Origin of the sequence: Streptacidiphilus sp. EB129, assembly GCF_041262645.1 — a bacterium.
Classification (GTDB): Bacteria; Actinomycetota; Actinomycetes; order Streptomycetales; family Streptomycetaceae; genus Streptacidiphilus.
Window position 1 is genome coordinate 1 of record NZ_JBGCCS010000030.1, and the last position, 94,397, is coordinate 94,397.

Here is a 94,397-nt window from a genome sequence, read left to right on the forward strand (position 1 = left end):
TGCAGGGGGGACCCTGTGGGAGAGTAGGACACCGCCGAACAACCATTAACAGAAGGCCCCCTGACCCAGCGTCAGGGGGCCTTTCTGCGTTCACCGCAGGACGGCCTCGACCAGATCGGTCCCGAGCGCCGCGGTGGTGGCGATGTTCAGCTCGTAGAGGACATAGCGCCCGCGTCGCTTCATCGTCAGCAGGCCGGCCTTGCGCAGGACGGTGAGGTGACGGGAGACCTCGGGGGCGGTGAGCTCCCAGGCCGAGGCGAGTTCGCCGGTGGTGTGCGAGCCACGCGCCAGCGTGCGGACGAGGCGCAGCCGTACCGGGTGGGCCAGGGCCTCCAGCCGCAGCCGCATGACCTCCATCGGCACCGGGGCGGGCATCTCCTCCTGGCCCGTGATCGGATACTGCAGCACCGGACGCCAGCCGCGGGCGTGGACGACGACCAGATGCGGGTGTCCGAACAGGGTCGGGATGAAGGTCAGGCCGTCGCCGGCCGCGCTGGCGGTGTTGTCCTGCAGCTTGTCGACGACGATGCGTCCCCCGTTCGCGTCGAGGCTGACGGCCGGTGACACGGAGGTCAGCGTCCCTGCGACGCCGTGTCGGGCGAGCAGGTCCGCCTTGAGCCGGAGGTCGGCCGCCAGTTGGGGCCTGACGCGCTGCCAGGTCTCCTGGAAGAAGGCAGGGACGCAGTCCTCCAGCAGCTGCCGTACTCGCGCTCGGACCATGGGCGGGTCGCTCATGAGGCGCTCTGCGAAGGAGGCCTGCTCCGGCCCTCGGGCCTGGGCCAGGTCCAGGGCTCGGTCGCGCACGGCGGAGTCGGCAAGCGGTGACGGCAGGCCGAAGAGCATCCGGTCCGTGCCACAGGTGGTGACCAGTGCCGCAGTCGCATAGGTGTCGTCGTCGAGGGCGTCGACGGCGTCCAGTTCCTCCTCCAGGGTCGCCCCGGGCCGGCCGGGCAGCAGGAAGTCGGCGCGGGAGGAGCGCCAGAGGAACTCGGCCTCGAACAGTCGCTCTGCGAGTTCCGGCTTGAGCTCCGCACGGGTGCGGGCGGCCCAGCCATGCCGCAGCGGATGATGCGCGGGCCCAGAGAGGACATGAAGCATCGCGGACAGTTCAGCCAGCGGCGAGAGGGCGAACAGCATGCGCTCGGGCGGGACGCCGTTGATATCGATGGTGAGGCTCACGGAGCACATCGTCGCAGCTCAGCTGGGGGTGGGTGCAATGGATTGACGAGACGGATCAATCGGCGTGACCCGCCGGGGAACCGGGTCCACGGTGAGCACATGACCATCGTTCAGAAGTCCGCCACTCTCCCGCCCGCCGCTCCGGCAGTGTCCTCGGCAGTTCAGCGGCCCCGCTTTGGTGAGCTGCTGCGTGCCACCGGCGGGCCCCGGTACGCGGTGGCCGTCACCGTCGACGCGCTGGGCTCGGGAATGCTCCGCCCCTTCATGCTCCTCTACGGGGTGAAGGCGCTGCACCTTGGTCTGGCCGCGACCGGTACGGCGATGTCGGTGGGCATGGCGCTCAGCCTTGCCGCGTTGCCCTTCGCCGGGCGGTGGATCGATCGGGGAGTCCGCAGCACCGCCGTGGCGGCCGCGATGCTGATCCGGGTGCTCGGTGTGCTGGTCCTGCTCGGGTCCCCGATGACCGGAGGCAGTCCACTGTGGGGCTTCACTGCGGCCTCGCTCTTTCTGGGCATCGGCAACCAGTGCTGGCCGCCGGCCCACGCCGCGCTGATCAGCACCCTCGCCGAGGACCGGCTCCGGGACGCTGCCCTGGCGGCGGCCCGTTCACTGCGCAACGCGGGTCTGGGGGCCGGTGCGCTGATCGCCACGCTGAGCATGGCGGGTGGGATCGGTGCTCTGCGGATGCTGGCCGGGCTGACCGCACTGGGCTACCTCGTCTCCGCGGTCCTGGTGCTGACGATGCATGTGCGGAGCACGGTCACCGCCTCGGCGGCCTCCCGGCCGGGCGCTCGGCGTGGACGGGCCCGGTTCGCGGTCACGACGCTGGACATCGCCAACCTGCCCTATGCCTTCTGCTTCAACGTTCTCGAAGTGGCGCTGCCCGCGGTCCTGGTGACCCGGCTGCATGCCTCTGCGGCCTGGCCGGCCGGGATCTTCGTCGGCAACACCGTCATCGTCGTCGGCTCGCAGCTCGTCGTGGTGGTGTGGCTGTCGCGCTACCGGCGCCGTTCCGCGCTGGCCGCCTCCGGCGTGGTGCTGGCGGCCTCGTACCTGGGGTTCCTCGCGGCGGGCACGCTCGGTGGCTGGGGCGCGGGTGCCGGGATCGCGCTGGTCTCGGTGCTCTACACCGCTGGGGAGATCATGTACAGCGGGAGCGCCACCGCGCTGATCGTGGCCACCACCGAGCCGGCCCAGCTCGGCCGCGCGCTGTCCCGGTTCCAGCTGTCCAGCGGTATCGGCCTCGCGGCCTCCCCGGCGGTACTCACTGTCCTCCTGGCGTGGGGTCAGGCGGCGCTGTGGGGCTCCCTCGCCGTGGCGACCCTCCTGGCGGCCGCTGCCGTACGGCGCTGGGTGCCGCAGCCGGCACCGGTCAGCGCGCGAGGCTGAGGCCGAGAGCGCGGAAGGTGACGCGCTGGTCGAACCACATCAGCCCGACGGTGGCGCCGGTCATCAGGACCGCCAGCACCAGATGTCCGGCGGTGGTGGTGACCTGTGCACCCAGCAGGCCGAGCAGTACATGCACCCCGACGCGCAGCCCGATCAGGGCGACCAGGATGCTGCGGGTGCGGCTGTTCTTCAGCATGGTCCGCACGAGCTTGCGGCGCTTGCCCAGCACGGTCAGTCCGACGAGCATGTTGACCAGGCCGAGGCCCGACAGCACCATCCAGGCGTTCGGGTTGAGCCTGGTGATGTCGTAGGCGCCACTCATCAGCCCCTCGAAGACGAAGAACCACGGCGAGAGCGGCTTGATCCCGCTGAGGTCCGGTCCCTGTTCCGGCGCGAAGCCGGTCCGCTCGATGCCGGCCCCCTTCGTGCCGACTGTCGGGATCCGGAACGCGGTGGTGATGCTCATGGTGGTCGCCCCCTGGCTGCTGCCTGCTCACTGCTGATCGGCGTCCTGCCGACAGGTATGAGCTTCGCGCAGCGGGGGGTCGGGGCGGCAGACACAGGCATCCTGACAACGGCAGGACATTTGTCATGCCAGGCACCTGTCGATGCGTCATGTCTCCAGGTCAGAGCCGTCGGAGTCGGCAATTTCCGGCTCGGTCCGGGCCGGCTCGGTGTCGGTTGGGACGCCATCCTCCTGGACGGGATTCTCCTGGGCGGTGCTGTCCTGAACCGGGGCCCGGGCTGTGGTGGTGCCCGCGGGGGCTGTGCTGCTCTGGACGTATGCCGCGTGGGCGTCGAGCAGGGCGACATCCAGGCTCTCGCGGCGGATCCGGCGGTCGATGTACAGCAGACCGTTGGCCAGCGGGGTGAGCGGGAAGGTCAGGACGAAGACGACGGCGCCGGAGATGCCGAGGCAGGTGTAGAGCCAGAGCAGGTCGCCGATGCCGGGATGCGCGCCGGGGGTGCCCAGCTGGGAGCCGTGCTGGATCAGCGGGAAGGCGCCGATGATCCCCGCGGGCAGGGTGATGATCTGACCGGCGAACGATCCGATCAGGCCGATCACGTAGGGGATGCCGAAACTGCGCAGCCAGGCGCCCTGGTTGAGCGACCAGGCCCGGCGCAGTGCGGCGACCGGCCGCTGGTCCTCCAGGACCGCGACGGGCACGATCAGAACCAGTCGCACCTGGACGTAGAGGACCAGGCCGAAGGCCGGCAGCATCAGCAGGAGCAGCAGCAGGGAGGCCAGGCTGTGCGTGATGACTCCGACCACCAGGCTGGGCAGCATGGAGGCGATCACGATGCCGACCCCCACCGCGATGACCAGCACCATGTCCGCGGCGACCCGCCCCAGGCGTGGTCGGGACTCCCGCCAGACCTCACGGGTGGTCACCGGCCGGCCGAGGACGGCGTAACGCAGCACCACGGTGCTGGTGGTCGAGCCGGCGACGGTGATGGCGAACAGGGTCAGCAGCAGTACCAGCAGGCCGCCGAGGACGAAGGCGGTGATGGTCAGGCCCTGCGCGGTGGTGGTGCTGCTGTGCCGGGTCTGCTCGTAGATGCTGTGCAGGGAGCCGTAGGCGATGCCGCCGTATCCGGCGCAGAGCAGCAGGGCGGGCAGGGCGACCTGGAGCAGCGGGACGAACAGGGCCTTCGGGTAGCGCTTGACGGTGGCGAAGACTCCGCCCACGATCTCGCTGAAGCCGAGCGGGTGCAGCGGGATGACGCCCGGCTTGGGCGGCCGCGGTACACCCCACGGGGGCGGGCCCGGGTAGCCGGGTCCGCCGCCGGGTATGCCCCAGCCCGGTTGTCCCCAGCCGGGCTGTCCCCAGCCCGGTTGTCCCCAGCCCCTGTTGTTGCTCATGTGTTGCAGGTCCCCCTCGTCAGCGCCGCGACGTGCGACCTCCAGAGCCTACGGCCGGGTCGGTGGTCGGAGGACTGACTATACGGAAGCGTTGTGCGGCGTTCCGACCGGCCAGCAGCAAGAGATCCTCGCTGCTCAGAGCCGTGTGCCCGGCGGCGGTCCCGGCCCCGTCGGCAGTGGCGGGACCATGGCCGTCCCCGCTGCCGTGCCCGGCGGGCGGGCTCGACTGCAGAGCTCCGAGCAGCCCTGCCACCTCGGCCGCCGGGACCGGGCCCAGCAGGGCGCGCGCGTCCGCGTTTGTCCACAGGCTGTGGACGGCGCGGTCGCCCCAGCGGAAGCGGACCTGTTCCGGGGAGCGGAGCACCGCTATCGCGTCCAGGCCGAGTGGCCCGCCGCGTGCCATCAGTTCGGGCAGGCCGGGGAAGGGCGCGACAGCGGCGACGCTGTCCAGGACGCAGAGGAGTGGTGGGTCGAGCCGACCGGAGGATGACCGTACGGCCACGCGCCGGCCGTGCTCGACCACGTCTTCCACAAGCGCGGCCAGGAGCGGCATCGCGCTGCGGCGGGCGGGGACGGCCGAGCCCCGGGCGTCGGTGTCCTCGGGACGACTGACGCGGGACTCGGTTGCACGGCCCATCAGATAGAGGGTTCCCCGATCGCGGATGATTGACTCCACCTCGAGGCCGCTGTTTGCCGGGCTCGGCGTGCAGGCCTGCTGCACCTGCAGTTCCGACAGGGCGTCAAGTGCCGCGAGGATGCGGTCGAGTGCGGCGTCGCGCAGTTCGGTGGCATGGGTGAGGACGGCTTCCAGCTCGCCGCCCCAGCCGTCGGCGACGGCGTGCGGGTCGGCGCTGCGGAGGATGGCGGCGGCCTCCTGCCGGGCCGTCCCCTGGGCCCAGCGGTGCACGTGGCGGAACGGCCTGCCGTCCAGTGCTGCGGCGTGCAGCCAGCAGCGCAGCAGGGTCTGCGCGGTCTCCTGGATGGTCTTCTCGGCCTGGGACGTGCCGCCGCGCCCGGTCGGGGCGAGCAGTGCGCGGGCGCGCGAGGTGGCGACCGAGGGGTCCTCGCACCGGCTGTGCGGCGCCCAGCGGACCCGGAGGTCCGCACCGTTGTCACCGGTGTCGGTGTCGACCAGGCGCAGCGGGTCGTAGAGGCGCGCGTCGCGGTGCGGGGGGCGGGCCGCCCAGAGCAGGGGGTCGTCGGTGACGACGAGGAGCGGTCCGGTGGCTGCCTCGATGGCCCGCTGCAGCAGTTCCCGCTTGGCCGCTGCCGCGGCGGGATCCGGGACGAGCAGGCAGGTGGTGCCGGCGGGGAAGGCGAAGCGCGCGCTGCCGGCGGCGGGGCCGACGGTGGCGGGCACGGTGGGCGCGAGGGGGTCGCCGGGCGCGGCGGGACCCTCCGGGGCGGCCGACGCGGGTGCCGGCGCCCCGCCTGCCGGGGGCTGTGGGGCGCGCTCGGACCGGCTCCGCGTCACCGGCGGCGCTGCCTCGTCCCGTGCCCGGGAGCGCGGGCGGTCCTCCGCCGGGTACGTTGCGCGGTCGTCCGCCCGGTACACGTCGCTGCCCTCGGGCCCGTGCACGTCGCGGTGCTCCGGTCGGTACCCCGTGCGGTCGTCCGCCCCGTGCGGCTCGCGGTCCCCCTCTCCGTACGCGGCGCCGTCCTCGACCCCGTACCCGTCGCGGTCCTGCGTTCCCTGCATCGCGCGGCTGGCGGCGCCGTGCAGCTCGCGGTTGTCGGCCTCGCGCCACGGGGCGTTCTCGGCGGCGGCCCGTGCGGCGCGGAGGCGGGTCCAGGCCGTCAGTATCGTCAGCGCCAGTGCGATCAGCAGCGCCAGCAGCACGAAGAACGTCGTCCAGAAGGCAAAGGGCGACGGCAGTTCGGCAGGGGCCGTTCCCGGCCAGGCTCCCGGCAGGTCGTTCGGCGAGGTCGCCAGATGCCGGATCGCGGTCGGCGTCCCGCCGAACGGCAACGGATGCGGGAGATGGCCATGGGTCAGCAGCCCGCCCAGTGCGGTCGACAGCCACACCAGCGTGGTCGTCCCGAGCAGCGTTCCCAGCAGGCCGATGATCGCGCCGTCCGGGATTCCGCGCCGGACCGGCCCGGTCGGCCGGCCGGGCCCGCCCGCGCGGTACGGGTCGGGGCCCGGCGCGGCGGGGGCGCCCGGGTAGCGGGGGCGGGGTTCGCGGCTGCGCGGGCTCGACATCGGCCTCACGCCGCCGGGTCGTCCGCGAGCTGCTGCGAAGCCCGTGTGCGTTCGATGATCGCGTCCTCCGTCATCGCCCGGTCCGTGTAGACGAGCGGGCGTTCGTGCTCGGTGATCAGGTGTTTCACGACCTGGACGTTCCCGTTGACGTCCCAGACCGCGATACCCGGCGACAGCGTCGGGATGATCTCCACCGCCCAGCGCGGCAGGCCCAGTACCTTCCCGGTGGCCCGCGCCTCGTCGGCCTTCTGCATGTAGATGGTCCGGGTGGAGGCCATCTTCAGGATCGCCGAGGCCTCGCGCGCGGCCGCGCCGTCCACCACGTCGGAGAGGTGGTGGACGACCGCGATGAAGGACAGCCCCAGCCGTCGCCCGAACTTCAGCAGCCGCTGGAACAGCTGCGCCACGAAGGGCGAGTTGATGATGTGCCAGGCCTCCTCGACCAGGAAGATCCGCTTCTTGCGGTCCGGTCTGATCCAGGTGTGCTCCAGCCACACCCCGACGATGGCCATCAGGATCGGCATGGCGATGGAGTTGCGGTCGATGTGCGACAGGTCGAAGACGATCAGCGGGGCGTCGAGGTCGATGTCGGTCGTCGTCGGCCCGTCGAACATGCCGCGCAGGTCGCCGTCGACCAGCCGGTCCAGCACCAGGGCGACATCCAGGCCCCAGGTCTGGATGTCCGCCAGCGAGACGCCCAGCGGGTCGATCGCGTCGGTGTTGGGGGAGCGCAGCGTGTCGATGATGTCGGCGAGCACCGGCTGCCGGTCGGTCCGCTGCGCGATGACGAACGCGTGCGCGGCCTTCAGCGCGAAGCCGGCCCGCTCGTCCAGGGCGCGCCCCATCGCGACCTCGATGATGGTCCGGAGCAGTGCCAACTGCCCGGTGGTGGTGATCGCCGGGTCGAGCGGGTTGAGCTTGACGCCGCCGTTGAGGGCGGCCTGCGGGTCGAGCCGGACCGGAGTTATCCCCAGCGCCCGCGCGATCAGGTTCCACTCGCCGACGCCGTCCTCGCCCTGGGCGTCCAGCACCACGACCTGCCGGTCGCGGAACCGCAGCTGCCGCAGCACGTAGGTCTTCTCCAGCGCGGACTTGCCGTTGCCCGACTCGCCCAGGACCAGCCAGTGCGGGGCCGGCAGCTGCTGCCCGTAGAGCTGGAAGGGGTCGTAGACGTAGCCCTTGCCGCTGTAGACCTCACGGCCGATGATCACACCGGAGTCGCCGAGGCCGGGTGCGGCGGTGGGCAGGTAGACGGCCTGGGCCTGGCCGGTGGAGGTGCGGACGGGCAGCCTGGTGGTCTCGTTCTTGCCGAAGAGAAGGCTCGTGAAGGCGTCAGTCAGGCCGCCCACAGGTCCTGGCATGCGGTTGCCTCCGGAGAGTGGTGGTGAGCGAGTTAGCGGCGGATGCCGGTCGCGAAGGGCAGGGTGTTGACGAAGGCCCGATGGTGCTCGCGGTCGCACCACTCCAGCTTGAGGTAGCTCTTGCCCGCCGACGCCCGGATGGTGCGCTTGTCCCGGGCGAGCGCCTCCGGCGTACGGGAGCTGACGGTGATGTAGCCGACCAGGTTCACGCCCGCCGCTCCGGAGGCGAGGTCCTCGCCGCGCTGGTCCACGCGACCGCTGTGGGCGGCGTCGCGGGGGTCCACGGTGCGGTTCATCTTCGCCTGGCGGTTGGCCTCGGCGTCGTCGTTGGTCTTCTCGGTCAGCATCCGCTCGATGGCCACGTCCGTGGGCTCCAGGTCCATGGTCACGGCGACGGTACGGATCACGTCCGGGGTGTGCACCAGCAGCGGGGCGAGGAAGTTGACGCCCACGGGGGTCAGCGGCCACTCCTTGACCCAGGCCGTGGCGTGGCACCACGGCTCCCTGGTGGCCGACTCGCGGGTCTTGGCCTGCAGGAAGTTGGGGTGGGTGGCGTCAAGCTCGGCCGGCCAGGCGTTGCGCTTGGACATCGCCTGGATGTGATCGATCTGGTGGTCCGGGTCGTACATGGAGTGCAGCAGCGAGGCCAGCCGGGCCTGCCCCAGCGGCTGCCGGACCCGGATGTCGGCCTCGGCGAGCCGGGCGCAGATGTCGGTCAGCTCGCGCGCCATCACCGCCGCGAGGCCCTCGTCGCCCCGGGCGCGGCCCCGCGAGGTGCGCCCGACGGCGTGTGCCTCGGCGGCCAGCTCGCGGGTGTAGGGCATGCAGGCGACCAGGTAGGCGCGGTGCTGCTCCGAGGAGGTGGACACCATCGACTGGAGCTGCTCGTAGGAGTCCTTGAGCCACTCCGGCGAATCCGGGTCGCCGCGCCGGGCCACGTCCTTGGCGTGCGCGTCCGGGTCGGCGGGGAGGGTGCGGGCCAGCATCTGGATCCGGGTCACGAAGCCGTCGCCGTTGGCGACGTGCTTCAGCAGCGTGCCGAAGCGGTCCACCAGGGCCTCCTGGTCCTCCGAGTCGCGCAGCCCGACGCCGGGGCCCTCGATCTCGATGGCCGCAGTGACGGTCCTGCGGGTGAGGTGCAGCAGCACCGACACCTCGTCCGGCCCGAACGGCGCAGCCAGCCAGCGGATCCGGCCGATCCCGGGCGGCGACCCGACCTCGACCTCCTCCCCGTCCAGGCGCGTCCCGGCCTCCATGGCGGTGGACTTGTAGAACGCGGCGGAGCGGACCGTGCGGCGGTAGGTGCGGTTGATCTCCGCCCACTTGTAGATGGTCCGCTTGCGGTAGGGGAGGTAGACGACCGCGAAGGCGATCAGCGGGAACGCGACCAGCCCGAGCAGCCTGAGCGACAGCGCGGGGACCAGGATGCCCCACATCATGCCCAGGAACGCCCCGAAGATGATCAGGAAGACCTCGCCGCTCTCGCGGTTCTTGCCGACGACCGCGTTGGGTTTGGCCTTCCCGATCAGATACGTACGGCGGTAGCCGCCGACGGGCTGGGTGGTCATCCTCGGCCTCCCTGATTGCTGCGCGTGCTGGTACTGGCGGGGGTCTTGTCACCGGCGGTCGACTGCGCGGGAGGTCCGGCCTTGGCGGTGCGCGCACCGTGCGCGGCGATGCCCGGCTGGACGCTGCCGCCCCCGGCGCCGCCACGGGCCTGGGCGCCACCGGCCTGTTCGGACTCGCGTCCGGCGTGGGTGTTGATGCCCTGCTTCATGAAGTTCGCCGGCCCGTTGACGACGGCCGACCCGGCGCTCACGGCGGAGGCCCTGGCGTGGCGCATGGCGGCCATGTCGTCACCGAAGCCGGGGACGAAGCGGTAGATCGCGGTGCTGGCGAAGATGGACAGCGCGAGGATCGCCAGTCCGGCGAGGACGGTGGAGAAGGCGTCGTTGGCCCCGGCGTTGGAGGCGATGGCCCCGGCCAGCCCGAGAATGATCACGATCACGGGTTTGATCAGGTCGACGGCGACCATCAGCCCGGCCCAGCGGCGGACGTGCTTCCACAGCTGCTTGTCGACGAGCCCGGCGTACACGGCGGTGCCGAGCAGCGCCCCGACGTAGAGCATCGCGGCCCGGATCAGCATCTCCAGCCAGAGCACGGCGGCGGCGAGGATCGCCACCAGGGAGACCAGCACCTGGATGATCGGGCCGCCGCCGAGGTCACCCTTGGTCAGGGTGTCGGCGAAGGTCCCGAGGTAGGAGGTGGTGTCGGTCTTGGTACCGGCCGCGATGGCGCTGGTGATGCCGTCGGTGGCGCTGACGACGGTGTAGAGGACGAGCGGGGTGAACGCGGAGGCGATGACGGTCAGCCAGAGGAACCCGACGGCCTCCCCGATGGCCTGGTGCAGGGGCGCGCCACGGACCGCGCGCTTGGCCACGGCGAGAAGCCAGAGGATCAGCGTCAGGAACGTCGACGCGGCGAAGACCACGGCGTACTGCTTGAGGAACGACGGGTTGGTGAAGTCGACGTTGGTGGTGGAGTTGATCCCGTCGGACAGCTTGCGGACCACCCAGGCCGCGGCGGTGGCGCAGCTGTTTGCCAACGACTGAAGCGGGTCCACTGCGCTCGGCAGAGGTGAGGTGTTCCCGGTGGCGTTGCCCTGGTCGCACATGCTCTTGGCCAGCCCGAACAGACCATTGCAGTTCGCCGTCGCGCTGGGGCTCGGGGTCGGTGCCGCGAACGCACTGTTGGCGAGCGACAGAACAACGAGTTGCACGCCGGCAAGCGCACCGCTCAGCCGGGCGACTCTGCGGAGACTAGCGGGCATAGCGGAACCCCCCGAACGACGTGACAGCGTTGGAGATTGCATCGGCGCTGGAGGCCGCCTGGTTTCCGCTGACCGGCGTGGGCCCGTCGACCTGGGCGAAGTCTGTGACCTTCCAGTCACTGTTCACCCACTGGAGAGTGAGTGTCAGTGTGGACCAGTATTCGGTGACGGGACTGGTGGACCCCTGGCCTGCCAGGCCACCGATCGAGTTGCTCCAGACCTGCACTGTTGCCTGGTCGCTGGTGTATGCGTCGCTCTTGGTGCCGACAGGGATCGTGCGGGAGACAAACGTCGTTCCGTCCGGTCCCTGGCCGTTCTTGAGCCCGAGCTTGGAGGCGAGAGCCGTGTAGGAGGGATCGAAGCGTCCCAGCAGCTTTGTCAGGGATGAGGGGTCCGCCACTGTGGTGACGATGCTGTGCCGACTCGATTCGGTGTACATGTCGCTAGAACCCAGCGCCACCGCGTAGTTCACCGCGGCGGACTGGGCGCCCTCGTCGGTGTGGGGGAAGCCGGTGGCGATGCCGTCCTGGGTGGTGGTCACCGGCTGCGTCCCGCTGGGCGCGGTGGCCTTCCCGCCGCCGTCGACGGACGTCCCCCCCGCCGTCGCGGGCGGGGTGCTGCTCCCGCCGGTGCGGTTCAGCACCGCCAGCGCCACCACCAGCACCACGACCGCCCCGAGCACGGCGACAAGCACCCGCACGGAGCGCAGCCCGGCGGGCTGCGGCGCAGGCGACTGCTCCCCGGCCGGATACCGGGTACGCGTGTGCGGCTGGTCGTCGGGCACGGACACAGCGGCCCCCTTGGGACGAGGGTGGGCATGGGTAGGTGGATGGAGTTGAAAGGGTGTCACCCGGATGGCGGCCCGTGGGGAGGGTGTTGCCGAACCGGTACGCGGGGTGTGGGAGGGGATCAGCCGATCAGACGAATGATCAGATCGCCATCCCGTACACAATGGTGAACAACGTACCGAGTGATCCGATGATGAACACGCCGGTCAAACCGGCGACGATCAGTCCCTTCCCCTGCTCCGCGCTGAAGGTGTCCCGCAGTGCCGTGGCACCGATGCGCTGCTTCGCCGCGCCCCAGATGGCGATGGCGAGACAGCCCAGGATGGCGACGGCCATCACGACCTCCACCATCGTCCGGGCCTCCGTGCCCAGACTCGCGAAGGGGCCCCAGTTCGGGGCGATACCTCCGATGATGGTGTTGATGTCACCCTTACCGGCACTCAGAAACACAGCAACCACCTACCTGATCATCATTCAAAGTCCCACACCCGGCCGTGGTGTAGGGCCCGGCCCTATTGTTGGCCAGATCCGAAGTCGACTTGGCCACTTTCGCCAGGTTTCCCGGTGAACCTGGATGAGTTGTGCGCCACAGGTGCCAGCATTGGGCCTTATGGGTCCTGTAGCCGCTCGGATGAGCCTATCGCTTACCGTGTGTATCACCAGTGATTGCGCAGAGCAACGCCCTGGTCCAGACTCTACGGGGGCATCCGAGGGCACTCGAAGCATGGACAGGTGGCATATGCGTACGACACCTTCTCCGCTTCGCCACCCGTGCGCCGTCGCCGCAGCCATCGGATCTGAGCCATTCCGCGTCGTCTCCGGATCCGGCACATGACGGCCCGTCGGGCGCTGGCTCTGGTCGGCGGTGGCGGCGTGGCCGCCCTCGGCATGGTCCTCTTCCTCGTCATCGGCACCTACTCCGCGGCCGGCTCGATCGCCCAGGCCCAGGGCAACGTCCAGCTCGCACCGAACACCGTGCCCGCCGCCTACACCTCACTCGTACAACAGTGGGGAACCCTCTGCCCGGAGCTGACGCCGCCTCTGCTCGCGGCGCAGATAAGGCAGGAGAGCGGCTTCAACCCCAATGTCACCAGCCCCGTGGGAGCTCAGGGCATCGCCCAGTTCATGCCCGCGACCTGGGCCAGCTACGGCATCGACCCGACCCACACGCACACCCCGTCGGTATGGAACCCGGCCGACGCGATCCCCTCGATGGCCTCCTACGACTGCCAGCTCGCCAAGGACACCAGGAACGTCCCGGGCGACCACTCGGCGAACATGCTCGCCGCGTACAACGCGGGCCCGTACGCGGTCATCAGTGCGAACGGGGTGCCCGCGTACGCCGAGACGCAGAACTACGTGAAGTCGATCACCACGCTCGCGCAGTCCTTCACCGCGACCGCGCCGATCAGCTTCTCCGCCCAGGCCGCCGGGGCCATCTACTACGCGCAGACCAAGCTCGGTACGCCGTATCTCTGGGGCGGTGAGGGTCTGGCCTCGCAGAACTACCAGTTCGACTGCTCCGGGCTGACCCAGGCGGCGTACGCCAGCGTGGGCATCACCCTCCCGCGGGTCGCGGCCGACCAGTGGTACGCCGGCCCGCATCCGACCCGCAGTCAGCTCCAGCCCGGGGACCTGGTCTTCTTCTCACACGATCCGCACGACCCGGCCCAGATCCACCACGTCGGCATCTACATCGGCGGCGGCTACATGATCAACGCCCCGCACACCGGTGCGGTCATCCGCTACGACTCGATCGACTCCGAGGGCGACTACTTCGGCGCCACCCGGGTCACCGCCGGCGGCGCCTCCTCGCTGCCTTCGCGCCAGCCCGACGGAACCATCGCCAACGGCGCGGCGCCCGCCGCCCACTGACGGTCCGGCGCGGGCTTGTGAGGACCCGGTGAGCGAAGCGTTACGTTCCGATAACTTCCTTCGTCAACGGAACGGTATGGGTGATTCGCGGCGTTGTGCCCGTTGCGGCAAGAGGACACTTGATCCTGTCGTACCGGAGCCCCGGCGGCCGGGATCCTGTGTACGCGTGGCGAAGGCGAAATCGGAGGTGTGCCGTGACGGCGCTGCTGCTGGCTGATGGTGGCGGATCGATCGACTGGACGCTGGTCTCCGACATCAACGGTGTGGCCCGCCATCTCCCCTCCGCCGTCGACTCGCTGCTCGGCTTCCTCGGCGAGTACGGCGTTCCGCTGGCGTCGATCGTGTTGCTGTTCGCGACCTGGCTGTGGGCGCGCCGTCAGTCGGACGCCCCCGGCGCGGTCGCCGGGGTGCTCTGGGCGGGACTGGGCGGCGGCATCGCGCTGGTCCTCAACGTCCCGGTGCGGGCCATGGTCCAGCGGGACCGGCCGTTCGTCGCCCACCCGGGCCAGCTCGACCTGCTGATGAGCCATCAGGCCAACGGCTCCTTCGCCAGTGACCACGCCACCTTCACCATGGCCCTCGCGGTCGGCATCTTCCTGATCCACCGCAGCTTCGGCACCCTCGCCCTCGGCCTGGCCGCCGTCGAGGGATTCCTGCGGGTGTTCATGGGTGTGCACTACCCCAGCGACGTCATCGGCGGCTACGCCCTCGGCACCGCCACGGTGCTGCTGCTGGCCCCGATCGCGATGGCGGTCCTGGTCCCGCTGGCCCACTCGGTCTCCCGCACCGCCGCCGCCCCACTGATCCGGGCCCCCCGCGCGGCACTGCGCCGGGACCCGGCCCCGGTCTCCGGAAGCCGTCACGGCAGTGGCAACGACGACGGCAGCGGTAACGACGACGGTGACGACACCCCCGCCCGCGACCTCGCTGCCTGAGGCCCCGCCGGCCGGGTCACGCGGCCGCCGGGACCCGGCATCGGGCGGCCGGAACCTCTTGTCCTACGAGGCGAGTGGAATGCTCTGCGGGAAGCGGAACAGGCCGGTCGGGTCGTAGCTGCGCTTCACCTGGCGCAGCCGGGGCGCGTTGGTGCCGTAGTAGGCCTGTTCCCAGTCGGTGAGGGTCGGGTCGACGTAGTTCTGGTAGGCCTGCCCGCTGGTGTAGGGGCGCATGGCGCCCCAGACCGCGTTCAGCCAGGACCAGGAGCGGTCCGCGCCGGTGCCGCCGACGACGCCTGACGGGTAGTTGGCGGTGTACTGCGCGGTGAACAGCCCGTCCCGGTGCACGAAGGCGGTGTCCCCCGCTCCGACCCGGTTGATCGCGCCGCCCAGCGCGTCGAAGGCGACGCCCGAGCTGCCGCCCTGCGGCCCGGTCCTCGGGTACCGCTCCACCGCCGCGACCAGGGCGGCGATGCCCGCGTCCGGCAGCGGAGCGGTGACGATGTCGGAGCGCGCACCGTACGACTCGCGGGCCACCCGGCCGTCCGGGGTCTGCCCCGGCAGGCCGCCGGGCAGGTGCGCGGCCGACTGCGACCAACCGGACACCCCGCCCATCACCTGCATCGTCTCCAGGTAGGAGCGGCTGTGCAGCGAGGTCGAGGCGGGGGCGGCGCCCAGCTGGTCGATCAGGGTGGCCAGCTCGCTCTGCGGTCCGAGGTAGGTGACCGTGCTGCCGATCTGCAGCCGGCCGTCGGCCCAGGCCAGCAGGTGCAGGTCGGCCCAGAGGGCGTCCGGCGCGGACGGCGCCCAGGCCTGCCAGGCCCGTACCACCTCCGCCGCCCGGGACCAGGGCCAGGACAGGAACGCGTACGCGCAGTCGGCCGCCGGGTGGGTCCGGTACGAGAGCGAGGTGACGACGCCGAAGTTGCCGCCGCCCCCGCCGCGCAGCGCCCAGAACAGGTCGGCGTCGCTGTCGGCGCCGACCTGGCGGATCTTCCCGTCGGCGGTGACGATCTCGGCGCCGGTGAGGCTGTCGCAGGTCAGGCCGTAGGCCCGGCCGGTCACGCCGATGCCGCCGCCGAGGGTCAGCCCGGCCGCGCCCACGGTGGGGCAGCTCCCGGCGGGGACGGTGACGTCCTGTCCGGCCAGCCCGGTGTAGACGTCGATGAGCCTGGCGCCGGCGCCGACGGTGGCCCCGCCCGGGCCGCCGCTGACGGCGGCCAGCTTGCCGACGTCCAGGACCAGCCCGCTGCCCGAGGACCAGCCCGCGTAGCTGTGGCCGCCACTACGCGCGGTCACCGGGATCCCGTACCGCTGTGCGAAGGTCAGGCAGGTGGCCACGTCGTGCGCCCCGGCGACATAGGCCACGCCGCTGGGCTGCAGCGAGTCGAACCGCGGCTGGAACAGCCGGTGTGCGGAGGCGTAGCGGCTGTCGCCCGGCCGGATCAGCGTCCCGTCGAGGTCCTTGCCGAGTGCCGCCCAGTCGGCGGCTCCGGCGGACGAGGACGCGGACGGCGCGGTGCTCGGGGAACCGGTGGGTGGGGTGCCCGAGCCGGTGGACGAGGGGGTGGACGAGGGGGCGGCGGTCGGTTTCGTCCCGCCGGAACAGGAGGCCAGACCGGCGGCCACCGCGGCCACCGCTCCGGCGCGCAGCACCGTCCGCCGCGAGGTGGAACCGCTGGTTTCGCCCATGTGCCGACCGACTCCTCAGTGCCTCGGCGCCGCACTGCCTGAGGCGCTCACGCAGGGGGACGCCGGAAGGCCGCCCGCCGGTTCACGCGCTCTCCCGCCGGCCCGCGGACTCCCGGTGCAGACGCCGGCGTTCACCCTGGTCGGCTCAGCCTGTCATCCCAGGTGCTCGGCCGCGTCGCGCCGCGCCTTGTCGCGGGAGCGGCGGGCCGGGGCGATCCAGCCGCAGCTGCACCGCGCGGTGCTGAAGGCCCCGCGCTCGCTGACGCTGATCTCGTGGCCGCCACCTCCGCCGACACTGCCGCTGCCGAGGCCCGCGGTGGCCGGGGCCGCCGGGTCGGTCAGATCGCTGTCCACAGCAACGACGGTAACCCGAACAGCTGTGGAGTTCGGCACACCGGATTGCACCGGATGACGTAACTCACGCCACATTGCCTCGTTAGTCCGGTCAAGCCCGGAACCGGGTGTTGTCCGAGGGAGTGGTGGTACAGCCGTGGTGAGTCGTCCGGGACAGGTCCGTGCCGCGTTGGTGGTCGCCGCCGCCTCAGCCGGTCTGCTGGTGAGCGGCTGCTCCGGGTCCGCCACGACGGACGCGGTGAAGAGCAGCTCCGCCGACAGCCTGGCCGCCGACCCGCTGACCGCGGTCCGCGCGGCGGCGGACATCACCGGCCGTACCGGCTCGGTCCAGGACAGCTCCACCCTGGAGTCCGCGTCCGCCGCGAAGAAGATGACCCTGCACGGTTCGGCCGTCTACAACTACACCAGCCGTCTGGGCCGGATGAACGTCACCATCCCGGCCAGCGGCAGCACCCCGGGGAAGGTGCTGGTGGAGATCGTCGGCCCCGGTGTGATCTACATGCAGAACAGCGGCGCGAAGAAGGTGCCGCCCGGGAAGTGGCTGCAGGTCGGCGTGCAGCAGCTGGCCGACGGCAACCTGGTCAGCAGCGGTGCCACCGACCCGGCCTCGGCGGCCAACGCGCTGCGCGGCGCGCTGACGGCGAAGGCCGTCGGCACCGAGACCGTCAACGGGGTGCTCCTGAAGCACTACACCGGCACGCTCGACCTGGCCAAGGCCGCCGCCGCGACGGGTGGCGGAGCGGCCGCCGGTCTGGCCCTGGCGGGGCATACCTTCACCGTCAAGCAGGTGCCCTACGAGGTCTGGCTGGACCAGCACGGCCGGATCAACCGGATCGTGGAGACCTTCACCTTCGCCGGGGTGGCCGGGTCCACGGCGCCGAAGGACCAGGTGGTGGTGGTCTCCGAGACGGACTTCTCCGGTTTCGGCAGCCCGGTCACGGTCGCCGTGCCCGCGTCCAAGGACGTGTACGGAGCCTCGTCGTCCAACTAGTCCGTGCCTCGAACGGGGGGTCTGTTAAATGGCCCAGACGTGCCATGCACGCCCCCTTCGCGCTGCCTACTCTGTAAGGAGTCGACTACCCGTCACGAGGAGGTGGTTCGTGTGGCTGCGCACGACCCCGTGGCCCTCGCGGAGATCGACCTGTACAGCGACCTGATCATCGCCGCTGCGGCCACCCCCTTCGAGCGTCTGTCGAACGACCGCATCGACGAGGTCCTCCGGGTCGGCGGGGACGAACCGCACGTTCCCCCGCAGCGCAGCCCCGCGCAGCGCGGCGAGGAGCCCACTCCCTGAGCCGCCGCCGTCACAGCGTCGGAAGGTGGGACGGGTCCGACTTCTGGAACGGCGTCCTGTGGAACGGCGTCCTGTGGAACGGCGTCCTGTGGAGCGCCGTCAGGTTCTGAGCAGGCGGGCGATGGCGGCGGTGGCCTCGGCGACCTTGTCGTCCCCCTCCGGTCCGCCCTCGGCGACGGCTTCGGCGACGCAGTGCCGCAGGTGCTCCTCCAGCAGGCTGAGTGCGAACGCCTGCAGGGCCTTGGTGCTGGCCGAGACCTGGGTGAGGATGTCGATGCAGTAGACGTCCTCCTCCACCATCCGCTGCAGTCCTCGGACCTGACCCTCGATCCGCCGCAGCCGCTTGACGTGTGCGTCGCGCTGCGAGCTGTACCCGTGCGGACCGTGCGGACTCCGCTGGTCACCCGGACCCTGCGGATCGACGGGACCCTGCTGGTCGACGGGACTCTGTTCCACCGCTTCTGCTGCCACCAACCCATGGTAGGGCGCAATGCCCGGCGCACAGGGGGCAGCGCGTCAGCCGGGCATCCGTCACACTGATGGGGCACAATCTCTGAGCGGCACGGTGACGGTCCGTGCGCAAGGATGAGCACAAGGGCACAAGTGCCGACGCTGTCACCCCGGTGGGCGCGGGAGCAACACAGAGCGCCTAGCATCGCCTCGACCGCACCCTGTACTTCGGAGACCTTTGTGCGTATTCGTCTGACCCCCCGGGAGACGAGCTTCTACGACATGTTCGCCGCCTCGGCGAACAATATCGTGGCCGGCTCGAAGCTCCTGCTGGAACTGCTCGGCGCAGACGTCGCAGCACGTCCTGAACTCGCCGAACGGATGCGTGCCGCCGAGCACGCAGGCGACGACACGACCCACGCGATCTTCCACCAGCTGAACTCCTCCTTCATCACGCCCTTTGACCGGGAGGACATCTACGCCCTGGCGTCCTCGCTGGACGACGTCATGGACTACATGGAGGAGGCCGTCGACCTGGTCGTCCTCTACGAGATCGAGACCCTCCCCAAGGGCATCGAGCAGCAGATCGAGGTGCTGGCGCGGGCCGCCGAGCTGACCGCCGCCGCGATGCCGAGCCTGCGCACCATGGACAACCTGACCGAGTACTGGATCGAGGTGAACAGGCTGGAGAACCAGGCGGACCAGATCCACCGCAAGCTGCTGGCCCACCTGTTCAGCGGTGCGTACGAGGCCATCGAGGTGCTCAAGCTCAAGCAGGTCGTGGACGTGCTGGAGGAGGCCGCCGACGCGTTCGAGCATGTGGCGAACACGGTGGAGACCATCGCCGTCAAGGAGTCCTGAGCTACGTGAACACGCTCGGACTGGTCCTGGTCGTCGGCGTGGCCTTCGGCTTCGCCTACACCAACGGCTTCCACGACTCGGCCAACGCCATCGCCACCTCGGTGTCGACCCGGGCACTGACGCCCAAGGCCGCGCTGATGATGGCCGCGGTGATGAACCTGGCCGGCGCCTTCCTCGGCGTCGGTGTCGCGCAGACCGTCAGCAAGGGCATCATCGCCACCCCCAGCGGTACCAAGGGGATGGTGATCCTCTGGGCCGCGCTGATCGGCGCCATCGCCTGGAACCTGCTGACCTGGTACTTCGGCCTGCCGTCCTCCTCCACGCACGCGCTGTTCGGCGGCATGGTCGGCGCGGCGCTGGCCGGGGGCACCCAGGTGTTCTGGATGGGCGTCTGGGACAAGGTCGTCATCCCGATGATCACCTCACCGATCGTCGGGCTGATCCTGGGTTTCGCGGCGATGCTCGCGATCATGTGGATCTTCCGGAAGGCCAACCCGCACCGGGCCAAGCGGAACTTCCGGATGGCGCAGACGGTGTCCGCCGCTGCGATGGCGCTGGGCCACGGTCTCCAGGACTCGCAGAAGACCATGGGTGTCGTGGTGATGGCGCTGACCATCTCGGGCCACTACTCGGGCACCGGTATCCCGGTCTGGGTCAAGGCCAGCACCGCGGTGGTGCTGTCGCTGGGCACCTGGGCCGGCGGGTGGCGGATCATGCGCACCCTGGGCCGGAAGATCATCGAGCTGGACCCGCCGCAGGGCTTCGCCGCGGAGTCCGTCGCCGCGTCGATCCTGTACGTCACGGCCTACGCCTACAAGGTGCCGGTCTCGACCACCCACGTCATCACCTCGGCCATCATGGGCGTGGGTGCGACCAAGCGGGTGCGCGCGGTGCGCTGGGGCGTGGCGAAGAACATCGTCATCGGCTGGTTCCTGACCATGCCGGCCGCCGGGCTGGTCGCCGCACTGGTCTTCTGGATCAGCTGGGCGGTCATCGGCTGAGCCGCACCGGCGGGGCGAGCGGAACCAAGCGAAGGGCCCGTCCCCGGCATGCAGCCGGGACGGGCCCTTCCTGGTTCCCCCGTGGCGGCACCGCCTAGCAGCGCCACGGGGAGTTCCTGTCAGCCGAAACGGCCGGAGATGTAGTCCTCGGTGGCCTGGACCGACGGGTTGGAGAAGATCTTCTCGGTGGCGTCGATCTCGATCAGCCGACCCGGCTGGCCGACCGCGGCGAGGTTGAAGAAGGCGGTACGGTCGCTGACCCGCGCGGCCTGCTGCATGTTGTGGGTCACGATGACGATGGTGAACCGCTCCTTGAGCTGGCCGATCAGGTCCTCGATGGCGAGGGTGGAGATCGGGTCCAGCGCCGAGCAGGGCTCGTCCATCAGCAGCACCTGGGGCTCGACCGCGATGGCGCGGGCGATGCAGAGGCGCTGCTGCTGGCCGCCGGAGAGGCCGGCGCCCGGGCGGTCCAGGCGGTCCTTGACCTCGTTCCAGAGGTTGGCGCCCATCAGCGAGCGCTCCACCGCCTCGTCGATGACCTTCTTGTTGCGGACCCCGTTGAGCCGCAGACCGGCCGCGACGTTCTCGCGGATGGACATGGTGGGGAACGGGTTGGGGCGCTGGAAGACCATGCCGACCGTGCGGCGCACCGCGACCGGGTCGACCCCGCCGCCGTAGAGGTTCTCGTCGTCGAGCATGACCTTGCCCTCGACCCGGGCGCCGGGGATCACCTCGTGCATCCGGTTCAGGGTGCGCAGGAAGGTCGACTTGCCGCAGCCGGACGGGCCGATGAAGGCCGTCACCGAGCGCGGCTCCACGGTCATCGAGATGTCCTCGACGGCCCGGAAGGTTCCGTAGTAGGCGTTCAGTCCACTGACGTCGATGCGCTTCGCCATGATGTCTGTTCTCTCGTTCTCAAGTCAGGAAGTCTGTGGGGGCCGTCGGCGCGTCAGCGCGCGGCCTTCGGGGCCTTCCAGCGGGCGATGCCGCGGGCGACCAGATTCAGCAGCATGACCACGACGATCAGCACCAGCGCACCACCCCAGGCCCGGGCCTGCGACGCGTCCGTGCCCAGCGAGTACTGCTGGTAGACGTACAGCGGCAGGTTCGACTGGGCGCCGGAGAAGGGGTTGGCGTTGATGCCGTCGAAACCGAACACCAGCAGCAGCACCGGGGCGGTCTCACCGGCGACGCGGGCGATGGCCAGCATCACGCCGGTGACGATCCCGCCGAGGGCGGTAGGCAGCACGATCCTGATGACGGTCAGCCACTTGGGCACGCCCAGCGCCAGGCTGGCCTCGCGGAGCTCGTTGGGGACCAGCTTGAGCATCTCCTCGGTGGAGCGGACCACCGTGGGGAGCATCAGGATCGCCAGCGCGATGGCGCCCGCGAAGCCGGTGAACGGCATGTTGAGGATCATGATCCAGAGCGAGAGGACGAACAGTCCGGCGACGATCGAGGGCACGCCCGTCATCACGTCGACGAAGAAGGTGACCGCGGAGCGCAGCCGGCCCCGGCCGTACTCGACCAGGTAGACCGCGGTCAGGATGCCCACCGGGGCGGCGAAGGCGGTGGCCAGGCCGACCTGCTCCAGGGAGCCGATCAGCGCGTGGTAGAGGCCGCCGTTGGTGTCGGTGGCCAGCACGCCGTTCATCGAGTGGGTCAGGAAGTTGGCGTTGATGACGCCGATGCCCTTGGCGACGGTGAACCAGATCAGGCCGAACAGCGGCAGGACCGCCAGGATGAACGCGGCCCAGACCAGGCTGGTGGCCAGTCGGTCCTTGGCCTGCCGGCGGCCCTCGACCCCGGCGGACAGGGCGTACATGCCGGCGACGAAGATGATCACCGCCATCAGGCCCCACTGCAGCCTGCTGCTGATGTCGAAGGCCAGGCCGATCCCGGAGCCGAGGGCGATCGCGACCACCGCGGCGGCGGCCGGGGTCCACCCGGGCAGCCGGCGCTGGGTCAGCTTGGTGTTGCCCAGCGGTGCGGGACGCTGCGTGAGAGAGGTGCTCATCAGGCGTTCGCCCCCGAGTATTCCTTGCGGCGGGCGATGATCATCCGCGCGGCGCCGTTGACCAGCAGAGTGATGACGAAGAGGACCAGGCCGGAGGCGATCAGCGCGTCACGGCCGGTGGCCGAGGCCTCGTTGAACTGGGAGGCGATGTTCTGCGCGATGGTGCCGCCGCCCGGGTCGGTCAGGTGCAGCGAGATCACGAAGCTGGGGGAGAGGACCACGGCGACGGCCATGGTCTCGCCGAGCGCGCGGCCGAGGCCGAGCATCGAGGCGCTGATCACGCCGGGTCGGCCGAACGGGATCACCGAGGTGCGGATGACCTCCCAGCGGGTGGCGCCGAGCGCGAGCGCGGCCTCCTCCTGCGTCGCCGGGACCTGGCGGAACACCTCGCGGCTGACGGCGGTGATGATCGGGATGATCATGATGGTCAGCAGGATGCTCACGGTGAAGATGGAGCGCGCGGCGCTGCCGGGGCTGAGCTGCTTGAAGATGTAGGTCCAGCCGAAGTACTGGTTCAGCCAGGCGTTGACGCCGGCCATGTGCGGGACCAGAAACAGCGCGCCCCACAGACCGAAGACGATGCTGGGGACGGCGGCGAGCAGGTCGACCAGGTAGCCGAAGACCTGGGCCACCCGGCGCGGCGCGTAGTGCGAGATGAACAGCGCGATGCCGACCGAGATCGGGACCGCGATCACCATGGCTATCAGGCCGCTGACGATCGTGCCCAGGGCGAGCACCGCGATGCCGAAGACCGGCGGGGTGTTGTCCGGGGTCCATTCGGCGGTGGTGAGGAAGTTGCCGTGGTTGACGCTGAGCGCGTTCCAGGAGCGGTAGCAGAGGAACACGGCGATGGCGGCCATGATGACCAGCAGCAGGATGCCGGAGCCGCGCGAGAGGTTGAAGAAGACGGTGTCGCCGAGGCGGGTCTTGGCCTTGCCGGCGGCGCGGGTCGCGTTACGCGAGCCGTTCTTGCCGGGTGTGCCCGAGAGGGTCTCGGTCGGGCGCTTCTCCGGGGACGGTGGGTCTGGCTGGCCGTCCTTGGGGGCGGCGTGGTTCGGGATCTCCATCATTACTCCGGTCTGGTGGCGTCCTCCGAGGAGGGCGCCTGGCGGCGGTGCACCGGACGGTTCAGGGTCGAGCGGGTGGTGCGGTACTGCGTTTCAAGCGGTGCTGCGGTTCCAGCGGTATCGCGTTTCGAGCGGTACCGCTGGTCGAGCGTCACGGCGATCGAGCCGTGACATGGGGTTACCGCCCGGGCCTGCCCCTCCCCCCTTGGGAGCAGGCCCGGGCGGTAACGCTCCGTCTACTAGGCCAGGGTCGCGATGACGGCCTTGACCTTGTCCGTGATGGCGGCCGGCAGCTGCATGTAGCCGGCCCCGGCGGCGGCCTGCTGGCCGGCGTCGCTCGCGGTGTAGTTGAAGAAGGACTTGATCGCCGGCAGGGTGTCGGCCTTGTTGCCCTTGTCGCAGACGATCTCGTAGGTGACCAGCGAGATCGGGTAGTTGCCCGGGGTCTTGTCGGCGTAGTTGAGCTTCAGCGCCAGGTCGCTGCCGGTGCCCACGACGGTCGCCCCGGCCAGGCCCTTGGCGGCGGCGTCGGCGGACACGGCGACGGGGGTGCCCGAGCCGGTGTCGATGGAGGCGGTGGAGATGCTGCCGGCCTTGGCGTAGGACAGCTCGAAGTACGAGATCGAGCCGGCGACCTGCTTCACCTGGGCGGCGAGGCCCGAGGAGCCGGCCGCGGCCTGGCCACCGGGGGCGGGCCACGCGGACTTGGAGCCGTAGCTCCAGTCGCTGGGCGCGGCGGCGCTCAGGTAGGCGGTGAAGTTGGCGCTGGTGCCCGAGCCGTCCGAGCGGTGGAAGGTCTGGATGGCCATGCTGGGCAGCGTGGCGGTGGGGTTGAGCGCCTTGATGGCGGGGTCGTTCCAGTGCGTGATCTTGCCGGAGAAGATCTGCGCCAGGGTGCTGGCGTTGAGCACCAGGTTGCTGACACCCGGGAGGTTGTAGCCGATCGCGATCGGGCCGCCGGCCATCGGCAGGTCGATGGCCTTGCCGCCGCCGGTGCAGACCGAGGCGGAGCTGGCGACCTCGGTGGCGGACAGCGCCGAGTCGGAGCCGGCGAAGGCGATCTTGCCGGCCAGGAACTGCGCGCGGCCGGCGGAGGAGCCGGTGCCCTGGTAGTTGATCGTCACACCGGAGCACTGCTGCTGGAAGTTGCGCACCCAGACGTCCATCGCGTTCTTCTGCGCGGTGGAGCCTGCGGCGAGCAGCTGGCCCGAGCCGCAGTCGGCGGCGGCCGTGGCGGAGGTGCCGGCGCTGGCCGACGAGCTGGCCGAGGAGGACGTGTTGTTGTTGTCAGAGCCGCACGCCGCGAGCGTCAGCGAGCTGACGACCGCCACGGCGCCGATGGCGAGGGCCTTGGTGCGGCCGTTCCGCTGGAGCTTCACTTGGTGTCCCTTTCTGGGTGCCGATAGACCAGAGGAAGGCTCTGACCTGAGGCGTAACAGTGGCGCGGGGTCTCGCGACCGCCGCTACCCAGGACGCTAAGCCGGGCAGGTGAAGCGATTGGCCAGCCCAAATGAACGAGAGGTGAACCTCGGGCCTACGCCTGGATACGCCGTGCGGTAGTAACGGTTTCGCCACGGCGACAGCACGAGGGGGTAAAGCCGTGTAAGGGATCAGGAGGGCCCGGTTTCCAGGCGCTTGAGCAGGGCGTCCACCAGCTCGCGGTCGTGGTCGTAGCTGAGCCGCCGGCGCGCCGCCGAGGCGGGCAGCCAGACCAGCCGGTCCACCTCGCGGTTGGGCTGGAACGAGCCGCAGACCCTTATCGCGGCCCAGTAGCGGACCCGCTTGGGCCGCCCCTTCGCCAGGTAGCGCTGGGTGGGCAGCCGGAAGCAGAGCTCCACCCGCATCCCGGTCTCCTCCAGTGCCTCGCGCCGGGCCGCGTCCTTGGAGCGCTCGCCGGGCTCCAGCTTGCCCTTGGGGAAGGACCAGTCGAACCACTTGGGCCGGTGCACCAGCGCCAGCTCCGGCTCCTCGGTGTCGTCCCGCCCGGGTCGCCACAGCACCACGCCGGCCGCGCGGATCCGGTCCGTCCGGGGGGTCACGGGGGAGGGGTCCTTGCTGAGCCGGACCTTCTTCAGCGAGTCAGCCATGGGTCGGTAAGCCATCCGGAGCGGTAGAGATCGGGCCAGTTGCTGCTGAACGCGTGGCGGGCCGCCTCCACCTCCAGTCGTTGATCAGCATGGACCACGCCCAGCACATACGCCGTCGCGGGGGTGATCCGCGGCGTCCGCGCGGCGAGTGCGGCGGCCTCGGCGGCGTCCGCCGCGTCGCGGTGCCGACCCAGCACCCGGGCCAGGTCGGCCAGCGCGCCGGTGGCCGACTGCGAGGTGCGCGGACCGAGCTGCCCGGCGCAGACCTCCAGCGCGTACTGCGTGTGCTGCACCAGTACCCGGATGCGGCGCCAGGGCAGGTCGTCGCCCGGGTCGTGCAGGGCGTCGCCGTTGTACGGGGCGGCCGCGCGCTGCAGCGGCAGCTCGGCGACGGCGGAGGCCAGCGAGCGGGCGGCCTCGGCGGCGTAGGGGAGCAGCGCCTCGGCCGGGGCGGTGTCCCCGGGGTCGCGCAGCGGCAGGTCGGAGATCAGCAGCGTCATCCGGTCGGCGAGGGCGTGGAAGCGGGCCGACCCCAGCTCCTGCAGGGCGGTGGTGTGGGCCCGGGAGCGGGCCAGGGTGAGCTGGCGCTCCAGCAGCGCGCGGGCCTTGGGCGCCCCGGGGTGGCCGGCCAGCAGCCCTTCGGCAGCGCGCGGGCGCGGGACGGTGGCGCTCTCGCCGCCGCGGTCGGTCCCGGTCTGCTCCGCGGTGAGGGCCGCCGCGGTGGGGGCCGGAGTCCCGGTGGCCGGTGCCGTGGCCGCCGCGGCTGTCGCAGAGGTGGCTCCGGTGCAGGTCAGTGAGTCGAGCGAGGCCAGGAGGCGGGCCAGGCGGCGGTCGTGCGCCCGCTCCTGGCCGAGTATGCCGGTGAGTCTGCCCAGCTCCTCGCGCAGCTCGCGGGCCCAGCCGGGATCGAGCAGGGCGTCGAAGGTGTGCAGGGTGGCACTGACCCGGCGCAGCGTGGTGAGGTCCACCGCGGGCAGGCCGCGCAGGAAGCTCCCGGCCTGGGCGGCCAGGTGCGTCGCGAGTGCCTGGCTCGCGCTGCGGGCGGGCTGGGCGCGGTCGGCGGTGTGGTCTGCGCTGTGGTCTGCGGTGTGCTTTGCGGCGTGGTCTGCGGAATGGTCCCGGACCGTGGCCGTCGGTGCCTGCGCAGCCGAGGGTGCGTCGGTCATGGTGCGTAAGTCCCCGTTGTCGTCGTGTGCATGCAGGGGGTGGTCCGGGTCAGCTGGACAGGCCACTCTGGCCCCAGCCACCGGTACTGCGCCGGCGCCGGCGGGAGTCGATGAGCAGCTCCTGCACGTTGCGCAGCGGTCTGCCCTCGGTATCGACGGCGTGCCTGGTCCAGGTGCCGTCCGAGCCGAGGTGCCAGGACGCGGTGTCGTCGGCGGTGCCCAGCTCCAGCAGTCCGGCCAGTTCGGCGCGGTGGCCGGGGTCGTTGACCCGGAGCAGCGCCTCGATCCGGCGGTCCAGGTTGCGGTGCATCATGTCGGCGCTGCCGATCCACACCTCGGGGTCGCCGCCGTTGCCGAAGACGAACACCCGGGAGTGCTCCAGGAAGCGTCCGAGGATGCTGCGGACCCTGATGTTCTCGGACAGTCCGGCCACGCCGGGGCGGATCGCGCAGATGCCGCGCACCCACACGTCCACCGGCACGCCGGCCTGCGAGGCGCGGTAGAGGGCGTCGATGACGGCCTCGTCCACGATGGAGTTGACCTTGATCTGGATCCGGGCCGGGCGGCCGGCCCGGTGGTGCGCGATCTCGTCGTGGATCCGGGAGACCAGGCCCTGCCGCAGCGAGCGCGGTGCGACCAGCAGCCGGCGGTAGGCCTCCCGGCGGGAGTAGCCGGAGAGCCGGTTGAACAGGTCCGAGAGGTCCGCGCCGACCTGCGGGTCGGCGGTGAGTACGCCCAGGTCCTCGTACAGCCGCGCGGTCTTGGGGTGGTAGTTGCCGGTGCCGACGTGCGCGTAGCGGCGCAGCGTCTCGCCCTCCTGGCGGACCACCAGCGACAGCTTGCTGTGCGTCTTCAGGCCGATCAGCCCGTAGACCACGTGGCAGCCGGCCTCCTCCAGCTTGCGGGCCCACTTGATGTTGGCCTGCTCGTCGAACCGGGCCTTGATCTCGACCAGGACCAGCACCTGCTTGCCGGACTCGGCCGCGTCGATCAGCGCGTCCACGATCGGCGAGTCGCCGGAGGTCCGGTACAGCGTCTGCTTGATGGCCAGTACGTCCGGGTCGGCGGCGGCCTGCTCCAGGAACGCCTGGACCGAGGTCGAGAAGCTGTCGTACGGGTGGTGCAGCAGCACGTCGCGCTCGCGGACGGCGGCGAAGATGTCCGGCTGCGAGGCCGACTCCACGTCGGACAGCCCGCGCGCCGTGCCGGGCACGAAGGCCGGGTACTTCAGCTCCGGGCGGTCCAGCCCGGCGATGGCGAACAGGCCGGTCAGGTCCAGCGGCCCGGGCAGCGGGTAGACCTCGGACTCGGCGATGTTCAGCTCGCGGACCAGCAGGTCCAGGACGTACGGGTCGATCGACTCCTCGACCTCCAGGCGCACCGGCGGGCCGAAGCGGCGCCGCATCAGCTCCTTCTCCAGCGCCTTGAGGATGTTCTCGGTGTCGTCCTCCTCCACCTCGAGGTCCTCGTTGCGGGTGACCCGGAAGGCGTGGTGCTCCAGCACCTCCATACCGGGGAAGAGCTCCTCCAGATGCGCGCCCATCACGTCCTCCAACGGGACGTAGCGCTGCGGGGAGGCCTCCAGGAAGCGGTGCAGCGACTGCGGCACCTTCACCCGGGCGAAGTGCTTGTGGCCGCTGACCGGGTTGCGGACCACCACGGCCAGGTTCAGCGAGAGCCCGGAGATGTACGGGAAGGGGTGCGCCGGGTCGACCGCCAGCGGGGTGAGCACCGGGAAGATCTGCTGCCGGAACAGGGTGAGCAGGCGGCCCTGCTCCTTGTCGGTCAGCTCGCTCCAGCGCACCAGTTCGATGCCCTCGGCGGCCAGCTCGGGCAGCACGTCCTGGTGGAAGCAGGCGGCGTGGCGGGCCATGAGCTCCCGCGAGCGGGTCCATATCTTGTCCAGCACCTCGCGGGGCTGCAGCCCGGCCGCGGAGCGCTGGGCCACACCGGTGGCGATCCGGCGCTTCAGACCGGCCACCCGGACCATGAAGAACTCGTCCAGGTTGCTGCCGAAGATGGCCAGGAACTTGGCCCGCTCCAGCAGCGGGGTCTCCGGGTCCTCGGCGAGCTCCAGCACGCGCTCGTTGAACGCCAGCCAGCTCCGCTCCCGGTCAAGGAAACGTCCCTGGGGTAGTTCTTCCTCGAACTCCGCCAGTTCCGCCGCAATCCGGGTGTCGCCGGGGATCAGCAGGGTGACGGGTGCAGGTTGCGCAGGGCGGGCGGCGGTCATGGCGGGCGGCTCCTCCTGCAGGGTGTCCTCCGACGGCGTCGCCGCCGTCGCCTGGGCCGGTGGGACGGTCTCCACGAGCGGGACCATCAGGCGGCGGTAACGACGGGGCGGGGTCACTGCGGATTGCACTTCCTCAAAATCGTTGCAGCGTGATCGTTGCAACGGCGTCTGAACTCAAGGTAAATACAGGGTGGCCCACAGGAAAGCTGGGGCGGTCGCCTCAGGGCGTGCGGTACATCAGGTCCACCTCGTGCACGGTGAAGCCCAGTCTTTCGTATACCCGAACTGCCGCCGGGTTATCGGCGTCGACGTAGAGCAGCACCGTTTCCAGGCCGCGTTCCCGGGCGAGGTACTCCAGGCCGACGGCGGTCAGCACCCGGCCCAGGCCGTTGCCCTGCTCGTCCGGGCTCACCCCCACCACGTAGACCTCGCCCAGGCCCGCCTCGACCTTGGTCCAGTGGAAGCCGACCAGCCGGCCGTCGCGCTCGGCCAGGAAGAAGCCGCTCGGGTCGAACCAGGGCTCGGCGATCCGGTCGCGCAGATCCTGCCGGGTCCAGCCGCCCTGTTCCGGGTGGTGGGCGAAGGCGGCGGCGTTCAGCGCCAGCCAGGCCTCGTCGTCCACGCCGGGGGCGAAGGTCCGCAGGGTCACCCCGGCCGGCAGTGCCTTGGCGGCCTGCTCGGCCGCCCCGGCGTCCAGCCGCATCCGCATCTGCCGCAGTTCGCGCACCAGCTCCAGACCCAGCGCGTCGGCCAGGTGCCGGGCGGCGGGGTGGCCGCCGTGCGCCCACACCTGCCGGGCGCCCTGGTCCAGCACCGCCAGGGCCAGGGCCCGGCCGTACCCGGCGCCGCGCCGGGACGGATCGACCACCAGCTCCGCGGTGCCGCCGGCGTCCACCTGCCCGTAGCCGACCAGGGCGCCGTCACCGCTCTGCAGCAGGTGCCGGACCCCGGGCCGGGATCCCCGGATCGCCAACCGCCCCTGCTCCGAGACGGCGGCCTTGCCGTCCGCCTCGGCTGCCGCCGCCAGCAGCGCGCCCACGGCGGCCTGCTGCGTCCGGTCCACTGTCCCCACGACCTCGACTGCGTCCATGCCAATGACCCTACGGGCAACCGGGCCCGGGGATCCGCCGTGTCAGGCGGCGAAGTAGGTGATCATCCCGCCGAGCACGACGACGGCCAGCCCGCCGAACCACCAGGCGCCGGTGAGCTTCAGCCACCGCGAGTTGCCGAGGTCGAGGCGGCCCGGCAGCAGCCAGGCCCCGCCGAGCGTGACGACGCCCAGCAGCCCGGCGGAGAGCAGCAGCAGGCCGAGCGCGGTCGCGGCGATGTCCTCGCCGACCGCGCCGGCGCCGGTCTCCTCGCAGGTCCCGCCCTGGGAGCAGCGCACCGGCACCACGGTGCCGGGGGCGTAGGAGCTCGACGCGTCCTGGATCGTCCAGCCCCAGTCGACCACTCCGCTGCGCCCCGGATCCCCCTGGCCGTAGCACTCGGTGATGCGGGACTTGCCGCTCTGGTGCGTCTGGCAGCTCTCGACGGTCATCCGCAGCGGGGCTCCGCCGCGGAGCCCCGCCTGGTAGCCGAGGTCCCGCGACCCGTTCACCAGCGCGACCGTCCCGATGACGAAGACCAGGAGCAGCAGGAAGGCGCCGAAGAGACCGCCGCAGCTGATCCGGGGCCGCTTGCCCGGCGCCGGGGCCCGCTTCGCCGACGGCTTCGGGTAGGACCTGGCGGCCGTCTTCCGGGACGCCGTCTCGTGCCCCCTGCCCGACGCCGACGTGCCCGACGCCGACGTGCCCGACGGCCGCCTGCCCGACGATGTCCGCCGGCCGCGTTGCGGACCGTCCCACTCCAGACCGCGCCGCTCCGGCGGTATGTCCTTCGATCCCATCGTGCCCGTCCCCGTCAGGTGCGGTGCCCGCACGTCCGAGCGGACAACCTACCCGGTCACCCGCTTCAGGGGGACGACCGTGATGGCCGCGACCGCGCAGCCCGCCGCGACGGCGAAGGCGGTGCCGTAGCCGGCCGAGGCGATGATCGCACCGGCCACCGGCGGGGCCACCGAGGCGGTCAGGTTCTGTCCGATGTTGTGCACCCCCAGCGCCCGGCCCGCCCAGTGCGGCCCGGCCAGCTCCGCCACGGAGGTGAAGGACAGGCCGTTGGTGCTGGCCGACAGCCCGCACAGCACGATCAGCAGCAGTACCGAGAACCATGACGGCCACCACTGCGCGCACCCGGCCAGCAGCAGCGCCAGCAGCGCGACCGCCGCCGCCAGCAGCCGCATCGGCGCCAGCCTGCTGCCCACCGCGTCCGACCAGCGGCCCGCACCGATCCGGCAGCAGGCGGCCAGGGCCTGGCCCACCGCCATCAACTGGCCGGCGGTCACCGGCGACAGATGCCGGACGTCGGTCAGGAACACCAGCCCGAACGCCCCGACCGTGAACTGCGGCCACACCAGCAGCGCGCCGGCGCCGTGGATCCGCCACAGCGTCGCCGCCCCCCGGTACGGCGAGCGCGGCCGCTCCCCGGCCGGCCCGGCACGCGGCGGCCGGGGCGGGTCCACCACCAGCAGGGCGACCAGCACCGTCATCACTCCGCTCAGCACCGTGACGAACAGCAGCGCGCCGCGCAGCCCGTACCCCGCCGCCAGCGGCGGCATGGCCACCGCGGCCAGCAGCATCCCCAGCGGGGTGGAGGTCTGCCGGATGCCCATCGCCAGTCCGCGCTGCTCCGGCGCGAACCACCCCAGCACCACCCGGCCGCTGGCCGCCGACACCGACGCCCCGGCCGCCCCGGCCAGCGCGAACAGCAGGGCCAGCGTGACCAGGCCGTGCACCAGCAGGGTGCCGGTCAGCGCCAGCGTCGCCAGCGCCAGCCCGGAGGCCAGCACCACCCGCTCGCCGTAGCGGTCGGCGGCCGCGCCCCAGGCGTACAGCGCCAGCAGCAGGCCCACCGTCGGGCAGGCCACCACCGTCCCGGCCTGGGCCAGGTTCAGTCCCTCGGTCGCCCGCAGGGTCGGGATCAGGTACGGCAGGCCGTAGACGAAGGCGAAGGAACTGGTCTGGGCGGCCGTGCCGAGCGCCAGCATCAGCCAGCGGCGGCTGCCGGTTCCGGTGCTGCTCTCGATCGCTGTCGCCTGCGCACTGCCCATGGCCGTCTCCCCGCCGATCCGAGTGGATGCGGGTTCATCATGACGGAGTATCCATCTGGTGGGACAGTTGGTTTCAGATGCTGGACGGCTCCTCGTGGTTCGAGACCGGCGCGGGCGGGACGGGCGGGGTCGGCGGTGGTGGTGTGGGTGCGCCGGGCAGCCGCACGGTGGCCAGCGCGCCGCCGGTGGAGCCGTCGGCGGCGGGCGCGGCGGCGGCCAGCGACACCTCGCCGCCGGCCTCGCGGATCGTCTGCGCGACGATCGCCAGGCCCAGGCCCGACCCCGGCATCTGCCGCGCCGAGGGCGAGCGCCAGAAGCGGTCGAAGACATGTGGCAGGTCCTCGGCCGGGATGCCCGGGCCGTGGTCCCTGACCGTGAGCGTGCCGAACTTCAGCGACACGTCGATCGCGCCGCCGGGCGGGCTGAACTTCACCGCGTTGTCCAGCAGGTTGATCACGGCCCGCTCCATGGTGTGCGCGTCGGCCCGCACGTACCAGGGGCGCAGGTCCACGTTGAAGACCAGCCCCGGGCCGCGCAGCCGGGCCCGGTCCAGGGCGCGGGCGGCGATGTCGTGCAGCGGCAGCACGGCCAGCGGCTTGGAGCCCTTGGGACGGGTGGGGCGGGACAGCTCCAGCAGGTCGCCGATGAGCGTGGAGAGCTCCACCATCTGCGCCTTCATGTTGCCGAGCATCCGGGTACGGGTGGCCTCCGGCAGGGCCCGCCCGGTCTCCTCACTGCGGACCAGCAGGTCCACGTTGGTCCGCAGTGAGGTCAGCGGGGTGCGCAGCTCGTGCCCCGCGTCCGCGATCAGCTGCGACTGCCGGTCGCGCGAACTCGCCAGCGCGGTGCTCATCGCGTTGAACGCGGTGCTCAGCCGCGCGATCTCGTCGTCACCGGACACCGCGATGGTGACGCCGGGCTCCTGGGTACGGGCGATGTGCTCGGCAGCCTCGGTGAGCCGGTCGACCGGCCGCAGCGCGGTCCTGGCGATCAGCAGCGCGCCCGCCGCCGACGCGGCGATGACCAGGGCGGACACCCCGATCATGATCCACGCGAGCTGAGCGAGCGCGTCCTGTACCGGTCCCAGCGGCTGGTAGACGGCGATGGCGATGCTCAGGTCGCTGTTCGTCAGGTCGCCGACGCTGACGGTGTAGACGCGGACGGACGTGCCGCCGATGGTGGTGCCGTCGCGGTAGCCATCGACGGCTTCCGGGCCGGCGGTGCGGCTGGCGGCGATGGCGACGTCTTTGGCGGTCGGCCGCACGGTGCTGTCGACGCCGGGGGGGCAGTACTCGCCGTTGGAGAGCACGATTGTGGTGGCGTTCTGCGTCGCACTGGGGGTAGGCCGGTTGCACTGGGCCACCGCCTGGATCAGTGTGCGCGGGTTGGCGGCGATCCTGGCCTTCAGCGTCTGGTCGACCTGGTGGATCATCTGGTTCTGGGCGACGAACCAGCCGGAGACCGCGCACAGCACTACGGCCAGGGCAACGGCCGTGGCGGTGAAAAGCGCCAGCCGACCGCGCAGAGTTATCCGGTTGAACCAGTCTCTCAGCGACTGTGGCCAGTGGAGCCGCCGCCGGACCGGCCTCCCGGCGGTGGTCGCGGCGGCTTCGTCCTCTGTGGCCACTGTGCCTTTGCTGATTTCAATGCCCCCTGGGCTTTCCGTGCCGTCCCCCGGTCTCTCGGTCACGTGCCGGTCCCCGCAGCCCGCAGGGCGTAGCCGACGCCGCGCACGGTGTGGACGAGCCGGGGCAGGCCCCCTGCCTCGGTCTTGCGGCGCAGGTACATCACGTAGACGTCCAGGGAGTTGGACGACGGCTCGAAGTCGAAGCCCCAGACCGCCTTGAGGATCTGCTCCCGGGTGAGCACCTGGCGCGGGTGCGCCAGGAACATCTCCAGCAGCATGTACTCGGTCCGGGTCAGCTCCACCGCCTTGCCGGCCCGGGTGACCTCCCGGGTGGTGGTGTTCATCCGCAGGTCCTCGAAGGCGAGCACCTCGTCCTCCTCGGCGGCGCCGAGCCCCGCCGCGCGGACGATGGAGTTGCGCCGCAGCAGCGCCCGGACCCGGGCCAGCAGCTCGTCCAGCTCGAACGGCTTGGCCAGGTAGTCGTCGGCGCCCACGTCCAGGCCGGTGACCCGGTCGCCGACGGCGTCCCGCGCGGTGAGCATCAGCACCGGCACGGTGTCGCCGCGCGAGCGCATCCGGCGGACCGTGGTCAGGCCGTCCATCCTCGGCATCATGATGTCCAGCAGCACCAGGTCGGGGCTGCCGGCGGCGATCGCGTCCAGCGCCTCCACGCCGTCCGAGGCGGTGGCCACCTGGTAGCCCTCGAAGGCGAGGCTGGACTCCAGCGCGTCGCGCAGGGCGGGCTCGTCGTCCACGACCAGGACGCGCGCCAGCGCCTCCTCCGTGGTGGCGGACGGCTCGTGGGCGGCTGGCTGGGCAGCGGCGGCAGTCATCTGGTCTGATCCCTCAAGTTCTGCTCGGTTGCGATCACGGTGGCACCTGACCGTGATTCTCCGTCGGCGGCGCGCCCTTCCGCAGCGGTGCGCGCCGCCGTACGCCCCCTCACGGTCAGCTGCTGATGGTCTGCCCGCTCTGCAGCTGCGGCAGTACCGCCTTGACCGCGTTGATCGGGATGGCGAAGCCGAGGCCGACGCTGCCGGCCTGGCTGCTGCCGGAGCCCGAACCGGAGGAGGAGTCCGAGTACATCGACGCGTTGATGCCGATGACCTGGCCCGAGCTGTTCAGCAGCGGGCCGCCGGAGTTCCCGGGGTTGAGCGCGGCGTCGGTCTGGATGGCGTTGTAGGTGGCGGTCTGTCCGCCGGAACCGCCGCTGCCGGAGCTGCCCGAGCCGCCGCGGCCGGACTGGCCGGACCAGCTGGGGAAGCCGTAGCCGCCGTTGCTCTGCACGGTGCTCTCGCTCACGTCCACGGTGACCTTGCGGTTCAGCGCGCTGACGATACCGGAGGTGACCGTTCCGGTGAGGCCCTCGGGGTTGCCGATGGCGACCACCGCGTCGCCGATGACGACCTGGCCGGAGTCGCCGAGCGAGGCGGTCTTCAGACCGCTGACGCCGCTGGCCTTGATCACCGCGACGTCCATCCCGGCGTCGGTGCCGACGACGCTCGCGGTGGTGGTCCTGCCGTCGCTGAAGGTGATCTTGACGGTGGCGCTGGGATCGCTGACCGCCGCCGAGATCACGTGGTAGTTGGTCAGTATCTGGCCGGTGGAGGTCAGCACTATGCCGGTGCCGATGTCTTCGCTGCTGCCGGAGTTCACCGTGATCTGCACGGTCGCCGGGGAGACGGCGGCGGCGATGGCGGCGGTGTTGCTGGTGGTCTTGGAGTCCGAGGTGACCACGGCGGAGGTGCTGTAGTCGGCGGACTTGGTGCGGTCCGCGCTGATCACGCCGCCGGCCACCCCGCCGGCCAGGGCGGAGACCAGGGCCACGGCCGCGGCCAGCGCGACCGGGCGGCGCAGCCGCCGTCGCCGGGGCGCCCCGCCTGCCGGGCCGCCGGGCTCCCCGGGACCGGCCGGCGGAAGCGTCCCGCCGGGACCGCCCGGGCCCGTGGCGTGGTGCGCCGGGCCGCCGGTGCTCCCGTGGGCGAAGCCGCTGCCGTAGTCGGCGCTGTAGGTGTACGGGCCCTGGGCTGCGGCGCCTGCGGGGGTCGGCAGCACCGTGCCCTCGATCGGCCGCTCGTACGGCCCGGGCTGCGGACGGCCCTGTTGCGGACGGCCCTGGTAGGGGGCCTGGTGCGCGGTCGGCGCGTGCTGCGGCATCGGCGGCAGCGGCGTGGTCTGCTCGGCGCCCGTGCCGTGCTCGTAGGGGTACGCGCCCGGCTCGGGGGCGCCTGCAGGATTCCGGTGCGTGTCGGTCATGTGACCAAGGTCTGCCGCGAAAATGAGAGGCTACTGAGAGTCAGCTCATAACCCGCCGAAAGATTCCCGCCGCTCGGCGCCGCCGCATGAACACCGGCTCAGCCGCCGCGCCGAAGGCGCTGCTCAGTGGGGGTGCCGAACGTGCTGCTCAGTCGCCGTGCCGGGGGTCGGAACCGGCCGCCGACAGGCTGGGCCGGGCGTTCAGGCGCAGCCGCAGGAGCGCCGGGTCACCAGACGGCTCGGGAAGCGCCGGATCCGCACCGTGTCCGATCCCGGCACCATCAGCGAGTCGTCCAGCACCAGGTCCACCGCCGCCCGGGCCATGGCGTCGCGGTCGGAGGCCACCGTGGTCAGCGGCGGGTCGCAGAACGCCGCCTCGGGGATGTCGTCGAACCCGGCCAGTGCCAGGTCCTCGGGGATCCGGACGCCCACCTCGCGGGCCGCCCTGGCCACCCCGATGGCCTGGTCGTCGGTGGAGCAGAAGATCGCCGGTGGGCGCTCGGCGGAGCGCAGCAGCTCGACGGCGACGGTGTAGGCCCCGTACCGGTCGAACGGCGCGTCGACGAGCCTGCCCTCGGTCTCCAGCCCGGCGGCGGCCATCGCCCGCCGCCAGCCTTCTATGTGGTCGATCACCGGGTCGCCCGGCGCCGGCGCGGCGACCGGGCCGCCGAAGCAGGCGACATAGGCGTGACCGTGTCCGAGCAGGTGTTCGACCGCGAGCTGGGCGCCGCCCACGTCGTCGGTGACCACCGCGACGTCGTCGGCACTCTCCGGACGGCGGTGCAGCAGCACCACCCGGGAGTCGTCCTGCGCGGCGAACTCGTTCGCGGCCTGCTGCGAGGGACCCTGGCTGATCAGGATCAGTCCGGAGACGCGCATGCCCAGGAACGCCCGGACGTAGTGCATCTCACGGTCGCCCACGTAGTCGGAGTTGCCGATCAGCACGATCTTGCCGCGCTCGGAGGCGACCCGCTCCACGGCGTGCGAGAGCTCGGCGAAGAAGGGCTGCCGGGCGTCGGGCACGACCATGCCGATGAGATTGGTACGGCGGCTCGCCATCGCCTGGGCGACGCTGTTGGGACGGTAGCCGAGTTCCGCTATCGCCGCGAGTACGCGTTCGCGGGTCGCCGGGGCGACCGGGCGGGGGCCATTGTTGATGACGTAGCTGACGACCGCGGTCGAGGTCCCTGCCAGCCTGGCCACATCGTCGCGGGTCACCTTGGGCACGGGCCGAAGTCTACGCGCCTCGCGGAGTAGTCGTGGACCTGTCCACAATCGGCCCGCGGCCCGGGCGCCGCCCTCCGCTCCGGGCCCGGTATGCCGAAGGTCTCACGCTGTGGCCTGCGGTGCGCGCGGTGGCCACGGGGGCGCGGGGTGCCGTCCTGACGCGCACCGCCGCGATTCGCGCCGGGCGTGCGGCAGGGGCCCGGAAGCCCCCCGGGGCCCTGCCGTGCGCCCGGCGCTACGCCTCGACCTCAACGGCCTCGGCCGCCGACTCGATCCCGGCGGCGTCGGTGGCCTCGGACCGGGGCACCGAGCCCTTCTCGGCCTTCTCCGGCACCACGAACCGGTAGCCGACGTTGCGCACGGTGCCGATCAGCTGTTCGTGCTCGGGGCCGAGCTTGGCGCGCAGCCGGCGGACGTGCACGTCCACCGTCCGGGTGCCGCCGAAGTAGTCGTAGCCCCAGACCTCCTGCAGCAGCTGGGCCCGGGTGAAGACCCGGCCCGGGTGCTGCGCGAGGTACTTGATCAGCTCGAATTCCTTGAAGGTCAGGTCCAGCACCCGGCCCTTGAGCCGGGCGCTGTACGTCGCCTCGTCCACCGACAGGTCGCCGTTGCGGATCTCCATCGGGCTGTCGTCCTGGACCACCTGCATCCGCCCGGTGGCGAGCCGGATCCGGGCCTCGACCTCGGCCGGTCCCGCGGTGTCCAGCAGCACGTCGTCGATGCCCCAGTCGGCGGTGACGGCGGTCAGGCCGCCCTCGGTGACGATCAGCACCACCGGTGCCCCGGTGCCGGTGGAGCGCAGTAGCTGGCACAGGCTGCGGATGTGTGGGAGGTCACGTCGGCCGTCGACCAGGATCACGTCGGCGCTGGGTGTGTCCACCAGGGCGGAGCCCTCCGCGGGCGCCACGCGCACGCTGTGCAGCAGCAGGCCGAGTGCGGGAAGGACCTCGGCGGACGGCTGGAGGGCGTTGGTCAGCAGCAGTAGAGAACTCATACCCGGCTAGTCCCCTTTCCGGGTGGGACGGTGAGGGCCGCAACCCTCCGGATGCCAGTACTCCCGAGATGCCAGTACTCCCGAGACCAGGACGACGGCACACGGCGTTGTGCGCATCCGTTCTGAAAGCACAAAAGGACCCGGGGGCGACTCTGCCCGGATCCCTTGGAGAAGGAGAATAGCCCACATGGACGCTGCCGCGAAGGGTCTGACCAGGACCGGCGGGGGCGCACGCCCCTGGAGCGCACCCGCCGAGGCGCTTCTGCTCACCTCGGACGGGGTGCGTATCCACGCTGCGCACCTGCCGTACCGGGGCCGGGCGGAAGGTGCCCGGGGCAGCACCGGACCGGATGGCGAGGGGGAGGCCGCGGGCGGTCTCGCCGTCGTGCTCGCGCATGGATTCACCGGTGCGGTGGAACGGCCGGCGGTACGCCGGGCGGCGGCCGTGCTGGCCCGGCACGCCGGGGTGGTGACCTTCTCGTTCCGGGGCCACGGCCGCTCCGAGGGGCTGTCCACGGTGGGCGACCGGGAGGTGCTGGACCTGCGGGCGGCGATCGACTGGGCCCGTTCGCTGGGCTATCGGCGGGTCGCCACCGTCGGCTTCTCGATGGGCGGCGCGGTCGTGGTCCGGCACGCCGCGTTGTACGGAGGTGTCGAGGCCGTCGCGGCGGTGAGCGCCCCGGCGCGCTGGTACTACCGGGGCACGGTGCCGATGCGGCGGCTGCACTGGGTGGTGATGCGGCCGCTGGGCCGGCTGGTCGGCCGGCTCGGACTGCACACCAGGATCGACCCGCGCGAGTGGACCGAGCTGCCGGTGCCCCCGGTGGAGGCGGCGGCGAGGCTGACACGGCGCGGTATCCCGCTGCTGGTGGTGCACGGCGACAGCGACCCCTACTTCCCGCTGGACCACCCGCGCTCACTGCACGGTGCGGCCGCCGCCAACGGCTCCGCCGAGCTGTGGATCGAGCCGGGATTCGGGCACGCCGAGAACGCCGCTGACGAGGCACTTCTCGAACGTGTGGGCGAATGGCTGGCGGTGTCGCGGTGACGGGAGCGGCCGGAGGACGCCATGATGGCCCGATGCGAGGTTCCACTGAGGAGGGTGAGATGACCGTTCCGACGGCATCCGCCGACACGGCCGGCACGGCAGACGCGCATGAGGGCGTGATCCGCTACTGGGCCGCGGCCAAGGCCGAGGCCGGCACCGGCGAGGAGCCGTACCGGGCGGCGACGCTGCAGCAGGCGCTGGACGCCGCGCGGCAGCGGCACGCGGACCGGCCCGGTTTCGCGCGGGTGCTCAGCCTGTGCTCGTTCCTGGTCGACGGTGACCCCGTCGGCACCCGCGACCACGCCGGTGTCGCGCTGGCCGAGGGCGGCACCGTCGAGGTGCTGCCGCCGTTCGCGGGAGGGTGACGCAGATCATGTCCGGCTATTCAGGCTCACCCATCTACCCGGCCGACGGTTCACCGCAGCCCCCGGCCGGGGGCTGGCCCGACGCGGACGCCACCGCGCTGCTCCCGCCGGTGCCACCGCTCGGCGCGGACGCCACCGCGTTGCTTCCGCCGGTGCCACCGCTCGGCGCGGACGCCACCGCGTTGCTTCCGCCGGTGCCACCGCTCGGCGCGGACGAACCGACGCCGCAGCCGGCGTCGCGCTTCGGCCAGATCCACGAGAAGTACGCGACCGGCGAGACCCCGCTGCCCCCGCAGGCCTTCGCCGAGTCCCCGTCCTGGATCGACCCCCTCGACCCTCTCGGCGTCCAGCAGCCCCCCGCCCCGCCGCGCGCCTGGCAGCCCCAGCCGTCGCCCGCCTACCCCCAGCAGGACGGACCGGCCGGACCCGGTGCCCCGGCCTACCCCGGCATGCCGGGAGCGGGCTTCGCCCCGGAGGGCCCCGGCCACCCCGGCGCCGCCCACGGCATGCCCGGCCAGCCCTTCCCGCCCGCCTCCGGCCAGCCCTTCCCGCCCGCTCAGGACCAGGGCTTTCCGCCTGCCCAGGGCCAGGGCTTCGCCCCGCAGGGCCCTCCGTTCCCGCCCGGCATGCCTGGCGTCCAGGCCCCGGGCACGGCTCCCGGCTACCCCGGCCCCGCCCAGGGCAACCCCGGCCGCCACAGCGGGCAGCCGGGCAATCCCGGCATCCACGGCGGGCAGCAGGCCGCGCCCGGCTATCCCGGCACGCAGCAGGGCCCACCCGGTTACCCGGGCGGGCAGCAGGGCAGTCCGGGCTTCCCCGATCCGGGTCAGGGCAATCCCGGGTACACCGGCACGCAGCAGGGCCATCCCGGTTTCCTCGGTGCCGGTCAGGGCGCTCCCGGCTACGCAGGCGCCCAGCAGGGCGCACCGGGGTACCCGGGGGCCGGCCAGGGCTTCGCGCCCGGTGGCCCGGGATACCCGACCGGAGGTCCGGGCGCGGGTCCCGGCATGGACGGTTCAGGCTTCGGGCCCGGTGCGGCGGGTACCCCGATGCCCGGCGGGCCCGGCCTCCCCGGCCCCGGTCAGGGCGTGCCGCAGCAGAGCTTCACCCCCGGCGGGCCCGGCGGGCCCGGCTTCCCCGGTGCAGCCGGGGCGCCGGCGCCGGAGTACCCCGCCGGGGCACCGGCCGAGGCCGGCCCGGAGGGGACCGGCTGGGCGGACGCCCCCGTCGCGTACGGGGCGCCGACCTCGCTGCGGGAGACCTTCGCCGCCGCCCAGCCCACCGGCCCCGCAGGGGTCTTCGCGCCGCCGCCCCCGCCCGCGCTGGACGCGCAGGTCGGCGACGGCTCGCTGCGCTCGGCCTTCGCCGCCGCGCAGCCCACCGGGCCCGACGTCGGCGCGGCCGGATTCGTGCCCGCGCCGACCGCCGCGCCGCAGCGCACCGGCTCGCCGATCATCGATCCGGGCATCCAGCCGGCCGCCGCGACCTTCGGGATCGCCCTGCTGCTCGCCCTCGCCGCACTCCTCGGCCGTACCGCGCTGGTCGTGCCCGCGCTGTTGCTGCAGGCGGTCACCGCCGCCGGCTGGTTCCGGCTGAACGGGATGTGGCCGGCCCGGCAGGGCATCGCGCTGGCCGCCCTCGGCGGGGTCACCGCCGACGCCGCGATGCTGGCCGCGGCCGGCGGCACCGCCCCGGCCGTGCTGGCAGGCACGCTCGGCGGGTTCTTCCTGCTGGTGCTGATCCTGCAGATCTTCCGTCCCAGCAACCCGGACGAACGCTTCTACGCCCTCACCGTCAGCGCCTCCGCCATCGTGATGACCGTCCTGGCCGGGTGCTTCGTCGCGGCCGCGACGGTCACCCACCACGGGTGGTCGACCGGCGCCGTGGTCGTCGTCGGAACCGTTTCGGCCGCTGTCGCCGTCCTTGTCTCCGCACTGCCGATGCTGCCCGCGAAGGCGGGCTTCGCCGCGGCGGCGGCCGCCGCGCTGGTGGCCGGCCTGGCGCTGGGCGCGGCCACCGGGCCCGGGGCGGTCGGGGGAGCACTGCTCGGGCTTGCCGCGGGCGGCTGCGCGCTGGTCGGGCGCCGGGTGGCGGCGTACGACTTCCCGTCGCGCTTCGTCCACCTCACCGCCGGGGTCGCGCTGCCGCTGGCCTGCGCCGCCCCCGCGGTCTACCTGGTCGGACGGCTGCTGGCCGGCTGACCGGGCCCGACCGGCCGGGAAGCACCGGCCGGCCGGGATGTACGTCCTGCACAGTCAACGGAGGGGAAGCCGACCATGCGTGCCGCGCGCCGCCTGCTCATCGTCCTGGTGGTCCTGCTGGGCCTGTTCGTCGCGGCGGACCGGGTCGCGGTCAACCTCGCGGAGGGCGAGGTCGCGTCCAGGGTCCAGTCCTCCGAGGGTCTGAGCCAGAAGCCCAGTGTCAGCATCGCCGGCTTCCCCTTCCTGACCCAGCTGATCGGCTCCAAGCTGGACGAGCTCACGGTCAAGGCCGGCACCCTGACCGTGAACGGCACCAGCACCGGACTCAACAGCCAGTTGCGGTTGCAGAACTTCACGGCCGACCTCAAGGGCGTGGCGATGTCGAACAACTACTCCAGCGCCGTCGCCGACACCGCGACCGGCAGCGCGCTGATCTCCTACCAGGACCTCTCCGCGGTGCTGCCGAACCACCCGACCGTCGCCTACGGGGGCGCCCCGGGCAAGGTGAAGGTCGCCGGAACGGTCGACCTGCCGATCGTCGGCGCGCAGCAGGTGTCCGGCACCGCCGACGTCAGCGTGGCGAGCGGCGGCGCCATCAGCCTCACCGGTCTGACCGGCGTCTCGGGGGTGGACCCCAGCGTCGCCGGGCTGGTGACGTCCTTCCTGCAGCCCCGGTTCACGCTGTCGGGCCTGCCCCACGGCCTCAGCCTGCAGTCGGTGCAGTCGCAGCCGGAAGGCGTTTCGATCGCCGTCTCCGGCACCGGAGTCTCCCTCAGCAACTGAGCCCGGCTGTACCCGAACAACCATGCCGCCGTCCCGATCCGCGAGACGACCTGTCCACAGGCGTCTCGCGGATCGGTTTTCCGGACCCTTCCCGGGGCCCTCCTGCTTCGCGGATCCGCTGCCCGACCGGGTCGACCTGCCCATCATCCCGAGATGTGGACGAGTTGGTCTCAACATTCAATACAACCATGACAGCAGCGCTCGCGTTCCCTAGCATCGAGTGCATGAAGCGACAGGCGGATCTCACGAAGCGGCGGGCGGTAGACCTGTGCCGCGTGTCCGCCTGCCTCTGTCGAATGCGCTGACCGGGCCGTCTGAGGCCCCCAGTTCGCCGGGCTTTTTCCAGCCCGCAGTTCAACGCAGACATCTCGCAGTCTTCCCGCACTTTCCCGCCGCGCCGTCCCACGATCCGGACTCCCCTCCGGACGCATGCCCGCGCGGCCCCTCTTCCGCAACTGCCCCGGATGGAGAATCCCCATGAGCCGCAGTGACGTCCTGGTAAGCGCCGACTGGGTCCAGGACCACCTGGACGACCCGAAGGTCGTCGTCGTCGAGGTCGACGAGGACACCGCCGCGTACGACAAGAACCACATCCGCAACGCCGTCCGGATCGACTGGAAGAAGGACCTCCAGGACCCGGTGCGCCGCGACTTCGTCGACCAGGCCGGGTTCGAGGCGCTGCTGTCCGCCAAGGGCATCGCCAACGACGACACCGTCGTGCTCTACGGCGGCAACAACAACTGGTTCGCCTCGTACGCCTTCTGGTACTTCAAGCTCTACGGCCACGGCGACGTCCGGCTGCTGGACGGCGGCCGCAAGAAGTGGGAGCTGGACTCCCGCGACCTGGTCGACGGCACCGAGGTCCCGGCCCGCGCCGCGACCGAGTACAAGGCCCAGGCCCAGGACACCTCGATCCGTGCCTTCCGCGACGACGTCATCGCCGCGATCGGCAGCAAGAACCTGGTCGACGTCCGCTCGCCCGACGAGTTCTCCGGCCGTCTGCTCGCCCCGGCCCACCTTCCGCAGGAGCAGTCGCAGCGCCCCGGCCACGTGCCCAGCGCCCGCAACATCCCGTGGTCGAAGAACGCCAACGACGACGGCACCTTCAAGTCGGACGACGAGCTCAAGGCCCTCTACGAGGCCGAGAGCGTCGACCTGGCCAAGGACACCATCGCCTACTGCCGGATCGGCGAGCGCTCCGCGCTCACCTGGTTCGTGCTGCACCAGCTGCTCGGCCAGAGCAACGTCAAGAACTACGACGGCTCGTGGACCGAGTACGGCAGCCTCGTCGGCGTCCCGATCGAGCTCGGCTCCAACTGAGCCCCGGCCAGACCCCCAAGGAGACACAACATGTGCGGTGCGAAGGCCGGCGGCCCCGATCTGGCAGGAGTTGACGTGGCGAGCGAGACCATCATCCAGGGTTCGGTGACCCGCGACGGCGAGCCGGTCAACGGCTACGTCCGACTGCTGGACGAGGGCGGCGAGTTCACCGCCGAGGTGCCCACCTCGGCGACCGGGCAGTTCCGCTTCTTCGCGGCGCCCGGCACCTGGACGCTGCGCGCCCTGGTCCCCGGTGCGACCGTGGACCGCGTGGTCGCGGCCCAGCAGGGCGCGGTGGCCGAGGTGGCCATCGCCGTCTGACGGCGGCAGGACGGAAGGCGCGGGGCTCGGACGAGCCCCGCGCCTTCCGCGCGTCCCGGCCGGGACGCCGGCCGGTCAGTAGACCAGCGCCTGGACCCCGTCGGCCATGATCTCGCTGACGAACACCTGCGCGCCGGCGATCCGCACGCCGTCCAGCACGTCCTCCTTGGTGATCCCGCGCCGCACCGCGCACTGCGTGCACAGCGTGACCGTCCCCCCGGCGAGCAGCGCGTCCATCAGTTCGTCCAGCGGCGCGGAATGCGGGAGCTCGAACGTCGCCGCCTTCCCGGGCAGGGCGAACCAGCTCGACTCCCCGGTCAGCCAGAGCGACACCTCCACCCCGCTCGCGAGCGCGACCGTCGCCACCGTGAACGCCTGCGAACACCGCTCCGGAGCGTCCGCGCCGGCGGTGACCTTGATGACCAGCTTCTTCGACATGGCGATCAGCCTATGCAGTGACACGGCGCCGGACGCGCGTGGTGGGGCTCACCACGAGTCTCCGCCACCCGGCGACTAGACTCGGTCCTGGTCCATTCCCCTCCTCCGAGGAGCACGCGCGTGTTCAGCCTTGTGCACTTCTACGACGCCCTGCTTGCCGTCATGGCCGTCGTGATCGTCTGGTTCGCCGTCTACTCGGTGAAGAAGCTCTACCAGGGTCAGCGCTGAGATGATCGAGGTACCGTCCGGCCTGCACAAGGACGTCGTCTCGCTGGCGTTCCTGCTGGGGACCTGGGAGGGCGCGGGCGTGCATGCCGCGCTGCCCGGACAGGAGGAGGGCCCGGGCTCGGAGAAGTGCAACTTCGGGCAGGAGGTCGTGTTCCGGCACGACGGCCGTCCGTTCATCGAGTACCGCTCGCGCAGCTGGGTCCTGGACGCGGAGGGCGGCAAGGTCCGCCCGCTGGAGAACGAGTCCGGCTTCTGGCGGGTCACCACCAACCAGCACGGCACCAGCGGCGTCCGGGAGATCCAGGTCTCCTCGGTGCGCGACGACGGCACGGTCGAGATCTGGTACGGCCAGCTGGCCGACGGCAAGCCGCAGATCGAGCTGGCCACCGACGCGGTCGCCCGGATCGAGGGCTCGGCCCCGTACAGCGGCGGCAAGCGCCTGTACGGGCTGGTCAACGGTGAGCTGATGTGGGTCGGCGAGAAGTCCGCCCCCGAGGTGCCGCTGCGTCCGTACATGTCCGGGCAGCTGAAGAAGGTGCTCAACCCGGCCAAGCTCATCGAGGACATCGCGGACCTTCCGGACGACGGCATCGCCTTCTTCCGCTGAGTCCTTCCCACGAGTCGAGTCTTTCCCACGAGTCCTCTCGTCGGGACCGGAGCACTCGTCCCGCACCCCCATAGACTCGGGGTGCGGGACTTCGGCGAAGGGGCGACGTGGTGAGCGGCATCGACTGGCAGACCGATCTGAGAGCGCGCGGCTACCGGCTGACCCCGCAGCGGCAACTGGTGCTGCAGGCGGTCGACGTGCTGGGTCACGCCACCCCGGACGACGTGCTCACCGAGGTCCGGCGGACCGCCACCGGCGTCAACATCTCCACGGTCTACCGCACGCTGGACCTGCTGGAGGAACTCGGCCTGGTCTCGCACGCCCACCTCGGGCACGGGGCCCCCACCTACCATCTGGCCGACCGGCACCAGCATCTGCACCTGGTCTGCCGCGACTGCGACCGGATCACCGAGACCGAGGTGGAACTCGCCTCGCCCCTGGTGGAATCACTGCGCGCCGCCCATGGTTTCGAGACGGACATGAAGCACTTCGCCATCTTCGGCCGCTGCGCCGACTGCTCCAGCAAGGACGCCCCGTGACCACCAGCGCAGTCATCGCCCCGCCCAGCCCGCTGCTGTCCCACCCCGGTGCCGTCGCCGCGGACGGGGTGGACTCGGCCGTCGCCGCGCACTACGGAGAACTGTTCCGCGAGCAGCGCGAGCTGGTGGCGGGCCGGGGCTTCGTCGACCTCTCGCACCGCGGAGTGGTCACCGTCAGCGGTCCCGAGCGGCTGAGCTGGCTGCACCTGCTGCTGACCCAGCACGTCAGCGCGCTGCCACCGCAGCAGGCCACCGAGGCGCTGATCCTCTCCCCGAACGGCCACATCGAGCACGCGCTCTACCTGGTCGACGACGGGACGACCACCTGGGCGCATGTCGAGCCGGGCACCCAGGGTGCGCTGGTGGCGTACCTGGAGAAGATGAAGTTCTTCAGCCAGGTCGAGATCACCGACGCGACCGCCGACTACGCGGTGGTGCACCTTCCGGCCGGTTCACCCGCCGATGCGGCGGGCGCCGCCGCCGTCCGCGAGCTGCCCCACGGCCGGGACCTGTTCCTGCCGCGCGCCGAACTGGCCGCCGCCCCGGAGGCCTTCGGCGCGCCGTCCGGACTGTGGGCTTACGAGGCGCTGCGCGTCGAGGCGCACCGCCCGCGGCTCGGGTTCGAGACCGACCACCGCACCATCCCGCATGAGCTGGGCTGGCTGGAGAGCGCCGTGCACCTGCAGAAGGGCTGCTACCGGGGCCAGGAGACGGTGGCCCGGGTGCACAACCTCGGCCGTCCGCCGCGCCGTCTGGTCTTCCTGCACCTGGACGGCAGCATGGAGCTGCTGCCGGGGCACGGCGCCGAGGTCCGCCTCGCGGACGCCGGTCCGGAGGGCCGGCCGGTGGGCTTCGTGACCTCCTCGGCCCGGCACCACGAGCTGGGCCCGGTCGCGCTGGCGCTGGTCAAGCGCAACACCGCGGTGGACGCACCGCTGCTGGCCGGGACGGTCCCGGCCACGCAGGAGGTCGTCGTCCCGCAGTAGCGCCGGGGAGCGCCCGGGAGCGCCGGCTCTGCTGACGGCGGCTCGGGCGACTCGCTCTTTCGGATTCCCTGTCAGAACTCCAGCAGCATGGTGAAGGGTCCGTCGTTGACCAGCGACACCTGCATGTCCGCGCCGAACCTGCCGGTCTCCACGGTGGCGCCCAGCTTCCGGAGTTGGGTCACCACCTCGTCCACCAGCGGCTCGGCGACCGGACCGGGCGCGGCCGCGTTCCAGGTGGGGCGGCGCCCCTTGCGGGCATCACCGTAGAGGGTGAACTGACTGATCACCAGCAGGGGGGCGTCGAGGTCGGAACAGGACCTCTCGCCCTCCAGGTCGTGCCCCTTCGAGAAGATCCGCAGCGACCACAGCTTGCGGGCCAGCAGCGCCGCCTGCTCCGGGGTGTCGTCGTGGGACACCCCGACCAGGACGCAGAGTCCGGGGCCCACGATGGAGCCGACCACCTCGCCCTCGACGGTCACTTTCGCTTCGGTCACGACCTGAGCCACAGCACGCATGGGGCTCATTGTGGTCCAGCGCCGCTCTGCTCCAGCCAGGGGGGCGTGCGCGCGCGACCGCGCGCCCCTCCGTCCCCGTCGCCGAGGCTCTGGGCAGGGAATATGCACCGGTCGTATGAGCCACCTCAATTCGCCAGGGGTCCGATCGGGTGCAGGCCGCCTGCGCGCGGTGCCCGGTGAGTGGCACGATGCGGCGGGTGGAGCGGGAAACCGGGACACTGGTACACGACCTCGGGGACGGCAAGCGTGGTGCGCGACAGGAACGACCGGACCGACCGGACCGACTTCGGCGCGCTCGGCCTGGACGAACTCCGTACCTTGCGCCGCCAGGCCCAGGAGGACGAGGCCGACCTCTCCTACCTGCGCCGCCTGCTGCAGGGCCGGGTCGACATCCTGCGAGCCGAGCTCACCCGCCGCAGCGGGCGCAGTTCAGCGGCCGACACCCTTCTGGAGCAACTCGCCGAGATCCTCACCGACCTGCCCTCCCAGGTCCGCAACTCCTCCCGGCACGTGACCCTGGGCACACCGCGCAGCGAGGAGTTCCAGGCCCTCGCCGACGCGGTCATGGACGACATCGCGCTGGCCGATCTGCAGGCCCAGGCGGACAGCGCGCTGCAGGCGGCCTGTATCCGGCTGACCGCCCATGAGCGCACGATCTCGGTCCGGCGCCAGGGATTCCAGCGGATGGTGGACGGGTGCAGCGCGGAGATCACCCGCAGGTACCGTGAGGGGGAAGCGCGTGTAGACGACCTGCTCACCGGAGGCTGAACCAGATGACCGCCAGGCCCACGACGATGTCGGCCCCCACCGCACCTGCCGTTCTCGCGGAGGTGGTGCGGTCCGGATTCACGGAGGGCTGTCACCGCGGCTCGCTGGTGGTGCTCGCCGCCGACGGATCGGTCGAGTTCGCCCTCGGCACGCCCGAGCTCCCGGTCTTCCCGCGCTCCAGCAACAAGCCCATGCAGGCCACCGCGGTCCTGCGGACCGGCCTCGACCTGGACGGCGAGCTGCTGGCCCTGACCGCGGCCAGCCACTCCGCAGAATCGTTTCACCTGGACGGGGTCAGGGCGATCCTGGCCGGTGCCGGTCTGGGCGTGGACGCGCTGCAGACCCCTCCGTCCATGCCGCTGGACGAGGCCGAGACGGAGGCCTGGATACGCGCCGGCGGTCACCCCGAGCCGATCCTGATGGACTGCTCCGGCAAGCACGCCGCGATGCTCGCCGCCTGCGTCGCCCGCGGCTGGGACACGGCGAGCTACCTCGACCTGGAGCACCCGGTGCAGCAGCAGGTCCTGGCCACCCTGCAGGACCTCAGCGGCGAGACGGTGACCGCGATCGGCACCGACGGCTGTGGCGCCCCGCTGATGGCGATCAGCCTGGTCGGCCTCGCCCGCGCCTTCCGCACCATGGTCCTCGCCGACCCCGGCAGCCCCGAGCTCCGGGTTGCCGATGCCATGCGCGCCCATCCCGAGTACGTCGCCGGCACCCGCCGCATCGACACCTGGCTGATGCGGGGCGTCCCCGGCGCGATGTCCAAGATGGGCGCCGAAGCGGTCCAGGCGGTGGCCCTGCCGGACGGCCGGGCCCTGGCCTTCAAGATCGACGACGGCGGATACCGCGCGGTCGGCCCGGTGCTCGCCGCCACGTTGCGCCGGATGGGCGTCACCGCCACCGGCGACACCCTCGACCGGATCGGCTCGGCCCCCCTCTACGGCGGCGGCCGCCCGGTCGGCGAGATCCGCGCCACCGTCTGAGCGGCCGGGCGTCCGAGCCGCTGGGCGTCCTGGCGGATCAGGCGCCTGAGCCGCTAGGCCTCCGGGCGGGTGAGGTGGGTGAAGGCGTCGAGGTTGCGGGTGGACTCGCCCCGCTTCGTGCGCCACTCCCACTCGCGCCGGATCGCGGAGGCGAACCCCAGCTCCAGCAGGGTGTTGAAGGGCTCGTCGGCGTTGCTGAGCACCGTCCCCAGCAGCCGGTCCACCTCCGCGGCGGTCACCGCCGCCAGCGGCAGCCGTCCGACCAGGTAGACGTCGCCGAGCCGGTCGATCGCGTAGGCGAGGCCGTACAGCCGGGTGTTGCGTTCCAGCAGCCAGCGGTAGACGCCCTCGTGGTTCTCGTCCGGCCGGCGCACCACGAAGGCGTTGACGCTCAGGGTGTGTTCGCCGACGCGCAGTGAGCAGGTCGTGGACAGCTTGCGGGTGCCCGGCAGGGTGGCCACGAAGGTGTGCGGGTCGTCGGCGGGCTGCTCCCAGGGCACACCGGACTCGTCCAGGGCGGCGCGCAGCACCGCAACGGCTGTTTCGCGGGCGGAGGCGGAGTGATCCATGTCCCGACGGTACCGCTCCGCCTACTGGCGGGTGGCCCGGGTGCTCATCGCCCGCGCGTACACCTCGGCGGTGCCGGCGGCCGCGTTCGCCCAGCCGAAGCCGTCGGCGTGCCGGGCCGCCGCCGCGCCCATCCGCGCACCCAGCTCGGGCGCGTCGACGAAGCGGCGCAGCGTCCTGGCCCAGTCGCCGGTGTCGTGGCCGTCCACGAGGAAGCCGGTCTCGCCGTCGCGCACCGCCACCGGCAGTCCGCCGACCGCTGCCGCCACCACCGGAGTGCCGCAGGCCTGGGCCTCCAGCGCGACCAGCCCGAAGGACTCGCTGTAGGAGGGCATCACCAGCGCCGTAGCCGCCCGGTACCAGTCCGCGAGCTGCGCCTGCCCCACCGGCGGGTGGAATCGCACCACGTCCGAGATACCGAGTTGGGCCGCCAGCTTGTGCAGGCTCTCGGGCCGCGCCAGCCCGCTGCCGCTGGGGCCCCCGACGATCGGGACGACCAGCCGCTCACGGAGCGCGGGCACCTGCCGCAGCAGGTCGGCGACGGCGCGCAGCAGCACGTCCGGGGCCTTGAGCGGCTGTATCCGGCCCGCGAAGAGCAGCACGGTGGCGTCCAGCGGCAGTCCGAGCCGGGCCCGGACGGCGTCGCGGTCACCGTGGCCGCCCGGCCGGAACACGTCCAGGTTGACGCCGGGGTGGACCACCGAGAGCTGGTCCGGGCGCGCGCCGTAGTGCAGGGCGAGGTCGTCGGCCTCCTCGACCGTGTTGGCTATCAGCCGGTCCGCCGCCTCCACGACCTGGGTCTCGCCGACCACCCGTGCCAGCGGTTCGGGGGTGTCGCCCACCGCCAGCGCGGCGTTCTTCACCTTGGCCATGGTGTGCATGGTGTGCACCAGCGGCACGCCCCAGCGTTCGGCCGCGAGCCAGCCGACCTGCCCGGACAGCCAGTAGTGGGAGTGGACCAGGTCGTAGTAGCCGGGGCGGTTGGCCGCCTCGGCGCGCAGCACGCCGTGGGTGAAGGCGCAGAACTGGGCCGGCAGGTCTTCCTTGAAGAGTCCCTCGTACGGTCCGGCGGTGACGTGCCGGACCAGGACGCCGGGGGCGAGTTCGACGGTGGGCGGAAGGCCGGACGCGGTGGCCCGGGTGAAGACCTCGACCTCGACGCCCAGCTCGGCGAGGCGCTTGGACAGCTCCACGATGTAGACGTTCATGCCTCCGGCATCACCGGTCCCCGGCTGGTGCAGCGGGGAGGTGTGCACGCTCAGCATTGCCACGCGGGCAGGGCGCTGCGTCACCACTCGTCCTCTCGATCCAGCTCCGGCCGCTCGGCGACCCGTCAACACGCTCACAACAGAAACCCGGCCCGCGTGATTCCCGGCAGCCTCCTCACCTTCTCCCGCCCACGATTCCCGGCCTGCTTCCGCCCGCGATTCCCGGCCGGTCCCGCCGTCGGCCCCCGCGCTCCCGCGGGCCGTCCGGCGGGGTGGTCCGGCCGGTCCGGCGGCGGCCCGGCGCCGCGTAGGCTCGCCCCCATGGGTGTACGTACGGGTGTCCGGCCGGGGCGCGACGGCCGACCGGTCGGCGCGGTGACCCGTGGTACCACCAATCCCAATCGTCTGCGTCGTATGGACCGCTGGATCGCGGCCGAGCTGTCCCCGGCACTGCGCCGGGCCGAGACGCCTCCGGTCGCGGTCGACCTCGGCTACGGTGCGGCACCCTGGACGGCCGTCGAACTGCATGCCCGGCTGGCCGCCGTACGGGCCGACGTCCGGGTGGTCGGCATCGAGATCGAGCCCGAACGGGTCGCGGTCGCGCAGCGTTATGCGCGCCCACCCGGCCTCACCTTCCGCCGTGGCGGCTTCGAGGTCCCCCTCAGCGGCATCAGCTCCGGCTCCGGAGGCGGTTCCGGGGGCGGCAGCAGCAGCGCCCGTGGCGAGGCCGGCGACGGTGGCGCGCTGCTGATCCGGGCCGCGAACGTGCTGCGCCAGTACGACGAAGGCCAGGTCGCCGACGCCTGGGCGCTGCTCTGCAGCCGCCTCGCCCCGGACGGCGGCCTGCTGGTCGAGGGCACCTGTGACGAGGTCGGCCGGCGGCAGGTCTGGGTCGCCCTGGACCGGGGCGGCCCGCGCACGGTGACCTTCGCGGCCCGGCTGGCCGGGCTGGAGCGGCCGTCCGAGCTGGCCGAACGCCTGCCCAAGGCGCTGATCCACCGCAACGTGCCGGGCGAGCCGGTGCATGCCTTCCTGTGCGACCTCGACCGCGCCTGGGCCGCCGCGGCACCGTACGCGGACTTCGGCGTGCGGCAGCGCTGGATTGCGACGGCGCGGGCGGTCTCCACCGACTGGCCGGTGCTGGGCGGCCCTCGCCGCTGGCGGCTCGGCGAGCTCACCATCCGCTGGAACGCGATCGCCCCCCGCTGAGCTCCGCATGCCGCGTGCAGGCGGGAGGCGTCGGATCCCTGTCCCTTTCGTTCTCCCCATGTCACCATCCTTCAGTTCCTGACTGTCCGTCAGATCTGGAGGGGTGCCATGCCGCGTAAGCGCCGCCTGGGAACGCTCGTCATCACTGCCTGCGCTTTCGTCGCCGCCACCCCGGCCGCCTACGGCTCGCCTCCGTCCATGCTCACCGGTACCCCCGCCCGTACCCCGGCCGCCGCCTCGACGCAGGGAGGCGCGTCCAGCTCCCGAATCGCTCAGGTGGAGCAGCAACTCGCCACCCTCTACCAGCAGTCCGAATCCGCCACCGCCGCGTACGACACCGCGACCCAGGCGGTGACCGCCCAGGAGCAGCAGATCGTCGCCATCGCCAGGGAGATCGTCGCCGCCCAGGACAAGGCGGGCGAGCTCAAGTCCCTCATCGGCGAGGTGGCCGCCGCCGCGTACCGGGGTGACGGGATGTCACCCAGCCTCGGCCTGCTGCTCTCGCCGGATCCCCAGGCCTATCTCGCGAACATCCCGCTCGCCGACCAGGCGACCGCGTCCGCCGCCGAACTCTCCACCGCGCTGCAGTCCACCGAGACCCAGCTCTCGCAGTACGGTCACGCCGCCACGCAGTACCTGCAGGCCCTCTCCGGCAGCCAGACCGCCGCCGCGGCCGCGGCCCACTCCATTCAGTCCGAGCTGGCCGCCGCCACCGCTCTGCTCTCCACACTCCAGGCGTCCCAGCTCACCCAGCTCGCCCAGTTGCAGGCGACCGACGCCTACTCGGCCCAGCTCCAGTGGCGTGCCACGCTCACCCCGGCGGAGCTGTCCCGCGCCGCCGATCCGCTCAGTCGTGCCGCCATCGCCTTCGCCGTCGCCCAGATCGGCCACCCCTACGTCTGGGGCGGCACCGGTCCGGACGGATTCGACTGCTCCGGTCTCACCATGCGCGCCTGGCAGGCGGCGGGGCGGTCCATTCCCCGTACCTCCCAGGAGCAGTGGGCGCAGTTGCCGCATGTTCCGGTCTCCGAGCTGCGCCCCGGCGACCTCATCATCTATTTCCACGACGCCAGTCATGTCGCCCTCTATGTCGGCGACGGCGCGATCATCCAGGCGCCGCACCCCGGTGCCCGGGTCGAGCTGTCGGCGGCCGGCTCGATGCCCATCCTGGGCGTCGTCCGGCCCGACTAACAAGCGGTACGAACGACTTTCACTCGAACGAGTTATCGAATACTGATGGCATGTTGACGCGCCCTCAGTCCACCATGGAGCCATGGCCCCGCCCCTCGCCCAACTCCCGCCACACCGCGTCGAACGCCTGGTACGCCCGCTCCTCGAACAGCACGAACCGCGCCTCCGTGAGTCCGCTCGGCGTGTCCCGGACGGTGGTGAGGGCGATCCGCGCCGCGTCGTGCAGAGGCCAGCCGAAGATGCCGGCCGAGACCGCCGGCAGTGCCAGCGTCCGTACGCCCAACTCGTCGGCGACGCGCAACGACTCGCGGTAGCAGGAGGCGAGCAGCTCGGCCCGCTCCGGTCGGTCGGCGGCGTAGACCGGGCCGACCGTGTGGATCACCCAGGTCGCCGGCAGCCGTCCGGCCGTGGTGGCCACCGCCCGGCCGGTCGCCAGCCCCTTGCCGTAGTGCGAGGCGCGCAGCGCCCGGCAGGCGGCCAGCACCTCGGGCCCGCCCCGCCGGTGGATCGCCCCGTCCACGCCGCCGCCGCCCAGCAGCGAGGAGTTCGCGGCGTTGACCACCGCGTCCACCGACTGCTCGGTGATATCACCCTGAATCAACGTGATCTCCATCACGCACACCCTTCTCGCGTCCGACCCGGATCGGCCCAGCAGCCGTACCGGCACTTGGATTTCAGCGGCCTCACGCGCCCCGGCGCAGGCCAAGGGCCCCCTCCGGAACCCGGCCATCGGGGTGACCCGGCTTGCGAAGGGCCTGTGGAGATCACGTTAGGGTCACGGGGACACCTCAGGAACGTGGTGTCTCATGGGCACTGCAACCGACGCCCAAACGTTCCACAGCCGGGGAAAGGGAGGTACCGCTGATGCCCGCGATCGAGCGCGCGCACGACCCGCAGCCGAGCACGTCCGGCGCTGCGCCCATACCGCGTCCCCGTCTGGCGTCCGCACGAACCCTCCCGGCCGCTGTCACGGCCCCCGGGCCGACCGCCCAGCTGCGCCCGGCCACCTCCCCGACCGCCCCGCTCTCGGTCCTCCTCATCGACGACAGCGCACAGGACGCCGAGGCCTTCCGCAACCTCCTCGCCGAGGTCGGCGCCGAGGTGGAGCTGCGCTGGGCGCGCAGCCTGGCCGAGGCCGGATCGATGCTGAACGCCGACACCGCCTGCATCCTGCTCGACCTCGAACTCCCGGACGCCGGCGGCCTCGACGGCCTGCGCGGACTGCTCCGGCGGGCGCCGCGCACGGCGGTCCTCGCCGTCACCGGCACGGCCGACGTGCACCTCGGTGCCGCCGCCGTCGCCGCGGGCGCGCAGGACTTCCTGGTCAAGCAGGAGATCGACGGCCGCCTGCTGACCCGTGCGGTCCGCTACGCCGTGGAACGCAAGCGCGCCGACGAGTCCCAGCGACGGCTGGTCGAGGCCGAGCTGCGCGGCCAGGAGAACGCCCGGCTGCAACGCCATCTGCTGCCGACCCCGCTGCTGGACGGCTCCGGCCTGGCCTTCCACGCCCGCTACCGTCCCGGCCGCCGCCGTGCCCTGCTCGGCGGGGACTTCTACGACGCGGTCCGTACCGCCGACGGCACGGTGCACGTCGTCATCGGCGATGTCTGCGGCCACGGTCCGGACGAGGCCGCGCTCGGGGTGGCGCTGCGCATCGCCTGGCGCACCCTGGTCTTCGCCGGCCTCACCGGCGAGGCGCTGCTGCGCACGCTGCAGCGGGTGCTGGAGCACGAGCGCCGCAGCGAGGAGATCTTCGCCACCCTGTGCATGCTCGCCATCGAGGCCGACAGCGACCACGCCGAGCTGCACCTGGCCGGTCACCCCGCTCCGTTGCTGCTGCAGGAGGGCTGCGAGCCCGAGCTGCTGCCCTACGACAACGGCGGCCCGGCCCTGGGACTGCTTCCGGTGGAGACCGGCTCGGGTGAGGAGCAGTGGCCGCCCCGCAAGGTCCGGCTGGGCGAGGAGTGGGGCCTGATGCTCTACACGGACGGCCTGATCGAGGGGCGGATAGGCGCGGGGACGCGCCGACTCGGCCAGGAGGGGCTGATCGCGATGATCGGTGACCACCAGGAGAGCGGGCTGCGCGACGAGCTGCTGATCGACACCGCCATGTCCGAGGTCGAGGACCTCAACGGTGGAGCGCTCGCCGACGACGTCGCGGTCCTGCTGCTGACCCGGGGCGCCCTGCCCCGGTGACTCCGGCAGGGGGCCGCCGCAGTGACCGCTGCGGCCGACCGCATGCCGTGACCGCACTGGGCGACCGCATCCGCCGCATCCGCGGCCGCACCGGTCGGCGGCGGGCCCGACCGGTGGAGAACCCCACCGGGCCGGGCCGGTGGCCGGCCAGACCGGTGACGGCGCCCCGGTCCCGGCTCTACCAGGGTCCGTACGGGCCCATGTGGTTGCGGTCGTCCTTCTTGCCGCCGAACTTGCCGCCCAGCCGCTTGCCACCGCCCAGGCGCTTGCCACCGCGCTGCGGGGTGATCGCCCGCACCCGGGGCCGGACGTCCACCATGTAGACGATCGCCGCGACCAGCCCGATCAGGTTCAGCATCTGCCCCATGAGCGGCACCGGCAGGAAGCCCACGGCGACCGCCAGGCCCAGCACGATCAGCCAGAACGCCTTGGTCTGCTTGTCGACGGCCCGGTACGCGTCGTCGCGGCGGATCGCCGCGTCGATGAAGGCGTAGACCTTGAACACCAGCAGGGCGATCATCAGCCAGCCCAGCACCGAGCTGAACCCGTCCATCAGGATGCCGCTCGCAGCCAGCTCGTTCATGATGACTCCCTCACAACCCTGACTCCCTCGGGGGAGTGGCTCCGGCGGGACGCCTAGCCCATCGTCCCACGCGGTCCATCGTTCCACGCGGTGCGTTCCCGAGCGGGAAACGAAGGGAACGCGTCGGGAGTGCCCCGACGCGTTCCTCCGTCAGTCCGCCGTCACGCCTGCGTCACGCCTTGGGCGTGGTCGGCTTCCGGGGCGTGGTCCGCTTGGCGGCGGGCTTCGCCGGCGCGTCCGCGGCGGTCTCGTTCGTGGCCTTCTCCTCGGCCTCGACCTGGTCCACCTCGGCGGCGAACGCGTCGGCCTTCGCCTCGGCCTTCGCCGCGATGCCGACGATCTCGTCGGACGTCTCCTTGCGCTGGCGGTCGACGACGACCTTGCCGCGCTCCGCCAGCTCGTCGTAGACCTCGCGCGCCTTCACGGCCAGCTCGGCGGCCCGGCCGACCGACTGCAGCGCCAGGTCCTGGGCCTTCTCCTGCAGCGACTTGAAGTCGCTCGGCAACGCGTTCACCGTCTCGGTGACCTTTGCCTGCGCCTCGGTCAGCCTGGCCTGGGCCTCCTGCAGACGGGCGGCAGCCCGCTCCTGCACGACCTTGCGGTCGGTCCCGGCCAGCGTCGCGGCCTTCTCCGGCACCTCGCGGAGCTTCTCCACGGCGAGATCGCCGGCACCCGCGAGGGCGTACAGCGGCGTGGGGTCCGAGAGGGTCTTTCGCAGATCATCGGTGATGGGCATGGGATTTCCTCCCCCTAGTCGGGTTCGTCCTGATTCATGCTGCTACGGCTCGCCTCGTTCTCCTTCAGGAAGGAGTCGTAGACGGCGAGCAGCACCTGCTTCTGCCGCTCGTTGATCAGCGAGTCCGCGAAGATCGCGGCCCGAAGCTCCAGACCGGCCTCCTCGCGCTCGTCGAGGATCCCCGCCTGGACGTACAGCGTCTCCGCCGAGATCCGCAGCGCCTTCGCGATCTGCTGCAGAATCTCGGCACTCGGCTTGCGCAACCCACGCTCGATCTGACTGAGGTACGGGTTGGACACACCCGCCGCGTCGGCAAGCTGACGCAACGAGTACTGCGCATGCCGCCGCTGCTCGCGGATGTACTCCCCGAGCGAGCCGACGTTCAGTGAGGCCATGCCCCTACTCTGCACCCATCGTGCTAACTATTGCAAGCACGCTGCTTGCAACTGTCACCCGCGCCCTTGTGTCGGCATCGGGACCGCAGGCGGCGTGATCTGTCGCCGCGACGTCCAGGTGGTCCGCCTGTCGAGCGGCGGGGAGGGGAGGATCGGGACTACTGTCGTCGGCCATGACCGAAGCGACCTATCTGCACGCCACGCGGACGGCCTACGACACTGTCGCCGTGGACTACGAGCGACTCCTCCGCGACGAACTGGACGCCAAACCGCTGGACCGCGCGATGCTCGCGGCGTTCTCTGAACTCCCGCCGGCCCCAGGGGCCGGACCGGTCGCGGACCTCGGCTGCGGCCCTGGGCGCATCACGGCCCACCTCCACTCCCTTGGCGTGAACGTGTTCGGCATCGACCTGTCGCCCGAGATGGTCGCGGTCGCCCGTCGTACGCACCCGGGGCTTCGGTTCGAAGAGGGTTCGATGACCGAACTGGCCCTGGAGGACGGCGCTCTCGGTGGAATCGTCGCCTGGTACTCGACTGTCCACACCCCGCCGGAGGTGCTGCCGGCCGTGTTCGCGGAGTGTCACCGGGTGCTGGCCCCGGGCGGCCACATGCTCCTGGCGTTCAAGGTCGGGGACCAGCACTGGCACCGGGAGCGGGCATACGGCCACGAGGTGTCGCTCGACATCTACTGGATGCCCCCCGATCACGTCGCCGACCTGATGAGCGGGGCCGGCCTCGTCATGGACGCCCGGCTGATCCGCGAACCCGACGAGAGCGAGCAGCCCCGACAGGGCCGGCAGGGATTCTTCCTCGCCCATAAGCCAAGGCGGCGTGACGGAGCCTCAGGTTGAGCGGGACGGACGGATGTCCGCTGTCCCGCTCAACCTGAGGCAGCTCAGGGGCTCGTGCGCTCCGGACGGGTCAGAAGGGCTTGGTGGGCAGGTACTTGCCGTCCAGGGTGATCACGGCGCGCTCACCGCCGTCGGGGTCGGCCACCTGCTTCACGTCCAGCCTGAAGTTGATCGCGCTGATGATGCCGTCGCCGAACTGCTCGTGGACCAGGGCCTTGAGCGTGGTGCCGTAGACCTGCAGCATCTCGTAGAAGCGGTAGATGGTCGGGTCGGTCGGGATGCCGCCGGGGATGGAGCCGCGCACCGGGACGGTCTGCAGCAGCAGCGAGTCGTCCTCGTCCAGGCCCAGGAGTGCGGCGACGGAGTCGGCCGAGTCCTGCGGCAGCGGGTGCTGGCCGAGCACGGCGGCGGTGGCGAAGGCGACCGACAGGCCTGCGGCGTCGGCGATCTGCTGCCAGGTCAGATCCCTGCGGACCTTGGCGTCGACGGCCTTGACGGCGAGGGCCTGACGGGCGGCGGGGTCGAACTGGGCGTGCACCATGGGAAGGCTTCCTTTCGGCTGTGCCGTGCGCCGGGGGACGGGCGGGGACGGCAGGTTCAGGTTCTGGAGGGATGATCCTGGGCGGCCGGGACGGTGGCAGGGGATCGTGCCCAGGGGCCTTGGTCAGGCGGCGAGTGGGGTCGCCCGGTTGGCGGTGGGCGTGAGTTCCTCGACACCGCCGGTGCGGATGTCGTAGACCCAACCGTGCAGGGTGATCGTGTTCGTGGCCAGGGCGCGGGCCACCGAGGGGTGGGTGGCCAGGTTCGTGATCTGGGCGCGCACGTTCTCGCGTACCAGGGCGTCCACCGTGGGCGTGCCGGCCTGGGCGGTGGTCCGGGCCAGGGAGGTGTCCGCGTGGCGCAGCCAGTCGGCGATCGCCGGGGCGGAGCGGAGGTCATGGTGCTCGGCGAGGGCGGTCATCGCGCCGCAGGCCGAGTGGCCGCAGACGACGATGTCGGTGACGTTGAGGACGGCGACGGCGTACTCGATGCTGGCGGCCACGCCGTCCGGGCCGGGGGTGTAGGCGGGGACGAGGTTCCCGGCGGTGCGGATGACGAACAGGTCGCCCGGCTCGCTCTGGGTGATCAGCTCGGGGACGACGCGGGCGTCGGAGCAGCTGATGAACAGCGTGGTGGGCTGGTGGGTCGCGGCCAGGTGGGCGAAGAGCTCCGCCTTGGCCGGGTGGACGTCCCGCTGGAAACGGGTGACGCCTTCGGTGAGGTCGTGCATGGTCACTCCCTTCGGTGCTCGGCGGCCCCGTGGGGTGCCTGGGATCCACCATGCACGACCTGGTTCTATAGTGTCCAAGACGTAATACCAATGACTTTGATCGATGACATCTATAGTGGTGGGCATGGCCCTGGAACTGCGTCACCTTCGCTATCTGCTCGCCGTCGCCGAGCACGCGAACTTCACCCGGGCCGCCGAGGATCTGCGGATCTCCCAGCCCACGCTCTCCCAGCAGATCAAGCAGCTGGAACGGACCGTCGGCGCGCAGCTGCTGGACCGCGGCGGCCGCACGGTACGGCTGACCGACGCGGGCGAGACCTACGTCCACTACGCCCGCCGTGCCCTGCGCGACCTGGCGGCGGCCGAACGCGCCGTCCTGGACGTCGCCGACCTCTCCCGTGGCCACCTTCGCCTCGCGCTCACCCCCACCTTCACCGCCTACCTCGTCGGCCCCCTCGCCGCCGAGCTCCACACCCGCCACCCCGGCATCACCCTCGTGGTCAGGGAGATGACCCAGGACCGGATCGAAGCAGGCCTGCTGGCCGACGACCTCGACCTCGGCATCGCCTTCCACCGCCCCCACCTACCCGGCATCACCGCCACCGCCCTGTTCACCGAGACCCTCAGCCTGGTCACCGGCACTCGGCAGTCCGGCACGCAGCAGTCCGACACTCAAGGGTCCGGCAATCAAGGGTCCGGCACGGAAGGGCCGGAACCGCTGCCGGTCCGGGACCTCGCCGACCTCCCGCTCGCGCTGCTCAGCGGTGACTTCGCCACTCGCGGCCACATCGACGCCTACCTCGACGCCCACGGGGTGCGACCGCGCATCGCGGTGGAGGCCAACTCCATCCAGGCGCTGACCGAGATCGTCCAGCGCACCGGGCTGGCCACCGTCCTGCCGGATGCCGTCACCCACGACCACGCCCGCCTCGCACCCGTCCCCCTGGAACCGGCGCTGCCCGCCCGTACCGTCACCCTGCTGCGACGCGACAGCGCCTACCAGAGCGCCGCGGCCCGCGCCTTCACCCGCATCACCCGCCAGCTCGTCCAGGCCCGTGGCTACGTCCCCGCCTGAACGCCCCCGCCTCAGTAGCCGGTCGGGCGGACCAGGCCGGTCTCGTACGCGAACACCGCGGCCTGGGTGCGGTCGCGAAGGCCCAGCTTCACCAGGATCCGGCTGACGTGGGTCTTCACGGTCTGCTCGGCGACGATCAGCTGCACCGCCATCTCGGCGTTCGACAGACCCTGGGCGATCAGCGACAGCACCTCGGTCTCACGCTCCGTCAGATCGCCCACCCGCTCCTTGAGCGGGGCGCGGAGCGGGCCGGTCATCCGGGAGAACTCGGCGATCAGGCGCTTGGTGATGTTCGGCGCCAGCAGCGCGTCACCCGCCGCCACCACCCGAACCGCCTGGGCGAGTTCCGCGGCGGAGGCGTCCTTGAGCAGGAAGCCGGACGCCCCCGCGCGCAGGGCCTCGTAGACGTACTCGTCCAGGTCGAAGGTGGTGAGTACGAGCACCTTGACGGTGGCGTCGGCGGGTTGGGTGATCCGGCGGGTGGCCTCGATGCCGCCGAGTTCGGGCATCCGTATGTCCATCAGCACGACGTCGGGTGAGAGTTCGGCGACCTTGGCGACGGCGTCGAGACCGTCGACGGCCTGGCCGACGACCTCGATGTCGGGCTCCGCGTTGAGCAGCACGGTGAAGCCCTGGCGGACCATCATCTGGTCGTCGGCGATCATCACTCGGATCGTCATTCGTTGTCCTCCAGGGGAAGTACGGCCAGTTGGTCGTCGGCGATCATCACTCGGATCGTCATTCGTTGTCCTCCAGGGGAAGTACGGCCAGTACTTCGTAGCCGCCGTCGGGGGTGGGACCTGTGGCCAGTTCGCCGCCCAGCATGGCAGTGCGCTCGCGCATGCCGAGCAGTCCGTGGCCGGCGCCCGGCGAGGGTGCGGCCGGGCGCTGCGGCGCGCTGTTGGTGATCCGTACGGTGAGGCTGCCCGGCTGGTGGGCGAGCTGGACCCGGACGGCCGCGCCGGGCGCGTGCCGCATCGCGTTGCTGAGCCCCTCCTGCACGATGCGGAACGCCGACAGTTCGACGCCCGGCGACAGCGCGCGCACCGTCCCGGTGGTCTCCGTGCTGACGTCGACGCCTGCGCCGCGGACGTTGCCCACCAGCTCGCCCAGCCGGTCCAGGGTGGGCTGCGGGGCGTTCCTGACGCCCTCCGCCAGCGGGTCCTCGGAGCGCAGGACGCCCAGTACGCGCCGTAGTTCGGTGAGCGCCTCGACCGCGTTCTGGCGTATCCCGGCGAGGTTCTCCATCAGCTCCGGGGGCGGGTTGTCGACCAGGTGCGGGGCCACCTGCGCCTGGATGGAGATCACCGACATGTGGTGCGCGACCACGTCGTGCAGCTCGCGGGCGATCCGGTTGCGCTCCTCCAGCAGGGTTCGCCGGGCGCGCTCGTCGGCGGTGATCTCCTCCTGGACGACCAGCTGGGTGCGGGCCACCCGGCGTCCGCGCAGCGAGGCGCCGACCACCACGGCGGCCGAGAACAGCACTGCGGCGAGCCCGAATTCGGTGTTCTCCCAGCGGACCAGGAAGGCGTTGTCGAACACCCCCGCCAGCAGGCTGATCGCCAGTGCCTCCGCCGCGATCCGGGGGCGGACCCGCAGCGCCAGCAGGAACAGCACCAGGGTCTGCGTGGCGAGGTTGGTGGGTGACCAGCCGGCGTCCATCGGGAGGGTGGGCCCGTCCCAGGGCCTGAACACGCCCGCGTTGCCCCAGACCTGGGCCAGCCACGAGGCCAGCAGCATGGCGAGGGTCGAGGCCCACCAGGCCGGGATCGGCCGGTAGAGCACCGCGATGGCCGCCGCCGCCTGGACCCCGGCGAGCAGCAGGCCGACCGGAACGCCCATGTTGTAGCGGAAGCCGTACATGTTCACGTTGATGATGAACACCACCACCGTGAACAGGATCAGCGGCACCATCAGGGCCGGCCGCCAGTCGCTCCAGCCGGACTGCTCACGATCCGGACGTCGCGGTCGCTGGTAGGCGCCGGGTGACAGCAGGTCCTCGCGCAGCGTGCGCGGCACCGCCCGCAGCGCGTTCTCCAGTCGCCTGGGCAGCTCCTCCCGTTTCACGAGGTCCACCTTAGGCACGAGGCACCACCGATTCGCGGGTGGGGCGTCCCTCGCGGACCACGGTGGAGCGTCGCCGCCGCCCCTGTTCGTAGGACCGGAAGGTGGCCCAGCACACGGTCAGCATGAGCCCGAAGACCGGCAGCCAGGCCAGTCGTGCGAGCACCCAACTCGCGTCGTAGGGAGGCATGTCCAGGCCGGGCACCTTGCCGCCGAGCAGCAGGCCGATGCCGGTGACCGTCATCATGGAGGTCTGGTGCCACAGGAATATCGTCATCGCGGAGAGGTTGACCACCGCGACGGCGGCCCAGGCGGCCGGCCGGCGCAGCACCCGCCGCAGCGGACCGAGCAGCAGCAGCGCCGCGCCGCACTGCGCCAGACCGAAGGTGACCACCGCGAGCGAGGGCGGGTCGAGGTTGGAGAAGCCGTCGCCGGGCACCCCGACCATGGAGGCCGGGTAGTGGGCGTAGGTGACCAGCAGCGTGGTCGCGGCCGTGCCGCCGATCAGCAGCGCCCAGCCGGTGGTCCGTCCGCTCAGCCCGCCCCGCGACCAGGCCGCGCCCAGGCAGTACGGGACCATCCAGCCCGCCGCCACGTTGATCCAGCCGAGCCAGGCGGGCCCGCCGAAGCCGAGCCGCATCAGGTCCACGTACATCACCACGGCCAGCGGCCACAGCGGGTGCAGCCGGGCGATCAGCGGGGTCGCCGCCGTCAGTACGGCGAAGACCAGCAGGAACCAGAGCGGCGAGAGCACCAGCTTGCACAGCGCGTGCACGGTGTCGTAGGGGACCCCGGAGACCAGCATCGTGCTCGCCGCCACCGTCCAGACCGCCAGTACGGCCGCGACCGGACGGAACAGCCGGCCCAGCCGGGCGCCGAGCCAGCGCGGGTAGCCGATCCCCCGGGCGCGGGCCGAGGCGTAACTCCTGGCCCCCACCTGCCCGCCGACCAGGAAGAACACGGCGAGGGTCTGGAACAGCCAGGAGATCGGCACCAGTTGCGGCATGTAGTGCAGCGGGCTGACGGCGTGCAGGGTGCCGCTGTCGGCGACCAGCGCGGTGACCATCCAGTGGCCGAGCACCACCCCGAGGATGGCCAGGGCGCGCAGGGCGTCGACCGCGCGGTCCCGGTCGGGTGGGGTGGCGGCGTCGATCCGCACCGCCAGATCTCGTAGCGACGGCTTACGCATGGTCGGCCTCCTGTGCGCGGGACGGGGTGGACGCGGGGAACGCGCGGGACGGGGTGGACGCGGGGGCCGCGGAGGGCGCGGCGGTCGGGCCGGTGGCGGCGGATCCGCCCGAAGCGCCGGGGACCGGCTCGCCGGAGACGATGCGGGCGATGTTGGCCAGGGCCACGGAGCCGGACTTCAGGTAGTCGCTGTGGCCGCCCTCGCCCGCCGGGAAGATGGTGGCGCCGTACCCCGGCGAGACCGGGTCGGCCCCGAACCCGAGGGTGGCGAAGGCGAGTTGGACCCGGACATGTGGCACGTCGCGGACCCAGTCGGTGGCGCCGCGCCCGGCCCACACGGCGGCCCGGGTGTGCAGGCCTGCCACGGTGGCGGAGTCGTTGCCGACACCGGGGCTGCCGATCAGGACGATGTCCGTGACGTCGAGGCCGCTCGCGGCCCGTGCGCAGACCACCGACCCGTACGAGTGGCACACCACGGAGGTCCGGGCGGTGGGCTTGATCGCGCTCAGCTCCCGTACGAACTGCTGCAGCTGGGGTGCCGCCTGGTCGGCCAGGCCGGTGGTCAGCACGTCCGGGCTCTCGGTGCTCGGGGTCGGGTAGCCGAGCCAGGCGATGACGGCCGCCCCGGGCCCCAACTGCCGCTGCAGCGCCACGGCGTCGGCGCGGAAGCGCGGGTACGTGTCCAGGTTGGTGTCCGATCCCGGTACCAGGACGGCGACGCGGTCGGCGCCGGCCAGGTCGCCGAACACCTCGACGGTGCGCCCGCCGTCGCGGCCGTCGAAGGAGAGGAAGTGCCGCGAGGGCTGCGCGAGCGTGCCCAGTTCGGCCGCCCGCTTCTGGTCCCCGTAGTCGGCGGCCATCCGCTCGGCCGCCTGGATGTCGGCACGACCGGCGGCGTAGCGGGCGTCGAGCAGCGCGGGGGTCGCGGCGGTGAGCGGGGCGAGCGCGGCCGGGGTCGGCGCGGGGACGGCGGTGGCGCCGGCCGCACCCGACACCGGCACCGCCACCGCCGCGGTGACGAGCGCGGTGAGCAGGGTGCGGCGCAGGGCGCCGCGGCGCGGGCGGGACGGCATGGCGGGTGGTCCTTCCGTATGACTGCGACCTGTGGTGCTTCGAGTCCGAAGGTAGGAAGCGCACCGTGTGGTCGGCGTCCCGCTACGGAGGGCACCTCACGCGTAGCTCGGAAGTACTAGGGGGTGTCACCTCCGGGACCGCGCGCCGCGACCCCGACCCGGACCCCGATCCCGGACCTGATCCCGGTCCCGACCCCGGGCATTGGGGGAGCGGAGGAATCCGATTGCGCGGTTCGGGGGCCGGGTGATGTGGTGGGGCCGATGAAGAACGACGAAGCGCTGGCGCTCTACGACCAGCAGATGCGCCGGCAGATGCCGGCCGACGGTCCCACCGCCAGGGTCGAGCGGGCGGGCCGCGTGGTGCGCCAGGTCGGCGAGCCGCACGACTGGTGCGGAGTGGTCTGGTCGGACCTGGACGCGGACAGCGCGGATGCGGAGATCGAAGCCCAGCTGCGGCACTTCGCCGACACGGGCCACGAGTTCGAGTGGAAGCACTACGCGCACGACCGTCCGGCGGACCTCGCGGAGCGCCTGCTCGCGGCCGGGTTCACCGCCGAGCCCGCCGAGTCGCTGATGGTCGCCGAGATCCGGGACCTGCCCACCGAGGTGGTCCTCCCCGAAGGCGTCCACCTGCTCCCGGTCACCGACGGGCACGGCGTGGACCTGCTGGTGGACGTGCACGAGCAGGTGTTCGGCACGGACGGATCCCGGATCGGCAACCGCGTCCGCAGTCAGCTGGCCGAGAGCCCGGACACCCTCTCGGTGGTCCTGGCCATGGCGGGTGACCAGCCGGTCTGCGGGGCGCGGATCGATTTCACCCCGGGCACCGACTTCGCCGGCCTGTGGGGCGGCGGCACCCTGCCGGCGTGGCGCGGCAAGGGCATCTACCGCGCGCTGGTCGCCCACCGGGCCGCTCTCGCCGCCGCCCGGGGCTACCGCTTCCTGCAGGTCGACGCCTCCGACCAGAGCAGCCCCATCCTCGCCAGGCTCGGCTTCGCCACCCTGAGCACCACCACGCCGTACCTCTACCGGTACCGCTGACGAGTCGGGCCGCTGTCCTGGACGGCCGGGCCCGCCGCCCTGGGTCGGTGGCTCCTCCGGGTCAGTGACTCCGCGTGTCGATCAGTACGGCGATGCCGTCGAGGATGCGCTCCAGGCCGAAGCCGAACTCGCCCTCCAGGCCGTCGTCGTCGTCCAGCGCGCCGGAGGTGAGGGCCGCGTACACGGAGGGGAATCGCCGCGGGTCGATGAGCCGGGCCAGTGCCGTGCTGTAGGAGCCCATCGCCTCGTCCGCGGTGATCCCGGCCCGCTCCGCCGCCGCCATGATGTCGGTGCTGAGTAGCGCCTCGTTCCGGACGAAGCCGCTGATCAGCAGGATCGTCGAGAGCTTCTGCTGTTCGCTGAGCCAGGTGTCGCGCAGCGCGGCCAGCCCGGCCTCCAGCCAGACGATCTGGTTCGGCGTCGCCGGCGGACCGGACAGGGGGATGTGCAGGGCCCAGGGGTTGGCGTACAGCGCGATCCGCTGTCCGGACGCCCAGTGCGCCAGCTCCGCCCGCCAGCCGCCCGGCTCGGCCGGCGGCGGATCGGGCTGCCCGTAGGCCGTGTCCAGCATCAGCGTCAGCAGGTCGTCCTTGGTACTGACATAGCGGTAGAGCGACATCGGGGACGATCCGAGTTCCTTGGCGACCCGCCCCATCGAGACGGCGGGCATCCCCTCCGCCCGCGCCACGGTCACCGCGGCCTGGACGATCCGGTCCAGGGTGAGCCCGCGCTTGGGCCCCTTGGTGGGCCGCTCCCGCAGGCCCCAGGCCAGCTCAAGAACCGGCGGCAGCCCGGACGCGGCACCGTCACCGAGGTCATCACCCATCCCGCTCCACCTCTCCCGGTACCACCCGCCAAATCTGCGTAAAGCATACGCAGATTCCCGTGCCGGCCCGGGCCGTGAAGCCACTTGAACATGTTCAAAAACAGGTCTACAGTCCAGTTCGACGCAGCAATTGAACGCGTTCAAAAGCCCCGCGAGGGGTACAGCGACAAGGAGTGAGGCATGAACTTCACGGTCGACACCTACGTCATCTACCTGGTGTTGAGCATCGGCCTGACGGTCTGGGTGGCCCGCACCCTCAGCAGCAGCGGGAAGGTCTTCCTGGCCGACGTCTTCCACGGCAGCGACCGGCTCGCGGACGCCGTCAACCACCTGCTGGTGGTCGGCTTCTACCTGGTCAACCTGGGCTTCGTCGCGCTCTGGCTGAGCGGTGGCGGCGACCTGTGGGTGAACACCGCCGCGGACATCTTCACCGCGCTCTCGGTGAAGGTCGGCACGGTGCTGCTGGTCCTCGGGGTCCTGCACCTGTGCAACGTCTACGTCCTGAACCGGATCCGCCGGCGCGGGCTGAGCGAGGGCGAGACCCGCCCGCCGGTCCCGCCGCAGGGCTGGACGCTGCCCGCGCCCGCCCCGCAGGTCTGACCGATGACGACGCCAGCGATGCCTCCGGCGGCGGCGCTCCAGGACCGGGGCCCCAGCGACGCCCCGGTCCGTCGGCTGACGGTGCTCTTCGACCCGGGCTGCATGCTCTGCCGCTTCATCCGCGGCTGGCTGGAACGGCAGCGGCAGCTCGTCCCGCTCGACTTCGTCCCGGCCGGGTCGGCCCAGGCCGTCGCCCGCTTTCCGGCTCTCGACCACTCGCGCACGCTCCGCGAGATCACCGTCATCGGCGACGGCGGCCAGGTGTACGAGGCCGCGGCGGCCTGGGTGGTGCTGCTGTGGGCGCTGCGCGCCTACCGGCCGACGTCCCACCGGTTCAGCACCCCCGCCGGGGCGCCGCTGGCCAGGGGCATGGTCCTCAGCGCCGCGAAATGGCGCCGGATGACGACGCCCGGCGCCCCGCCACGCGCCACTCCGTTCCCGGTCGGACCGACTGCACAGGGGAGAGCCGGTCCGACCGGGACAACGGAGTGCGGGGGCCACTGCTCCGTTGGATCCTGACCGACCTCGGGTCCAACTACCCTCAGGAGGGTGAACGACGCCGTGCCGACCGATACCCCCGCTCCGCAGTCGAAGGGCGAGCAGACCAGGGCGCTGATCCTGGAGACCGCCATGCGGCTGTTCCAGGAGCGGGGGTACGACAAGACGACCATGCGGGCCATCGCGGCCGAAGCGGGCGTTTCCGTGGGAAACGCCTACTACTACTACGAGGGAAAAGAATTCCTCATCCAGGGCTTCTACGACCGCATGACGCGTGAGCACGCGGTCGAGGCCCGGACACGGATGGCGGGCAGGACGGACTTCGCGGAGCGCCTGCAGATCGCACTGGAGTCCTGGGTGGACTGCGCCGCCCCGTACCACGAGTTCGCCGCCCAGTTCTTCCGCACGGCGGCCGACCCGGACAGTGCGCTCAGCCCGTTCTCCAACGAGTCCCACCCGGCCCGCACCTGCGCCGTCGCCATCTTCCGCGAGGTGATCGACGGCTCCCAGCTCGGCCCCAAGCTCGACCCCGAGCTGGAGGAACTGCTCCCCGACCTGCTCTGGCTGCACCTGATGGTCGTCGTCCTCTACTGGGTCTTCGACCGCACCGAGGACACCGAACGCACCAGGGCCTTCATCACCCGCTGCGCGCCGTTCGTCGCCAAGCTGGTCTCCCTGTCGCGGTACCGGGTCTTCCGTCCACTGGTCCGCGACGCGGTCGACATGATCCAGGACTTCGTCCTCCCCACCATCGGCAAGGCCGCTCCGGCCCCCAAGCCCGCTCCGACCGCCACCCCCGCGAAGCGCAAACGCCCCGCGAAGGACTGAGCCCCGGCCCCTCCCTCCGCACGGTCCACAGACCCAGAGGGACCCTGTGGTGGCGGTCGCCCTCAACGGTGGTGCTCGCCGGCGCGGTCGTGGTGCAGTGCGGCACAGAGCTGTGGAGCCTGGCCACGGGGCTGGTAACGGTTGGCGCGGCGGTCTGGACGGTGGGCCGCGGGCGCGGAGGTGCCGATCGGCGATGGGAGCTGGTGCTGGTGGGCGTGATGGCGCTGGTCCTGGCCGTCGGGTTCCTGCCGTTGTTCCTGCTGGTCGCCCTTGCGGGCAGGGACCGCCGCCGGGATGAGTAAGACGGCGCCCCTGTCCGTGTGTTTCCACGGCAGTTGGTGGGAATTGACTCCTGGACACGGACGGGCCGCGATCCGGCTGGTGCGGCTACCGTAGGGGAGCGGATGGATGGGGGAACTATGGGCGCGGAATGGGTGGAGCTCGCGAGTGCGGGTGCTGCGGCGTTTGTGACGACTTCGGCGGGGGCCATGGCAGGTGACGCCTGGGACCAGGCCAAGGCGCGGATGGCGCGGTTGCTCGGGCGGGGCCGCGACCACCGTGTGGCGGCAGTTGAGATCGAAGCGGCCCGGGTCCAACTGCGGGCGGCCCAGGAGTCGGGGAACACCCTGGCCCGGAACGCCGTCGAGCTCGAATGGGTCCGTCAGCTCAGTGAAGCACTGGCACAGGACCCGACAGTGGCAGTGGAGTTGACGACGCTGACCGAAGAGCTCCGGCGGTCTGAGCGGCCCCCGACGACGCATGCCGTGTTCTCGGTGACCGGTGGTCACCAGGGGACGCTGATCCAGGCTGGAACGGTGATGGGCGGGATCAATCTCGGCGGCGCCCCGGGACCGCAGTGACGGAGTTCGTGGTCTCCGGCGGCGAGCAAGGGAACGTCGTCCAGATCGGTAACCTGTACGGATCGGTGGTGCTGGGCACTCCCACGGCGGCTGACCCCGCGGGGGTGGACCAGTTGCCGGCTGCCCAGCCGCTGATCGACCGGCTGCACGAGCGCGACCGCCTGGGCAACTGGTTCGGCGGCGTCGAGCACGGCGACTCGCCCAGCGTGGTGGTCAGCGGCATGGAGGGGGTCGGCAAGCGCACCCTGGTACGGCATCTCGCGCACGCGATCGCGTCCCGCTTCCCCGAGTGGCGGCTCCATGTCGACTACGGGCTGTCGGGCGGGACGCGGTCCGAGGATCCGGCGCGTGCACTGGGCCACTGCCTGCGGGCGCTGGGCATGAAGGACGCGAACCAGCCGAGCGATCTGGCGGGGCGCCGGCGCGAGTTCCGCCGGTTGTGCGCGGGGCGACGCGTCCTGGTACTCGTCGAGAACGCGACCACCGCGGCCCAGTTGCGGATGCTGGCCCCGAGGACGCCGGGATGTGCACTGCTCGCCACCAGTCGTCGTCACCTGGGAGAGTTGAAGCTCCATCACATGCGGCTGCTGCGGCTCGGGCCGTTGGAGCTCGATGCGGGGGTCGAGCTTCTCGGCGAACTGCTGGACGGTCCTGAGAATTTCAAGGCGCAGCGGGCGTCGGCGGAGGCCGTGGTGGCCTACTGCGGTGGGCTGCCGCTGGCGATCCACCTGATGGCCTCGCGGTTGGCCATGAGTCCGGGACTCACGGTCGAACGACTCGCCGATGAGCTCGTCGACGAGACCGGCAGGCTGGAGCGGCTCGCTGCGACCGCTCCTGACGATCCGTACGATCGTGAAGAGACGGCCACCGTGAGCGCACCGCTGGAGCTGGCCTACCGGGATCTGACCCCGGAACAGCGGGAGGTCTACCGCGTCCTGGGGGTGCTGCCGTCCGACTGCTTCGACGCCCCGGTGGTCGCGGCCGCACTCGACCGCGCGGCCGCCTCCGTCCAGCAGCAACTGGACCACCTGGTCAGAGCCTGTGCGCTGGAGGCGGTCGGGGACGGCCGCTACCGAGTCCACACCCTGGTGCGGCTGCATGCCCGGCAGCACGCGGAGGCGGTGTCCTCGGCGGAGGAACCTCGGCGGGTGGTCGCCCGGGTCACGCGGCACTACCTGGTCCTGGTGGCCTTCGCCGACCGGGCGGTCCAGCGGGACCGGCTGCGTGTCGCCCGGCTCGACCACCTGCTGGACGAGACCGCGGACCCGTTTCGCGGCTTCGGCGCCGAGGCGGGTGCGGTCGCCCTGGCCTGGCTGACGCGTGAACGCGCAAGCATTCTGGCGGTGCTGCGGGACGCGGCCCGGTACGGACTGCACCAACTGGTCTGGCAGCTCTCGGAAGCCTTCACCATCCTGTTTCTGAATGACCGTCATTTGCTGGAGTGGATGGAGTCGCTGGACCTCGGGGTGGACGCGGTGGTCGCCGAACGGGCCACGGGGGACCGCAGGGTCGAGGAGCGGCTGCTCCTGGCCGCGGAGGCCCGGCTGCGCAGTCTGAGGTCCCGGCCGCTGATGGACCTGGGCCGTGACGACGACGCGGTACGGGACCTGGAGCTGGCGGTACTGCAGGCCGAGGAGGCGGGAGACCCCCAGGTGGCGGCCTCGGCCCAGGAGTTCATCGGCCGCTACTGGGAGCGGCACGACCCGGAGCGGGCGGTGTCCGTATTCGGCAGGGCAGTCGAACTCAACCAGCTGGCCGAAAGCCCCCGGGGCGAGGCGATCGCCCGACTCTTTCTGGGACGTGCCCTGGACGCGGTAGGCCGCTCGGAGGAGGCACTGCCGGTTCTGGATCAGGCCCGCGGCGAACTGCTGCTGCTGAAGGACCGCCGGATGGCGGCCCGGGCCCTCTCGGCGCAGGGGGCGGCCCGGATGCATCTCCGCGACCTGGCCGTAGCACGCCGGGAACTCGCCCAGGCCGCCGACGACCTGAAGGAGGTCAACTCGACCGCTTACGAGGCGGACACGCGTCGACTCCTCGCCGAGGTGCTGCTGGAACTTGACGGGAACGCGGTGGGAGCACGCCGCGAGCTGCTCCGTGCCGAGGAGGTGTACCGATCGACCGGCAATCCAGGGGCGGCCCAGGTGGAGGCACGGCTGCGGGAGTTGGGTGAGTGAGTCGACCGCCGCTCAGCGTGGAGACGTCGACAGGGTGAAGGTGTGGCTGCGGACCGGCGTCATGGCCACGGTGAGCCGGACGGCCTCCTTCTCCACGTCCACGCCCTCGCGCAGGCAGACATAGACCGCCGCCGCTGCGGCGAACGGGTCGGTGACGGGGGTCGAAGCGGCGGCCTCGATCGTTCTGCCGTCGAACACAGCCACGCAGACCGTTCCCTCGACGGTCGCAACGGCCGCGACCGTCGCGCCGGGGCAGGCCGTGAGCGCCTCCCGGGCTGACTGGTGCGCCCAGCGCTGAGGTTGCGGTTCGCGGACCAGCACGACGGAGGCGTTGTGCAGGAGCGCGGCATCGGCCTCCTCCTGCTCGCTGGCCAGGAAGAGGATTTCGCCGGGTCGTTCGCGCCGTGGCGCGCTGACGGCGGCCGGTACGCGCTCCAGCGTCAGGACCCGTCCGGGGCTGGGCGCCCAGTGTGCGCTGACCAGCGTTGACGTGATGCGGGTGCGAGGAAGTCGGGGCGCCGGGAATGCCCGGACGCGCGGCGCCTCGGCCGGCTCCGTCAGCTTCAGCAGGTCGTAGAGCGCGGACCGCAGCCGGGCGGTGGACGTCGTGGGATGGGCGAAGGTGCGTTCGGCCAGGGACCGCCAGCGGTCCTGCCGGTGCTCCTGGACGGCCGCCGCCAGTTGTGGACGGAGCGCGCGGGTGAGATCCAGGCGGGGCGCCGACCGGCCGAATTCGGCCCCGGTGGTGCCGGGGGTGGCGTCGTCGCCGAACGAGGCGAGGAGGGTGGGCCGGCCCACGGCCGCGCTGTAGAACGAGACCGACCCGTGGTCGCCGATGACCGCGTCAGCCGCGATGACGGCGGCCTGCCAGCCACGGGTGGGCGGGACCAGAAGCAGCCCGCCGTCCAGGGCGGCGGCGTGGAGCGCTCTGAGCTTCCAGCCGCTGTGGAAGGACCACACGTTGGGATGCAGGACCAAGGCCACCCGGTACTCTTCGAACGAGAGTTCGGATAGCAGTCTGGCGGGGAGATCCGGGTGCTCCGCGAGCAGCGAGGTGGAACCCCAGGTGGAGCTCAGTACCACGAGGTGCTGCCCCCGCTGGACGCCCATGGCATGCCGGTAGGCGTCGCGCTGAGACTTGCTCACGAGCAGTCGCTCGTAGCAGACGTCGCCGATCTCTATGGCTGAGGCGGCGGCTTCAGGATGGACCTCAGCCAGCTGCCGGAGTTGGTTCGGGTGGGCGACAGTGAGTCTGGCCCGGTGCAGGAGTCCGTCCGGGACCATCCCGGAGAGGCGGGTACGGCCGGTCCTTGAGTCGGGCACCTGTTTGTGGAAGCCGACGCCGTGGGGGATCACCAGGACCGGACAGTCACCCGGGGCGTCGATGTTCTCGCTGGCGGTCAGGATCAGGTCCGGTGCCAGGTCATCGAGTTGATCCCAGGGAATGGTGCGGCAGTCCTGGGACCGGAGCAGCTCGGGGACACCGTCGCTGAAGGCGGACGTCGGGTCGAGTGCGAACCGTACGGCGACGCGGTCGTCACCGCGCAGCAGGTCAGGCAGAGTCTCCAGGGCGCGTACGGTGGACGTCACCGTACGCGCGGCAACAGCCAGGGTGCGCAGCTCGGGCAGCGTTCGCCAGCGGTCGCTCGATACCAAGGACGCTGTGCCGGAATCGGGCAGCGCCTTCATCGCCGCACCCGGGAGGTGCCGCTAGCGCGGCTCGCGGCTCGCGGCTCGCGGCTCGCGGCTCGCGGCTCGCGGCTCGCGGCTCGCGGCTCGCGGCTCGCGGCTCGCGGCTCGCGGCTCGCGGCAGCGTGCTTAGCACAGATCATCGGGCAGCTCCATGGGTTGGACCGGCGGAGGCCCGCCTCACCGTGCGTGCTTCCGGCGCTGACCTGGTTTGGCGCCGGGTGCAGCAACCTCGCCCGTGAGCGGATCACCCCCGACCCCGCAGGGGCGACCGGATACTCCGTCGCTCACCGTACCGCTGTACGGAATGACGCCTGGCATCCGGGGTGAAGCCCCTGAGCTGTGGTGGGGTGCCACAACCCACCACAGCCCCGCCCACGGTGATGCGTCGATGCGGGCGACGTTCGGCCGGCCTTCACATACAGGGTGGCCTCGGCAGCACCGCGCCCCGTTCGTGGCCAGGATCGTCGCGCTCTCGTGCTACCGGGTCTTCCGCCCGCTGGTCCGCGACGCGGTCGGCATGATCAAGAACCCAGAGCCTCCGTGCCGACCTACCGACTCGGCACGGAGGCTGCTGACGGGCTGGCGGTGCGTCAGAACATGTCCGGGCACCAGGGGCGGAAGTCGGTGCGGAGCAGGGCGCCGGTCCGGGCGACGCCGCCGGGGCGCAGTTCGGTGATGCGGCCGGCGGCGTGCAGGCGGGCCGGGGTGTCGCTGCCGAGGTAGAGCGTTCCCAGGTCGCTGACGTCGAGCGCGACATCGGCGGGCTCGTCGTCGCCGACCCGGGAGCAGCGTCCCGCGCCCTGTTCGTCCGCCTCGATCGCCCAGCGGCCGGCGACGTAGCCCATCCGGTCGGCGACCTGCAGCACGACGCGCCCGGGGGCGGCGTAGGTACGGGTGCCGAAGGCGGTCGGGGCGTCGAGGATGCGCAGCCACATGAAGTCCGCGCTGCTGTCGCCGCCGTCCACGCAGGCACGCGGGTCGTCGAGCAGCAGCGGCAGCGGGTCGTCGGGGGCGATGCTGCTGATCTCGATCCGGTCGACCCAGTCGACCTGCAGGGCGTAGCGCCACAGCGCGGCCGCGGCGCCCCGGTCCACCGCGAAGTGGTCGCGGATCTTCATCGGCGACTTGCAGACCATGTTGGGCCACGCGTCCTCGACGGTGTACTCCATCATCCCGGCCGGACGGCCGTCGGCGTCCCGGTACAGGACGACCAGGGGCTCCTTCCAGCCACCGTTCGCCTGCCGCAGATCGCCGGTGCGCATGCGCCAGTTCAGGGTCCTGCGGTTGATCGCGCCCGGCTGGGTGAGCCGGAAGCGGTCGTGCAGCTCGGGACCGAGCTTGCGCTGCTCCTCCATCGTCAGCAGCTCGAAGCTGCCGCCCTCGGCCTCGGCCGGGACCCGTACCCCGCCCGCGCGCAGCTTGTCGATCCGGTAGCCGCGGCGCTGGGTCGCCGGGCCGAAGCCGTAGCGTCCGTAGATGCGGTACTCGGCGGCCACCAGGATGGCCAGGCTGTCGCCGCGCGCCGCCGCGGCGGCCAGGTCCTGCTCCATCATCCGGGTGAGCAGCCCGCGCCGCCGATGGGTGGCGGCGACGCTCACGTTGGTGATGGCGTCGGTGGCCAGGGTGGCGCCGCCCGGGACGGTGAGATCGCGAACGGTGCTGCGGAAGGTGCCCACGCAGCGCCCGCCGTCGAAGGCGCCGGTCGACAGGCCGGGCTGGAACTGCTCCCGGCGGAAGTCGAGGTCGACACCGCCCTTGGGGCCCATGAACCCCGCCGTCAGGGCGCTGCTCCACTCGCCCAGTTCGTCCTCCTCGATGACGCGGATCTCGATGGCATCGCCCCTGCCACCACTGCCACCCGTGCCACCGTTGTTGTCGCCGCCGTCGTCCTGCCGAGCGTTTCGCGTTCCCATACCGCGCACCCTACGAGGCCCTTTCCGCTGTGGCACGCGGATTTTCGGAGGTCGCCACGGTGACCGTTTCCCGCGTGGCGGTGACCCGTCCGCGCAGCAGCCAGACGTACCCGACGGCCGCGACCGCGCCCAGCAGGGTGCAGCTCAGCCACACCGCGCTCCCGCCCCAGGCGGTGAGCAGAAAGCCCGCCGTCAGCGGGGCCAGGAACGAGGCCCCGGACCAGGCCAGCGAGTAGACGCCCTGGTAGCGGCCGCGGGCGTGCACCGGCGACAGTTCCACCACCAGCGCCATGCCGGCCGGCGCCCGCAGCATCTCGCCCCCGGTCCACACCGCCACCGTCAGGGCGTAGAACCAGGCCGAGCCCGCGAACGCGGTCAGCCCGAAGCCGCAGCCGGTCAGCAGCGCCGCGATCGCCAGCATCAGCGCCCGGCTGCGTCCCTCCACCGCGCGGGTCAGCGGGATCTGCAGCAGCACGATGAGCAGTCCGTTGAGGGCGACGACCAGACCGTAGTCGGTCGCGGAGTAGCCCTGATGTCCCATCACGATGGGCAGCGCCATGCTGCCCTGCCCGTCCACGCAGGCCAGCAGGAAGGTCAGCCCGACCAGCGACATGAAGACCGGATCGCGGAGCACCGCCCCCAGCCCGACCGCCGGGGTCGCGGACGCGGTGGCGCTGCGCGACGCGGCGCCGCCCCGGGCATCCGGCTTCGCCTGCGGTCCGGTCTCCGGCCTTGTTTCCGGCTTTGTCTCCGGCACCCGGGCGAACACCACCAGGGCGCACAGCAGGGTCGTCGCCGCGTCGCCGACGAAGAGGTAGAGGAAACCGTGTGCGGCGATCAGGCCGGCCACGGCGGCGGAGAAGGCGAAGCCGATGTTGATGGCCCAGTAGTTGAGCGAGAAGGCCCGGACCCGGTCCTGCTGCGGCACCAGGTCGGCCATGATCGCGGAGACGGCGGGGCGGGAGGCGTTGCTGGTGAAGCCGAGGACGGCGGCGCTCGCGGCGATCGCCCAGGCCGGATGGACCAGACCGAGCACCAGTGTGGCGGCGGCCGCGCTGGTCTGCGCCGCCAGCAGGGTGGGGCGGCGGCCGATCCGGTCCGCCAGCACCCCGCCCGCGACGGCGGCGATGCTGCCGCCGAGGCCGAACAGCGAGGCGACCAGCCCCGCGAACGCCGGGCTGAAGCCCCGGTTCACCGTCAGATAGAGGGCCAGGAAGGTCACCACGAAGCTGCCGAGCCGGTTGACCAGCGTGCTCATCCACAGCCACCAGAACGCGGACGGCAGCCCGCCCACCGTCTCCCGGGTCGCGGTTCTGAGGCGGTGGGCGAGCGCAGCAGGCATGAAGGGGCACTCCGAGCGGCAGGTGTAAGTGCTGAAGAGGCGGTTCAGATATTACGCAGCGGCCGCTCGCCGCCGCCAGCGAATATCGCCGGGACTTCCCGCAGCCCCGCTGGACTACGCTTCTGGCCATGGCTGAAGCTTCCTACCGTCTTGTCCTGCTCCGTCACGGCGAAAGCCAGTGGAACGAGAAGAACCTCTTCACCGGTTGGGTCGACGTCGACCTCAACGAGAAGGGCGAGAAGGAGGCCGTGCGCGGCGGTGAGCTCCTCGCCGCCGAGGGCATCCTTCCCGACGTCCTGCACACGTCTCTGCTGCGCCGCGCGATCCGTACCGCCCAGATCGCCCTCGACCGGGCCGACCGCCACTGGATCCCGGTGCGCCGCTCCTGGCGCCTGAACGAGCGCCACTACGGTGCGCTCCAGGGCAAGGACAAGGCGCAGACCCTGGCCGAGTTCGGCGAGGAGCAGTTCATGCTCTGGCGCCGCTCGTACGACACCCCGCCGCCCGTGCTCGCCGCCGACGCCGAGTACTCGCAGGCCGACGACCCCCGCTACGCCCAGCTCCCCGCCGACGTCCGGCCGCAGACCGAGTGCCTCAAGGACGTCGTCGACCGGATGCTGCCCTACTGGTACGACGCGATCGTGCCGGACCTCGCCGACGGACGCACCGTCCTGGTGACGGCGCACGGCAACTCGCTGCGCGCCCTGGTCAAGCACCTCGACGGGATCTCCGACGAGGACATCGCGGGCCTGAACATCCCCACCGGCATCCCGCTGCTCTACGAGCTGGACGCAGAGTTCAAGCCGCTCACCCGGGGCGGCCGCTACCTCGACCCGGAGGCCGCTGCCACCGCGATCGAGGCCGTGAAGAACCAGGGCAAGAAGTAACATCCCCAGCGATCAGGCCCCCCACCAGCGCGAACATCGCTGTTGGGGGGCCGTCGTGGATGTCGGGCCGTCGCTGGGCCGTCAGTGGCAGCCGCCGCACTGGCAGGGGCCGCCGGACTGGCAGCCGCAGCCGCACCCGGGCCCGCAGCCGCAGGAGGCGGCCGTCGGTCGTGGGATCCGGAGCAAGCGCGCCGCGGGGGATTCGGCCGTCGGCGGGGCGGGCGGGGCGGGAGTCTGCGTCATCGGGTGAGCCCTCCTTCAGGCGGTCATGCCTATGCCTCAGTGAAGCCGCCCGGGTACACAGCGTCAACGGGCGTACGGGGCGCACCCGTACGCCCGCGTGTGCGCCCCGAATGCCCGCGCGTGGGGTTACTTCTCGACGTCGGCGACGAACTCGTCCGCGTGCTCGCCGGTGACCAGGAACACCACGCGCTTGGCGACCGAAACCGCGTGGTCCGCGAAGCGCTCGTAGTAGCGGCCGCACAGGGTGACGTCCACGGCGGTCTCGATGCCGTGCTGCCAGCGGTCGTCCAGCAGGTGCGCGAACAGCTCGCGGTGCAGCTCGTCGATCTCGTCGTCGTCGCGCTCGATCTCCAGTGCCGCGTCCACGTCCTTGGAGGAGATCACCAGACCGGCCTTGGCGACCAGGCGCTGGGCCAGCTGCCCCATCTCCAGCACGATCGGGTGCAGGTCCGCCGGCACGGCGGATTCGGGGTAGCGCAGCCGGGCCAGCTTCGCAACGTGGCGGGCCAGATCGCCGCAGCGCTCCAGGTCCGCGCTCATCCGCAGCGAGGTCACCACGATGCGCAGGTCAGTGGCCACCGGCTGCTGCCGCGCCAGCAGGGCTATCGCCCGGTTCTCCAGGTCGTGGTGGAGCGAGTCGATCTTCTCGTCGGCCGCGATCACACTCTCCGCGAGGGCGAGGTCCGCTTCGAGCAGTGCGGTCGTGGACCGGCCGATCGCCGAACCGGCCAACCGGGCCATCTCGACCAGGCCGTCGCCGATCGAATCGAGTTCCTCGTGGTACGCGTCGCGCATCGTCGCTTCTCCTCCTGGCGCTCCCGGCTGTCCCGGCAGATCCGTCTGTACGGTGTGCCCCCACTCTGCGCTGTCCGGGCGTACCCGCGCAGCTGGAGGAGTGAACCAGCGGCGACCCCACGGTGAATTCTCGGCGACCTGCGGCTGATGCCCTGCTCCAGGGGTTACAGCAGGTCACCATCCTGCGCTTACGCTGAACGCATGGACGTGAACGTGGCCGCAGCCGCTGCGAGCGCTCTTGCCGGGCTCGGAGTCGGCCTCACCGCCGCGGTCTCCTTCCGCTGGAGCGAGCGGGAACGCAAGAAGCCCGCCAAACGCATAGAACAACAACCGGAACCAGAACTTCCCCCCGGCGTGGACACCGTGCTGTCGGTGCTGCGCTCCTGCGCGGTCGTACTCGACGACAGCGATCAGGTGATCAAGGCCAGCTCGGCGGCGTACGCCCTCGGCCTGGTCAGGGGCGGGGCCATCGCCGTGGACGAGATGCTGGTCATGGCCCGGCTGACCCGCCGCGACGGCGAGATACGGCAGGCCGACCTGGACATCCCCAGGCGGGCCGGTGCCAAGCCCGCCGTGGGCGAGGGACTGGCCGTCTCGGTACGGGTCGCGCCGCTGGGCTCGCGCCTGGTGCTGGTCCTGGTCGAGGACCTGACCGAGGCCCGCCGGATCGAGGCGGTCCGCCGGGACTTCGTCGCCAATGTCTCGCACGAGCTGAAGACGCCGGTCGGGGCCCTGTCGCTGCTCTCCGAGGCGGTCCAGGACGCCAGTGACGACCCGGAGGCGGTCCGCCGCTTCGCGGGCCGGATGCTCATCGAGGCCACCCGGCTGACCAGCCTGGTCCAGGAGATCATCGAACTGTCCCGGGTCCAGGACGACAACCGCCTGGTCGACCCGGAGTCGGTGGCCGTGGACGAGCTGGTCGCCGAGGCGATGGACCGCTGCCGGCACCAGGCCGCGGCCAAGCAGATCACCATGGCGGCGGGCGGCATCGCCGGCCTCTACCTGCACGGCAACCGCGGCCAGCTGGCCGCCGCGCTCGGCAACCTGGTCGAGAACGCCGTCAACTACAGCCCGGCCCGCACCCGGGTGGCCATCGCCGCCCGCAAGGTGCCGGGGGCGAGGGTCGAGACGGTGGAGATATCCGTCACCGACCAGGGCACCGGCATCTCCGAGAAGGACCGCGAGCGGATCTTCGAGCGCTTCTACCGGGTCGACCCGGCCCGCTCGCGGGCCACCGGCGGCACCGGTCTCGGCCTGTCCATCGTCAAGCACGTGGCCGCCTCGCACGGCGGCACGGTCTCGGTCTGGAGCGTCGAGGGCCAGGGGTCCACCTTCACCCTGAGGCTGCCCACCACCCCCCGCGCCAACGACCGGCGCCAGGGCGGCTCCGCATCGGACGCCGCTGCGGAGGCCGAGTTCGACGGAGACCTCGACAGCCCGCCGGACGCCGACTTTCAGGGCGGGCCGGACCGCGAACCCCTCGGCGCACACGTCACCGAGCCGGATCCCACGACCGAACACTCTTCCCCCACCACCGAACACGCCCCCACCCCCCTTCCTGCCCCGGAGGTCCAGTCGTGACCCGTGTGCTCGTCGTCGAGGACGAAGAGTCCTTCAGCGATGCCCTGTCCTACATGCTGCGCAAGGAGGGCTTCGAGGTGGCCATCGCCGCCACCGGCCCCGACGCACTGGACCAGTTCGAGCGCAACGGCGCCGACCTCGTCCTGCTCGACCTGATGCTGCCCGGCCTGCCCGGCACCGAGGTCTGCCGTCAGCTGCGGGCCAAGTCCAGCGTTCCCGTGATCATGGTGACCGCCAAGGACAGCGAGATCGACAAGGTCGTCGGGCTGGAGATAGGCGCGGACGACTACGTCACCAAGCCCTACTCCACCCGCGAGCTGGTCGCCCGCATCCGTGCGGTGCTGCGCCGCCGCGGCGAGCCGGAGACCACCGACGGCGGCCCCGGCGCGCTGGAGGCCGGCCCGGTCCGGATGGACGTGGACCGCCACGTCGTCACCGTGGACGGAGCCAAGGTCGACCTGCCGCTCAAGGAGTTCGACCTGCTGGAGATGCTGCTGCGCAACGCGGGCCGGGTGCTCACCCGGATGCAGCTGATAGACCGGGTCTGGGGTGCGGACTACGTGGGCGACACCAAGACCCTGGACGTCCACGTGAAGCGGCTGCGGGCCAAGATCGAGCCGGACCCGGGGGCCCCGCGCTACCTGGTCACGGTGCGTGGACTCGGCTACAAGTTCGAGCCGTAGGCCGCGCCCGCGCACGCCGCGCCCGCCCGCGCACGGAACTGCATGACCGCGCCCCCGGAGGTCACTCCTCCGGGGGCGCGGTCATGTTGACGTCCGGGCCGTCGCAGCCGCGAACGGGACGGACCCGTTCGGGCCCGCCCGGTGTCGGCGGTCGGGGGCACCTGCGCCCCGCGTGTCAGCAGGCTCGGGTGTCAGCCGACGCCGGCGTCGGCAGGCGCCGCCGTCAGTGGGTCGGGGTCGGCGAGGGGGTGGAGGTCGCGGTGCCGGTCCCGGTCCCGGTCGGGGTGGGCTTGGCGCCCTTGCTCTCGGAGGCGTGCGGGGTCGGCCGGGTCACCGGCGCGGCCGGCGGGGTGGTCGGCGCCACCGGCGCGTACCCGGCGTACTGGCCGGTGCCCGCGCTGACCAGGGCCTGCACGGTGACCGAGCCGGCCTTCGCGAAGGTGAAGGTCACCGCGGCGTTCTGCCCCGGCATCTCCTTGAGCGTGGGGACCGTGGCGGAGACCTGGCCCGGGCCGCTGAGCAGCAGCGAGGAGCCGGCCGGGATCACGGCGGGTCCGCTCAGGGTGGCGGCGGTGCCGTCGACGGCCACCGAGACCAGGGTGTCGTCCTGGCCGGCGCCGGTCGCCGTGTTGGCGATGCTCGTGGTGATGTTGGCCGGAGCGTTGCCCAGCTTGTCGGTGACCACGACGATGCCGTTGAGCTTCAGCGTCGAGTTGAGCGAGGTGGCGGCGTTGTCGGGCTTCACCTGGAGGGTCGCCGCGCTGTCCCCCGCGGAGCAGGCGGCGAGGATGGGAGCGGTCGCGATGATGACGGCGGCGACTGCGCCGCGACGAAGACTGCGGCTCACGGCGGTGGTCTCTCCTTGGACGATCTGACGGGATGTTTTCTGACGAGCTGGCCGCGATCAGATTACCGATCCCCTTTATCCGCTCCACACGGGGTGGCCCCGTGTCGCATCCGCATCCCGATCGGTCCGCGCTCGCGGCTCCGTCGTCTCGGCTCCCGTTCGCCGTGCTCCGGTCACTTCCGTCGTCACCGGGCGTCGTCCCGCGGTGGCGAATCCGTTCAGCTGAAGATCAGATAACGCTTTGGTTAAGACTGCACTGGAAGATCAATTGTAGTTTTCCTGGAGGTGACCGGTTCGTGCGCAGGTGCTCCGACCTGCGGGAAGCCCGCCCGGAACTGGGGTCGCAGCACGCGACGGGGGTGCTTGTCAAGCCCCGAGACCAGTCCTGACCTGCGAAAACGCCCTTCGGATATGGCTGCAACCGTGTTATTCTGGAAAGCCACGGAAGGGGTACCTGTCACATGACGTTCAAGGTTGGCGACACCGTGGTCTACCCCCATCACGGGGCCGCGCTGATCGAGGCTATCGAAATCCGCCAGATCAAAGGTGTGGACAAGACCTACCTGGTGCTGAAGGTGCAGCAGGGTGACCTGACGCTGCGCGTCCCTGCGGAGAACGCAGAGTTCGTGGGTGTGCGCGACGTGGTCGGTCAGGATGGGCTGGACCGGGTCTTCGAGGTGCTCCGCGCACCGTACACCGAAGAGCCCACCAACTGGTCCCGCCGCTACAAGGCGAACCTGGAGAAGCTTGCTTCGGGTGACGTTATCAAGGTCGCGGAGGTTGTGCGCGACCTTTGGCGACGTGAGCGCGAGCGCGGGCTGTCCGCTGGTGAGAAGCGGATGCTGGCCAAGGCCCGGCAGATCCTGGTGAGCGAGCTGGCACTCGCTGAGAACACCAACGAGGACAAGGCCGAAACGCTGCTCGACGAGGTCCTCGCCTCGTAGTGCGGCAACGCCGTTCGGCTGCTTTCAGCGCCTGTCGTCCCCACGACAGGCGCTGAGGCATGTCCCGACTGTGCACCCTGGTGCACTTTCGTCCTGTGCCGGGGCGAGCGGACTGGGCTCCACGGAAGGTGCTCGGCCCGACACGCCTTGGCCATACCCACTTCGCTGAAGGAAGCAAACCTGAACGCCGCAGCAGTGGTTCCCGCCGCAGGGCGGGGCGAACGACTGGGCCCTGGCGCCCCCAAGGCCCTGCGTGAACTCGGGGGCGTGCCGCTGCTCGTGCACGCCGTACGGGCGCTCGCGCGCTCCCGGGCCGTGTCGCTGGTCGTCGTGGTGGCGCCGCCGGACGGTGTCGAGCGGGTCCGCGCGCTGCTGGACCAGCACGGGCTCGACGGCTCCGACTCGGCGTGGGTGACCGGGAACGCCGGGATCACCGTGGTCGCCGGCGGAGCCACCCGCCAGGAGTCGGTACGCCTCGGGCTGGCCGCGATCCCGGTCGAGGTGGACGTGGTGCTGGTGCACGACGCGGCCCGTCCACTGGTCCCGGTCGACGTGGTCGACGCGGTGGCCCGGGCCGTGCTGGACGGGGCCGAGGCGGTCGTCCCGGCCGTGCCGCTGGCCGACACCGTCAAGCAGGTGCTGCCCGCCGCCGTGGCGGGCGGTCCCGAGCCGGTCGTCGGCACCCCCGATCGGTCCACACTGCGTGCAGTGCAGACCCCCCAGGGCTTCCGCCGCGAGGCGCTGCAACGCGTGCACGACAAGGCGCTGAGCGACGGGGTCGAGGCGACCGACGACGCCGGACTGATCGAGCGCTACGACGGGCGGGTCGTGGTCGTACCCGGTCACGAGGAGGCGTTCAAGGTGACCAGGCCGCTGGACCTGGTCCTGGCGGAGGCCGTACTGGCCCGGCGGAGGGCCCGCGATGAGTTCTGACACGCCGACGCCCGCCACGCCGGTGACCTCCGCCACGTCCTCGGGGGCCGGCGCCCCCGGCGCCCCCGGCGCCCCCGGCGCGCCCGTCGACCTGCCCCGGACCGACCTGTCCCGGCTGCCGCGTACCGGGATCGGCACCGATGTGCACGCCTTCGAGGCCGGCCGCGAGCTGTGGGTCGCCGGGCTGCGCTGGGACGGCTACGAGCACGGCCTGGCCGGGCACTCCGACGGCGACGTCGCCGCGCACGCCGCCTGTGACGCGCTGTTCTCGGCGGCCGGCATCGGCGACCTCGGCGCGCACTTCGGCACCGACCGGCCGGAGTGGTCCGGGGCGTCCGGGGTGACCCTGCTGGCCGAGGCCGGCCGGATCGTCCGGGCGGCGGGATTCGAGATCGGCAATGTCGCGGTGCAGGTGGTCGGCGTCCGGCCGAAGATCGGCAAGCGGCGCGAGGAGGCGCAGGCGGCGCTGACCGCCGCGCTCGGCGCGCCGGTCTCGGTCTCCGGGACCACCACCGACGGGCTGGGTCTGACCGGACGCGCCGAGGGCCTGGCCGCGCTGGCGACCGCCCTGGTGGTGCCCGCCGACCCGGTGCCACCGGCGGGGCCCTCCGCGTGAGGTGGGAACCGCTTCCGCCGAACGGGTGAGACTCCGTCAGTCGGCCCCGGGACAGGAGCCCGGGCCGCCGGCCCCGGGACTGTGCCGTCCGGGGTTCGTCACGCCACTGTGAACGCCGTGCGCCCCCGTGCCCGATTGGGCACGGGGCACCCCGCTGTTCCCACTACCCTTGACGCTGTGAGTATTCGCCTGTTCGACACCAGCGCCAGCCAGGTACGCGACTTCGTCCCGCTCGTGCCGGGCTGTGTCTCGATCTACCTGTGCGGCGCGACCGTACAGGCAGCTCCGCATATCGGGCATATCCGCTCCGGGTTGAACTTCGACGTGATGCGTCGTTGGTTCGCCTACCGGGGCTACGACGTCACGTTCGTGCGGAACATCACCGACATCGACGACAAGATCATCGCCAAGTCGCGGGAGTCCGGGCTGCCCTGGTGGCAGATCGGCTACGCCAACGAGCGCGCCTTCAACGACGGCTACAGCGCGCTGGGCTGCCTGCCGCCCACCGGCGAGCCGCGGGCGACCGGGCACATCCCGGAGATGATCGAGATGATGCAGGCGCTGATCGAGCGCGGTCACGCCTACGCGTCCGACGGCAACGTCTACTTCAGCGTCACCTCCTACCCGGACTACCTCTCGCTGTCGCACCAGCAGCTGGACGACCTGCGGCAGCCCGAGGGCGAGGGCGAGACCGGCAAGCGGGACCAGCGCGACTTCGCGATGTGGAAGTCCGTGAAGCCCGGCGAGCCCAGCTGGGAGACCCCCTGGGGGCGCGGCCGTCCCGGCTGGCACCTGGAGTGCTCGGCGATGGCGCACAAGTACCTCGGCTCCGCCTTCGACATCCACGGCGGCGGGCGCGACCTGGTCTTCCCGCACCACGAGAACGAGATCGCGCAGTCCAGGGCCTTCGGCGACGACTTCGCCGGCTACTGGGTGCACAACGCCTGGGTGACGCTGGCCGGCGAGAAGATGAGCAAGTCGCTGGGCAACTCGGTGCTGGTCTCCGAGATGGTGCAGAAGTGGCGGCCGATCGTGCTGCGCTACTACCTGGGCACCCCGCACTACCGTTCGATGATCGAGTACAGCGAGGAGGCGCTGCGCGAGGCGGAGACCGGTTTCAACCGGATCGAGGGCTTCGCGCAGCGGGTCACCGAGCAGCACGGCGAGGTCGCCCCGTCCCCGCAGGTGCCGCCGGCCTTCGCCGAGGCGATGGACGAGGACTTCGGCGTGCCGGGGGCGCTGGCCATCGTCCACACCGCCGTCCGGCAGGGCAACGCGGCGCTGGCGGCGGACGACAAGGAGAACGCCGTAGCGCGTCTGGCCGAGGTCCGTGCGATGCTCGGGGTGCTGGGTCTCGACCCGCTGGACCCGATGTGGACCGGTCCGGCCCGGGGCGAGGACCTGCACGGTGTGGTGGACGCCCTGGTCAGGCTGGTGCTGGAGCAGCGGCAGGCGGCGCGCGAGCGCAAGGACTACGCGACCTCCGACGCCATCAGGGACCGGCTCACCCAGGCCGGCCTCGCCATCGAGGACCGCGCCGACGGCTCCCGCTGGACGCTCACCTGACCGGTGCGCCCGCAGGGGCTCAACTGACCGTTTGTACGCATGTAGTTTTTTCATGATGGAAGCAGGACTGAACTGATGGCCGGCAACAGCCAGCGCAGGAACCGCCGCAACCCCGGCTCCAAGAAGGGCCCGTCGGTCGGTACCGGTGGCCACAGCCGGAAGTCGCTCGAAGGCAAGGGCCCGACGCCGCCCGCGTCCGAGCGCAAGGGTCACAAGAAGAACCGGATGGCCAACGCCGCCGCCAAGCGCGGGGCCGCCAACAAGTCGGCCAACAAGTCGCGCGGCAGCTCGCGGCGCGGCGGCAAGGCCGGATCCGAGCTGGTCTACGGGCGCAACTCGGTGGTGGAGGCGCTGGAGGGCGGCGTGCCGGCCTCGGCGCTCTACGTCCAGCAGTTCATCGACAACGACGAGCGCGTGCGCGAGGCGCTGACCCTCGCCAACGAACGCGGCGTCCCGCTGATGGAGGCCCCGCGGCCGCAGCTGGACAACCTCGCCGAGGGCCACAACCACCAGGGCCTGATCCTGCAGGTGCCGCCGTACGAGTACGCGCACCCGGAGGACCTGCTCGCCGCCGCGGCCGAGAACCGCGACGACGCGCTGATCGTGGCGCTGGACGGGATCACCGACTCGCGGAACCTCGGCGCCGTGGTCCGCTCCGTGGCGGCCTTCGGTGGCCACGGCGTGGTCATCCCCGAGCGGCGCGCCGCCGGGATGACGGCCGGCGCGTGGAAGACCTCGTCGGGCGCGGCCGCCCGGGTCCCGGTGGCCCGGATGACCAACATGACGCGGACCCTGGAGGCCTACCAGAAGGCCGGCTGCTTCGTGGTCGGCCTGGCGGCGGACGGCGACTCGGAGGTCAGCGACCTGGAGGCGCTGACCGGACCGGTGGTGATCGTCATCGGCTCGGAGGGCAAGGGCCTGTCCCGGCTGGTCGCGGAGACCTGCGACCTGACGGTGCGGATCCCGATGCCGGGTCAGGCGGAGTCCCTGAACGCGGGCGTCGCCGCCGGCGTCGTCCTCTACGAGGCGGCCCGGCTGCGCGCCAAGCGCTGAGGCGCCGGCGGCGGGGCCGTCCGGGCCCTGCCGCTGTGCTCCGTTTGCCGTGCGGGGGTGCGAATTACGGCCCGGATTCGGCGTGTCGCACGGACAGCCGGGGATCGGGTTCCTCCTGAGGGGTGTCCAAACGGCTCCTCGCTCGGTTAGTGGGGTGTGGACACCAGAACACCTACCCGCCCGCAGGGGGGACGCGCCGAGGGTCCGGACGGTGAGCTCGCGCTGAACACGGTCAGGATTCCGACCGACCCGGCCCGGCTGAGCAGTACCACCGCGAGCTTCCGCGTACGGCTGGGCGCCCCGGTGAGCCCGCTCATCGACTCGGTGGCGGCGGCCCCGGCCTTCGCCGCACCGCGCAACGCAGGCGTCGGCTCCGGCTACCGGAGCGGCATCGGCGCCGGCCCCGAGGACACCCAGCCGCTGCTGGTGCTCCCCGCTCTGGTGAGCGTGGGAGCGGCCGGCGCCGGCGGCCGGGGTGCCGCAGCGGCCCCGGGGGGTGGCGAAGGGCGGCCGCGCCGCAGGGCGCGGGTCACCCCGATCACCTGGACCGGTGAGGCCGCCCCGCTGCTCGACGCCGTACTGGTGGGCGGCCCCGGCGGCTCCGTGCTCGACGACGGCACCCGGGTCCTGCCGGCCCAGCAGTCCGGCGCCGGCTCGCGCGGGATCCTCGGGGGGACGCAGCTGATGCCGCGTTACCAGCCGGGCCCGGAGCCGCAGCTGGACGAGGACGAGCCGATCACCCCGTACCGCCCCGGCGGCGCGGACGCCGACGGCCAGTCGTACCTGCCGGGCGAGCGGGAGCCGGGAGAACCGGTTCGGCACGCCTGGTACCCGGGCCGCCGGGTGGACCTCGGCCTGGTGCTGCTGCCGCTGCGGCTGTTCCTGGGCGGCATTTCCATCTACGCCGGCTTCAGCAAGCTCTGCGACCCCGTCTACTTCGACGGCGGCGCGCGCGGCTCGATGATGCACTGGCTGCAGGGGCTGCACCCCTGGGCGTCGGCGCAGCCGCTGCTGCACCTGGCCCTGAACCACCCGGTCGGGGCGGGCCTCGGCGTCGCGTTCGTGCAGATCGTGGTCGGGGTGCTGTCCGTGGTCGGCCTGTGGCAGCGGCTGGCGGCCGCGGTGGCGATGCTGCTCGCGGTGTCGCTGCTGGTCACCGTCAGCTGGCGGACGGCGCCCGCCTACGACGCGCCGGAGATCATCTACCTGGCCGCCTGGAGCCCGCTGCTGCTCGCGGGCGCCCCGCTGTTCTCGCTGGACGGCAGGCTGGCCATCGAGGCGTGGCGGCGGCTGGGCGAGCGCTCGTCGGTGTCCGCGCTGCGGCGCCGGGTACTGCGGCGCGGGATCGTGGTGGCGACCGTCGTGGTCGGGGCGACCCTGCTGCTGGGCTCGGCGCTTGGCGCGGCAGTCCGCAGCGGACGGCTGGAGTCGACGGTCACTCCGGACAGCCCCGGCGCGGTGCCGACGGACTACCCGAGCCCGCAGTGGCCGTCGCTGTCGCCGAGCGCGCAGGCGGCCTTGCCGAAGCCGTCGGCGTCGCACTCCGCCTCACCCTCGGCCTCGGCTTCGGCCACGCGCCGTCCGTCCTCCCGGCACAGCGGCTCCGGTTCGCCGAGCTCCGGCAGCAGCTCCGGACACCACAGCGGCTCGCCGTCGTCGGCGCCCAGCCAGCGCCACGGCGGTTCGCCCTCGTCCGCCCCCAGCAGCGGCAACGGTGTGATCGGCGGGCTGCTGGGCGGTGCGACCCCGCTGCCGCTGCTCGGCCTCGCCCTGCGCCGCACGGTGGTGACCCCGGTCCCCGCCACCGAACCCGCCCCGGCCCCGGGCCCGACCGCCTGAGCCACTGCCCTGCCCTGCCCCTGTCTGCCTTCCCTGAGCCGGCTGTCATCCTCCTGAGCCGTCGCCCCTCGCGGGCCCGGCGGCCCAGGAGGGCCCCGGAGGGTCCCCGAGGGCCTGGGAAGCGCCACGGCCCCGTACTGAGCGTCAGTACGGGGCCGCTGTCGTGCTTCCGGGCCGCTGGTGGGCCGCCCGGCAGGCTGGGGCTACTCGCCGCGGGTCGCGGCCAGCTCCTTCGCCGCCTCGGCGAGGTCCTTGGCGGTGTCGATGGCACGCCAGTAGACGCCCTGCGGCAGCTCGTACCCGGACAGGCGGTGTTCACGGGCGAGCCGGGGGAAGGTGCTGCGCTCGTGGTCGCCGAGCGCGGGCAGCATGGAGGCGAACTCCGCGGAGAAGACGTACACGCCCGCGTTGATCAGGTACGGGGAGGGCGGCGCCTCGATGAAGTCGCGGATGTTTCCGAACTGGTCGGTCTCCACGGTGCCCCAGGGCAGGCGCGGGCGGGCCAGCGCGAGCGTGGCGTGGGCGTCGCGCTCGGCGTGGAAGTCGGCCATCGCGCGCAGCTGGAACCGGGTCCAGATGTCGCCGTTGGTGGCGTACCAGGGCTGGTCCTGGCGGGGGAGCGAGGCGGCGGCGAACTTCAGGCCGCCACCCCGGCCGAGCGGCTCCGTCTCCACCACGGTGGAGACGTTCAGCGGCAGATCGGCGGTCTTGAGCCAGTCCTGGAGCACCTCGGCCAGGTGGCCGCAGGAGATGACGACGTCGGTGACGCCCTCCTCGGCGAGCCACTGCAGCTGGTGACCGACGATCGGGATCCCGGTGCCCGGGATCTCGATCATGGGCTTGGGACGGGTGTCCGTGTAGGGACGAAGCCTGGATCCCTGTCCACCTGCCAGGATCACGGCCTGGGTCACCGGGGGCGAGGAGAGCGGGGAGCGCTCCGTGGAGGGGATGAGGTCAGCGGTCATGGCAGCACCCTAGACGGATCCGGGGCCGCCCCGTGAACCGGGCCAGCCCCGTTCCAGCCCCGTTCGCGGCGCGTTCCCGCCGCTTGCCGGTTCAGCCGGCGGCGGCCATCGCACCGGCGGCGAAGGACCCGTCGCACACCGGCCGGGAGAACGACTGGGCACGGCGGACGTCGCCCTGGTACTTGCGGACGGCCGCCTGGCCGAGGTCGCGGGCGATGTCGGTGCAGTAGCGGGTCAACGAGGGCTGCTGCTGCATGGCCTGGGCCAGTGAGTCGAGGGCGGCGCCCGGGTCCTGCGCCTGCAACTGCTGGAGCAGTCGGCTGCGCAGCACGTCCTGCGGGGTGGCCTGCGGGGCGTCCTGCGGCACCGCGGCTACCGGGCCGGAACGGGCGGCTGCGGCGAGGACCTGAGGCTCCCCGGAGTCCGCGGGCGCCCAGGGGACGCGGGTGACCGCGAGGGTGCCGGTGGTCACCAGGACGACGGGCAGGACGAAAGCGAGTGTTTTGCCGAGACGGCGCGCTAGCTGCTTCACGCAGGTGATGCTAGCGATGGGTAATGATATGGCGACATTCAGTCACTCGAACGAGTGAGGAAGTGTCTGGTTTGTAGGGAAATGAAGCGCCCCCGGCGGGTGAAAGCCCCGCCGGGGGCGCAATGTCGACATGTCGCCCGAAGCTCCTGCGCTGCGCTGCACTTCGGTGACGGTGCCGGGTACCGGATGTGTCAGTCGCTGAGCCGCTCGCCGGTCGAGGTGGAGAAGACGTGGGTCTCGCCGGTACGCGGGACGACGTGCAGAACCTCGCCCTTGCGCGGCACGTCGCGGCCGCTGACCCGGACCACCAGGTCCTTGTCCTCGTCGCCGACCTTGGCGGTGCCGTAGACGTAGCCGTCGGCGCCGAGTTCCTCGACCACGTTCACGGTGACGGCCAGGCCAGCACCGCCGTCCTTGGAGAGCGCGTCGCTCGCGGCCACCAGGTCCAGGTGCTCCGGGCGGACGCCGATGGTCACCGTGCGGTCACCGGCGGCCGAGGCCTCGGCGACGGCCTCGCGGGAGATCGGGAAGATCGACTTGCCGAAGCTGACACCGCCGTCGGCGAGCGGCACCTCGATCAGGTTCATCGCGGGCGAGCCGATGAAGCCGGCCACGAAGAGGTTCGCCGGGCGCTCGTACATGTTGCGCGGGGAGTCGACCTGCTGCAGCAGGCCGTCCTTCAGCACCGCGACCCGGTCGCCCATGGTCATGGCCTCGACCTGGTCGTGGGTGACGTAGACGGTGGTGATGCCCAGCCGGCGCTGCAGCGAGGCGATCTGGGTGCGGGTCTGCACGCGGAGCTTGGCGTCCAGGTTGGAGAGCGGCTCGTCCATGAGGAAGACCTGCGGCTCGCGGACGATCGCGCGGCCCATGGCGACACGCTGGCGCTGACCGCCGGACAGCGCCTTCGGCTTGCGGTCGAGGTACTCGGTGAGGTCGAGGATCTTCCCGGCCTCCTCGACCTTCTTGCGGATCTCCGCCTTGTTGACGCCGGCGATCTTCAGGGCGAAGCCCATGTTGTCGGCGACGGTCATGTGCGGGTACAGCGCGTAGTTCTGGAACACCATCGCGATGTTCCGGTCCTTCGGGGGGAGGTGGGTCACGTCGCGGTCGCCGATGCGGATGGCGCCGCCGTTCACGTCCTCCAGGCCCGCGAGCATTCGCAGGCTGGTCGACTTGCCACAGCCGGAGGGGCCGACCAGGACGAGGAACTCGCCGTCGGCGATGTCCAGGTCGAGCGCGTCGACGGCCGGCTTGGTGCTGCCGGGGTAGATCCGGGTGGCCTTGTCGAAAGTCACCGTAGGCATGCTGCTGCTCTCCTTCACCGGCAGGAACGTGCCGGACGATCCGAGTAAAGGCGGGGTGGTGCGCGGGTCGCGGGCTGCGTCCCGCTGAGGCAACCTCGTCCCGTCCTCGCGCCGGCCCGCCGGAGCGACACGATGACCTGAGAGGTCTAGTCCACCGACAGTCGATGAACTGCAGGCGACGCTACCCGCCGAAGAGTGGCGCTGTCAGCACCCGCGGGCCACCGATTCCAAGGGCCCCGTTCACTCATATCTGCCCAGACCGCCACAACTCCGACTATTCGCCGTCCGACACGGCCGTCCCACCCCGCGAAATCCACCGGACAACCAGCCCGCCCGTCCCGGTAGACTGCCCCCTGGTCCTGCCGTGGCTCGCTGCGGACAGGTACCGCGCCTCCTTAGCTCAGTTGGCCAGAGCACCGCTCTTGTAAAGCGGGGGTCGTCGGTTCGAACCCGACAGGGGGCTCAAAGCGGACATAATTTCAGGGCATATCTGACAATTGATTCGGGTGCGACCTGGGTCCGGCCTCCATGAAAAGCGGGGGTCGTGTCCGTCGAAGGCCGCTGTCGTGCGTGAACGCGCAGGTCAGCGGCCTTTTTGGTGCTCTACGGCGGGTGGACCTGGGGCGGGCTGCTCGAAAGCGGGGGTTGTCGGTTCGAGACCGACCGGGGGTGCTCGGCGCCACCCCGGATGAGCTGCAGTTTCAGCCTTCCGGACGCTTCGTCGACGGCCTCGGACACTTCCGGGACCATCTCCGTGAGCGATGCGTGAGCGGATGGTCTGGCAGCACCGGTTCGGTGTCGGACGCGCCGTTCCCAGCCGCGGTGCGCGGCCGTTGCTGTGATCATGAGGTCGACCGCAGGGCGCTCCGTCGTCCCACGGCTTCTCAGGGCGGAGAGCCGGTGTCTGCGGAGCGGGATGACGTCGACTTGTCTGCGGACCTTCCCGGATGTCGACCGCCGCCGGTCTCGTCGCCACTTGCCCGTCAGAGAGTCCCGTTACAGTGAATCGCAGGAGTCGTCGGGCGGAGGACATGATGTCGGCGGGCGCGGTCGAGGGGCCGGGATACAACGTCCCAGGGAAGCTGAGCTGGGAGGAGCTGCAGCAGCTGCCCGAGGACGTGGCTGGGGAGATCGAGCTGTGGGACGGGAACGTCGTGTGGACTCGGCGTGGTCCGTTCGAGCACCAGCAATTCAGCGGGCGGATGTGGAGTGCGCTGGAAGCTGGCGCGAGGCGTGCGATGTCCGGTTCCGAGGCGGATGGCAGCGGACGGTGCTGGCAGGTCGGAATGGAGACGAATGTGTTCTTCACCCCGGACAAGAGCAGCTTCTTGACCCCGGATTTCCTGGTCCGCCGCTGCCTGGGGCGGGGGGCCGACACCTTTGCGGCCGATGTCGCGCTGGTAGGAGAGGTGTTGTCCGGCTCCGACACCCCTGCGCGACGCAACTGGAAGATGGACCGCTACGCGGAGGCGGGCATCCCCTGGTACTGGGAGGTCGAACTCGACTCCGCCAAGACCTGGGATGTCACTTGGGTGCGAGCCTACGAGCTTGCCACGATCCAGGCGGAGGGCTTGGAAGTCAAGCCTTTGCGTTCGGCCGTGTATGTCCTGGTCGGGGAGTGGGAACCGGCGAGCGAGGAGATCCGCTTCCCCGCTCCGTTCGCCATCCGCATCCCGTGGAGTGATCTGAGTCTGTGAGACCGGGCACGATCGGCTTCCCGTTCGGGCGTAGTCCCTTCTGATCAGCGCGCTCCCGCTTCCGGGGAAACCCAAAGGATTGTACTCAATTGACCCGGCGACAGCATTCACTGGGACAACGCGCTGCGGGCCGCTCGGCGGCCCGGCTGGCAGGATTGACGGCATGGCGAACACCAGGCGTGCGAGGCCGGCATCCGGCCCTCGGTCCGTATCGGCGACAGCCGTCCACACCATCAAGGTCACCCTTCACGGCTCCCAGCCTCCGATCTGGCGCCGGCTCCAGGTGCCGTCGACGACCGACCTGCTTCAGGTGCATCGCCTTATCCAGGCGGCCTTCGGCTGGGAGGGTTACCACATGTGGGCCTTCGAAGCCGGTCGGGAGCGCTACGGCGTCGCCGACGGTGACCTGGGTATCCGCAGCGCGGAGGCGAAGCGTCTCGGTGACGTCGCTCCGATTGTCGGCAGTCGGCTCGGCTACACCTACGACTTCGGAGACGACTGGGAGCACGACATCCTCGTGGAGGCGGTCGACGCCGCAGAACCCGGGACCGCCTACCCCCGCTGCCTCACCGGCCGCCGCGCCTGCCCGCCAGAGGACTGCGGCGGAGTGTGGGGATACGCCTACCTCATCGAGGTCCTCGCCGACCCGGCCCACGAGGAGCACGAGGACCGCCTCGAATGGCTCGGCCTGGACAGCGCTGACCAGTTCGATCCGGCCTCATTCGACCTGGCCGAGATCAACCAGATCCTCACCGACCTCCAGTCCGTCCTGATCCCGGCCTGACCGCGAACGCCCCGGCCACAACGGCCGGGGCGACCAGATCCCACGCGGGACCACGCGGGTGCGACTCAACGTCGGAGAGTCCTCGTTGAGCACGTCGTCCCGGTGCTGGCGCTGGTGGCGGAACGTCAGTATGCGCTTGTCCAAGGCTGTGCCGCTCCAGCGCGCTCCAGCAGTCTCGGGTGCGTGAGCGATGCGTGAGCGGACGCGCCACCAGCAGGCAACCCCCAGTGGATGCGGCGATCGGCCGCGTGGTGCTGACCTGCAGGAACAGCACCACGCGGCACTAGCGATCACGCGCCGTCATGACCCATGTCGATCTTGTAAAGCGGGGGTCGTCGGTTCGAACCCGACAGGGGGCTCCAAAGCGGACATAATTTCAGGGCATATCGGACACTGGATCTGGATAAGAGCTGGGGCCCCGGAAAGCGGTGCTCATGACCGTCGAAGGCCGCTGACCTGCACGAGCATGCAGGTCAGCGGCCTTCTTGGTGTTTCGGACTGCAACTGGATGAGTCTCGCCTATGCGGGCGGCTACTCACTCGTTTGGTCTAATGGCATCTCCGCAGTTCAGCGGCGCCTCAGGTCCTGCCCAGCTGGTTCCAGCACACATTCGGCACACATCAGAGTCGATCACGGAACCGTGAATGGGATGGCGTCCCGCCGAGTGGTGTAGCAGGGATCTTGGAATGACCCCTGGTCATGGGGCGGCCACCGCGCAACTCTCCGAGTAGCGAAGCTCGTT

91 protein-coding genes and 1 tRNA gene are annotated in these 94,397 nt (G+C 71.6%); 42 read left to right on the plus strand and 50 right to left on the minus strand.

Annotated elements, in window-relative coordinates:
* Positions 1 to 90: 90 nt before the first annotated feature.
* Positions 91 to 1,179: a DUF5937 family protein gene (locus ABH925_RS28545; RefSeq protein WP_370152391.1), complete on the minus strand. Its 1,089-nt coding sequence runs from the start codon at positions 1,177 to 1,179 to the stop codon at positions 91 to 93.
* 99 nt (positions 1,180 to 1,278) lie between these two features.
* Between ABH925_RS28545 and ABH925_RS28550 the strand changes: the two genes are divergently transcribed.
* Entirely contained in the window at positions 1,279 to 2,568 is a 1,290-nt protein-coding gene (locus ABH925_RS28550) for an MFS transporter (protein WP_370152394.1), read from the plus strand.
* Here the strand turns inward: ABH925_RS28550 and ABH925_RS28555 are convergent.
* From ABH925_RS28555 to ABH925_RS28590, 8 genes are all read right to left on the minus strand, one after another.
* A complete protein-coding gene (locus ABH925_RS28555) occupies positions 2,552 to 3,034 on the minus strand; it encodes a hypothetical protein (protein ID WP_370152397.1) in 483 nt (160 codons plus the stop codon). The genes ABH925_RS28550 and ABH925_RS28555 overlap by 17 nt on opposite strands.
* 147 nt (positions 3,035 to 3,181) lie before the next feature.
* Entirely contained in the window at positions 3,182 to 4,432 is a 1,251-nt protein-coding gene (locus ABH925_RS28560; protein WP_370152400.1) for a hypothetical protein, read from the minus strand.
* Between the two features lie 19 nt (positions 4,433 to 4,451).
* A complete protein-coding gene (locus ABH925_RS28565) occupies positions 4,452 to 6,635 on the minus strand; it encodes a TraM recognition domain-containing protein (protein WP_370152403.1) in 2,184 nt (727 codons plus the stop codon).
* Positions 6,636 to 6,640: 5 nt separating this feature from the next.
* Complete coding sequence (locus ABH925_RS28570; RefSeq protein WP_370152405.1) at positions 6,641 to 7,996, minus strand: ATP-binding protein; 1,356 nt, start codon at positions 7,994 to 7,996, stop codon at positions 6,641 to 6,643.
* A 32-nt stretch (positions 7,997 to 8,028) separates the two neighbouring features.
* Positions 8,029 to 9,564 (minus strand): SCO6880 family protein, encoded by a 1,536-nt coding sequence (locus ABH925_RS28575; protein ID WP_370152408.1) that lies wholly within the window; start codon positions 9,562 to 9,564, stop codon positions 8,029 to 8,031.
* On the minus strand, positions 9,561 to 10,826 hold the full coding sequence (locus ABH925_RS28580; RefSeq protein WP_370152411.1) for a hypothetical protein: 1,266 nt from the start codon (positions 10,824 to 10,826) through the stop codon (positions 9,561 to 9,563). The genes ABH925_RS28575 and ABH925_RS28580 overlap by 4 nt, the downstream gene beginning before the upstream one ends.
* Positions 10,816 to 11,616 (minus strand): hypothetical protein, encoded by an 801-nt coding sequence (locus ABH925_RS28585; RefSeq protein ID WP_370152414.1) that lies wholly within the window; start codon positions 11,614 to 11,616, stop codon positions 10,816 to 10,818. Before ABH925_RS28585 ends, ABH925_RS28580 begins: the two co-directional genes overlap by 11 nt.
* Before the next feature lie 139 nt (positions 11,617 to 11,755).
* Positions 11,756 to 12,064 (minus strand): hypothetical protein, encoded by a 309-nt coding sequence (locus ABH925_RS28590; protein ID WP_370152596.1) that lies wholly within the window; start codon positions 12,062 to 12,064, stop codon positions 11,756 to 11,758.
* A 381-nt stretch (positions 12,065 to 12,445) separates the two neighbouring features.
* Between ABH925_RS28590 and ABH925_RS28595 the strand changes: the two genes are divergently transcribed.
* Positions 12,446 to 13,489: an NlpC/P60 family protein gene (locus ABH925_RS28595; RefSeq protein ID WP_370152417.1), complete on the plus strand. Its 1,044-nt coding sequence runs from the start codon at positions 12,446 to 12,448 to the stop codon at positions 13,487 to 13,489.
* A gap of 194 nt (positions 13,490 to 13,683) precedes the next feature.
* Complete coding sequence (locus ABH925_RS28600) at positions 13,684 to 14,424, plus strand: phosphatase PAP2 family protein (RefSeq protein ID WP_370152420.1); 741 nt, start codon at positions 13,684 to 13,686, stop codon at positions 14,422 to 14,424.
* 63 nt (positions 14,425 to 14,487) lie between these two features.
* On the opposite strand, the gene ABH925_RS28605 is transcribed toward ABH925_RS28600, so the two are convergent.
* Positions 14,488 to 16,116 (minus strand): FAD-binding oxidoreductase, encoded by a 1,629-nt coding sequence (locus ABH925_RS28605; RefSeq protein WP_370152423.1) that lies wholly within the window; start codon positions 16,114 to 16,116, stop codon positions 14,488 to 14,490.
* A gap of 153 nt (positions 16,117 to 16,269) precedes the next feature.
* On the minus strand, positions 16,270 to 16,470 hold the full coding sequence (locus ABH925_RS28610; protein WP_370152426.1) for a hypothetical protein: 201 nt from the start codon (positions 16,468 to 16,470) through the stop codon (positions 16,270 to 16,272).
* Between the two features lie 136 nt (positions 16,471 to 16,606).
* On the opposite strand from ABH925_RS28610, the gene ABH925_RS28615 reads away from it, so the two are divergent.
* Together ABH925_RS28615 and ABH925_RS28620 are read left to right on the plus strand one after the other, a co-directional pair.
* Positions 16,607 to 17,461 (plus strand): hypothetical protein, encoded by an 855-nt coding sequence (locus ABH925_RS28615; protein ID WP_370152427.1) that lies wholly within the window; start codon positions 16,607 to 16,609, stop codon positions 17,459 to 17,461.
* A 111-nt stretch (positions 17,462 to 17,572) separates the two neighbouring features.
* Positions 17,573 to 17,764 carry a hypothetical protein gene (locus ABH925_RS28620; RefSeq protein ID WP_370152429.1) on the plus strand — a complete coding sequence of 64 codons (192 nt, stop codon included), beginning with the start codon at positions 17,573 to 17,575 and terminating at the stop codon, positions 17,762 to 17,764.
* A gap of 99 nt (positions 17,765 to 17,863) precedes the next feature.
* Here ABH925_RS28620 and ABH925_RS28625 read toward each other — a convergent pair whose 3' ends face one another.
* Positions 17,864 to 18,238, minus strand: a complete 375-nt coding sequence (locus ABH925_RS28625) for a metal-sensitive transcriptional regulator (protein ID WP_370152431.1) — start codon at positions 18,236 to 18,238, stop codon at positions 17,864 to 17,866.
* 216 nt (positions 18,239 to 18,454) lie between these two features.
* Here ABH925_RS28625 and ABH925_RS28630 point away from each other — a divergent pair, with 216 nt between their 5' ends.
* On the plus strand, positions 18,455 to 19,075 hold the full coding sequence (locus ABH925_RS28630) for a DUF47 domain-containing protein (protein WP_370152433.1): 621 nt from the start codon (positions 18,455 to 18,457) through the stop codon (positions 19,073 to 19,075).
* A gap of 5 nt (positions 19,076 to 19,080) precedes the next feature.
* Positions 19,081 to 20,076: an anion permease gene (locus ABH925_RS28635; protein WP_370152434.1), complete on the plus strand. Its 996-nt coding sequence runs from the start codon at positions 19,081 to 19,083 to the stop codon at positions 20,074 to 20,076.
* A 119-nt stretch (positions 20,077 to 20,195) separates the two neighbouring features.
* Here ABH925_RS28635 and pstB read toward each other — a convergent pair whose 3' ends face one another.
* The 15 genes from pstB to ABH925_RS28710 all read right to left on the minus strand — a co-directional run bounded on the left by pstB (position 20,196) and on the right by ABH925_RS28710 (position 37,898).
* A complete protein-coding gene (gene pstB, locus ABH925_RS28640) occupies positions 20,196 to 20,972 on the minus strand; it encodes a phosphate ABC transporter ATP-binding protein PstB (RefSeq protein ID WP_370152436.1) in 777 nt (258 codons plus the stop codon).
* A 53-nt stretch (positions 20,973 to 21,025) separates the two neighbouring features.
* A complete protein-coding gene (gene pstA / locus ABH925_RS28645; protein ID WP_370152440.1) occupies positions 21,026 to 22,093 on the minus strand; it encodes a phosphate ABC transporter permease PstA in 1,068 nt (355 codons plus the stop codon).
* Complete coding sequence (gene pstC, locus ABH925_RS28650; RefSeq protein ID WP_370152599.1) at positions 22,093 to 23,160, minus strand: phosphate ABC transporter permease subunit PstC; 1,068 nt, start codon at positions 23,158 to 23,160, stop codon at positions 22,093 to 22,095. Before pstC ends, pstA begins: the two co-directional genes overlap by 1 nt.
* 239 nt (positions 23,161 to 23,399) lie before the next feature.
* A complete protein-coding gene (gene pstS / locus ABH925_RS28655; protein WP_370152442.1) occupies positions 23,400 to 24,539 on the minus strand; it encodes a phosphate ABC transporter substrate-binding protein PstS in 1,140 nt (379 codons plus the stop codon).
* A gap of 231 nt (positions 24,540 to 24,770) precedes the next feature.
* Positions 24,771 to 25,247 carry an NUDIX hydrolase gene (locus tag ABH925_RS28660; protein ID WP_370152445.1) on the minus strand — a complete coding sequence of 159 codons (477 nt, stop codon included), beginning with the start codon at positions 25,245 to 25,247 and terminating at the stop codon, positions 24,771 to 24,773.
* Complete coding sequence (locus ABH925_RS28665) at positions 25,232 to 26,413, minus strand: CHAD domain-containing protein (RefSeq protein WP_370152448.1); 1,182 nt, start codon at positions 26,411 to 26,413, stop codon at positions 25,232 to 25,234. Before ABH925_RS28665 ends, ABH925_RS28660 begins: the two co-directional genes overlap by 16 nt.
* A 49-nt stretch (positions 26,414 to 26,462) precedes the next feature.
* Positions 26,463 to 28,733, minus strand: coding sequence for an RNA degradosome polyphosphate kinase (locus ABH925_RS28670; RefSeq protein ID WP_370152450.1), 2,271 nt, complete (start codon positions 28,731 to 28,733; stop codon positions 26,463 to 26,465).
* 133 nt (positions 28,734 to 28,866) lie between these two features.
* The gene (mshD, locus tag ABH925_RS28675; RefSeq protein ID WP_370152452.1) at positions 28,867 to 29,736 is read right to left on the minus strand and encodes a mycothiol synthase; all 870 of its coding nucleotides are present in this window, start codon (positions 29,734 to 29,736) and stop codon (positions 28,867 to 28,869) included.
* Positions 29,737 to 29,778: 42 nt separating this feature from the next.
* Positions 29,779 to 30,534 (minus strand): hypothetical protein, encoded by a 756-nt coding sequence (locus ABH925_RS28680; RefSeq protein ID WP_370152454.1) that lies wholly within the window; start codon positions 30,532 to 30,534, stop codon positions 29,779 to 29,781.
* A gap of 48 nt (positions 30,535 to 30,582) precedes the next feature.
* On the minus strand, positions 30,583 to 31,794 hold the full coding sequence (locus ABH925_RS28685; RefSeq protein ID WP_370152455.1) for an MFS transporter: 1,212 nt from the start codon (positions 31,792 to 31,794) through the stop codon (positions 30,583 to 30,585).
* Positions 31,795 to 31,867: 73 nt separating this feature from the next.
* Complete coding sequence (locus ABH925_RS28690) at positions 31,868 to 33,421, minus strand: sensor histidine kinase (protein WP_370152457.1); 1,554 nt, start codon at positions 33,419 to 33,421, stop codon at positions 31,868 to 31,870.
* Between the two features lie 59 nt (positions 33,422 to 33,480).
* A complete protein-coding gene (locus tag ABH925_RS28695) occupies positions 33,481 to 34,254 on the minus strand; it encodes a response regulator transcription factor (protein ID WP_370152458.1) in 774 nt (257 codons plus the stop codon).
* 115 nt (positions 34,255 to 34,369) lie between these two features.
* Positions 34,370 to 35,677 (minus strand): trypsin-like peptidase domain-containing protein, encoded by a 1,308-nt coding sequence (locus ABH925_RS28700; protein WP_370152460.1) that lies wholly within the window; start codon positions 35,675 to 35,677, stop codon positions 34,370 to 34,372.
* Between the two features lie 201 nt (positions 35,678 to 35,878).
* Positions 35,879 to 36,904, minus strand: a complete 1,026-nt coding sequence (locus tag ABH925_RS28705; protein WP_370152463.1) for a LacI family DNA-binding transcriptional regulator — start codon at positions 36,902 to 36,904, stop codon at positions 35,879 to 35,881.
* Between the two features lie 235 nt (positions 36,905 to 37,139).
* Positions 37,140 to 37,898 carry a winged helix-turn-helix domain-containing protein gene (locus tag ABH925_RS28710; RefSeq protein WP_370152466.1) on the minus strand — a complete coding sequence of 253 codons (759 nt, stop codon included), beginning with the start codon at positions 37,896 to 37,898 and terminating at the stop codon, positions 37,140 to 37,142.
* A gap of 187 nt (positions 37,899 to 38,085) precedes the next feature.
* Here ABH925_RS28710 and ABH925_RS28715 point away from each other — a divergent pair, with 187 nt between their 5' ends.
* The 6 genes from ABH925_RS28715 (at position 38,086) to ABH925_RS28740 (ending at position 43,936) form a co-directional block, all read left to right on the plus strand.
* The gene (locus ABH925_RS28715) at positions 38,086 to 38,946 is read left to right on the plus strand and encodes an alpha/beta hydrolase (protein ID WP_370152469.1); all 861 of its coding nucleotides are present in this window, start codon (positions 38,086 to 38,088) and stop codon (positions 38,944 to 38,946) included.
* Positions 38,947 to 39,005: 59 nt separating this feature from the next.
* Positions 39,006 to 39,311 (plus strand): MoaD/ThiS family protein, encoded by a 306-nt coding sequence (locus tag ABH925_RS28720; RefSeq protein WP_370152472.1) that lies wholly within the window; start codon positions 39,006 to 39,008, stop codon positions 39,309 to 39,311.
* Between the two features lie 8 nt (positions 39,312 to 39,319).
* Positions 39,320 to 41,512, plus strand: coding sequence for a hypothetical protein (locus tag ABH925_RS28725; protein ID WP_370152474.1), 2,193 nt, complete (start codon positions 39,320 to 39,322; stop codon positions 41,510 to 41,512).
* Between the two features lie 75 nt (positions 41,513 to 41,587).
* Positions 41,588 to 42,295, plus strand: a complete 708-nt coding sequence (locus tag ABH925_RS28730) for a DUF2993 domain-containing protein (protein WP_370152476.1) — start codon at positions 41,588 to 41,590, stop codon at positions 42,293 to 42,295.
* Between the two features lie 477 nt (positions 42,296 to 42,772).
* Positions 42,773 to 43,615, plus strand: coding sequence for a sulfurtransferase (locus ABH925_RS28735; RefSeq protein WP_370152478.1), 843 nt, complete (start codon positions 42,773 to 42,775; stop codon positions 43,613 to 43,615).
* Positions 43,616 to 43,645: 30 nt separating this feature from the next.
* The gene (locus ABH925_RS28740; RefSeq protein WP_030255809.1) at positions 43,646 to 43,936 is read left to right on the plus strand and encodes a DUF1416 domain-containing protein; all 291 of its coding nucleotides are present in this window, start codon (positions 43,646 to 43,648) and stop codon (positions 43,934 to 43,936) included.
* Between the two features lie 75 nt (positions 43,937 to 44,011).
* On the opposite strand, the gene ABH925_RS28745 is transcribed toward ABH925_RS28740, so the two are convergent.
* Positions 44,012 to 44,374: a DsrE family protein gene (locus ABH925_RS28745; protein WP_370152480.1), complete on the minus strand. Its 363-nt coding sequence runs from the start codon at positions 44,372 to 44,374 to the stop codon at positions 44,012 to 44,014.
* A gap of 229 nt (positions 44,375 to 44,603) precedes the next feature.
* Between ABH925_RS28745 and ABH925_RS28750 the strand changes: the two genes are divergently transcribed.
* The 3 genes from ABH925_RS28750 (at position 44,604) to ABH925_RS28760 (ending at position 46,734) form a co-directional block, all read left to right on the plus strand.
* Positions 44,604 to 45,209 carry an FABP family protein gene (locus ABH925_RS28750; RefSeq protein ID WP_370152482.1) on the plus strand — a complete coding sequence of 202 codons (606 nt, stop codon included), beginning with the start codon at positions 44,604 to 44,606 and terminating at the stop codon, positions 45,207 to 45,209.
* A 110-nt stretch (positions 45,210 to 45,319) separates the two neighbouring features.
* Positions 45,320 to 45,748: a Fur family transcriptional regulator gene (locus ABH925_RS28755; protein ID WP_370152484.1), complete on the plus strand. Its 429-nt coding sequence runs from the start codon at positions 45,320 to 45,322 to the stop codon at positions 45,746 to 45,748.
* On the plus strand, positions 45,745 to 46,734 hold the full coding sequence (locus ABH925_RS28760) for a folate-binding protein YgfZ (protein ID WP_370152487.1): 990 nt from the start codon (positions 45,745 to 45,747) through the stop codon (positions 46,732 to 46,734). The genes ABH925_RS28755 and ABH925_RS28760 overlap by 4 nt, the downstream gene beginning before the upstream one ends.
* Before the next feature lie 71 nt (positions 46,735 to 46,805).
* Here the strand turns inward: ABH925_RS28760 and dtd are convergent, their stop codons facing one another.
* The gene (gene dtd, locus ABH925_RS28765; RefSeq protein WP_370152490.1) at positions 46,806 to 47,249 is read right to left on the minus strand and encodes a D-aminoacyl-tRNA deacylase; all 444 of its coding nucleotides are present in this window, start codon (positions 47,247 to 47,249) and stop codon (positions 46,806 to 46,808) included.
* A 246-nt stretch (positions 47,250 to 47,495) separates the two neighbouring features.
* Here dtd and ABH925_RS28770 point away from each other — a divergent pair, with 246 nt between their 5' ends.
* Both ABH925_RS28770 and ABH925_RS28775 read left to right on the plus strand, forming a co-directional pair.
* Complete coding sequence (locus ABH925_RS28770) at positions 47,496 to 48,017, plus strand: aerial mycelium formation protein (protein WP_370152493.1); 522 nt, start codon at positions 47,496 to 47,498, stop codon at positions 48,015 to 48,017.
* Between the two features lie 5 nt (positions 48,018 to 48,022).
* Positions 48,023 to 49,003, plus strand: coding sequence for an asparaginase (locus tag ABH925_RS28775; protein ID WP_370152495.1), 981 nt, complete (start codon positions 48,023 to 48,025; stop codon positions 49,001 to 49,003).
* Positions 49,004 to 49,056: 53 nt separating this feature from the next.
* Here the strand turns inward: ABH925_RS28775 and ABH925_RS28780 are convergent, their stop codons facing one another.
* Both ABH925_RS28780 and mshA read right to left on the minus strand, forming a co-directional pair.
* A complete protein-coding gene (locus ABH925_RS28780) occupies positions 49,057 to 49,572 on the minus strand; it encodes a YbjN domain-containing protein (RefSeq protein ID WP_370152498.1) in 516 nt (171 codons plus the stop codon).
* 21 nt (positions 49,573 to 49,593) lie between these two features.
* Entirely contained in the window at positions 49,594 to 50,910 is a 1,317-nt protein-coding gene (gene mshA, locus ABH925_RS28785; protein ID WP_370152602.1) for a D-inositol-3-phosphate glycosyltransferase, read from the minus strand.
* Between the two features lie 189 nt (positions 50,911 to 51,099).
* Between mshA and ABH925_RS28790 the strand changes: the two genes are divergently transcribed.
* Together ABH925_RS28790 and ABH925_RS28795 are read left to right on the plus strand one after the other, a co-directional pair.
* Positions 51,100 to 51,987, plus strand: a complete 888-nt coding sequence (locus tag ABH925_RS28790; RefSeq protein WP_370152501.1) for a class I SAM-dependent methyltransferase — start codon at positions 51,100 to 51,102, stop codon at positions 51,985 to 51,987.
* 108 nt (positions 51,988 to 52,095) lie between these two features.
* Positions 52,096 to 53,178: an NlpC/P60 family protein gene (locus ABH925_RS28795; protein WP_370152502.1), complete on the plus strand. Its 1,083-nt coding sequence runs from the start codon at positions 52,096 to 52,098 to the stop codon at positions 53,176 to 53,178.
* A gap of 64 nt (positions 53,179 to 53,242) precedes the next feature.
* Here the strand turns inward: ABH925_RS28795 and ABH925_RS28800 are convergent, their stop codons facing one another.
* Complete coding sequence (locus ABH925_RS28800) at positions 53,243 to 53,794, minus strand: O-acetyl-ADP-ribose deacetylase (RefSeq protein WP_370152504.1); 552 nt, start codon at positions 53,792 to 53,794, stop codon at positions 53,243 to 53,245.
* Positions 53,795 to 54,042: 248 nt separating this feature from the next.
* Between ABH925_RS28800 and ABH925_RS28805 the strand changes: the two genes are divergently transcribed.
* The gene (locus tag ABH925_RS28805) at positions 54,043 to 55,374 is read left to right on the plus strand and encodes a PP2C family protein-serine/threonine phosphatase (protein WP_370152506.1); all 1,332 of its coding nucleotides are present in this window, start codon (positions 54,043 to 54,045) and stop codon (positions 55,372 to 55,374) included.
* A gap of 178 nt (positions 55,375 to 55,552) precedes the next feature.
* Here ABH925_RS28805 and ABH925_RS28810 read toward each other — a convergent pair whose 3' ends face one another.
* From ABH925_RS28810 to ABH925_RS28820, 3 genes are all read right to left on the minus strand, one after another.
* Complete coding sequence (locus ABH925_RS28810; RefSeq protein WP_370152507.1) at positions 55,553 to 55,957, minus strand: DUF2516 family protein; 405 nt, start codon at positions 55,955 to 55,957, stop codon at positions 55,553 to 55,555.
* 172 nt (positions 55,958 to 56,129) lie between these two features.
* On the minus strand, positions 56,130 to 56,693 hold the full coding sequence (locus tag ABH925_RS28815; protein ID WP_370152509.1) for a hypothetical protein: 564 nt from the start codon (positions 56,691 to 56,693) through the stop codon (positions 56,130 to 56,132).
* Positions 56,694 to 56,707: 14 nt separating this feature from the next.
* Complete coding sequence (locus tag ABH925_RS28820; RefSeq protein WP_370152510.1) at positions 56,708 to 57,088, minus strand: helix-turn-helix domain-containing protein; 381 nt, start codon at positions 57,086 to 57,088, stop codon at positions 56,708 to 56,710.
* Between the two features lie 173 nt (positions 57,089 to 57,261).
* On the opposite strand from ABH925_RS28820, the gene ABH925_RS28825 reads away from it, so the two are divergent.
* On the plus strand, positions 57,262 to 57,939 hold the full coding sequence (locus ABH925_RS28825; RefSeq protein ID WP_370152512.1) for a class I SAM-dependent methyltransferase: 678 nt from the start codon (positions 57,262 to 57,264) through the stop codon (positions 57,937 to 57,939).
* Positions 57,940 to 58,009: 70 nt separating this feature from the next.
* On the opposite strand, the gene cynS is transcribed toward ABH925_RS28825, so the two are convergent.
* Both cynS and ABH925_RS28835 read right to left on the minus strand, forming a co-directional pair.
* Positions 58,010 to 58,480: a cyanase gene (cynS, locus tag ABH925_RS28830; RefSeq protein ID WP_370152514.1), complete on the minus strand. Its 471-nt coding sequence runs from the start codon at positions 58,478 to 58,480 to the stop codon at positions 58,010 to 58,012.
* Between the two features lie 123 nt (positions 58,481 to 58,603).
* Complete coding sequence (locus ABH925_RS28835) at positions 58,604 to 59,209, minus strand: carbonic anhydrase (protein WP_370152516.1); 606 nt, start codon at positions 59,207 to 59,209, stop codon at positions 58,604 to 58,606.
* A 124-nt stretch (positions 59,210 to 59,333) separates the two neighbouring features.
* On the opposite strand from ABH925_RS28835, the gene cynR reads away from it, so the two are divergent.
* Positions 59,334 to 60,284 (plus strand): transcriptional regulator CynR, encoded by a 951-nt coding sequence (gene cynR / locus ABH925_RS28840; RefSeq protein WP_370152518.1) that lies wholly within the window; start codon positions 59,334 to 59,336, stop codon positions 60,282 to 60,284.
* An 11-nt stretch (positions 60,285 to 60,295) separates the two neighbouring features.
* Here cynR and ABH925_RS28845 read toward each other — a convergent pair whose 3' ends face one another.
* Genes ABH925_RS28845 through ABH925_RS28860 form a run of 4 tightly spaced genes read right to left on the minus strand, consistent with a single transcriptional unit; the run spans position 60,296 to position 64,609 of the window.
* Positions 60,296 to 60,964: a response regulator gene (locus ABH925_RS28845; RefSeq protein WP_370152521.1), complete on the minus strand. Its 669-nt coding sequence runs from the start codon at positions 60,962 to 60,964 to the stop codon at positions 60,296 to 60,298.
* 58 nt (positions 60,965 to 61,022) lie between these two features.
* The gene (locus ABH925_RS28850; protein WP_370152524.1) at positions 61,023 to 62,351 is read right to left on the minus strand and encodes a sensor histidine kinase; all 1,329 of its coding nucleotides are present in this window, start codon (positions 62,349 to 62,351) and stop codon (positions 61,023 to 61,025) included.
* A gap of 10 nt (positions 62,352 to 62,361) precedes the next feature.
* The gene (locus ABH925_RS28855; RefSeq protein ID WP_370152525.1) at positions 62,362 to 63,537 is read right to left on the minus strand and encodes an acyltransferase; all 1,176 of its coding nucleotides are present in this window, start codon (positions 63,535 to 63,537) and stop codon (positions 62,362 to 62,364) included.
* Complete coding sequence (locus ABH925_RS28860) at positions 63,530 to 64,609, minus strand: alpha/beta hydrolase (protein ID WP_370152527.1); 1,080 nt, start codon at positions 64,607 to 64,609, stop codon at positions 63,530 to 63,532. The genes ABH925_RS28855 and ABH925_RS28860 overlap by 8 nt, the downstream gene beginning before the upstream one ends.
* Positions 64,610 to 64,870: 261 nt before the next feature.
* Between ABH925_RS28860 and ABH925_RS28865 the strand changes: the two genes are divergently transcribed.
* Positions 64,871 to 65,650 carry a GNAT family N-acetyltransferase gene (locus ABH925_RS28865; RefSeq protein WP_370152529.1) on the plus strand — a complete coding sequence of 260 codons (780 nt, stop codon included), beginning with the start codon at positions 64,871 to 64,873 and terminating at the stop codon, positions 65,648 to 65,650.
* A 61-nt stretch (positions 65,651 to 65,711) separates the two neighbouring features.
* Here ABH925_RS28865 and ABH925_RS28870 read toward each other — a convergent pair whose 3' ends face one another.
* A complete protein-coding gene (locus ABH925_RS28870; RefSeq protein WP_370152532.1) occupies positions 65,712 to 66,476 on the minus strand; it encodes a TetR/AcrR family transcriptional regulator in 765 nt (254 codons plus the stop codon).
* A 180-nt stretch (positions 66,477 to 66,656) separates the two neighbouring features.
* Between ABH925_RS28870 and ABH925_RS28875 the strand changes: the two genes are divergently transcribed.
* The 6 genes from ABH925_RS28875 (at position 66,657) to ABH925_RS28900 (ending at position 71,436) form a co-directional block, all read left to right on the plus strand.
* Positions 66,657 to 67,076, plus strand: coding sequence for a hypothetical protein (locus tag ABH925_RS28875; protein WP_370152533.1), 420 nt, complete (start codon positions 66,657 to 66,659; stop codon positions 67,074 to 67,076).
* 3 nt (positions 67,077 to 67,079) lie between these two features.
* On the plus strand, positions 67,080 to 67,595 hold the full coding sequence (locus tag ABH925_RS28880) for a thiol-disulfide oxidoreductase DCC family protein (RefSeq protein WP_370152536.1): 516 nt from the start codon (positions 67,080 to 67,082) through the stop codon (positions 67,593 to 67,595).
* A gap of 30 nt (positions 67,596 to 67,625) precedes the next feature.
* Complete coding sequence (locus ABH925_RS28885; protein ID WP_370152538.1) at positions 67,626 to 68,402, plus strand: TetR family transcriptional regulator; 777 nt, start codon at positions 67,626 to 67,628, stop codon at positions 68,400 to 68,402.
* Positions 68,403 to 68,470: 68 nt separating this feature from the next.
* A complete protein-coding gene (locus tag ABH925_RS28890; RefSeq protein ID WP_370152540.1) occupies positions 68,471 to 68,704 on the plus strand; it encodes a hypothetical protein in 234 nt (77 codons plus the stop codon).
* A gap of 117 nt (positions 68,705 to 68,821) precedes the next feature.
* The gene (locus ABH925_RS28895; RefSeq protein WP_370152543.1) at positions 68,822 to 69,262 is read left to right on the plus strand and encodes a hypothetical protein; all 441 of its coding nucleotides are present in this window, start codon (positions 68,822 to 68,824) and stop codon (positions 69,260 to 69,262) included.
* The gene (locus ABH925_RS28900) at positions 69,259 to 71,436 is read left to right on the plus strand and encodes an NB-ARC domain-containing protein (RefSeq protein ID WP_370152546.1); all 2,178 of its coding nucleotides are present in this window, start codon (positions 69,259 to 69,261) and stop codon (positions 71,434 to 71,436) included. The genes ABH925_RS28895 and ABH925_RS28900 overlap by 4 nt, the downstream gene beginning before the upstream one ends.
* A gap of 12 nt (positions 71,437 to 71,448) precedes the next feature.
* Here ABH925_RS28900 and ABH925_RS28905 read toward each other — a convergent pair whose 3' ends face one another.
* The 3 genes from ABH925_RS28905 to ABH925_RS28915 all read right to left on the minus strand — a co-directional run bounded on the left by ABH925_RS28905 (position 71,449) and on the right by ABH925_RS28915 (position 76,383).
* A complete protein-coding gene (locus ABH925_RS28905; protein ID WP_370152548.1) occupies positions 71,449 to 73,125 on the minus strand; it encodes a hypothetical protein in 1,677 nt (558 codons plus the stop codon).
* A gap of 593 nt (positions 73,126 to 73,718) precedes the next feature.
* On the minus strand, positions 73,719 to 75,041 hold the full coding sequence (locus ABH925_RS28910) for a GNAT family N-acetyltransferase (RefSeq protein WP_370152550.1): 1,323 nt from the start codon (positions 75,039 to 75,041) through the stop codon (positions 73,719 to 73,721).
* Positions 75,042 to 75,051: 10 nt separating this feature from the next.
* Positions 75,052 to 76,383 (minus strand): MDR family MFS transporter, encoded by a 1,332-nt coding sequence (locus ABH925_RS28915; protein ID WP_370152552.1) that lies wholly within the window; start codon positions 76,381 to 76,383, stop codon positions 75,052 to 75,054.
* A gap of 128 nt (positions 76,384 to 76,511) precedes the next feature.
* Between ABH925_RS28915 and ABH925_RS28920 the strand changes: the two genes are divergently transcribed.
* On the plus strand, positions 76,512 to 77,270 hold the full coding sequence (locus ABH925_RS28920) for a phosphoglyceromutase (RefSeq protein ID WP_370152554.1): 759 nt from the start codon (positions 76,512 to 76,514) through the stop codon (positions 77,268 to 77,270).
* A 369-nt stretch (positions 77,271 to 77,639) separates the two neighbouring features.
* Here ABH925_RS28920 and phoU read toward each other — a convergent pair whose 3' ends face one another.
* Positions 77,640 to 78,308, minus strand: coding sequence for a phosphate signaling complex protein PhoU (gene phoU, locus ABH925_RS28925; RefSeq protein WP_370152556.1), 669 nt, complete (start codon positions 78,306 to 78,308; stop codon positions 77,640 to 77,642).
* Between the two features lie 201 nt (positions 78,309 to 78,509).
* Here phoU and ABH925_RS28930 point away from each other — a divergent pair, with 201 nt between their 5' ends.
* Both ABH925_RS28930 and ABH925_RS28935 read left to right on the plus strand, forming a co-directional pair.
* The gene (locus tag ABH925_RS28930) at positions 78,510 to 79,889 is read left to right on the plus strand and encodes a sensor histidine kinase (RefSeq protein WP_370152559.1); all 1,380 of its coding nucleotides are present in this window, start codon (positions 78,510 to 78,512) and stop codon (positions 79,887 to 79,889) included.
* Positions 79,886 to 80,572 (plus strand): response regulator, encoded by a 687-nt coding sequence (locus tag ABH925_RS28935; RefSeq protein WP_370152562.1) that lies wholly within the window; start codon positions 79,886 to 79,888, stop codon positions 80,570 to 80,572. Before ABH925_RS28930 ends, ABH925_RS28935 begins: the two co-directional genes overlap by 4 nt.
* A 223-nt stretch (positions 80,573 to 80,795) precedes the next feature.
* On the opposite strand, the gene ABH925_RS28940 is transcribed toward ABH925_RS28935, so the two are convergent.
* Positions 80,796 to 81,419, minus strand: a complete 624-nt coding sequence (locus ABH925_RS28940) for a hypothetical protein (RefSeq protein ID WP_370152565.1) — start codon at positions 81,417 to 81,419, stop codon at positions 80,796 to 80,798.
* 461 nt (positions 81,420 to 81,880) lie between these two features.
* On the opposite strand from ABH925_RS28940, the gene ABH925_RS28945 reads away from it, so the two are divergent.
* From ABH925_RS28945 to ABH925_RS28970, 6 genes are all read left to right on the plus strand, one after another.
* Positions 81,881 to 82,363 carry a CarD family transcriptional regulator gene (locus ABH925_RS28945; RefSeq protein WP_030255707.1) on the plus strand — a complete coding sequence of 161 codons (483 nt, stop codon included), beginning with the start codon at positions 81,881 to 81,883 and terminating at the stop codon, positions 82,361 to 82,363.
* A gap of 195 nt (positions 82,364 to 82,558) precedes the next feature.
* Positions 82,559 to 83,296, plus strand: coding sequence for a 2-C-methyl-D-erythritol 4-phosphate cytidylyltransferase (gene ispD, locus ABH925_RS28950; RefSeq protein ID WP_370152568.1), 738 nt, complete (start codon positions 82,559 to 82,561; stop codon positions 83,294 to 83,296).
* Positions 83,286 to 83,912 (plus strand): 2-C-methyl-D-erythritol 2,4-cyclodiphosphate synthase, encoded by a 627-nt coding sequence (gene ispF / locus ABH925_RS28955; protein WP_370152571.1) that lies wholly within the window; start codon positions 83,286 to 83,288, stop codon positions 83,910 to 83,912. The genes ispD and ispF overlap by 11 nt, the downstream gene beginning before the upstream one ends.
* A gap of 177 nt (positions 83,913 to 84,089) precedes the next feature.
* Positions 84,090 to 85,478, plus strand: a complete 1,389-nt coding sequence (gene cysS, locus ABH925_RS28960; RefSeq protein ID WP_370152575.1) for a cysteine--tRNA ligase — start codon at positions 84,090 to 84,092, stop codon at positions 85,476 to 85,478.
* Positions 85,479 to 85,553: 75 nt separating this feature from the next.
* Positions 85,554 to 86,531 carry a 23S rRNA (guanosine(2251)-2'-O)-methyltransferase RlmB gene (gene rlmB, locus ABH925_RS28965; protein WP_370152577.1) on the plus strand — a complete coding sequence of 326 codons (978 nt, stop codon included), beginning with the start codon at positions 85,554 to 85,556 and terminating at the stop codon, positions 86,529 to 86,531.
* A 156-nt stretch (positions 86,532 to 86,687) separates the two neighbouring features.
* Entirely contained in the window at positions 86,688 to 88,370 is a 1,683-nt protein-coding gene (locus ABH925_RS28970) for a DoxX family membrane protein (protein WP_370152580.1), read from the plus strand.
* Positions 88,371 to 88,573: 203 nt separating this feature from the next.
* Here the strand turns inward: ABH925_RS28970 and ABH925_RS28975 are convergent, their stop codons facing one another.
* From ABH925_RS28975 to ABH925_RS28985, 3 genes are all read right to left on the minus strand, one after another.
* Positions 88,574 to 89,335 (minus strand): NDP-sugar synthase, encoded by a 762-nt coding sequence (locus tag ABH925_RS28975; RefSeq protein ID WP_370152583.1) that lies wholly within the window; start codon positions 89,333 to 89,335, stop codon positions 88,574 to 88,576.
* A 91-nt stretch (positions 89,336 to 89,426) separates the two neighbouring features.
* Positions 89,427 to 89,867 carry a hypothetical protein gene (locus ABH925_RS28980; protein WP_370152585.1) on the minus strand — a complete coding sequence of 147 codons (441 nt, stop codon included), beginning with the start codon at positions 89,865 to 89,867 and terminating at the stop codon, positions 89,427 to 89,429.
* A gap of 191 nt (positions 89,868 to 90,058) precedes the next feature.
* Entirely contained in the window at positions 90,059 to 91,174 is a 1,116-nt protein-coding gene (locus ABH925_RS28985; protein WP_370152587.1) for an ABC transporter ATP-binding protein, read from the minus strand.
* Between the two features lie 389 nt (positions 91,175 to 91,563).
* Here ABH925_RS28985 and ABH925_RS28990 point away from each other — a divergent pair.
* The 3 genes from ABH925_RS28990 (at position 91,564) to ABH925_RS29000 (ending at position 93,655) form a co-directional block, all read left to right on the plus strand.
* Positions 91,564 to 91,637 (plus strand) — tRNA-Thr (locus tag ABH925_RS28990).
* 568 nt (positions 91,638 to 92,205) lie between these two features.
* Complete coding sequence (locus ABH925_RS28995; protein WP_370152590.1) at positions 92,206 to 92,871, plus strand: Uma2 family endonuclease; 666 nt, start codon at positions 92,206 to 92,208, stop codon at positions 92,869 to 92,871.
* A gap of 163 nt (positions 92,872 to 93,034) precedes the next feature.
* Positions 93,035 to 93,655, plus strand: coding sequence for a plasmid pRiA4b ORF-3 family protein (locus ABH925_RS29000; RefSeq protein WP_370152593.1), 621 nt, complete (start codon positions 93,035 to 93,037; stop codon positions 93,653 to 93,655).
* Positions 93,656 to 94,397 lie beyond the last annotated feature (742 nt).

Excerpts from the sequence above, each read along its gene's own strand:
- ABH925_RS28550 (WP_370152394.1), top strand. The coding sequence starts at position 1,279 with ATGACCATCGTTCAGAAGTCCGCCACTCTCCCGCCCGCCGCTCCGGCA.
- ABH925_RS28555 (WP_370152397.1), bottom strand. The coding sequence starts at position 3,034 with ATGAGCATCACCACCGCGTTCCGGATCCCGACAGTCGGCACGAAGGGG.
- ABH925_RS28560 (WP_370152400.1), bottom strand. The coding sequence starts at position 4,432 with ATGAGCAACAACAGGGGCTGGGGACAACCGGGCTGGGGACAGCCCGGC.
- ABH925_RS28565 (WP_370152403.1), bottom strand. The coding sequence starts at position 6,635 with ATGTCGAGCCCGCGCAGCCGCGAACCCCGCCCCCGCTACCCGGGCGCC.
- ABH925_RS28570 (WP_370152405.1), bottom strand. The coding sequence starts at position 7,996 with ATGCCAGGACCTGTGGGCGGCCTGACTGACGCCTTCACGAGCCTTCTC.
- ABH925_RS28575 (WP_370152408.1), bottom strand. The coding sequence starts at position 9,564 with ATGACCACCCAGCCCGTCGGCGGCTACCGCCGTACGTATCTGATCGGG.
- ABH925_RS28580 (WP_370152411.1), bottom strand. The coding sequence starts at position 10,826 with ATGCCCGCTAGTCTCCGCAGAGTCGCCCGGCTGAGCGGTGCGCTTGCC.
- ABH925_RS28595 (WP_370152417.1), top strand. The coding sequence starts at position 12,446 with ATGACGGCCCGTCGGGCGCTGGCTCTGGTCGGCGGTGGCGGCGTGGCC.
- ABH925_RS28605 (WP_370152423.1), bottom strand. The coding sequence starts at position 16,116 with ATGGGCGAAACCAGCGGTTCCACCTCGCGGCGGACGGTGCTGCGCGCC.
- pstB (WP_370152436.1), bottom strand. The coding sequence starts at position 20,972 with ATGGCGAAGCGCATCGACGTCAGTGGACTGAACGCCTACTACGGAACC.
- pstA (WP_370152440.1), bottom strand. The coding sequence starts at position 22,093 with ATGAGCACCTCTCTCACGCAGCGTCCCGCACCGCTGGGCAACACCAAG.
- pstC (WP_370152599.1), bottom strand. The coding sequence starts at position 23,160 with ATGGAGATCCCGAACCACGCCGCCCCCAAGGACGGCCAGCCAGACCCA.
- ABH925_RS28660 (WP_370152445.1), bottom strand. The coding sequence starts at position 25,247 with ATGGCTGACTCGCTGAAGAAGGTCCGGCTCAGCAAGGACCCCTCCCCC.
- ABH925_RS28665 (WP_370152448.1), bottom strand. The coding sequence starts at position 26,413 with ATGACCGACGCACCCTCGGCTGCGCAGGCACCGACGGCCACGGTCCGG.
- ABH925_RS28670 (WP_370152450.1), bottom strand. The coding sequence starts at position 28,733 with ATGGTCCCGCTCGTGGAGACCGTCCCACCGGCCCAGGCGACGGCGGCG.
- mshD (WP_370152452.1), bottom strand. The coding sequence starts at position 29,736 with ATGGACGCAGTCGAGGTCGTGGGGACAGTGGACCGGACGCAGCAGGCC.
- ABH925_RS28680 (WP_370152454.1), bottom strand. The coding sequence starts at position 30,534 with ATGGGATCGAAGGACATACCGCCGGAGCGGCGCGGTCTGGAGTGGGAC.
- ABH925_RS28685 (WP_370152455.1), bottom strand. The coding sequence starts at position 31,794 with ATGGGCAGTGCGCAGGCGACAGCGATCGAGAGCAGCACCGGAACCGGC.
- ABH925_RS28695 (WP_370152458.1), bottom strand. The coding sequence starts at position 34,254 with ATGACTGCCGCCGCTGCCCAGCCAGCCGCCCACGAGCCGTCCGCCACC.
- ABH925_RS28700 (WP_370152460.1), bottom strand. The coding sequence starts at position 35,677 with ATGACCGACACGCACCGGAATCCTGCAGGCGCCCCCGAGCCGGGCGCG.
- ABH925_RS28710 (WP_370152466.1), bottom strand. The coding sequence starts at position 37,898 with ATGAGTTCTCTACTGCTGCTGACCAACGCCCTCCAGCCGTCCGCCGAG.
- ABH925_RS28715 (WP_370152469.1), top strand. The coding sequence starts at position 38,086 with ATGGACGCTGCCGCGAAGGGTCTGACCAGGACCGGCGGGGGCGCACGC.
- ABH925_RS28720 (WP_370152472.1), top strand. The coding sequence starts at position 39,006 with ATGACCGTTCCGACGGCATCCGCCGACACGGCCGGCACGGCAGACGCG.
- ABH925_RS28725 (WP_370152474.1), top strand. The coding sequence starts at position 39,320 with ATGTCCGGCTATTCAGGCTCACCCATCTACCCGGCCGACGGTTCACCG.
- ABH925_RS28730 (WP_370152476.1), top strand. The coding sequence starts at position 41,588 with ATGCGTGCCGCGCGCCGCCTGCTCATCGTCCTGGTGGTCCTGCTGGGC.
- ABH925_RS28735 (WP_370152478.1), top strand. The coding sequence starts at position 42,773 with ATGAGCCGCAGTGACGTCCTGGTAAGCGCCGACTGGGTCCAGGACCAC.
- ABH925_RS28740 (WP_030255809.1), top strand. The coding sequence starts at position 43,646 with ATGTGCGGTGCGAAGGCCGGCGGCCCCGATCTGGCAGGAGTTGACGTG.
- ABH925_RS28745 (WP_370152480.1), bottom strand. The coding sequence starts at position 44,374 with ATGTCGAAGAAGCTGGTCATCAAGGTCACCGCCGGCGCGGACGCTCCG.
- ABH925_RS28750 (WP_370152482.1), top strand. The coding sequence starts at position 44,604 with ATGATCGAGGTACCGTCCGGCCTGCACAAGGACGTCGTCTCGCTGGCG.
- dtd (WP_370152490.1), bottom strand. The coding sequence starts at position 47,249 with ATGCGTGCTGTGGCTCAGGTCGTGACCGAAGCGAAAGTGACCGTCGAG.
- ABH925_RS28775 (WP_370152495.1), top strand. The coding sequence starts at position 48,023 with ATGACCGCCAGGCCCACGACGATGTCGGCCCCCACCGCACCTGCCGTT.
- ABH925_RS28780 (WP_370152498.1), bottom strand. The coding sequence starts at position 49,572 with ATGGATCACTCCGCCTCCGCCCGCGAAACAGCCGTTGCGGTGCTGCGC.
- ABH925_RS28790 (WP_370152501.1), top strand. The coding sequence starts at position 51,100 with ATGGGTGTACGTACGGGTGTCCGGCCGGGGCGCGACGGCCGACCGGTC.
- ABH925_RS28795 (WP_370152502.1), top strand. The coding sequence starts at position 52,096 with ATGCCGCGTAAGCGCCGCCTGGGAACGCTCGTCATCACTGCCTGCGCT.
- ABH925_RS28805 (WP_370152506.1), top strand. The coding sequence starts at position 54,043 with ATGCCCGCGATCGAGCGCGCGCACGACCCGCAGCCGAGCACGTCCGGC.
- ABH925_RS28810 (WP_370152507.1), bottom strand. The coding sequence starts at position 55,957 with ATGAACGAGCTGGCTGCGAGCGGCATCCTGATGGACGGGTTCAGCTCG.
- ABH925_RS28815 (WP_370152509.1), bottom strand. The coding sequence starts at position 56,693 with ATGCCCATCACCGATGATCTGCGAAAGACCCTCTCGGACCCCACGCCG.
- ABH925_RS28820 (WP_370152510.1), bottom strand. The coding sequence starts at position 57,088 with ATGGCCTCACTGAACGTCGGCTCGCTCGGGGAGTACATCCGCGAGCAG.
- ABH925_RS28825 (WP_370152512.1), top strand. The coding sequence starts at position 57,262 with ATGACCGAAGCGACCTATCTGCACGCCACGCGGACGGCCTACGACACT.
- cynS (WP_370152514.1), bottom strand. The coding sequence starts at position 58,480 with ATGGTGCACGCCCAGTTCGACCCCGCCGCCCGTCAGGCCCTCGCCGTC.
- ABH925_RS28835 (WP_370152516.1), bottom strand. The coding sequence starts at position 59,209 with ATGCACGACCTCACCGAAGGCGTCACCCGTTTCCAGCGGGACGTCCAC.
- cynR (WP_370152518.1), top strand. The coding sequence starts at position 59,334 with ATGGCCCTGGAACTGCGTCACCTTCGCTATCTGCTCGCCGTCGCCGAG.
- ABH925_RS28845 (WP_370152521.1), bottom strand. The coding sequence starts at position 60,964 with ATGACGATCCGAGTGATGATCGCCGACGACCAGATGATGGTCCGCCAG.
- ABH925_RS28855 (WP_370152525.1), bottom strand. The coding sequence starts at position 63,537 with ATGCGTAAGCCGTCGCTACGAGATCTGGCGGTGCGGATCGACGCCGCC.
- ABH925_RS28860 (WP_370152527.1), bottom strand. The coding sequence starts at position 64,609 with ATGCCGTCCCGCCCGCGCCGCGGCGCCCTGCGCCGCACCCTGCTCACC.
- ABH925_RS28865 (WP_370152529.1), top strand. The coding sequence starts at position 64,871 with ATGAAGAACGACGAAGCGCTGGCGCTCTACGACCAGCAGATGCGCCGG.
- ABH925_RS28870 (WP_370152532.1), bottom strand. The coding sequence starts at position 66,476 with ATGGGTGATGACCTCGGTGACGGTGCCGCGTCCGGGCTGCCGCCGGTT.
- ABH925_RS28875 (WP_370152533.1), top strand. The coding sequence starts at position 66,657 with ATGAACTTCACGGTCGACACCTACGTCATCTACCTGGTGTTGAGCATC.
- ABH925_RS28880 (WP_370152536.1), top strand. The coding sequence starts at position 67,080 with ATGACGACGCCAGCGATGCCTCCGGCGGCGGCGCTCCAGGACCGGGGC.
- ABH925_RS28895 (WP_370152543.1), top strand. The coding sequence starts at position 68,822 with ATGGGCGCGGAATGGGTGGAGCTCGCGAGTGCGGGTGCTGCGGCGTTT.
- ABH925_RS28905 (WP_370152548.1), bottom strand. The coding sequence starts at position 73,125 with ATGAAGGCGCTGCCCGATTCCGGCACAGCGTCCTTGGTATCGAGCGAC.
- ABH925_RS28910 (WP_370152550.1), bottom strand. The coding sequence starts at position 75,041 with ATGGGAACGCGAAACGCTCGGCAGGACGACGGCGGCGACAACAACGGT.
- ABH925_RS28915 (WP_370152552.1), bottom strand. The coding sequence starts at position 76,383 with ATGCCTGCTGCGCTCGCCCACCGCCTCAGAACCGCGACCCGGGAGACG.
- ABH925_RS28920 (WP_370152554.1), top strand. The coding sequence starts at position 76,512 with ATGGCTGAAGCTTCCTACCGTCTTGTCCTGCTCCGTCACGGCGAAAGC.
- phoU (WP_370152556.1), bottom strand. The coding sequence starts at position 78,308 with ATGCGCGACGCGTACCACGAGGAACTCGATTCGATCGGCGACGGCCTG.
- ABH925_RS28930 (WP_370152559.1), top strand. The coding sequence starts at position 78,510 with ATGGACGTGAACGTGGCCGCAGCCGCTGCGAGCGCTCTTGCCGGGCTC.
- ABH925_RS28945 (WP_030255707.1), top strand. The coding sequence starts at position 81,881 with ATGACGTTCAAGGTTGGCGACACCGTGGTCTACCCCCATCACGGGGCC.
- ispF (WP_370152571.1), top strand. The coding sequence starts at position 83,286 with ATGAGTTCTGACACGCCGACGCCCGCCACGCCGGTGACCTCCGCCACG.
- rlmB (WP_370152577.1), top strand. The coding sequence starts at position 85,554 with ATGGCCGGCAACAGCCAGCGCAGGAACCGCCGCAACCCCGGCTCCAAG.
- ABH925_RS28975 (WP_370152583.1), bottom strand. The coding sequence starts at position 89,335 with ATGACCGCTGACCTCATCCCCTCCACGGAGCGCTCCCCGCTCTCCTCG.
- ABH925_RS28985 (WP_370152587.1), bottom strand. The coding sequence starts at position 91,174 with ATGCCTACGGTGACTTTCGACAAGGCCACCCGGATCTACCCCGGCAGC.
- ABH925_RS28995 (WP_370152590.1), top strand. The coding sequence starts at position 92,206 with ATGATGTCGGCGGGCGCGGTCGAGGGGCCGGGATACAACGTCCCAGGG.
- ABH925_RS29000 (WP_370152593.1), top strand. The coding sequence starts at position 93,035 with ATGGCGAACACCAGGCGTGCGAGGCCGGCATCCGGCCCTCGGTCCGTA.